A 115,343-nucleotide genomic window follows, 5' to 3' on the forward strand; every position below is an offset into this window, starting at 1 on the left:
TGAGCGGGCATGAATCATTGCCAGTGGTTGGTTCTCGTCAGCCACTTCGCCTAAGCGAATGAACTGGTCAAAACCAACCGCGTAGTCGATTTCATCCGTCGCCACACGGCGGCCACCGCCCATAGAAACCACGGCCATACCAATCGCACGGGTATCCATCGCAGACACCACACCATTTTGCTCAGCAAACACTGGCTTGATGATCGGCGCTTTTTCTAAATAGTTATCGTAGTGAGCAACAAAGTCTGCCGGGCCACCAAGGCCTGCCACCATCTTACCAAAACACTCTGCCGCTTTACCGTTATCCAGCACTTCCATCAGCTTGGCATTCGCTTCTTCGCTGTCTTTTGCCAGCTTAGCCAACACCAACATTTCCCCACAAGATGCCAAGGTCACTTCGAGCAAACGAGGGTTACGGTATTCACCGGTTAGGAAACGCACCGCTTCACGCACTTCGACCGCGTTACCCGCTGATGAAGCCAATACTTGGTTCATATCCGTTAGGATTGCGGTGGTTTTAGTACCTGCGCCATTGGCAACGGCCACGATTGATTTTGCCAGCTCTTCTGATGCTTCATAAGTCGGCATAAAGGCGCCTGAACCGACTTTGACATCCATTACTAATGATTCAAGACCTGCAGCCAGTTTCTTAGACAGAATTGAAGCGGTGATCAACGAGATGTTGTCCACGGTTGCGGTAATATCACGCGTTGCGTATACACGCTTATCTGCCGGCGCAAGATCGCCTGTTTGGCCAATAATCGCCACACCCGCGTCTTTGGTGACTTGACCAAAAACGTCATTGGTTGGGGTGATGTTGTAGCCAGGAATCGATTCAAGTTTATCAAGCGTGCCGCCTGTGTGGCCAAGGCCACGACCAGAGATCATCGGAACGAAACCGCCACATGCTGCCACCATAGGGCCAAGCATCAGAGAAGTTACGTCACCCACGCCACCGGTTGAATGTTTATCAACAATCGGGCCACCAAAGTTCATGTGGCTCCAATCGATAACCATGCCTGAATCACGCATTGCGCACGTTAGGGCAATACGCTCTGGCATCGTCATTTCATTGAAGAAAATCGTCATCGCAAACGCCGCGATCTGACCTTCGGATACGGTATTGTTTGCCACGCCTTGAATAAAGAAGTTGATCTCGTCGCTGGTCAGCACTTCGCCGTCGCGTTTTTTACGAATGATCTCTTGAGGTAAGTACATTAGATCCTCCCATACTCGTGCGAGTTATGGTTGTAGGGAATAGAGGTAAAACTAGGGTGGCGTTCCACCACCCTAAATTCATACAGACACGAATTGATTTCGTTTGTTACCCGAGATAGTTGCTGGGTAACTTAGTAAGCAGTTGGGTCTGCTTTTTCGTCTGTGACTTCTAATGTATTTAGTAAGCTTGTTAGTAGGCTTGATGCACCAAAACGGTAGTGGCGAGCATCAACCCAGTTATCACCAAGAATGTCGTCAGCCATCGCTAGGTAAGCCGCTGCATCTTCAGCAGTACGTACACCACCCGCTGGTTTAAAACCAACCGTCTCAGCTACGCCCATATCACGAATCACTTCTAGCATCATGCGTGCGTATTCTGGCGTCGCGTTTACTGGCACTTTACCCGTTGAGGTTTTGATGAAATCAGCACCCGCTTCGATACAGATTTGAGAAGCTTGCTTGATTAGCGCTTCTTCTTTTAGCTCACCCGTTTCGATGATCACTTTTAGTAGTACGTCAGTACCACACGCTGCTTTACATTGCTTAACTAGCTCAACGCCCACTTCTGCATTACCGGCAATAAGCGCACGGTATGGGAATACAACGTCAACTTCATCCGCACCGTATGCAACCGCTGCTTTGGTTTCCGCAACAGCAATCTCGATGTCGTCGTTACCGTGTGGGAAGTTTGTTACCGTTGCGATACGCACGTTTGGCGTACCTTGTTCGCGAAGTGTCTTCTTAGCAATAGGAATAAAGCGAGGGTAGATACAGATCGCAGCAGTATTGCCAACGGCTGTTTTTGCGTCATGACAAAGAGAAATCACTTTTGCATCTGTGTCGTCATCATTTAGCGTCGTTAGATCCATTAGTTGAAGTGCACGTAACGCTGCTGCTTTTAAATCGCTCATTTCTATCTCCGATAAGTATTCAAAAATGTGACTGCTTCTTACCTAGTTATTATAGGTTGAGAACGCAGTTATTGATGAACGGACTTGGTTCCTTGAAGACTCGTGGCAAATAGCGAATCTGCCCCAATTGCTATCCTTGTCACCGCACAGTACCAGTTTGGCCTATGGCACAACAATCTATGATTGCGGTGTCTTTAATATCATATAGTGCATAAAAACGCTTGCGCTATATGCCTTTGGACAGCATTGATTTGCTGGCCTGTATAAATTCATTGCTGAGTCGAATTCATTTCAACCCACATTGCATTGATGGCTTTAGATTATCGACATTCACCGCAAAACTGTAGTACCAAAAAGAACGCAAACGGTTTGTATCTCAAAAAAGATGCCTTGAACTTGGCGCAATAGACTCGGTGAAAAAACCGCGTGCACATCGCCGCTAAATTCAAGTAAAAAAATACCCTGTCGCAATCTCTTGCTCCAGGGTATTGTTTCAAGTGACGTCTATAATTATCGAGCGTGGATTACATGCTTGATAGTGTTAGACAGAAACCTGCAATTGTTGCTGCCATTAGGTTAGATAACGTACCAGCAAGTACTGCTTTAATACCCATGCGCGCAATGTCACTGCGACGGGTTGGTGCTAGAGAACCTAGGCCACCTAGTAGAATCGCGATAGATGAAAGGTTCGCGAAACCACATAGTGCAAATGAGATGATAGCCATTGTCTTCGGTGAAATCATTTCACCTGTTGATGGTACTACCGTGTCAGCAATCAATACACCGTCAACTAGGTGAGGGATGTATGGAGTAAAGTTTAGGTATGCAACGAATTCATTCACAACCAGTTTCTGACCGATGAATGAACCAGCAAAGACTGCTTCGTCCATTGGCACACCAATTAGGAATGCTAGAGGAGAGAATGCGTAACCTAGAATCAGTTCTAGAGTCAGTTCAGGCATACCGAACCAACCACCGATACCACCAAGCATACCGTTCACAAGAGCAATTAGACCTACGAATGCGATTAGCATTGCACCAACGTTTAGTGCTAGTTGTAGACCTGCTGCTGCGCCGCCTGCTGCTGCGTCGATAACGTTTGCAGGTTTGTCGTCGCCGCCGTCCATTGCTTCTTGGATGTCTTCTTGAGGCTTATCAACTTCAGGGTAAAGAATCTTAGCAAACAGTAGACCACCAGGTGCCGCCATGAATGATGCTGCTACTAGGTACTCTAGTGGCACGCCCATTTGTGCGTAACCGGCTAGTACACCACCAGCAACCGATGCTAGACCACCACACATTACTGCGAATAGTTCAGATTGAGTCATCTTAGGAACAAACGGACGAACCACTAGAGGTGCTTCAGTTTGACCGACGAAAATGTTCGCCGCTGCAGACATTGATTCCGCACGAGAAGTGCCAAGCGCTTTTTGTAGTGCGCCACCAAGAATGCGGATAACCCACTGCATAACGCCGATGTAGTAAAGAACCGAAATCAGTGCAGAGAAGAAAATTAGCGTTGGAAGTACGCGGAATGCGAAGATGAAACCGCCGCCGCCGAATAGTTCGAACATCTTGCCAGAAACAAGACCGCCGAATAGGAAGTCGGTACCTGCGTTACCGTAATTGATAACGTTAGAAACCCCTTGTGAAAAACCGTTTAATAGATCACGGCCCCATGGTACGTATAAAACGAATGCACCAAGGATAAATTGAATAGCGAAAGCGCCACCCACAGTTCTAAAATTGATAGCTTTGCGGTTAGATGAAAATGCAAATGCAATAGCAATAAGCACTACCATACCGACTAGGCTCATAAACAGGCTCATGGTTTATGACTTCCTTATAAGTTATTTATTGGCGTGTTACAAAATGGAGCTCGAAAAGCGGGGCAATTATACGCATCCCACCCATGATAAAGTAATGCGCCCTTCACACTTTCTTATACGATCCAGGCATTATTCAATCATAAATGTGATCTAGATCCACAAGTTGAGATGTTAAATTCACAAGAAGTACAAATAATTTAGAATTTATTCACAAATATTTAGAGCCAAATTGCTATTTCGCCAAACGTTTTCAGCAACCGTTTGCCTATCTTGCTGCTGCAATTGCCCGAGATGCTCCAAAATCATAGGCAAACGTTTGGGATGATTGGGCTCACCTTGATACCCCATCAAGGGCATATCTGGAGCATCCGTTTCTAACACCAAAGAAGAGAGTGGCAGTTGAGCGACAGCTTGACGCGTTTTATTCGCTCGCGGATAGGTAATCACCCCACCGATACCAAGATAAAAGCCTAAATCGATAAATTGCATCGCTTGTTGGTAGCTACCCGAAAATCCATGCAGAATGCCTCCGTACTCAAAACGCGATTGCTTGAGTAGTTGTATCAGTCGATTATGGGTCTTACGAGCATGGAGAATCATTGGTAATCGATGCTGCTTAGCAAGCGCAACTTGATCAAGAAAAAAAGCCTCTTGCTGCGCCATAGGGATATCCACCATCGCATCTAATCCACACTCACCAATCGCGACGCATCGCGAGCCACGAGACGCGATTTTTTCATCTAACGCTGCCACAGCATCGTGTGATTGTTGCGCAAGAAAATAAGGATGGAATCCCAGCGCGTAATAAATCGAGGGAAATTGCTCACTGAGTAACGCCAAGCGAGACCAGTTTTCAACTCCCGTTGCAGGCAGCAGTAACCGTTCAACGCCGGTTTGTTGAGCGCTTTGGAGGTGTTGTTCGATATTCGCCGCAAAAGGCGCAAAATCTAAATGGCAGTGGGTATCAAAAAGGCGCATTACTGCTGCGCCTTAGAAGAGGGGTTGGATTGTTTTTGTGCGCATGGGTCCGCGCGGTAAGCAACGCAACTGCGCTTTTGCTCTGGGGTCAGTCCCATCGACAAACACCATTGATCGTACTTTTTTAACCAGCGTCTAAACCAAGCCCACATACGTCGTCCCTTTTTTATTGCTCAGCGCGCTTAAACATCAACTCGGTCGGTGTTGATTCTTCTTCAACAAAGTAATAACCCGCCACGTCAAACTGAGTGAGATCCGCCACACTTGAGATGCGATTCTCAATAATATAGCGTGCCATCATGCCACGTGCTTTCTTCGCGTAAAAACTGATCACCTTGTATTGACCGTTTTTACAGTCTTTAAAGATCGGCGTAATGACCTGCGCATCTAACGCTTTTGGTTTCACCGCTTTAAAATACTCATTCGATGCCAGATTGATCAAAACGTTGTCACCCTGTTCATTGATCGCTTGGTTCAGTTTATCCGTAATCACACTCCCCCAGAACTGATACAAGTTCGCACCATTGTCATTCGCGAGCTTAGTCCCCATCTCAAGACGGTAAGGCTGCATCAGGTCAAGCGGCTTGAGTAAGCCATACAAGCCAGACAACATACGTAGATGCTGCTGTGCATAGTCGAAATCGTCCTCTGACAGCGTTTCGGCGTCTAAACCGGTATAGACGTCGCCCTTAAAGGCTAAGATCGCCTGACGAGCGTTCTGGGGCGTAAACGTCTCTTCCCACTCTTGAAAACGACCAACGTTCAAATCCGCAATTTTATCGCTGACCTTCATCAAGCTCGCCACATCCGCCGGCGTCAACTGGCGACATACTTCAATCAACTGCTTAGAGTACGCAACCAACTCCGGCTGAGTGAACCGTTCTGTCGCCAATGGCGATTCATAATCTAAGGTCTTGGCAGGGGAAACAACTATCAGCATGACTTTACTCTTCCATTTATCATCAGATGATTAGAGTACAAAAAAAGCCATGCAATGTCTGCATGGCTTTATGTATCAATTCAATCGTTTCTATCTATTGGCTACGATTCTTTTTTCTTCTCATCCGTATACCAGATACCTTCTTCAAGCTGAGATTTCAGCTCTGGGTATTCATTGGCATCAAACGTCGGCAGTTTGCCTTCTTTTAACTGGCGGTTGTAATCTTTCGCCAGTTTAATCACCGTACCGGAAAGTAAAATGATCGCCACCAAGTTCACGATAGCCATTAAGCCCATAGAAACATCGGCCAATGCCCACACGACTGGTAGTGATGCTAGCGCACCAAACATAACCATACCAAGAACGATAATACGGAACAGGCCAAGACCCGCTTTGTGGTTATGCTCTAAGAAGATTAAGTTCGTTTCTGCGTACGAGTAGTTAGCAATGATTGAGGTGAAAGCGAAGAAGAAAATCGCGACCGCAACAAAGATGCTGCCCCAATTACCAACTTGCGAGCTGAGAGCCGCTTGAGTCAGTTCGATACCGGTCACTTGACCACCAGGAACAAACTCACCTGACATTAAGATAATCGACACTGTCGCCGAACAAATCACAATCGTATCAACAAAAACACCGAGCATTTGCACATAACCTTGTGATGCCGGGTGTGGTGGGTACGGTGTGGCAGATGCAGCTGCGTTTGGCGCAGAACCCATACCCGCTTCGTTCGAGAACAAACCGCGTTTTACGCCGTTAATCATTGCTTGAGCGATCGCATAACCGACACCACCCGCCGCCGCTTCTTGCAGACCAAAGGCGCTCTTAACGATCAACGTTATGATTGCAGGCAGTTTTTCGATATTGGCAATCATCACAAACAGCGCAAGTGCTAGGTAAGCTGTTGCCATGATTGGCACAACCAGCTCAGCCACGCGTGCAATACGCTTGATACCACCAAAAATAACAATGGCAGACAGCAACACAACCACGATACCGACGTACTTATCATCCCAACCAAATGCATTGTGCATTGCGTTGGCAATCGAGTTTGCTTGAACCGCGTTGAAAACCAGACCAAAAGCGATGATGAGGAAAATGGAGAACAGCACGCCCATCCAGCGCATGCCCAAGCCTTTTTCCATGTAGTAAGCCGGACCACCACGGTAGTTACCGTCGTCGTCTTTTGTTTTGTATAACTGTGCAAGTGTACTTTCGGCAAATGATGTTGCCATGCCAAGCATCGCAATCAACCACATCCAGAAGATCGCACCAGGACCACCGGCGGTTAGTGCAACAGCAACACCAGCCATGTTACCAGTACCCACACGCGCAGCCAGACTGGTACAAAGAGCTTGGAAAGAAGAGATACCAGCTTTGTCTGCTTTACGACTGTTCTTCAACACTGAGAACATGTGGCCAAAATGGCGGAACTGAATGAATCCGAGACGGATTGTGAAGTAGACGCCCACGCCGACCAAAAGATAAACAAGAATCGACCCCCAAAGCAGGTCGTTCATTAAATTGATTAAGTCTGTCATAACATCCTCATAGTGAGTTTCGTCGATCTTGCTTCCTTGCCATCCATCTAGCTGCGTCACTAAGTGTCAATTCTTAGTAGTGTATATTTTATTTTTATCAGCTGAGATATGTAAAACTCGCTTCATGCTTCCGTTTCACGTACCGACGTAATTTTTGACGGGCGGATAATGCAGTGAAGAATAGCAAAAATCAATATGCACACTGGTGCAATAGAATGTTATATTTCACTATAAAGTCACTAATGATTAACACAAAAAAGAACAAGCACCCCACAAAGCTGACACAATACCGCCAACTTTTAACAACAAGCCAAATCTATCAATAGCAATGAAAACAGCATCCGATAAAAATCGACTAACGCCTTGTCTCTACTGGTTTAACTGCACAAAGAGTGTGACTTACTCCCCATTTCCTATGCGACTTGTCCACGGTGGTAATCAGACCAAGGTTACACCTGATCTTAGCACCAACTTAAAACAGCCAGTTAACATCAAAAATAGCCAAAATTAATCGTTTTCACACGGACGAATGCGCACTTTTTGTACAGCAGCGATTTATAAAAACGTACTTCGAGCACAAAACGCCATTAAAAATTCACTGGATCGCAACAAATGAGAAATCAATCATAGTTAGCCTTTAATCTCAATGGTATTTAATCTAACCAAGAACAACGTACAACAGAGGTAGCATATGGATGGCTTAAACTTTGATGACATGATAGACATGGACTTCTCTCGAGGTCGCTCAGCAAAATCAAAACCTGTTAAACGTAAATGGAGAGAAATTGAGGCAATTCAGGATCGCCGTCGCTTAGAAAAAGAATTGCGCGATATGGATATCGGCTTAGACAAGATGGAACACTTAGAATTTTAAACAACCCAATTGAAATAATTAAAGAGGCGCACAAGGCGCCTCTTACACTTTACTCACAACAACGTCATGTTAGCCCGTTTCGCGAACTCGCTTAGCCAATTGAGCGTAATGTTCAGCAATCGTCTCACCAAACACAGGATCATCTTCATCCCCTGTGTATTGAGATTGAACCTTCTGCCAATCTTCTGCTATAAAGCGCTCACATATCATGGGTAAAATCGTCGTCTCTTCCAACGTTAAATGATCTTTTTGCGCGTGCATAAAAGACTCTAACTGTTCGATAAAGAGATGATGGGGCACGACAGCGTCTTGGAGGATCATTTCGACAATATTCATAAACGCATGAGTCTTGCATTCTAATAGCTTATGCTCAAACGCCAGATTATCCATGTCTTCACGCGCGCCATAATGCTCGCGATAATAATGATAAAGAATATCTTCTTTAGGATGATGGTGTTTCTCTGAATATTCAGACAAATAGTCCACCACCTCTTTAATTAAGCTGTAATTGACTGGCTGCTCTTGCTTTAGCAAATCAACTTTATTCGCCAATATGGCCAGTAAGCGTACTATATAGCTATGCTCTCGCCTGATTTGCTCAATCATCATCGCGTTTCTCCTTAAACACATACTCTTTGTAAGTGTATAAGAAAACCCGCGATAAGGTTTAGAGGCTGTTCAAAAAAACACCCTTCGGGCGATCGGCTTTCTACCCACCGGATAAATAAGAGTGATGATGGCCCCTCTCTAACGCTGTTTTTCCATCAAACAGAAGTCGGTAATGCCCAGTCAATCGGCGCGACACCCTGCTCGACTAACCATTGATTCGCTTTTGAAAAATGCTGGCACCCCAAGAAACCGCGATGAGCAGACAAAGGTGAAGGATGCGGCGCTTCGAGTACATAATGTTTCGTGCGATCGATAAAACGCCCTTTCTTCTGAGCATGTGCCCCCCACAATAGAAACACGATACCGGTATCGCGTTGGTCCAATGCTTCAATCACTTTATCGGTGTATGCCTCCCAACCGGTTGTTTTCGCATGTGAGTGCGCTTTGCCCTGCTCAACCGTCAGCACGGTATTAAGTAACAACACCCCTTGCTCCGCCCAAGATTGCAAATAGCCATGTTGAGGGACAGTAAAGCCATCAATATCTTGTACCAACTCTTTGTATATGTTCACGAGTGATGGCGGGGTTTTGATCCCCGGCAGCACAGAGAAACATAAGCCATGGGCTTGATCTGGACCGTGGTACGGGTCTTGACCCAAGATGACGACTTTTACCTGGGCAAAAGGAGTGCTATTAAAAGCATTGAAAACCGCACTCTCAGGGGGAAAAATCACTTTTCCTTCCGCGCGTTGCTCGGCTACGTAAGTCAATGTTTGCTTAAAGTAAGGCTGCTGCTGTTCGTCGCCGATCACATCATCCCAAGTTGATAACTTCGTCATCATAATTATCCTCTATATAGATGCGCGTCATTGTCGCAAAAAATGAAAGAAAAACGAATCGCAACAGGCAATGCCTTACGCTTGGCAATGCCAGTCGCGAAGTTGCTTAATTTCCGCCGCCCACAAATCAGGTTCAATGGTTTCCAAGATTAACGGGATACCATCAAAACGTGCATCTTTGGCAATGTACTCAAAACACGCCCAGCCAATATGCCCTTTACCCAAAGCATGATGGCGATCTAATTTGCTGCCTAGCGTCGATTTTGCATCGTTAATGTGCATCGCTTTTAAATATCGCATACCCACAACTCGATCAAACTCAGCAAAGGTCGCTTCACACGCTTCGTGGCTCGAAAGATCGTACCCCGCGGCAAAGGTATGGCAAGTATCAAGACAGACACCAATTCGTGATTTATCGTCCACTTGCTCAATGATCGCCGCAAGATGTTCAAATTTCCACCCCAAGTTTGAACCTTGACCGGCGGTATTTTCTACAACCGCAATGACCTCTGGTACCGCTTGATGCGCCAAATTGATCGATTCAGCAATCGCCGCCAAACACTCACTTTCTGAGATCTTGTTAAGATGACTGCCCGGATGAAAATTCAGTAACGTCAGGCCCAATTGATGGCAACGCGCCATTTCATCAATAAAAGCAGCACGCGATTTCTCACGCTTTTCTTCTTCTGGCGCACCCAAATTAATCAAATAAGAATCGTGAGGCAAAATCTGGTCGGCACTAAAACCCAACATTTTACAGTTTGCTTTAAAGGCACTTATCGTTTTGGCCTCAAGAGGCTTTGCTGCCCATTGACGTTGATTTTTAGTGAATAAAGCAAACGCGTTCGCGCCAATTTCTCGTGCTCTCATTGGCGCTTGATCAACACCACCCGCGGCAGAAACGTGGGCACCGATGTACTTACTTCCGAAATTTTTACTCATGTTATTTGATCACTTTACTCTTTCAATGTGCTCAACACGTAACAAAGGCTTAGCTCGATGTTCGTGCTTAAAATCCGTCATTTTGTAGTTAATTTACGACAAAATGACCATTGTAACTATTTTTTATATTATAAAATAAATTGTAATCTTGCGTTTTTAAAGCATTTTGTTGATTTAACGCAATAAAATCACCTTCAAAAAAATAAGGTTTTTAGTTGTTTTTTGACCTAAATCAATATTATTATAGTGGATATTAGCTATATAATAATTAGCTCAACAAAATATTGAAAACTAACACCAATAACACCACAGAAAATGTGGATTAGGAGAAAGTAATGATTCAAGGCATCCAAATTACTAAAGCAGCTAACGACGACCTACTAAACTCAATCTGGCTACTAGACAGCGAAAAGAACGAAGCACGTTGTGTTGCTGCGTCTGCTGGTTTTGAAGCTGACCAAGTTATTGCAATTAACGATCTAGGTGAGTACGAAAGCCGTGAAGTGGCAATCGAAACTGCACCACGTATCGAAGGTGGCCAACACCTAAACGTTAACGTTCTACGTCGTGAAACTCTTGAAGATGCAGTTGCACACCCAGAGAACTACCCACAGCTAACGATCCGTGTATCAGGCTACGCTGTACGTTTTAACTCACTAACGACTGAACAGCAACGCGACGTTATCGCGCGTACGTTCACTGAGTCTCTATAATTTAGCTCGTCACTGACGAAGATAAATTTAGACACCGATTTGAAAAGCAGGCCAAGCGCCTGCTTTTCTTTATCTCGGCGGCCTAGCCCTGTCGAGACACCGTAAATGGATAATAAAAATAACCCATTACGGCGTAGTGCAAAGAGCAATCTAAGTATCAAGGAGCTTGATTATCCATTATCAACGCCATCACTTAGCCTCTTCTGCGCTGCATTTTATTGCTCAACACACTATCGGCAAACCATTCGAAAGAATGGGACGCAAAGCTTCCGGTCTAACGATAATCATTATCTACGATAGCGGGGCCACCACTTGATCATTCAATCAAGTGCTGAGGGTTTACCCCTTTTCACATGCTGAGGTGTGGCATTTTTTGTCAACCTATAAAGGAACATGTGATGTCATCACGTTCAAATAAAACTCTTCTTGCACTTGCACTGACCGCACTAAGCGGCAATGTCGCTGCACATGGCTATGTCTCTGCCGTTAATGATGGTATTGCGGCAGGCCGCGTCACATTGTGTAAATTCCCAACCTCAGATACGAATGAAAAAAACAGTAACTGCGGCGCCATTCAATACGAACCACAAAGCGTAGAAGGCCCAGAAGGTTTCCCTGAAGCCGGACCTGCCGATGGTAAAATCGCAAGTGCTCAATCTGCTCTCGCCACGGCACTAGACGAACAGACTGCCGATCGCTGGGTAAAACGCCCTATCACTGCGGGTAAACAAAATTTTGAATGGACCTTTACGGCAAACCACGTCACCCGTGATTGGAAATACTACATCACAAAGCCTGATTGGAATTCAAATGACGTACTTACTCGCCAATCCTTTGATCTGACGCCTTTCTGTGTGGTTGAAGGCAATATGGTTCAACCACCAAAACAGGTAAGCCATGAGTGTAACGTACCTGAACGTCAAGGCTACCATGTGATTCTGGCCGTTTGGGATGTGGGCGATACCGCTGCCGCGTTTTACAATGTGATTGACGTGAAGTTTGATGGTCAAGGTCCTGTTTTACCTGAATGGAATCAAGCTGGCCAAATCAATCCAACCATGGATCTGAATATCGGCGATCGCGTTTTCACTCGTGTGTTTGATCATGCAGGTGAAAACAACGCTTACCGCACAGAGTTAACCATCGATAGCGTCGCGCTAACACAAGCGAAAAACTGGTCTTACGCTCTAGCAAGCAAGGTAAACCAAGAACAAACCGCAATCAAAGCAGGCGAACACAAACAAGGTGCTTTCACACCTGTTTACGGCTCTAACCCTGTTTATCTTCAAGCAGAGAGCACACTCACTCGCGTAGAAGTTGGCTATGATATCGAAACGACAGAACCTGATTACGCCCTGAGTGTGGAAGGACTGGCGACAGAATATACCATCACAGAACAACCAACCGAATTGGCATTAACCTTGAATGCGACCGGCGATTTGCAGGCAGAACTCACGGTTTACAACCACGCGCGTGAACCACTCGCGAGTTGGAACGGTTCTCTAACCGATGGTCAATATCAACCAGTAAACCTAACTCTGACCAAATCAGAAGCTGGCCACCATATGCTGATCAGTCGTATCAAGGATCAGGCAGGTAATTTGATTAACCAAGAAATGTTCGATTTCCACTTGGTTGCAGACGTAACGCCACCACCAGTGGGCGAATACGACTTTGTATTCCCGGAAGGCGTTAAGAGCTACACAGCAGGCACACAAGTACTTGCTACTGATGGCCACATTTACCAATGTAAACCGTTCCCATACTCTGGCTACTGCTCACAGTGGACACAAACGGCGACACAATACGAACCAGCAACCGGTTCTCATTGGTCAATGGCGTGGGATAAAGTGAACTAAATTTTTCGCCCCACTGGATCAAGTTGCGATTCGATCACAGAACAACAACGGCACTCTTTGTAGTGCCGTTTTTTATGTGCGTACTGAGGTAAATTTCGCTACATTTTTCGCTACATTACCTCATTCATTCCCAAAATTCATACGATAACCTTATGTTACTCGAAGGTATTGAAACTCTGGTTACCCTTAGCAAAGCTAAGACAATGAGTTGCAGTAATTCGTAACAAATAACACCACCTAACCACAATAAATTAACATGACAACCAAGGTGCTAGCATTCTTCCTCCGCATGGAAACATGCGAATGTGACGAAAATCAAAATTAATTAAATTTCTTATTAAACAATGCATTAAATACAAAAAAGACGTTATATTGCTGCCGAAAAATGCAATCTAAAATGCAATCTAATATTCTATAAAGGCATGTATAAAAATGAAGAGTAAAAACCTTGCAGCTCTAGGCATCCTACTTACGTTAGTCGGTTGTGGTGGTGGCGATAGTGATTCAAAACCGTCTGGAGATAATGGTGGTAACGAAGGCGGTAACGGCGGAGAACCAACACCACCTGCGACAAACCTAATCACTAGCTGGCCAATGTCAAAAGTGATAGCAGAAATCGCAGCGACCAACGTAACGCAAACCGTAGACAGCAACGTTTGTAGCAACGATAACAACCATAAAAAACCAACCGTTGAGACAGCGAACTTTATTGTGAGCACCATGAATGGTACGCAAGATGACGTCATCAAGGCTGCAAAAATCACTCAGGCTAGTTTTAATGAATTATTAGTCCATACCAAGCTAACGCCTGCTGAGTTGAATCTATCAGCTAATAGTAAATGGACGGCGTGTTTCAGCAATAAAAATATCGGAACCGATAATAGCCAAGGTACCGGATATCCCGATCGCTTTGATTTTGCTCCTAGCACTCTTGATGTGACCCATCCTGATTTTACTGATACTTCAATTCTAACTAAACATGAATTGTTCCATACCATTCAAGCCGAGTTGCTCGGCGATTCAGAACCATATGACCATTTACCACGTTGGTTCCAAGAAGGTTCAGCAGAACTCTTTGCTGGTCGTCACATCAGGATTACTAGCCACAAACATGATGAGTTTGCAATAGATGCAGATAGAACGCCACTTTCGATAGAAACGTATAATGACGAACTGGCTGTGATGAGTGAGCCCCTAATTAAAGCTGCATATGAAGACCATATGTACAATCTCTATCATGACAACGTAAACTATCTAGTAGCCCAAGGCTTAAGTGTTAAAGATACACTTACCTTAATTCGAGATTCATCCGGTCAACAATTTGATACCGCTATTGGCGCTGTCGAACAAAAACTTAACTTGCCTACTCCGTATATTGAACTTCGCGATGATGTGAACTCTTACCGAAACAATGTTATTGACACACTTCATAAGCAGGAAATCACCGCAGCGTACATCGATGATATTCAAGCAAATGTATCGCAAATCATTATTACATCAAAAGGAAAAGAAGATACGGTCGCAACCGGCAGTGTTAACCGTGCCCAAAACCAATATGCCATCAATGGACGCATTGCTGATGGTAACTATGATGCGTATGCATCAGTAAAGCTGGGCGAAAACGATGACATTATGTATGGCCCTATTGATGTAACTGTTAAAAATAACGTTTTGGGATCGCTCGACTTTACGGGGGCTCCCGCACTAGCTGACTAACGACATGAAATTATCGTAATGTAATCTCCACTGACTGATTTGAACAAGTAAATTGATCAATGGCGTGGGATAAAGTGAACTAAATTTTTCGCCCCACTGGATCAAATTGCTATTCGATCACAGAACAACAACGGCACTCTTTGTAGTGCCGTTTTTTTATATGCGAACTCAGTAAAATTTCGCTACATTGTGCGATTCATTCCTTAAATTCATACGAACACCCCATGTTACTTGAAGGTATTGAGACACTAGTTACCCTGAGCAAAGCCAAGACGATGAGTCGTACTGGCAGTTTGCTCTACATTAGTCAATCGGCAGTCAGTAAGCGTATTGCGAACTTAGAAAAAAAACTCGGTAAAAAGCTGATTGTGCCAGATGGCAGAAATGTTCGATTGACGAGCGAAGCCATCAATCTCATTGACAATATCAGCCCTACGTTCAATGAATTACGCGGTTTGATCTATGAACAGCAAAGCGTAAAAGAAAACAGTACGCTTAACATCGATTGTTCAGAAACGCTTGTCGCGGGCTATTTAGCGTCTATTTTAGGTGAGTATTTCGAGCAGGATCCTTATCTCAGCATTACCACTAATCATACGCCAAGGATTATTGAACACGTTCAATCGGGTAAAGCTCACTTGGGAATTTGTGCCGGAAACCTGCCCGCACATCATCAATTAATGACCTTTCATTTGTTTGATGAACCCTTTTACATCGTCTTTAGTCGCCACTTAAATGCACTACCAGACACGATCATTACCAATGATCTCTCCAATCCTGCGAACTCATACCAGCAAGCGATCTTGAGCCACCTGAACATGCATCCAATCATGCAGATGGACTCGTACTCTGCCGCCGCAAAACTGGCATTATCGGGGATTGCACCGGCTCTTGTTCCCTTATCCGTCATTAATACCCTGCAGATAGAGCCACGCCACTGCTATGATTTCGAGCCCTTACAATCCTTATCGCGCTCGATCAATATTTGCCTGCGTCCTTCATCGTACCGAAATAGCCGCATCAAAAAATTGATAACAACCATTGCTGATGCTGTTGCCAAAGTAACTTCGTTGCCATCAGTAGCGACATCACAATCACCAAGGGTCTGATCCACTTTTGTCCTTTCGTCACCACGACGCGCGCTCCAAGTTGAGCGCCAATAAAGCCGCCCACAGCCATGACTAAACCCAGTTCCCATACCGGTAAACCCGCCAAAATAAAGAACAGCAAAGCGGTAATGTTCGACGTAAAATTAAGCACCTTGGTACGCGCGGTCGCATCCACTAAAGAAAAATGCCCCAACGCGACAAAACAAACGGTAAAGATAGACCCCGTTCCTGGACCGAAAAAACCATCGTAGAAACCAACACCACCACCAACACAGAAAGCAAACATCGCTTCAGATAGCTTTGCTTGGCCTTTTTGCTCACGGGTCTTCGGCATTAATAAGAAATAAACTGAGATCGCCACCAGCAAAATCGGGATCAGACTGGTTAATATTCCCGCATCAATATGCTGCACCGATTCCGCCCCAACCGCTGAACCGATAAACGTGCAAGCGATCGCTAACCTCATCTCTTTAATGCTCACCATACCGCTGCGAACAAAGTACCAACTGGCTGAGAAACTCCCAAAAGAACTCTGCAACTTATTGGTCGCGAGCGCTTGCGTCGGTGGCACACCTGCCGCTAAAAGCGCGGGTAAGGTTAATAAGCCACCACCACCGGCCATCGCATCAATAAATCCGGCAAGAGTGGCCACTAAAAAGAGCAGTGAGAGTATTTCGAAAGATAATTCCATTCTGTATTCAACGCTAATAAATCGGATAGCCGTACGTTATCACCCGCGAATCAATTCAGTTAACGAAAGATTCGATAGCAACCTATTCCTGTATTTCCACAATAGCGATCGTGGCACGATCACATTCCTCTCTCTGAACCATCATTTTTCCGTTTGGAATCGCTGTGAATCAAGCATAAAAAAACCCGCTCAATGAGCGGGCTTGTTTTATTGTTCTCTACGATTATGCGTTGTTTGCATCAATCTTAGCGTGCAACTCTTGCAGTGACGTCACTGAGCTCTTCGCATCAGAATGATGAGCCATACACGTTGCGAATGCAGCATTCAGCGTCGTTGTATAGTTCACTTTCTCAGCCAAGGCACCACGACGAAGTACTTTAGAGTCTTCAATCGCTTGGCGACCTGCCGCCGTGTTCACAATGTAGGTGTATTCATTGTTCTTGATACGGTCAAGAATATGAGGGCGACCTTCGTGAACCTTATTGACTAAGCGTGGGTTAATGCCCGCTTCGCCAAGAATCACCGCGGTACCGTGTGTTGCATCAAGCTTGTAGCCTAGATCCAGCAGTTTAGACGCTAAATCAACCACACGTTGCTTGTCACCATCACGAACAGACAGAAGTGCTCGGCCACCTTCAGGATAAACGCTACCACAGCCCAATTCTGCTTTTGCAAAGGCTTCAGCAAACGTTGCGCCAACACCCATTACCTCACCGGTAGAGCGCATTTCTGGGCCTAACAGTGGGTCAACACCTGGGAATTTGTTGAATGGCAACACCACTTCTTTCACAGAGTAGTAAGGTGGGATGATCTCTTTAGTAAAGCCTTGTGACTCTAGAGATTGACCCGCCATTACGCGCGCTGCAATTTTCGCGAGTGGTGCACCGGTCGCTTTAGAAACAAACGGTACCGTACGCGCTGCACGTGGGTTGACTTCAATTAGGTAAACTTCATTGTCTTTCACCGCGAACTGCGTATTCATTAGACCACGAACACCCAACTCAAACGCTAGCTTCTCAACTTGCTCGCGCATCACATCTTGGATTTCTTGGCTTAGCGTGTAGGCAGGAAGAGAACATGCTGAGTCACCTGAGTGAACACCCGCTTGTTCGATATGCTCCATGATACCGCCAATCACCACGCGCTCACCGTCACAAATCGCATCGACGTCAACTTCGATCGCATCATCAAGGAAGCTATCAAGTAGAACAGGAGATTCGTTTGAAACGCTGACTGCTTCATTAAAGTAGCGACGTAAGTCTTGCTCATCGTATACGATTTCCATCGCACGACCACCCAGTACATAAGAAGGACGTACAACGAGTGGGAAACCGATTTCGCGAGATTTCTCTACCGCTTGTTCCATGGTGGTTACGGTCGCATTTTCTGGCTGAAGTAGGCCCAAACGGTCTACCGCAACTTGGAAACGCTCACGGTCTTCTGCACGGTCAATTGCGTCTGGGCTAGTACCGATGATTGGTACACCTGCCGCTTCAAGAGCACGAGCCAGTTTCAGTGGTGTTTGGCCACCGTACTGAACGATCACGCCTTTAGGCTTCTCAACACGAGCGATAGAAAGAACATCTTCTAAAGTAACCGGTTCGAAGTACAGACGGTCAGACGTATCGTAGTCAGTTGAAACGGTCTCAGGGTTACAGTTAACCATGATAGTCTCAAAGCCATCTTCACGAAGAGCCAGTGACGCGTGCACACAACAGTAGTCAAACTCAATACCTTGGCCGATACGGTTTGGACCGCCGCCAAGAATCATGATTTTTTCTTTGTCTGTCGGATTTGCTTCACATTCTTCATCATAAGAAGAGTACATGTATGCCGTATCAGAAGAGAATTCTGCCGCACACGTATCCACACGCTTATAAACCGGGTGAATATTGAACTGGTCACGTAGGCGACGAATTTCGCTTTCCGCTACACCAAGCAGTTTTGATAGACGCGCATCAGCAAAACCTTTGCGCTTCAGCTTACGCAGTAGATCTTCGGTCAAACCAGCAAAGCCACCCGCTTTAACCACTTCTTCCATTTTCACTAGGTCTTCGATTTGAACTAGGAACCAGCGGTCGATTTGCGTTAGGTTAAAGACGCCATCAACGGATAGGCCAGCACGGAATGCATCCGCGATGTACCAAATACGCTCTGCACCAGCTTCTTTAAGTTCGTGGCGGATTTTTGATAGTGCGTCAGGTGAATCAAGATCCACCATCTCATCAAAACCGTTCGCACCAACTTCTAAGCCGCGTAGTGCTTTTTGTAGCGATTCTTGTTGGTTACGACCAATGGCCATAACCTCACCCACTGACTTCATTTGCGTCGTTAGACGGTCATTTGCACCGGCAAATTTCTCGAAGTTAAAACGAGGGATTTTAGTCACAACGTAGTCGATGGTTGGTTCAAATGACGCTGGCGTTGCGCCACCTGTGATGTCGTTCATCAACTCATCAAGCGTAAAGCCAACCGCCAATTTCGCTGCTACTTTTGCAATCGGGAAGCCGGTTGCTTTTGAAGCCAATGCAGAAGAGCGAGATACACGTGGGTTCATCTCGATGATAACCATGCGGCCATCTTTCGGGTTGATACCAAACTGTACGTTTGAACCACCGGTTTCAACACCAATCTCACGCAGTACCGCTAGAGAAGCGTTACGCATTAATTGGTATTCTTTATCGGTCAACGTTTGCGCCGGCGCAACCGTGATTGAGTCACCGGTGTGAATGCCCATTGGGTCTAGGTTTTCAATTGTACAGACGATGATACAGTTGTCGTTCTTATCGCGAACCACTTCCATCTCGTACTCTTTCCAACCAATCAATGACTCATCGATGAGCAGCTCGTTAGTTGGAGAAAGATCCAAACCTCGGCGACAAATTTCTTCAAATTCTTCTTTGTTGTATGCAATACCGCCGCCTGTACCACCCATGGTGAACGAAGGACGAATGATACAAGGGAAGCCAACCATTTCTTGAACTTTGTAAGCTTCTTCCATGGTTTTTGCAGTGTCTGCCGTTGGACATTCAAGGCCAATCGACTTCATTGCTTTATCAAAACGAGAACGGTCTTCCGCTTTATCAATCGCATCCGCCGTTGCGCCGATCATCTCTACGCCAAATTCAGCAAGAACGCCGTGCTTCTCTAGGTCTAGAGCACAGTTAAGCGCCGTTTGACCACCCATTGTAGGCAGTACCGCATCTGGGCGCTCTTTTTCAATGATCTTACGTACTACTTCCCACTGAATTGGTTCGATGTAAGTTGCATCGGCCATCTCTGGGTCAGTCATAATAGTGGCAGGGTTTGAGTTCACAAGGATAACTCGGTAACCCTCTTCGCGCAGTGCTTTACACGCTTGTGCGCCAGAGTAGTCAAACTCACATGCCTGACCGATTACAATCGGACCAGCACCAAGAATTAGAATACTTTGAATGTCAGTACGTTTTGGCATTATCTACTACTCCGAATTAAGCGCTGTGTTTTTTGATGAGTTCGATGAAATGGTCAAATAGTGGAGCTGCGTCTTCAGGACCTGGGCTCGCTTCTGGGTGACCTTGGAAACTGAATGCTGGTTTGTCAGTGCGGTGAATACCTTGCAAAGAACCGTCAAACAGAGAGACGTGCGTGGCACGTAGCGTTTCCGGCAGCGTATTTTCATCCGCAGCAAAACCATGGTTTTGTGATGTAATCATCACGACACCGCGGTCCAAATCTTTTACTGGGTGGTTCGCACCGTGGTGACCAAATTTCATTTTCACCGTTTGCGCACCAGAGGCCAGCGCAAGAATTTGGTGACCTAGACAGATACCAAATAATGGGATGCTTTTTTCTAGGAAAACCTTAGTCGCTTCAATCGCGTAAGTACACGGAGCTGGGTCACCAGGGCCATTTGATAGGAATACACCATCAGGCTTAAGTGCTAGCACTTCTTCCGCTGAGGTTTCAGCCGGTACTACCGTTAGGCGGCAGCCGCGGTCAACCAACATGCGTAGGATATTTCTTTTGGCTCCAAAGTCATAAGCGACAACGTGGTATGGCAATTCACTGTCGTCTTTTGCTTCAGGAAGACCACCCTCGAGCGTCCACGAACCTTGTTTCCATTGATACGCTTCTTTTGTTGTAACTTCTTTCGCAAGGTCCATACCTTTCAAGCCAGGGAATTCTTTCGCTTTCGCAAGTGCCAGCGCTTCGTCGAGGTTCTTTCCATTGATAGAAGAGCCTGCCACGATGCAGCCATTTTGGGCACCTTTTTCACGAAGAATACGAGTAAGTTTGCGAGTATCAATATCTGCGATGCCGACAATGTTTTGCGACTTGAGATAATCAGAAAGGGATTGTTCGTTACGGAAATTAGAAGCGATAAGAGGGAGATCGCGAATCACAAGGCCTTGTGCATGAATTGAAGAAGATTCTTCGTCTTCGGAATTGGTTCCGGTATTGCCAATGTGAGGATAAGTAAGAGTGACGATTTGTTGTGAATAGGAAGGATCAGTAAGAATTTCTTGGTACCCCGTCATCGAGGTATTAAAAACGACTTCCCCAACAGAAATACCATCTGCGCCGATGGACACTCCGCTGAACACTGTCCCATCTTCCAGGACTAACAGTGCTAATTTACTCAAGGCAACCTCCAGAATAAAAATGCATAAAAAATAAATTAATTTGCAATATCGCCTTTAATTTTGCCATAAAAAAGCATTTTTAGGTCTGACAGACAAATTGGCGTTATTCTAATAATGCTTGTGACCAGTGTCAACATTCATAGTAAAATAAAATGCATATTTACGACGCTTTATTATAAAACCATGTCAAAACAGCCAAAAAAACAAGTTTGATGACCTTTAGGTTGTCGATTGGAACCGAGTTTGAGAAATCCACTCTGATTACAATCAAAAGACAAAATCAAAAAGAAAACAAAACAAAGCAAACGTTACTTACACAGTTATAATATGCAAAATAGAGCACTTAACACAACAATTAGACTGAAACCCAAATAAATACAGCAATAACCAGCCAATAAGAGGCAATTTTGACAAGTTAACTTTTATCGCCATTTTCAACAGATACAAAAAACGCCAGCCTAGGCTGACGCATAAATATGTTTAATGACTTTTTGTCTGCTTTACTGCAATGCGCAGTTAAAGATCGTTTAGACCGAGTACGTCCGTCATCGTATAGAAACCTGAAGGCTTACCATTTAACCAAACGGCCGCTTTCACCGCGCCATTTGCAAAGGTCATGCGGTCAGTCGCCTTATGGGTGATCTCCACACGTTCACCAATATCGGCAAACATAGCGGTGTGCTCACCGACGATATCGCCCGCACGGATAGTGGCAAAACCAATCTCATCTCTGCTGCGCTCACCGGTAATGCCTTCACGCGCGTAAACTGCGACATCATTGAGCTTATTACCCATTGCGCCTGCAATCGCCTCACCCATACCAATCGCGGTACCTGAAGGTGCATCCACTTTGTGACGGTGGTGTGCTTCGACAATTTCGATATCACAATAGTCGCCCATCACTTTGGCGGCTTTTTCGAGTAGCTTAAACACGAGATTAACGCCAACAGAATAGTTTGGCGCCATTACAACCGGGATTTCCGTTGCAACAGCATCAATGCGTTCGCGTTCTTGGTCACTAAAACCAGTCGTACCGATAACGATACTCTTACCGTGGGCACGGCAAAGTTCTAAGTTGGTTAATGTGCTGCTTGGTGCAGTAAAATCGATAATGACATCAAAGCGGTCAATTTGAGAGGCGAGATCATTGGTTAAGACAATATCAAACTTGCCTTCACCACATAGTTCACCAACGTCTACCCCAACCAGTGATGACTCTGGGCGCTCTGATGCCGCTCCAACTTGAGACTCCGGGTTAAGATGCGTTGCTTTAACTAAGTTTCGGCCCATACGGCCTGCCGCTCCTGCGATTGCAATTCTGACCATTGCACTCATTCTCCATTTTGGTGTTACGAGATGAAAAGATCCTCACCTCGAGAAAACGATCTTGTGCACTAAACTACCAATAAACGACTGTGGTGGCTAGCTTTTTGAGACATAGATCATGAAAACTCTTTGATCACACGCTGTAAAATCGGCACGTTTGCCTCCGGAAAGGCATAGTTTTCTAACCGTTTGATCGTGACCCATTCGCCTTGTTGCCCTTCACGCCCATAGGGTTCACCGGCAAATGCTGTCACGAGAATAAAATCAAATTTCAGCGATTTCTCTGGGTAATCATATTCTAAGTGTTCAAATACGCACTGCTCTGTCACCTGAATACCAATCTCTTCGTCCAACTCCCGAATCATCGCTTGCTCGATGCTTTCCCCGCTCTCAACCTTACCGCCGGGAAATTCCCAAAAACCGCCTTTATGCTTATCATCTGGACGTTTAGTGATAAAAATTTGCGATTTATCTTGATTGAAAATCACCGCCGCAACGATATGGATTCTTTTCATATAATGGTGTTCCTAACGAAAGCTCTTAACTGACCTAACTTATACGGCGTCATCCTCAAGAGGGAGGGACGACCGAGTTGGGGATCTCATACCACCACAAATCGATGCTAAATCATCAGATTCGCTACTACGCTCATTCTCCACTCTAGGGAATGACGTAAACAGACGGGTATACAAATTTTACTTAAAAAAAGAGCCGCCTAAGCGACTCTCTCTTTATTTAGTAAACTTTATGAATCTAAAGTTAACCAATTTGACCATGGCATTGTTTGTACTTCTTGCCGCTACCACATGGGCAAGGCTCATTACGGCCAACTTTACGCTCATCACGAACGACTGTCTGTGGCTGTGCGTCTGATACCTCTTCATCATCAGCAAGCTGATTATGCGCGCTTGCATGCTGTGCTTGCGCATGACGAGCGGCTTCTTCTGCTTGTGCACGACGCTGTGCTTCCATTTGTTCAACTTCTTCTTGCTGTTGAACACGCACGCGCGATAGAACCATGACTACGTCTGTTTTCAATGACTCTAGTAACCCTTCAAACAGTTCAAACGACTCACGCTTGTACTCTTGTTTCGGGTTTTTCTGTGCATAGCCACGTAGATGGATACCTTGGCGCAAATGATCCATTGCTGCTAGGTGTTCTTTCCACAAGGTATCAAGCGTTTGTAGCATGACTGATTTTTCGAAGTTACGCAGTACTTGCTCACCCACGACTTCTTCTTTCTTACGGTAAGCTGCAACCGCTAGGTCGATGATCTTCTCGCGTAACGCTTCTTCGTACAGTTTATCATCGGCTTCTAGCCACTGTTTGATTGGCGCATCGATATCAAAGTCATTCTTCAGACGATGCTGAAGACCTTCAATATCCCACATTTCTTCTAGAGATTGTGGTGGAATGTATTCATCAATGATTGCGGTTAATACGTCAGCGCGGTTTAGCTCAATCATTTCGCTGATGTTTTCAGCAACCATCAGCTCATCACGAAGTTCGTAAACCACTTTACGTTGATCGTTCGCAACATCATCGTACTCAAGTAGCTGTTTACGGATATCGAAGTTACGACCTTCTACTTTACGTTGTGCTTTTTCAATTGAGCGAGACAGCATCTTAGACTCAATCGCTTCACCTTCTTCCATACCACTTTGAATAAGGCTCGCCATGCGATCAGAAGTAAAGATACGCAGTAGTGAGTCTTCCATTGATAGGTAGAAACGTGAAGAACCCGCATCACCTTGACGACCTGAACGACCACGTAACTGGTTATCAATACGGCGAGATTCATGACGCTCAGTACCAATAATGTGTAGGCCACCAGCAGCAAGAACTTGATCGTGGACCACTTTCCATTCTGCTTTGATCGCGTCAATTTGTTCTTTGCTTGGGTTGTCTAATTGCTCAACTTTAGACTGCCAGCTACCCCCTAACACGATATCGGTACCACGACCGGCCATGTTGGTTGCAATGGTAACAGCACCTGGAGTACCCGCTTCAGCTACGATTTCCGCTTCACGTTCATGGAACTTAGCGTTCAATACGTTGTGCTTAATCTTCGCTTGTTGCAGTGCATTTGACAGTAATTCCGATTTTTCGATCGAAACCGTACCAACAAGTGATGGCTGACCTTTCGCAACGCGCTCTTTAATGTCTTCAATGATGGCATTAAATTTGTCAACTTCAGTGCGGTATACCATATCTGGCATATCGTCACGAATCATTGGCTTGTTGGTTGGGATAACCACTGTTTCCAAACCGTAAATCGATTGGAATTCGAATGCTTCTGTATCCGCAGTACCCGTCATACCCGACAGCTTGTCGTACAGACGGAAGAAGTTCTGGAAGGTGATCGACGCGAGTGTTTGGTTCTCGTTTTGGATCTTAACGCCTTCTTTTGCTTCTACCGCTTGGTGCAAACCTTCAGACCAACGACGACCCGGCATAGTACGGCCCGTATGTTCATCGACAATCACTACTTCGCCATCTTCATTGACGATGTAATCGACGTTTTTCTCGAACAGTACGTGGGCACGCAGCGCCGCATTGACGTGATGCAATAGGCTAATGTTGGTTGGTGAGTAAAGGGTATCGCCCTCTTCCATCAAACCATTTTTGTACATCAACTCTTCAACAAACTCTTGGCCTGTTTCGGTCAAATATACCTGTTTCGATTTTTCATCTAGGGTGTAGTGGCCATCACCACGGTATTCTTCTGAGTCTTCCTGATCCTGCTTTTGCAGCAGAGGAATAAGAATATTGATTTTGGTGTAAAGCTCAGAGCTGTCTTCGGCAGGGCCAGAAATAATCAACGGCGTACGCGCCTCATCGATTAAGATCGAGTCTACTTCATCGACTACGGCAAAGAAACGTGAACGCTGAACACGGTCTTCCGCACGGAAAGCCATGTTGTCACGCAGGTAGTCAAAACCAAATTCGTTGTTAGTGCCGTAAAGAATATCCGCTAGGTAAGCTTCTTTTTTCGCTTGAGGAGGCATGTTTGGCACGTTAACGCCAACAGTCATACCAAGGAATTCAAACAATGGGCGGTTGGTTTCTGCATCACGAGACGCTAAGTAGTCGTTCACTGTCACAATGTGAACGCCATGGCCTGGAAGCGCATTAAGGTAAGCAGGCAAAGTCGCCGTTAGCGTTTTACCTTCACCCGTACGCATCTCAGCAATTTGACCAGCGTTAAGCACCATGCCGCCGACTAGCTGCATGTCGAAATGACGCATGCCGTAAACACGTTTCGATGCTTCACGAACCGTCGCAAATGCTTCTGGTAGTAATTTATCAAGCTCTTCGCCTTGCTCTAAACGCAGGCGGAATTCAACCGTTTTGGCCTTTAATTCTTCATCAGAGAGAGCTTCAAACGTTGGCTCGTAATTATTGATCTCTTTTACAATTTTCTTAAGGCGACGCAAGGTACGGTCATTGCGACTGCCAATTACCTTTGTCAGTAGCTTAGTAATCATCTTGTATGAATCTCTCTATCATTCGATCGGGCACGATCGTATCTTAATGCCTTCAGTCTCTACCAGTTTAAAACTAAGAATACTGAGCTAAATCATTAATCCCAAATATTGTGGTCGGGACTTTCATTTTCAAGGCTTAAGCTGTTTTAAGTGGCGATTAGTGTAAGGAATTTTATCACGAACAACCAATCTGTTAGTGATTTGTTTGAAGCACTTGTGATTTTTTCATCTTGAACGGCGTAACTTTATCCGTTAGAAGGGCTATTCGTCACTGACAGGGTTGGTTAAACTAGAAGTATCACATTTGATAAGGGCATCTAATGCGCGACCATCGTCCTACACTCAGTAACGATATTATCTCAGATTCACGCTTTGCCGACTTACAAAAGCACGCCAAAGAGATCATCGCAATCAATGATCTGCTCAAAGACATTTTACCGAAACACACGGTAGAACATTGCCGAGCGGCAAATGTTCGCGATGGACAATTGGTGCTTGAAGTGGCGAGTGCCGCGATGAAGATGAAGCTCAGTTACGATCGACTGTATATTCTAAGCCAACTTCGTAACCAAGGCTTTGCTCGTTTAATTGCAATTGATGTGCAGATTAACCCCGAATTGTATCGCTCACAAAAGACCCAAAAACCAGAAGCCATAAAACCGCGCGAACCGATTTCTGAGGTTGCCGCTGAATATCTTCAAGGTATCGCAGAAAATGCGCCGCCAAAGATCAAGGCGCGCTTAGAAAGTTTGGCGAAGTTAGCTCAACAAAAGAAAGGGCAATAGCTTAGGCGGACGGAGAATCAAACAGAAGATTCAGGTTGGGTTTTCGCAATATTCCGATGTAAAAAAACCAGTCATTCGACTGGTTTTTTTTATTCTTCACGCTTAAGCGAGAACCATGCTTGGGTCAGCAAAAGCAACCGGAGAGGTTTGCTCTTCTTCGAAAGTCACCCATTCCCATGCTTCTTGATCAGCAAGTACTGAGCGTAGAAGTTGGTTATTTAAGCCATGGCCCGATTTGAATGCGCGGAATTCACCGATGATTGGGTGGCCACACATGTAAAGGTCACCAATCGCGTCCAACACTTTATGAGTCACGAATTCGTTCTCAAAGCGTAGGCCTTCTTCATTCAAAATACGGTATTCGTCAAGTACGATAGCGTTATCAAAGCTGCCGCCTAAAACAAGGTTTTGTGACTGAAGGTATTCAATATCACGCATAAAACCAAATGTACGAGCTCGTGAAATCTGCTTCACAAAATCTTGTGAAGAGAAGTCAAACACTAGGTGTTGCTCGTCAGCATCAATGGCTGGGTGATTGAATTCAATCTCAAAATCCATACGGAAACCGTTGTAAGGCTTAAATTCAGCCCACTTATCGCCATCTTCGAAGCGAACCGGTTTCTTAATACGGATGAAGCGTTTAGCTGCGTTTTGCTCTTCGATACCTGCTTGTTGTAGCAAGAATACAAATGGGCTCGCACTGCCATCCATAATTGGGATTTCAGGTGCATCAACTTCAATAATGACGTTATCGATACCCATGCCTGCTAATGCTGCATTTAAGTGTTCAACCGTTGAGATACGAATACCTTGGTCATTCACAAGAGCAGTACATAGCATGGTGTCACGAACTGATTCTGGATCCGCTGGAAAATCAACAGGAGGATTTACGTCTGTACGACGGTAAATGACACCTGTATTTGCAGCCGCTGGGCGAAGAGTAAGGGCAACTTTACGGCCGGAGTGTAAACCAACACCGATCGTTTTTACCATTTCTTTCAGAGTACGTTGTCTGATCATCTGCTTGCCTCAGGGTTTAGTGCTACAAATCGCGGTCGATGTAATCATCGGCCGCGAATAATACCACAATTTAGAACCATGTCAAAATTGACGCGATTAGTCAGCTTGACGACGTAGAAACGCTGGAATGTCTAAATACCCATCTTTTTCTACTTTTGGCGCCGTGCTTTGGCCTGAACCATTGCTTGCTGACGCAGAAGTGGTGGCCGGTGAAGTGACTTGCGGTTTTTCTTGCAATGTCTGTACCGGTTTCTCTTCTACTTTAACAGCGGCTGGTTGCTGAGTGGCAACTTGTGACTGAGGTTGTGCTACCGGTGCCACTTTTGCTTTTCCGCCTGCCACTAAAGTAATGTCAGGTTTCTTCTCATTACCAATACCTGTCGCAACAACTGTTACGCGAATCTCATCCGCCATATCAGGATCAAGCGAGGTACCAATTACAACCGTTGCGTTATCTGATGCGAAAGCTTTAACCGTATTACCTACCGTTTCAAACTCGTCTAGACGCATGTCTAGACCCGCCGTAATGTTCACTAGAACACCACGAGCACCCGCAAGATCGATATCTTCTAGAAGTGGACTAGAGATAGCCATCTCTGCCGCTTCTTCTGCACGATCTTCGCCTTTTGCTACGCCGCTACCCATCATTGCATGGCCCATTTCCGACATCACGGTGCGAACATCCGCGAAGTCGACGTTGATCATACCAGGTCGAGTAATTAGCTCAGCAATACCTTGAACGGCATTTTTAAGTACGTCGTTCGCACTTGCAAAAGCTTCAAGAAGCGTGATGCCGCGGCCCAGTACTTTCAGCAATTTTTCGTTCGGGATAGTGATCAACGAATCGACGTGCTTAGACAGCTCTTCGATACCTTGCTCAGCAAATGCCAAACGCTTCTTACCTTCAAAGCTAAAAGGCTTAGTCACGACAGCAACCGTTAGAATACCTAACTCTTTCGCAACTTCAGCAATAACAGGTGCAGCACCCGTACCGGTACCACCGCCCATACCCGCCGCGATAAAGACCATATCGGCACCGGTTAGCTCTTCTTTAATTCTATCTCGATCTTCTAGAGCAGCGTCACGTCCCACTTGAGGGTTTGCGCCTGCACCAAGACCTTTCGTCATGTCACCACCAATCTGGATAACACTATTAACGCTTGTCTTGCGCAGTGCTTGTGCATCAGTATTAATACTGATGAATTCCACACCTTCAATGGATTCACGCACCATGTGCTCAACGGCGTTGCCGCCACCGCCACCAACACCAACGACTTTAATTACCGCATCGTCAGACATTTCCATCATCGGTTCAAACATGTGTTGTCTCCGTTTTTCCTGCTGCTCAGGTTAAAACTCATTTTGTATCCAATTACGCAAGCGATCGAACAGTGAAGTTACTGGTTGGCGTTTAGGTTCGCTATATTCAGTGTCTTCGTTAACCTGACTATCTCTCGCATAATGAAGTAAACCAACTGCCGTAGAATGATACGGCTCTTTTACATAATCCGTTAGACCGCTTACCTCTACAGGTTTGCCAACTCTAACTTGGTTGCGGAACACGCGCTCAGCACATTCCACTAAACCTTCTATCTGCGCGGCTCCACCCGTTAGCACCACGCCGGCTGCTAAATGATGTTTAATACCTTCGTCACGCAGTTTGTCTTGGACGACATCAATCGTTTGGTTAACAAGACCCATTAGTTCAGTATATCTCGGCTCAATCACTTCCGACAAAGTTTGTCGTTGTAAACTACGAGATGGACGTCCACCAACACTTGGTACATTAACCGTATCGTCCTTGCTGACCAACTCACTAAGAGCACAGCCATATTTTACTTTTATCTCTTCAGCATCACTCACTGGTGTGCCAAATGCAAAAGCGATATCACTGGTTACAGCGTTACCCGCATAAGAGAAAACTTCGGTATGACGTAATGCACCGCCAGTCCAAATGGAAACATCCATTGTACCCGCGCCGATATCGACAACACAGACGCCAAGTTCACGCTCATCTTCAGTGATCACAGCATTACTTGCTGCAAGCCCTGAGTAAACCAAATGCTCAACCGTTAAGCCGCAACGCTCAACCGCTTTTATAATGTTTCTTGCCATATCATTGTGACAAGAAATTAAATGCACGCTAACTTCCATGCGCACACCTGATAAACCTAGCGGATTTTTAATCCCTTCTTGGTAATCAATCGTAAATTCTTGCGGGATAACATGAAGAATGCGTTGTTCATCACCAATTTTAATTGATTTAGCCGTGTGGATCGCGCGATCCATGTCTTCTTGTGAGACCTCTTCATCCGAAATAGTTCCCATCCCTTTTTCTATCCGGCTCGCAATATGGCGACCTGAAATAGAAATGAAGACATTGCGGATTTTGCATTCCGCCATGAGCTCCGCTTGATCAACCGCACGCTGAACAGATTTCACGACCGACTCAAGATCATTCACTCCACCTTTGTCCATGCCACGTGACGGACTGGTACCAGCACCAATGATGTTGATTTGGCCATCAGGCAAAACCTCACCCACCAGAGCTGACACAGTTGCAGTGCCTATATCAAGACCAACAATAATGTTGTCATCAGCGGTCTTAGTCATCTGTACTCTCTTGCTCTAATTCTTGTTCAGGGAACCAGCCCACTGCGGCTCCCGTATCATACCTGAGATCGATATAGCTCACTCTCAGAGCGTCACTACCTAGATTTTGGTATAGCGAAATAAAACGTTCTATCCGTTCATCCAGTGATTCTTTACCCAATTCTAAGCGTATACCGTTATCGAGGATGATTTGCCATGCTCGACGGTCGTTAAGAACCAGTGACGTAATCGTCAGATTTAGAGGCGCAAATTGTTGGCTCAGCTTATGCCAAACTGCCAATACTTCTTCACTGCTGCCTTCTGGGCCATAAAGTTTGACTCGCTCACCACGTAGCTTGCCAATATCACCGTTAAATACTTTACCGGCATCATTTAGCAAAGCATTACCATTCCAAATGGCTTGCGCATGATGCTCGGTTAAAAAAATCTTTACTGTGTCTGGCCATTGTTTGCGTATCGAAGCATTCGATACCCAAGGGAGCGACTCTATTGTACCTTGCAGTACATCGATGTCTTGAGACATAAAGGTACCGATATGATCTAGCTTAGAGAATGCACGTTGTACATCCAACGCTGTGACATATTCTAGGTCACCTTGCAAAACTAGCTTAGATAGCGGAAGGCGTTGGTCATCCCACATCCACGAGACCGTGGAATAAAGTAATGAACCAATCAATGCAACCACCACCAGTAAGAAGCTAACGCCTACAGCATGCTTTCTCACCGGTGGAAAATCTATGAAACGACGTCCTTGGTTAAAAATAGATCGAATCAAAGTCCGTTGTCCTTGCTAATGCTCGCAATTCTTGCCCTTATCTTTCGTATAGGCCAAAGCACTTACTTTAACCCACGGATTATACTGGGGTCATTAAAAGTATCAAACCTTGAAAGTGAGAAATCATCGCTTTAACACAAGAAATGCGCTAAATATTCAAGAATTGACTTAAATCGCCAGCATCTTTTCAATATTTAATTCTAACGCTTCAAGTTGCTTGGCTACTTTACCCACGTTTCCAGCCCCCTGAGTTAGTACTAAGTCACCATTTTGTAAAACATTTGCCAGTACAGAAGGCAGTGTATCAATGTCTGGAACAAAAATCGGATCAAGCTTACCGCGACTGCGAATCGTGCGGCACAGAGCGCGACCATCGGCCCCTGCTATCGGTTTTTCTCCGGCAGAGTAGACATCCAGCATAATCAATACATCGACTTGTTCAAGTACATTGGCAAAGTCATCGTACAAATCACGCGTACGGCTATAGCGATGAGGTTGGAAAATCATCACAAGACGTTTGTCTTCCCAACCACTGCGCGCCGCTTGAATCGTCACGCCCACTTCCGTTGGGTGATGACCGTAATCATCCACCAGCATCGCAACGCCATTGCCCGTTTCAAACTCACCAAGGTGATCAAAACGACGACCGGTACCTTGCGTGCCCAGCATCGCATTTAGAATCGCATCATCACCAATGTCATCTTCTGTCGCGACTGCAATCGCTGCCGAGGCGTTTAGAGCATTATGGCGGCCAGGAATGTTCAAGGTAATATCAAGATTTGCTCGGCCTTGGCGTACGACGGTAAACTGGCCTTGCTGGCCATTTTGGCGATAGTTTTCAATGCGCACATCAGCATCTTCTGAGAAGCCGTAAGTAATCACCTGGCGACTGATACGCGGAATCAACTCACGGACTACAGGATCATCAATACAAACGATCGCCTGACCGTAGAATGGCAGGTTATGCAAGAAATCAATAAACGTCTGCTTGAGCGTCTCAAAGTCACCACCATATGTATCCATATGATCCGCTTCAATGTTGGTCACAATGCTCACCATTGGTTGCAGGTGTAAGAATGACGCATCACTCTCATCCGCTTCTGCAATCAAGATTCGGCTCGAACCCAAACGCGCATTCGTGCCTGCACTTTTGACTAAACCACCGTTTACAAAAGTAGGATCAAGCCCCGCCTCTGAGTAAATTTGAGTCACTAATGCTGTGGTTGTCGTTTTACCATGAGTGCCCGCAACCGCAATACCATGACGAAAACGCATCAACTCCGCGAGCATTTCAGCGCGACGAACCACAGGAATGCGCGCTTCACGTGCCGCTTGAATTTCTGGGTTCTGTTCGTTGATTGCCGTTGAAACCACGACCACACTTGCTTGAGCAACGTTTTCAGCTTGGTGCCCGATAAATACAGTCGCGCCTTTCTGTGTTAGGCGTTCCGTGACCGGGTTTTCAGCAATATCTGATCCGGTAATTTGGTAACCTTCGTTCAAAAGCACCTCGGCAATGCCGCTCATGCCAGCACCACCGATACCAATAAAGTGGATGGATTTCACGCGGCGCATCTCTGGCACCATAGCTCTGATCTGAGCCAAATCTTGGGTATGTTTAATCGTCATTGTCTTTCTCGTTATTTGGTCAGGTCGATAATCGCTTGTGCCACGATATTATCGGCGTCGAGTTGAGCGGCGCTTCTTGCCTTCATCGCCATCTCTTGTAGCTGGCGACGGTCAAGTGCACGAATTTCATCGACCAATTTATCGACCGTTAATTCTGGTTGCTCAATCATTTTTGCCGCACCGCACGCAACAAGATGATCGGCATTAAGGGCTTGTTGACGATCTTTGTGCATGAATGGAATAAAGATAGCACCCACCCCCGCAGCAGACACTTCTGATACGGTTAATGCCCCTGAGCGACAAACCAATAAGTCTGCTTGGGCATAGGCACCTGCGACATCATCAATAAATTCGGTCGTTTCCGCTTGAGTAACCTGCTGCGCTTGATAAGCAGCAGCCACTTCTTGCTGGCTATTTTTGCCCGCTTGATGCACCACTTGATAACCTTCGCCTAACGCCGCCATCACTTGAGGCATGGTCTGATTAAGGATACGCGCGCCTTGGCTGCCCCCCATAACCAAAATGCGGATAGGGCCGCTACGCTCAGCGAAACGCGTTTTTGGGTCGGTCAATGCGACGACATCTTCACGCACCGGATTTCCCACCACTTGCGCATCAGCAAAAGCGCCAGGAAAAGCTTGGAATACTTTTTTCGCAATTTTAGAGAGCCATTGATTGGTGAGTCCCGCCACCGCATTTTGCTCATGCAAGACCACCGGAATACCGAGCAACCATGCTGCGATACCGCCCGGCCCACTCACATAGCCACCCATACCCAGCACCGCATCCGGTTGCCAGGCTTTCATGTGCGCTTTGGCTTGCATGATGGCATTGATAATTTGAAAAGGCGCTTTAATCAAGCGCGCAATGCCTTGGCCGCGCAACCCTTTCACTTTGATAAAATCAATCTCGATCCCATGTTTTGGCACGAGTTCGGCTTCCATACGATCAGCCGTACCAAGCCAACGAATCTCCCAGCCCTGTTGCTGGAGTTTTTTGGCTACCGCTAAACCAGGAAAGACATGACCGCCAGTACCACCCGCCATCACCATTAATCGTTTATTTTTCTTCATTTTCTGCATTCTGTGTAGGTTGTTGCTGAACGTTGAGTCGGCACTCATGATCAATACGCAATAAAATGGACACGGCAACCGCCATAACAATTAAACTTGAGCCACCATAGCTGATCAGTGGAAGCGTTAAACCTTTTGTCGGAACAATACCCGCCGCCGCCCCGACATTGACCAAGGTTTGAAAAGCAAACCAAATGCCAATACCAAAAGCAAGATAACCACCAAAGAAGTCATCATTTTCAAACGCGCGACGGCCAATGAAAATGGCTTTTAATACTAAGCTAAAAATCAAAATCAGCACGAGAACCACACCCACAAACCCTAGCTCTTCTGCTAATACCGCAAAAACAAAGTCCGTGTGTGCTTCTGGCAGGTACGCCAATTTTTGAATCGAGTTACCAAGCCCTTGGCCAAACCATTCACCCCGCCCAAACGCCATTAACGATTGAGTCAACTGATAGCCGCTACCAAATGGGTCTTCCCATGGCTCAAGGAAAGAGGTAACGCGCTTCATACGATATGGTTCGACAATGATCAAGCCAATGACCGCGACGATACCCACCACGACCAAAGCAAGGAACTGGGTTAGTTTTGCACCGGCAATAAACAGCATGGCGAACAAAGTCACCAGCATGACAATGACGGTGCCTAAGTCTGGCTGAAAGAGCAATAAACCCGCAAGAGTGCCAAAGACCAAAATAGGTTTAATAAAGCCACCAAAAAAGGTCTCTCGAACTTCATGTTGTTTCCTAACCAAATAGCCCGACATAAAGATGAACAGCGATAATTTAGCCACTTCTGCCGGCTGTAAGTTAAAGAGACCAAGTGGAATCCATCTTGATGCGCCGTTAACGGACTTGCCACCAATCAATACAATCACCAGCAAAGCAATCGATACGCACAGCAATGGCAAACTAAATTGCAGCCAACGTTTCATGGGTATTTGAACCACCGCAGCGGCAACCGTTAAAGCGATAAGCAAGAAGGAGCCATGGCGGAACATGAAATGAAATGGCTGGCCGGTATAGCGTGTACTGATAGGGAAAGAAGCAGAGGTCACCATGACCAGGCCGGTTAACATCAAGCCAAGCGAAATCCACACCAACTGACGGTCAAAAGGGACCTCGGGCGCTGAGTGACTAAACCACTGTTCTATACTAGCGAACGTCTTTCGCAACGGCATCTTTTCGCCTATCTCGATTAATTAAGAATGAAGAAGCGCTCTGCTATGCAAAGCGCTGTGCAAGTTGAGCAAATGCATCACCACGCGCCATAAAGTTGCTGAACTGATCAAAGCTCGCGCACGCTGGGGATAGCATCACCATGTCACCATGATTCAATTGAGGTGTCGCCCACTCAATAATCTCTTGCATCGTATCAAAACGCTTAGCCGAAGAATGCAATGACATAAACTGATCGCCATCGGCACCAAAACAGCATAATTGAACATTAAGTGGCGCTAGCACGGGTGCCAAATCACTAAAATCCGCCCCTTTGCCATTCCCACCCACCAGCAAGTACAACTTGCCAGCTAAGTTAAGACCGGAAAGCGCCGCCAAAGTGCTTGCCACATTCGTCGCCTTGGAGTCATTGACCCACTTAACACCCTGATTATCTGCAACAACCTGACAGCGATGTGTCAACCCGTTGTAAGACTTCATGGCCTCAAGACCCGCTTGAATATCAACACCAGCCGCTTTCAATAACGCGATCACCACCAAGCTGTTGGCGACATTGTGACGCCCCACTAAACTCAGTTCATCAACCGCTAAGATTGCGTCACCTCGATAGGCTAAAAACTCTACGCCATCTTGAGTCAGCACGCTGGCGTGACTTGGCTGTTCTAAAGAAAATTCAACTAAGGTTTTTTCGGTATCAGGATAGGTTTGCTTATCATCGCCATTGACCACACACACTTTCGCATGATCAAAAATGCGTAATTTCGCTTGGCGGTAATCTGCCATACCTGAGTAGCGGTCCATGTGGTCTTCAGAAAGATTCAAAAAGGCCGCGGCGACTAAAGGGAGGTTTGACGTGGTTTCTAATTGGAAGCTCGACAGCTCAAGCACATAAAGATCGGCTGGCTGTTCAAATAAATCTAACGCGGGCACACCAATATTGCCGCCGACACCGACATTCCAGCCGGCCGCTTTCGCAACAACGCCAGTCATGTCTGTCACGGTGCTTTTGCCATTTGAGCCAGTAATGGCAATCACTGGCTTATCAACATGCCAAGCAAACAACTCGATATCGCCAACAACCGGGATCCCAGCCGCGAGCACTTGTTGAATTTCCGGCAATGCGAGTGCAATACCAGGGTTGGTCACCACTAAATCGGCCTCTAACAACCAATCCATGCGCCAACCACCGGAATGCAGCGCAACGCCCTCAGGCAATGATTCTTGTCCTGGCGGCGTTGTTCGCGTATCAATCACCTTAACCTGCAGTTCAAGCGGTAAACGCTTAAGATGCTTTACGACAGAGAGCCCCGTGATACCGAGCCCTACAACCACAACTTTTTCGATACCTTGCCAATGCTGCATGGTCATGGTGAGTTTTCCTTAACGTACTTTCAGAGTCGCTAGACCGATAAGAACCAAAACAATAGAGATAATCCAGAAACGAACGATAACACGAGGCTCTGGCCAACCTTTCAATTCATAGTGATGGTGAATAGGTGCCATGCGGAAGATTCGCTGTCCGCGCAACTTATAAGACCCCACTTGCAAGATCACTGATAGCGTTTCCATGACGAAAACACCCCCCATAATGACCAGCACAAACTCTTGGCGAACTAAAACAGCAATCGTACCAAGCGCACCGCCCAAAGCCAGTGAACCCACATCGCCCATGAAGACTTGAGCTGGGTACGTGTTAAACCACAAGAAGCCCAAACCAGCACCCACAATCGCGGTACAGACCACCACCAATTCGGACGCGTAAGGCACGTGAGGAATATGCAAATAGTCAGAAAATTGAACGTTACCGGTCGCCCAAGCAATGGCTGCAAAGCCTGCTGCCACGAGCACTGTTGGTAAAATTGCCAAGCCATCAAGGCCATCCGTCAGGTTTACCGCATTACTCGTACCGACGATAACAAAGTAGGTTAACACGATATAGAACAAGCCGAGTTGAGGCATGATGTCTTTAAAGAATGGCACAACCAACTGAGTCGCCGTGGTGTCTTTACCATGCGCATAAAGCGCAAAAGCGACCACCAAAGCAATCGCGGATTGCCAGAAATACTTCCAACGCGCGATCAAACCATCGGTGTTTTTGCGCACGACTTTACGGTAGTCATCAACAAAGCCGACCGCGCCATAGCCACCCAGTACAAAAATGACAGCCCAGACGTAAGGGTTACTCAGATCCGCCCATAATAAGACAGTAAGAATGATCGCCGACAGGATCATGATGCCGCCCATCGTTGGCGTACCACGCTTACTAAAGTGAGATTCGGGGCCTTCATTTCGGACAACTTGACCAATCTGCAGCATTTGCAAACGGCGAATCAAGCGTGGTCCCATCCATAATGACATACCTAATGCCGTTAACACGCTCAAGATGGCACGAAATGACAGGTATTCAAACAAACGGAAAAATGAGAAATATGGCTGTAGCAGCTCTGCAAGCCAAATAATCATGAATAAATCTCCTTCAGCGCAGTTGCGACCTTACTCATACCGGCGCTATTGGCGCCCTTAACAAGTAATGTGTGTGGACCAGAATGATGCGGCAACTGCTGTTGTATAAACGTGATCATGCTGTTGTGTGATTCAAAGTGTTGGCCTTGGCAAACATCACTGATGGCTTTCGCATCAGCACCAAAAGTCAGCACATGCTCAAAATTAAAGGGGGCTGCATGTTCCCCGACTTGTCGGTGAAGTGCAAGGCTTTCATCGCCCAACTCCGCCATATTGCCCAAAATAAGCCAGCGAGTGCCGTTAAATCCAGCTAAAAGATCCGCTGCCGCTTTCATCGCAGGAACACTGGCATTATAACTGTCGTCAATCAAACGAATGCCGTCGTTCAGCGCAACTAATTCAACTCGCCCTTTCACTTTAGCCAGTTGTGATAGACCTGACGCAATCGCAGCCAAATCGGCGCCTAACTCAACCGCAAGTGCAGCGGCGGCCAATGCATTAGCAACGTTGTGTTGACCAATAATACCCAACTGGATCGCTTGACTTCCGAGGGCCGAATGCAACACAAAGCTCGCCTCACCCATCGAGTTTAATGCAATCTGATCAGCGTAATAGTCAGCATGAGCATCGCTAACAGAAAAGGTCTTAACTTGCTTATCGGCTAGTGCCACTTGCCAAACCTGCCCACCTTGGCTGTCCAAGTTAACAATCGCGACACCACCCGCTTTCAAGCCTTGATAAATTTCACCTTTGGCTTGCTTGACTCCCTCAATAGAACCGAAGCCCTCCAAATGCGCGGCGGCGACATTATTCACCAATGCGACATCGGGTTGGACTAGCGCAGAGGTATACGCGATTTCACCAATATGATTGGCGCCAAGCTCAATCACGGCAAAGTCATCTTGCGGAGTAGAGCGCAGTAGCGTTAGAGGTACGCCAATGTCGTTATTGAAATTGCCCGCGGTGAACAGTACTTGGCCTTTTTGCGCCATAATACTCGCGACCATTTCTTTGACTGTCGTTTTGCCACAGCTGCCGGTGATCGCCACCGTCGGTGTCGCGCACTGTTGGTGCACATACGCACCCAGTTGGCCTAAGGCTAACTTAGTGTCTTCCACGACTAATTGAGGAATCGCTAATTTTAAAGGACGCGACACCAGCAATGCCGAAGCGCCAGCCTCTAAAGCTTGCTGAGCAAAATCATGTGCATCAAAGCGCTCGCCGATTAACGCCACAAATAAAGCGCCCACTTGCAAATCGCGAGTATCGGTAGAGACAAGCGTAATCGGGCAATCATCACCGATCACCTGGCCATTGAGTACCTCGCCAATCTGGCTTAGATTCAAACTCATCATGATAGTAGCCCTAGTAACTGCTGAGCCGATTCGCGATCGGAATAGTGCACCGTTTTATCTGCCAAAACTTGGTAATCTTCATGGCCTTTACCGGCAAGTAAAATAATGTCTTGCTCGCTAGCATGATTCAACGCGTGTTGCAGAGCGGAAAATCGCTGATGCTCAACGATCGCTTGTTGAGGATGAGCCATTCCCGCGAGCATATCTTGCACAATTTCAGCAGGGTCTTCACTGCGTGGATTATCATCGGATAAAATAACGTTATCCGCCAAACGTTCCCCAATTTCGGCCATCATCGGGCGCTTACCTTTGTCGCGATCACCGCCACAACCAAAGATAGCCCAAAGTTGGCCTTCGCAATGGACACGCAATGCCAATAATGCTTTTTCTAACGCATCGGGGGTATGAGCATAGTCCACCACCACTTTCGCCTTGCCCTGAGCCATAAACAGTTCCATACGACCCAGTACAGGCTCAAGTTGTGGCGCGGTATTGATGAGTGCTTGCTTATCAATGCCTAACGCTAAGAGTGTAGTCATCGCCAGCATCACATTTGAAGCATTGAACTCGCCAATCAAAGGAACGGATAGGTGCCCTGAACCAAAGTGGCCATCAAACGTAATCGCAATGCCTTGCTCGGAATAAGTCACTTGGTTTGCCCACACCGTTGGCGTGTCGCAAACCGCTCGCTCACTTTCTGGCAATAGCGAAACCGCAATGGCGTTGTCGAGTCTTGTGGTCCAATTCTGGCCCACCGCATCATCGACATTAATAATCGCGTGTTGACATTGGTGCTGGTTAAATAAGGCAAATTTCGCTTCGGCGTATTCTTCCATCGTGCCGTGATAATCGAGATGATCACGACTCAAATTGGTAAACACTCCCGCTGCAAAAGCTAACGCTTTCACGCGATCTTGCACTAAACCATGAGAAGAAATCTCAAGCGCGGTGTATTGCGCGCCTAATTCAGCCAATGCCGCAATCGTGCTTTGCACTTCAACCGCATTGCCCGTGGTATTTTCTGCAGGCTGAAGATCATTTAAGAAACCGTTGCCCGTCGTGCCCATGACGGCAGCACGCTGCCCGACCAATTCCAACCATTGTGCGATCAACTGAGTGATCGTGGTTTTCCCGTTTGTCCCGGTCACACCAATTAATTGATTGTTGTGATGCGCATACAAACGACCGGCTAATTCAGACAGCAATCGGCTCAGATCATCAATATAAATAATCGCTATCGCGTCATTGTCACGATGACAGCGAAACTCGACTAAACCATGCGGTTTTTCAGAGCACGCTTCAGCAATAACGGCATTTGCCCCCTGACTTAAAGCAGAATCAATAAACTGACGGCCATCAGTAGCATGGCCTTTAATTGCGACAAAGGTAGTGCCTGGCGTCACTCGACGGCTATCCAGTTCCAATTGTGTGACCACCAATTCGCCAACAGAATCATTGATGTTGAGCCAAGGCGCGATAAGTTGTTGCACTGTGAGGCTTAAAGGCATACGAAAGGTCTCACTTTATTCCTGTTTAAATTTATTTTCATCTGGGGCGATGTTCAAGATTTGCAGGCTTCCTTTCATAATTTCAGAGAAGACAGGGCCAGCAACAGAACCACCATAATAATTGTCACCTTGCGGTTCATTGACGACTACCACTAAGGCAACTCGTGGATCGCTTGCAGGAGCAACCCCTGCGGTATACGCAAAGTATTCGTCACCATACCCACCCGCAATCGCTTTACGTGATGTGCCCGTTTTCGCAGCAACACGATAGCCAGGCACGGCGGCTTTTGTTGCGGTGCCACCAGGTTGGGTTACCGTTTCAAGCATGGCTAGAACCATACGAGCGTAATGCTCATCAATGACTTGGCGAGAAACATCTTGCGAATTATTTTCGAGAATGTGAACCGGTTGGTATTTACCGTAATTGCCTAACGTTGCGTAAGCATGCGCCAGTTGCAACGGTGTAATCGTCAAGCCATAACCGAACGAAAGTGTCGCAATTTCAAAATTTGACCAACGACGACGATCCGGGAAGATACCGGTACTTTCGCCTCTTAGTGATAGTCCGGAAGACTCTCCAAAGCCAACCGAGCTATACATACCGAGTAACGCTTCCACCGGCATTTGAAGTGCGAGTTTCGCCACACCAATGTTGCTCGATTTTTTCAAAATAGTAGTTAAGTCAGCCTTACCGACTTTTGAGGTGTCACGAACGCGACTCCCGCCAACCTGCATGATGCCACTGCCAGTATCGATAATGGTATTTTCATCCGCAACACCGTTCTCTAACGCCGCCAGCACCACAAACGGCTTGATGGTTGAACCCGGTTCAAATGCATCCGTAATCACTCGGTTACGCATCTTAGCCGATTGTAAATCTGCACGATTATTCGGGTTATAGGACGGAGCATTGACCATCGCTAACACCGCGCCGGTTTTTACATCCAGCACGACAGCAGAGCCTGACGTGGCACGGAAATCCGCCACCGCTTGTTTGATTTCTCGGTAGGCAATCGCCTGCAAACGCTGATCAATCGTCAACGTTAACGGTTTACCTTCTTCTCGCTCTTCTAGCGAAATATTTTCAACCACTTTACCGTAGCGGTCTTTACGAATAATGCGCTTACCTGCTTCACCCGTTAAGACTTTGTCATAAGTAACTTCCACGCCCTCGAGACCATGGCCATCGATACCCGTTACCCCAACCACGTGAGCACTGACTTCACCTGCAGGATAGTAACGTCGAGATTCCGCTTTTAGACCTATGCCCGATAATTTCAGTTCACGAATGTAATTCGACATCGCAGGGCTAACCTGACGCTGCAAATAAATAAAGCGGCGAGTCTTGTTGCTATTGATTTTGTCGAGTAAATCTTGGCGATCTAAGCCAAGCACATCCGCCAATGCATGCCAGCGATCGACATCAACCAAGCCACCTTCTTTAAAAATCGTCGCAGGATCTGCCCACACGGCTTCAACCGGCACACTCACGGCCAATGGTTCACCATTGCGATCAGAGATAATACCGCGTGCAGAGTGCAGGGTTTTGGCGCGAATAGAGCGCAGATCACCTTGTTTAATCAGATTGTCGGGCTCAATAATTTGGATGTACCCGATACGACCAACAAGTGCTGCAAAAATCGCAAAAATAAAGAAAAGGACAAGATAGAAACGCCAGCGGATCAGTTGAGGAGGTTCAACGTCCGGCGTCTTAACGGCAGGTTTGTTTTTTGGAGAACTCATGGTAAATCAATCACCACTTCTTTGTCAGAGTCTGGACGCTTCATTTCTAACTCTTCTTTTGCCATATCTTGCACACGACTGTGCTCTGCTAAGGCGGTTTCTTCCAACAATAAGTTTCGCCACTCATTGTCTAAACGTTCGCGCTCGACCAAAGCTTGGTCTTTTTCCGTGATGGCTTCACGTGTGTGGTGCGTCATAAACACCACTCCCATTGCACTACCAAAAATCAAAAACAGCATAATGAGCGGTAGACGCCCCACTGTGATTAAGTCTAAACCGATGATCTTAGCAAGATTAGGAGTGGATTTACTCATGATGTAATTACAGCTTCTCTGCGATACGCAATACCGAACTGCGCGAACGAGTGTTGACTTCCACCTCTGCCACGCTTGGTTTAATCGCTTTGCCGACCGCTTTTAAGTTAGCAGTGCCAAGTTCACGAATTTGAGCTTCAGTCAAAGGAATACCATGTGGCACTTGTGGGCCTTGGCTTTCTTTACGAATAAAGCGCTTAACCATGCGATCTTCCAGAGAGTGGAAACTGATCACCGACAAACGGCCTTCAGGTGCAAGAATGCTCGCTGCGCCTTTTAGGGCAGTATCGATTTCTTCTAACTCACTGTTAATGTAGATACGGAACGCTTGGAATGAACGTGTCGCTGGGTGTTTTTTCTCTTTAAAGCTTTTTGGCGCAGCATCAGAGATCAGTTTTGCTAGCTGACCAGTACGAGTCAGAGGCTCGTTCTCTTCGTTTTCACGGTAAGCAACGATCGCTTTCGCAATACGGCGCGCGTGTTTGTCTTCGCCAAACTCACGGATCACCCAAGTAATGTCGTCAAGATCGGCTTCTAGCAACCACTGAGAGACTGAAATGCCTGAGGTTGGATCCATGCGCATATCCAACGGGCCATCTTTCATAAAGCTAAAACCACGCTCAGCATCGTCTAACTGTGGTGATGACACCCCTAAATCAAACAACACACCATCAACTTGGCCAACCAAGTCATAACGTTCAGCATATTCAGCGATACCAGAGAAAGGACCGTGCACGATAGTAAAACGGGGATCGTCGATTTTTTTCGCTTCTTCAATCGCTTGTGGGTCACGGTCAATACTGAATAGACGACCATTTTCACCCAGTTTAGACAAGATTGTGCGGCTATGGCCACCACGACCGAATGTACCGTCTATGTATGTGCCATCGGGTTTGATTGCCAATCCATCGATCGATTCATTCAATAGTACAGATATGTGTTTAAATGCTTCTGTCATAGTTATCTCATCGGCTAGCGTATTGATGCGCTCTAACTCTCCAGTGTACTGATTTCATCACGTAGTGCTACCTTTGGTAGCCTGTATCACGTGACATTGCGCCAAGTTTAAAACGAAGCACAATCAACCGACACTGTACGAAATTCGGCACCACTTGCTGTATCGCTACATAAAGCGGTGAAATAAGCGCCTGATTATGGGTTATGTGACCATCATATTGTGAAATTAAGCGGTAAACACACTCAATCACAAGCGATCGACATCTGCGTGCAAGCCACAAGTTGACCATGCTGCTCAGCAGATTGCAAACCGAGCAATCAAAGCGCTATCAGCGAACATGAGTATATGGCTTATTACATTATTTTCGTCAATAAAATGCAAAAAACCCATCATAACGCGAACGTTACGATGGGTCTCGAATAGGTGGAGTCGACGTATAAGCCGGGTTCTGTATCCGCTTGCGCGGTGATAGCCATTCGTCTAGGCCAGCAATCGCTCACTGGCTCAAGCAACCTACCCGCCTCCTTACGCGAGCAACGCAATGTGGAGGCCTATTTGGTCTTGCTCCGGGTGGAGTTTACCTTGCTACGAACTGTTGCCAGTCGCACGGTGCGCTCTTACCGCACCCTTTCGCCCTTACCTGTGCCCTTGCGGGCCATCGGCGGTCTTCTTTCTGTTGCACTTGTCGTAGGCTTGCGCCTCCCAGGCGTTACCTGGCACCCTGCTCTATGGAGCCCGGACTTTCCTCCCCTCTGCCAGTCTCCCGAAGGACGTCAACGCAAGTCTCCCGAAGGAATTTAGCGTCAGTCTCCCGAAGGACATCAACAAAGCAGCGACTATCCAGTCAACTCCGAGGCGGATTGTATAGAGTTCACTGAAACATGTCTAGTGAGATCACAAATCTGATGCAAAGCGTGGTTTGTTTGATGGGTTTTTAGTCAGATTCATACCCAATTGGCAGACTATAATGCTTTCTGGGGGATTCATACGCCTTTGTGTTGTTCATACCCAAGCAAATGAAGTGCAGGTCGGCAACAAACGAACACAGCCTCTGAGCACAGAGGTGCGATGTGATGAGGCTTAAGCGAGCCAGTCAACATAGCGTCACTTCGGCTAGGACGGTCATAGAAGCAAAAAAAAGAGCGGATGCTTTCACATCCGCTCAATCATTGAATCGTGCAACAAAAAAAGCGACTAGCTAAGGTTCTCTAAACCCCACTTATACAGCGCATTCTTTTTCAGGTTATAAATCTCTGCTGCTAGCGCCGCCGCTTTTTTCAATGGTAACTCTTTGGTTAAGATCGCCAAGGTACGAGTCACCTCATCCGGTAAGGCTTCTTGTGCGACTTCACGATGACCGTGAACTAAAAGCACCATTTCACCGCGTTGCTGATTACTGTCAGCTTTTACCCATTCAATCAGTTCACCCAGTGGTAAACCTTGGAAGGTTTCAAACGTTTTGGTCAACTCACGAGCCAACACAACTTCACGTTGTGGGCCTAAAATGTCGAGCATGTCTTCTAATGAGTCTAAAATACGGTGAGGCGACTCATAAAAGATACAAGTACGCTCAGCTTTAGCAATTTCCAATAACTTATCTTTTCTTGCTTTGCTCTTTGGTGGTAAAAAACCTTCAAAGCTAAAGCGATCGGATGGCAAGCCTGACGCGCTAAGGGCGGTAATCACAGCACAAGCACCCGGTAAAGGCACAACTTTAACTCCGGCTTGACGACATTGATTGACAAGATGGTATCCTGGATCACTAATTAACGGTGTTCCAGCATCAGAAACTAAAGCGACTGACTGACCTGACAATAATTTTTCGACTAAAACTTGCGCTTTTTGCTGTTCATTATGATCATGCAAAGGAAACGTTTTTGTTGAGATATTAAAGTGCGCTAAAAGCTTGCCGGTATGACGAGTATCTTCTGCCGCAATCAGATCTACACTGGAAAGCACTTCAATCGCGCGCTGGGTAATATCGCCCAAATTGCCAATTGGAGTGGGTACAATAAAGAGAGTTGGGATCTGTGCGGGTAAGGTTTTATTATCTGTCATTTGTTTAGCATCACTTCAACGTTTAATATAGACACAATTTTATACGGAATTAACGAATAACTCATGGCCATAAATAACCAAAAGCGACTAAGTGTAACACGCTTACTGACTCCTGTAGCCCTTGCGGTTGTATTAGCAGCGTGTTCGTCTACTTCATCGACGCCAAACTATGTCGATATTACGAGCGATCCGACTCAATCAGTGAGCAACTATCTAATGCAAGCCGATAGCAGTGAAGGCAGCTTGCAAAGCGATTGGTTAATTATGGCGCTAAAAGCGGCGGTCGAAAGCAATGATGTGGCCCAAGCCGATTTATTAATTCGTCGCCTTTCTCGTCAGCCGCTATCCGACATGCAGCAAGCTGAATGGCAGCTAGCTCGAGCGACGTTGCTGTATAAAAACGACAGCATGGAAAAAGCAACGCAGCAGCTCAATTTCCCATCCTCTTGGCGAATCGCTGATGAGCAATGGCGAGATTATTACCAATTACGCGCGGATATATTCGCTAAGCAAGCAAACTACTTTGAAGCGGCTCGTGAACTCACGCAATTAGCCGAATTTGAAACGCAGGCTCAGCAACCTTATATCGCGGAGAGTATCTGGGAAAATTTAACCCAGTATTCGGGTTCACAAGTCGCCCAATCAACCCCGACAGCCAACGCGTCCACATTTGATGGCTGGGTTCAACTTGCCCGTTATAACAACACATTAGCAAGCAACATCCCTCAGTTAAAAAACACGCTAGAGCAATGGCTTGCTGATCACCCAACACACCCAGCGGCGATTTATACCCCGCAAGCTATCCAAGACATTTTAGCCTTAGACATCACCAAACCCGTCAATACGGCATTGCTGCTGCCTCTATCCGGCCAGTATGCGAAACAGGCTCAACTGATTCGAGATGGCTTCATCTTACAAATGATGAACGATGAATTACGCGACCCTAGCGCGACATTAACCGTTATCGATACGAACATCACCGACGCGCAGCAGCTGCAACAGATGTTTATTGAGAAGAACATCGACTTTGTTGTCGGCCCTCTGGTGAAAGGTAACATCGAAAAACTTCAACAGGCTCAAGCGGCGACCAATCAGCCTCTACCCATGTTGGCGCTGAACATTCCTGACGATGTCATGTTGGGCACAAATATTTGCTACCTCGCCCTATCTCCAGAGCAAGAAGTTGCCCAAGCCGCTAAGCATCTTTTTGCTCAAGGCTACCGCTACCCGTTAGTACTCGCACCAAAAGGTCGACTAGGCCAACGTGTGGTTGAGGCGTTTAGCGAGGAATGGAAAAAATACAGTGACAACAAAGTGGCGATCAATCAGTTCACCGATAAACGCCAGCTGCAACGCAACATCAATACCGCTTTTGGCTTGCAAGATAGCCAACAGCACATTGCACAAATGGAGTCGTTACTGGGCATTCAGTTAGAAAGTCAGCCTCGCAGTCGCCGAGACATCGATGCAGTTTATATTGTTGCAGGCAGTGCGGAATTAACCTTGATCAAACCGTTCATCGAAGTCGCGATCAACCCAGATACTAACCCACCACAATTGTTTTCTAATTCGCGCAGTAATAGCGGCCGTCAGCAATATGAAGACTTAACCGGCGTGATGTACAGCGACATTCCTTTGCTGATCCAACCGAACAGTGCCATTGAAGCACAAATGAACCAAATGTGGCCAAAAGGTTCAAACGCAGAGAAACGCCTACAAGCATTGGGAATGGATGCGTACTTACTGATGGAACAGTTACCACAAATGAAAGTGGTCAACGGTTACACTATCGAAGGCAACACTGGTTCACTGAGCATCGACGAACATTGCGTCGTACAGCGCGAGATTAGCTGGGCTGAGCATGGCGCTACTAAGTCGGCTGAATAAAGGCTTATTTTTCGAGTCCGCCGCTGAACGGCATCTTGTTAGTTGCGGACTGACGAAAATTGCGAGAAACTTTCGCATCAAAGGCGGTGAAATCGATTTGATCATGCGCGACCAAGACGCACTCGTCTTTGTCGAGGTTCGCTATCGCCAAAATCAACAGTACGGACACGCCGCAGAAACGGTAAACTACCGCAAACAACAGCGGCTGATCAAAACAGCAAACGTATGGTTACGCCAACAAGGGCTGTCCGTTCACTCTACTCATTTTCGTTTCGATGTGATTGCCATTCATCAAGATGGCCAACAGATCGAGTGGATTAAAAACGCAATAACGCAAGGGTAACCAATGCTAGAAAGCATTAAAGAAAGTTTTACCGAAAGTATCCAAATCCAAATAGCCGCAGCTGAAGCACTGCCTGACGCCATTACTCACGCCGCTCAAGCCCTTGTATTCAGTTTATTGAATGGCAACAAAGTGCTTTGCTGTGGTAACGGTGGCTCCCTCTCGAACGCACAGCAGTTTGTTTCTTGTCTATTGAACCGTTTTGAAACTGAGCGACCAAGCCTACCAGCTATGGCCCTGACCGCAGACAACACCACCTTAACCGCCGTCGCGAATGACTATGCCTATGAGCATATATTCTCAAAACAAGTGCGCGCCTTTGGTCAACCGGGTGATATTTTATTGGCGATTTCAACCAGTGGTAACAGCAAAAACATCATTAAAGCGATGGAAGCGGCAGTAACCCGTGATATGACCATCATCGCCTTGACGGGTAAAGACGGCGGCGAAATGGCGGGCTTACTGGGTGAAAATGATGTCGAAATTCGTATCCCATCTCACAGAACCCCACGAATTCATGAAGTTCACATGGTGACCTTACACTGTTTGTGTGATTTGATAGACCAGGTTTTATTCCCCACTCACGAAGAGTAAAGAAATGAAATTTATCAAAGCCTTATTGATAGGTACTCTTGCAATCTCGACGACTGGATGCGTCGGATTGTTTGTTGCAGGAGCGGCAACAACGGTAACGGTTGTCACCGACAACCGATCCACAAAAGAAATATGGAACGACAACAACATTCAATTTGAAGTTGCCGGCCTGACCAATAAAGCCCCTTATACCGGCCAAGTTAGAATCAACGCAAGCGCTTATAACGGTATTGTTGTCCTGATGGGGCAAGCAAACACACAGCAAATTCTTAACCAATTTGAAGGCCAAGCTCGTAAAGTGCCTGGTGTCACTCAAATTCATAATCAAGTAAGAATTCAGCCGCCTCTTTCACTGGGTGAAATCAGTCATGACAGCTGGGTCACAACTAAAGTTAAATCCGCGCTGTTAACCAATGAAACGCTAAGCACAGTCAAAATCAAAGTGATTACTGAAGATGGTGAAGTGTTTTTGCTCGGCTATGTGTCTCGCGCCCATGCCGATGAAGCGGCAGAAGTGGCACGTAACATTTCAGGCGTAAAGCAAGTGATCAAAGCCTTTCAATATGGTGACTAAGCCAATCGACAGGCACAAAAAAAGCAGCACTTGTGCTGCTTTTTTATTAGCGGATGTCTACTTAACGACACGAAGGCTTGGACGCCCTTTCGGTCGTGGTGGCTCATCATCTGAATAATCAAACGATTCATCAACACGATCAGATGAAAACTCAGAAACTGAGCTTTCTGTTGCTAGCGACAAGCTCGATACTTCTTCATCTATCTCTTCGATAAACGCTTCATCGATATCATCAAAAGCATCCATATACGCATCTTCTGGTTCAAACATAGTGCCTGCACCATTTTCACGCGCATAAATCGCTTGTACCGCATATAACGGCACAACCACCACATGAGGACGGCCACTAAAGCGAGCATTGAAAGTGACGTCTTCATCACCTAGCTGCAAGTTGCCAACCGCACGCGGCGCGACATTAAGGATAATTTGACCGTCTTGAACAAACTCTTGCGGCACTCGCACACCAGGTAGTGTAGCTGCAACCACGAGATGCGGTGTTAAATCATTGTCCACGAGCCACTCATAAAATGCGCGAAGCATATATGGGCGGCGTGGTGTCATGTTCGAAATATCCATTAAACGCCTATTAACGCAATAGACGCATTTCGCGCTCAGCTTCTGTTAGAGAAGCTAAGAATGAATCACGTTCAAATACGCGGTTCATGTAGATTTTCAGTTCTTTAGAGCCTGGGCCAACAAGGTCGATGCCAAGTTGAGGAAGGCGCCATAGTAATGGTGCTAAGTAACAGTCAATTAGGCTGAACTCTTCGCTCATAAAGTATTCGTATTCAGCGAACACAGGGCCTAGAGTCAGTAGATCGTTACGCAGTTTGTTACGCGCCGCTTCAGACTCTTCTGCTGTACCGTTAACCACTTTTTCTGCTAGTGAGTACCAGTTCTTTTCAATGCGGTAAATCATTAGACGACTATTACCACGAGCCACTGGGTAAACTGGCATTAGTGGTGGATGAGGAAAACGCTCATCTAAGTATTCCATAATGATTTTTGAATCGTAAAGCGCAAGCTCACGATCAACCAGAGTAGGAACGGTTTTGTATGGGTTCAGCTCGATTAACTCAGCAGGAAGATTAGTTTCGTCAACTAATTCAACCTCAACGCTTACGCCTTTTTCAGCGAGGACAATACGCACCTGATGGCTATACATATCAGAAGCACTTGAGAAAAGAGTCATCACAGAACGTTTATTGGCAGCTACAGCCATGGAGCCCTCCAGCACACTTACAGAAGTAGAAACAACAATGGAGGCTAAGCCTCCATTGAAATATTAAATATGGTATTTAGCGCTGTATGGTAGCATATTTAGTGTACATCACGCCAATACTCTTTCTTAAGCAGTACGACAACTATAGTAAAAATCACTAAAAATGCCATTACCCACCAACCTAACGCATGACGCTCAAGCTTCACCGGATCACCAGAATATTCGAGGAAATTGACCAAATCACGCACCGCTTGATCATATTCTTCTTGATTCATTTCACCGGTACCATCCGATTCGACGGCCACAACGGTTTCAATGGTTTCACCATCAACCACCTTGGTCTCAATTATCGGCATTGGGATCCCTTGTAGCTCTTCCAATACATGAGGCATCCCCACACTCGGAAAAACAATATTGTTTACCCCAAATGGACGCGCAGGATCCGCATAGAAAGATCGCAAATACGTGTATAGCCAATCAGTGCCACGTACTCGTGCGACCAAGGTTAAATCCGGAGGCGGAGCACCAAACCATTTCGCTGCCGACTCATCTGGAATGGCATTTTCCATCAAGTCACCGATTTTGGCATTCGGATCAAAAATCAAATTTTCTTTCATCAAATCAATCGGAATGCCGATATCTGTCGCAACACGCTCATAGCGCTGGTATTGCGCGGAGTGACATGCGAAACAATAATTCATAAACAGCTTGGCACCGTTTTGCAATGATGCCTGATCGCTTAAGTCATTGTTGGCTTTATCTAAAGGTACGTTTGCACCCGCAGCCATGGCTAAAGATGGCAACATCGCAAATAAAACTAAAATCCATTTTTTCATTTGAATGTCACCCTCTCTGGTAATGGTTTCGTGGCTTCGTTCTTACTGTAGAAATACAGCAACACGAAGAACATGAAGTAACCTAAGCTAAAGATTTGTGCGAGTAATGTATAAAGAGCCGTCGCGGGTAACGCCCCCAAAACACCCAATGCAACAAAACAGATGGTGAACTGAATAATATTGAATAAATGGAACTTGCTACGGTAACGGTACGAACGCACTTTACAGCGGTCTAGCCAAGGCAGAACAAACAAGACGGCAATCGATGCCCCCATGGCAATAACACCTAATAGCTTGTCTGGCACGGCACGCAAGATGGCGTAGAAAGGCGTGAAATACCAAACGGGTGCAATGTGCTCCGGAGTTTTTAGCGGGTTTGCAGCTTCAAAGTTCGGTGGCTCAAGGAAGTACCCACCCATCTCAGGGTTAAAGAACAGCACATAACAGAACAAGAAGAGAAAGCCTGCGATACCGACCATATCTTTCACGGTGCCATACGGGTGGAAAGGTATCGAATCGATAATATCGTACTTCTTGGTGTAGTCGTCGTGGAATTTGAACTGCGTTTTATAGTCATCGCCCATCGTGCCTTTCGGCAATTTGGTTTCGATACCATCAGGGTTGTTTGATCCGACTTCATGCAGTGCCAATACGTGCAAAACAATCAGCAGTAATAACACAATCGGCAATGCGATAACGTGTAGAGCAAAGAAACGGTTCAGTGTCGCGCCTGAGATCACGTAGTCACCACGGATCCAAAGCGTCAAATCATCACCAATAACCGGAATCGCACCAAATAGAGAGATAATGACCTGAGCGCCCCAATACGACATTTGCCCCCAAGGTAACAAATAGCCCATAAAGGCTTCAGCCATTAGCACCAAGAAGATCAACATGCCGAAGATCCAAAGCAACTCACGCGGTTTTTGATAAGAACCGTAAATGAGGCCGCGGAACATGTGCAAATAAATCACGACAAAGAAGGCCGAAGCGCCGGTTGAGTGCATATAACGCAGCAACCAACCATATTCAACATCACGCATGATATATTCGATCGAAGCAAACGCACCGTCACCAGATGGGACATAGTTCATCGTCAACCAAATACCCGTCAGAATTTGATTCACTAATACCAACATGGCAAGCGACCCAAATAAATACCAGAAGTTAAAGTTCTTTGGCATAGGGTATTCTGAAAGGTGCTTTTTATACGCGTTCATTGCGGGTAAGCGTTTTTCTACCCAATCAAGTAGAGCTTGCATTATGCCTCCCCTCCTTCATCAACACCGATCATGATTTTGGTATCACTCAAATACATGTGCTTCGGTATAACAAGGTTTAACGGGGCAGGTACGCCTTGGAAAACACGCCCCGCCATATCAAATTTTGAGCCATGACACGGACAGAAAAAACCGGATTTAACCCCTTGAACTTGTTCACTAAAACTGTCTGGCAAATAGGTAGGAGAACAACCAAGGTGGGTACAAATACCAACGGCGACGAAGTATTCTGGTTTGATAGAACGGTAGGCATTTTGAGCATAGAGCGGTTGTTGCTCTTCGCCAGAAGCGGGATCGCGTAACTGGCCATTGAGTTCGTTGAGTGTATCGACGACAGATTGCGCTCTGCGCACAACCCAGACCGGTTTGCCTCGCCATTCAACTCGCACCATTTGCCCCTCTTCTAGTTTACCTATATCAACGGAAACTGGGGCACCTGCTGCTTTGGCTTTTTCACTGGGGTTCCACGATTTAATAAAAGGAACGGCAACCGCGGCAGCCCCTAATCCACCGACAACAGCGGTTGTCGCGGTTAGAAATCGTCTACGACCGTTATTTAAAGGCGCATTGCTCATCCAAACATTCTCCCATTTGCTCCTTTTGGATACTGGTTATTCCTTACCAAAGAGCCTGGCTAACAAATTAAGTTTTTTTGTATTTATTTGAGCGCAAATGATAAATAAAACCCTACTTTTTAACAAGGTAAAGCTACTTATTTGTAACATTTATAGATACAAACGCTAATGTCGTCACAAAAGAAGAATACAAGAAACAACTATTTTGAAGGGGGATGTTGAGAGGTTTGAGAGAGAAAAATGCGGAAAGCTAAAAAACAAAAAGCCTGGCATAAGCCAGGCTTTGAAACCACGTCCCAGTAAAACTGGAAGCGAAATCTTGAAAAGATTAACGCTTAGAGAACTGTGGTTTACGACGTGCTTTACGTAGACCAACTTTCTTACGTTCAACGCAACGAGCGTCACGAGTAACGTAACCAGCTGCACGTAGAGCAGGACGGAAAGACTCATCGTATTCCATTAGAGCGCGTGTGATACCGTGACGGATCGCACCAGCTTGACCAGAAATACCGCCACCTTTTACAGTAACGTATAGGTCTAGTTTCTCAGTTAGTTCAACTAGCTCAAGAGGTTGTTTAACAACCATGCGAGAAGTTGGACGACCGAAGTATTCATCAAGGCTACGCTTGTTGATTACGATGTTGCCAGTACCCGGTTTGATAAAAACACGAGCAGCTGAGCTTTTGCGACGGCCAGTGCCGTAGTATTGATTCTCTGCCATTTCGAAATCCCCGATTAGATGTCTAGAACTTGTGGTTGTTGAGCAACATGGTTGTGCTCAGCACCAGCGTAAACTTTAAGCTTACGGTACATAGCACGGCCAAGAGGACCACGTGGCAACATACCTTTAACAGCAAGTTCAAGAACCATCTCTGGTTTCTTAACAATCAGCTTTTCAAAAGTGATTGATTTAAGACCACCAGGGAACTCAGTGTGACGGTAATACACTTTACCTTTAGCCTTGTTACCAGTTACAGTAACTTTCTCAGCGTTGATAACGATGATGTAATCACCAGTGTCAACGTGAGGAGTGTATTCAGCTTTGTGTTTGCCACGTAGGCGAGATGCAATTTCACTTGCTAGACGGCCAAGAGTTTTACCTTCAGCGTCTACAACATACCAGTCGCGTTTTACAGTTTCTGGTTTAGCAACGAAAGTTTTCATGCTAATAATAACCCGTTAAATTAAATTTAAACTTAAAGGAGCAGTAATGCTCCCACTGTCTAAGAGCCCAGTCATCACCCCTTCGAGTGGGTGGCACTCTTGGTCAAATTACTTGGATTTACATCCAAAATTGACCTGCAGTAACGGTGGGTCGCAAGATTATAGAGAAGTGAGTTGAAAAAATCACCTCTTTTTTAAATAAAAATATGACTTTTTCTTTACCTAAAAATTTAAGCTAGCCTTTACGCTAAGTGCTCTCTCGCAAGATACTCATGGCTTTGCATTTCAGTTAAGCGTGATAAACACCGTTTAAACTCAAATTCTAACGTTCCACCGGTATAAAGATGCTCTAGTGACACTTCCGATGAAATGATCAATTTGACGTTTCTTTCATAGAACTCATCCACGAGGGCAATGAATCGTCGAGCGGCATCATCAATACTGTGCTCCATCCCTACGACTTCAGAGAGTAAAACCGTGTGATAGACCTTCGAGAGCTCAATATAATCATTCTGGCTACGAGCCGTTTGGCAGAGCTGCTCAAAAGTGGCATGCAATACCCCCTCCGCCGCTTTCTCTACCGCGAGTGTGCGATGATTAACTTCCACCACCTGCTGCGCCAACTTCCCTTCCCCGACCAACTGTTGATAATAACGGTCTATATTGTCATGAGCCGCTTGATCAAGCGGGTAATGATAAATTTCCGCTTGCTCAAGTGTGCGTAAACGATAGTCAACACCACTGTCGACATTCATAATCGTACAGTTTGCTTCTATTAGTTGAATTGCAGGCAAAAAGCGCGCTCTTTGTAGGCCATTTCGATAAAGCTCGTGCGGTGGAATATTGGATGTCGCCACCAGCACAACACCACGCTGAAACAAGGCTTGAAACAACACGCCTAAAATCATCGCATCAGTAATATCGGAAACAAAAAACTCATCGAAGCAAATGATGTCCGCTTGCTGCTTAAAAATATCCGCTACCGCTTCTAATGGATCGCTCACGTCATCCAGTCGCCCTAACTCATCATGAACACGCAGCATAAAGCGGTGGAAGTGAATGCGCATTTTGTTTTCAAGAGGTAAGTCCTCATAAAATGCATCCATTAAATACGTCTTGCCGCGTCCAACGCCTCCCCAGAAATACAACCCTTTAGGGGATTCAGGTAAGGGCGCCTTTTTACCTAACCATGATTTCCATTTAGGTTGAGTGACCGTCGGCGTTTGTGAGAACGCCACCATCTGATGAAAAAGAGCGTCAAGCGCTTGAACCGCTTGGAGTTGAGCGGGATCGTGCTTAAAACCATGTAACTCAACATCTTGCTGATAACGTTTTAAAGGCGTCATAGTTAGACCTTTCTATCCCTGCGGCCGTTAACTATCCTTATCTTCGCTGTGAATTTTATTAATGCAAAATCATTGGATAGTGTCACACGCATTTTGCTTTATTGGTTTAATTTCTCATAGTAACATGTCAGTTCAGCATGTGTAACTATCACGTAAACAACATGTTAAACCAAAAATAATAAGGAGTCATTATGCCTTGGATTTATGCCCTTGCGGGCTTGCTTGCCGGAACAGTACTTGGCTTTGGTATCTCGCGTCTTACGACCCCTGGATACAAGAAACAAAAGAGCCTTAACAAAGATCTTGAAACCGCGAAATTTCAATTAGAACAGCAAAAACAAGAATTATCCGATCACTTTGCACAAAGTGCAGAGATGCTCGATTCTCTCGGTAAAGAGTACACTCGCCTTTACCAGCATATGGCTAAAACATCCTCGGAACTATTACCGAACATGCCCGAACAGGATAATCCGTTCGCTCAAAAAGTAGCATCACACAACAGCACGACTCAAGATGCACAAAAAACAGCGGACTCTGTCGATGAAGCACCAAAAGATTACGCTTCCGGTGCAACCGGTTTGTTGCGTGAACAAAAGAAAGAAATTTTAAATTCTCCAGAAGAAGCCACCGCCAAGGCCTCTTAAACAACCTGACGAAAACAACGTTCTCAATGAACTTTGTTGTATTTGTTAAGTCATAACTCCCATAAGTAGCCATTGATTTATTGTTTTTATAAATCAATCTAAAACCGGATGAGCACGCATTGCTCACCGGTTTTAATCGGTATTCACTGTATAGGAGTTTTTGATGAAAAAGCCTTTGCTTGCCTTAACGGTACTCTCCCTAAGCCTAACGTCCCTTTTCTCGACCTTGCCCGCTCAAGCTGCACTACCACTTTCTGTTAGTGGCGAGCAATTACCGAGCTTAGCCCCCATGCTCGAAAACGTCACACCCGCCGTAGTCAGCATTGCGGTTGAAGGCACCCACGTGTCGAAACAACGCATCCCCGACCAATTCCGTTTTTTCTTTGGTCCTGATTTTCCTGCTGAGCAACAGCAAGAACAACCATTTAGAGGGCTCGGTTCTGGCGTCATCATTGATGCGAAGCAAGGCCATATCGTCACAAATTTCCACGTCATCAAAAACGCTGAAAAAATCCGAGTCAAATTGCAAGATGGCAGAGAGTACGACGCCGAATTGATCGGCGGTGATGAAATGTCAGATGTTGCGTTGCTGAAAATAGACAAAGCCAAGAACCTCACCCAAATAGCACTTGCCGATTCCGATCAACTGCGTGTTGGTGACTTCACCGTCGCCATTGGTAATCCCTTTGGTCTTGGCCAAACCGTGACCTCGGGGATCGTATCAGCACTGGGGCGCAGCGGTTTAAATCTGCAAAACTTTGAGAACTTTATACAAACCGATGCGGCGATCAACAGTGGCAACTCTGGCGGCGCATTGGTCAACCTAAACGGCGAATTAATTGGCATTAATACCGCGATCTTTGGCCCTAACGGTGGCAATGTGGGCATTGGTTTTGCTGTTCCCGTCAATATGATGAAAAACTTAACCGAGCAGATTTTAGAGTTTGGAGAGGTAAAGCGCGGCGTACTAGGCATACAAGGTGGAGAGATCACGTCAGAACTGGCGGAAGCAATCGGCTACGAGTCCAACAAAGGCACCTTTGTAAATCAAGTCTTCGTTGACAGCGCCGCAGATAAAGCGGGCATTCAAGCCGGAGATATCATCGTCTCGATTAATGGCAAAACCATTAATTCATTTCATGAGTTCAGAGCAAAGATTGGCACCTTAGGGGCAGGCAAGAAAGTCACCCTTGGTATTGTCCGTGACGGAAAAGAAACCGCCGTCAAAGTCACCTTAGGTGAGCAAGAAAACATCAAAGCCAGCGTTGAGAAATTACACCAGGGCTTAACCGGCGCTTCTCTCACCAACACCAATGCCAGTGATAGCGTGAAAGGGGTTAAAGTCTCCTCGGTTGAAGCGGGATCGCCAGCAGAAGCCTACCAGCTACAAGCCAGTGATATCATTATTGGAGTGAACCGACAACCCGTGGAAAACCTAGCCGAATTACGCAACGTGCTTGAGCAACAATCCGGCGTGCTGGCATTGAACATTCAACGTGATAACCGGACTATCTATCTGATTGTTCGGTAATTAGATCACGTCACACTCGAAAATATCCCATTCGGTTATTAGCATAAAACGCGATATGGATTTAAATGACAGCGGAGAAATTCGCTGTCTTTTTCATATAGTGCTATCCTTCTGATTTTATTGGCTGTGTATCATTATTTTGAGGGATGTATGCTGGGTTTTCTTTTACGCTCTGTCGGACTGGGTCTGGCCACAGCGGCATTGCTTTTAATCGCGGTACCATCGCTTCGTTCCAATGTGCTACCGGAAAGCATTACGCGTCCAGCCACGAACATCACCGCTATGCAGCTATCATTTAATGAAGCCGTTCATCGAGCTGCGCCTGCCGTCGTTAACATCTATAGTCGCAAATACACCGAAGATGACCGCTCTAAATTACTGACTCAAGGGTTAGGTTCAGGGGTTATTGTGAGCGACAAAGGTTACATCATTACCAATTACCATGTGGTTGCACAGGCCGATCAAATCATCGTCGCACTGCAAGATGGTCGAGCTGCTGCCGCACAGTTAGTGGGAAAAGATCGTCGTACCGATATCGCCATTTTACGGGTTGAAGGCGAGAATTTACCCGTCATCCCGTTAAACTCAGATTACAAAGCCAAAGTCGGCGATGTGGTTCTCGCGATCGGAAACCCTTATAACCTCGGTCAAACCACCACTTTTGGTATCATTTCGGCAACCGGTCGTTCTTCAATCAGTGCGGATGGTCGCCAAGCCTTTATTCAAACCGATGCGGCCATTAACGAAGGCAACTCCGGTGGCGCTTTGGTCAACACGCGTGGTGAATTGGTTGGGATCAACACGGCTTCATTCCAACAGGCAACTGAACTGGAAACTTACGGTATTTCCTTTGCGATTCCTTACTCGCTTGCCAATGTAATCATGAATAAAATCATTGCTGATGGGCGCGTAATTCGCGGCTATATTGGCATTGATGGCCAAGACATTACTTCGGTGACCGCTCGCCTACTTGGCAATAAACACATTGGCGGCATCGTCGTATTAGGGGTTGATCCAAATGGTCCAGCCGCTAATGCCGGATTTCAAGCGCAAGACATTATCCTCAAGATCAACGGCCAAAAAATTAACGGTCGCCACAGTGTGATGGAAATTGTCACCGATTTACGCCCAGGTACCACGGTGGATGTCCTAGTACTGCGCAAAGGGGAAGAGTTAACTCTTCCGGTGACGATTACCGAAGATACTCGCGAATAAATCGCCACGGCTTCTCATTTTCCCGAAAGCGCAACTCTGGCTGAATACATTTCGTTTAGATAAAAAAATCCCAGCAATATGTGCTGGGATTTTTTTTATTCGTTGTCGCCTGAACTCTCGGCATCGGTGGTATGCGTTGATTCCACTTCAATACTCGTCACACGTTGCAAACCACGTGGCAGTAACCCACCACGACGGCCTCTTTCCCCACGGAAGTTTTCTAAATCCGAAGGTTTCAGACCCAGCTTACGTTTACCCGCGTACAAGGTCACCGTGCTGTTTCGAGGAATGGAAATCAAGTGTGAAACCACTTCTTCACGCTCTTTCGCTTTAGCCGCTGGAATATTAATGATCTTATTACCTTTACCTTTGCTCAATTGCGGCAGCTCCTTCATTGGGAACAACAGCATTCGACCTTGGTTAGTAATCGCTAAGATTTCATCATTATCTAAATCACTGATCCGTTGTGGAACGGTAACTTGTGCATTCTGTGGCAAACTCACGAGCGCTTTGCCGCTGCGGTTTTTCGACAGTAAGTCCGAACCTTTACACACAAAGCCATAGCCCGCATCAGAGCCAATTAACCAAAGTTGATCATCTTCACCCATCACAACTTGGCGGACGGATGTGCCTGGTGCCACATTCAAACGACCGGTGATTGGTTCCCCTTGGCTACGTGCTGACGGCAATGAATGCGACTCTAACGAGTAACTACGGCCATCGCTGCCCAAGAAAACCGCTTGCTGGTTACTCTTACCACGAGCAAGCGCAAGATACTGGTCACCTGACTTGTAACTCAAGCCTTCGCCATCGACCTCATGCCCTTTCGCATGACGAATCCAACCTTTTTCAGAAAGAACCACCGTGATCGGTTCGCTTGGCACAAGATCGCGTTCAGTCATTGCTTTCGCTTCTGCGCGCTCAATCATCGGAGAACGACGATCATCACCGTATTTCTCTGCGTCCGCTTTTAGCTCTTTTTTGATCAAGGTATTCAAACGACGATCAGAACCTAATAACTGCTCTAGTTTTTCACGCTCTTTCTCAAGTTCATCTTGCTCGCCACGAATCTTCATTTCTTCAAGCTTCGCTAAGTTACGAAGTTTGATATCAAGAATCGCATCGGCTTGAATATCTGAAACGCCAAAACGCGCCATCAATACCGCTTTCGGTTCGTCTTCGGTACGGATGATGTCAATCACTTCATCAAGGTTTAGGTACGCAACCAATAAACCTTCAAGAATATGCAAACGAGCCAACACTTTATCTAAACGGTACTGCAAGCGGCGAGTCACCGTATCGCGGCGGAACTCAATCCACTCAGAAATAATCTGAACCAAGCCTTTCACTTGTGGACGATTATCCAGACCAATCATGTTTAAGTTAACACGGAAGCTCTTTTCCAAATCCGTTGAAGCAAACAGGTGATTCATCAACTGATCGCAATCAATACGGTTTGAACGCGGCACGATCACGATACGAGTCGGGTTTTCATGGTCCGATTCATCGCGAAGATCATCCACCATTGGCAGTTTCTTCGCACGCATCTGATTGGCTATCTGCTCAAGCAATTTCGCACCAGACGTTTGGTGCGGCAGCGAGGTGATAACAATATCTGGGCCTTCTTTGTGCCAAACCGCACGCATTTTAATGCTGCCACGGCCAGTACGGTAAATCTTCTCGATGTCTGCTTTAGGCGAGGTGATCTCAGCCTCAGTTGGGTAGTCAGGACCTTTTACAAACTGCATCACATCTGGCAATTCCGCTTTCGGATTGTCAATCATGTGAATCGTTGCTTCGACCACTTCACGTACGTTATGTGGTGGAATGTCGGTCGCCATACCAACCGCAATGCCCGTTACGCCATTTAGCAAGATATGCGGCAGACGTGATGGCAACATTTGAGGCTCTTTCATCGTGCCATCAAAGTTAGGTTGCCATTCAACCGTGCCTTGACCAAGCTCACCTAATAGAACTTCAGCAAACTTGGACAACTTAGCTTCGGTATAACGCATCGCAGCGAATGATTTAGGATCATCCGGTGCACCCCAGTTACCTTGACCATCAACCAATGGGTAACGGTAAGAGAACGGTTGAGCCATCAATACCATCGCTTCATAACACGCTGAGTCACCGTGTGGATGGTATTTACCCAACACGTCACCAACGGTACGTGCTGATTTTTTGTATTTCGCAGATGCCGAAAGACCAAGCTCTGACATCGCATAGATGATACGTCGTTGAACCGGTTTTAAGCCGTCACCAATATAAGGTAAGGCACGATCCATGATCACGTACATCGAATAATTCAGATAAGCGTCTTCGGTGAATTTGCGCATCGGCAACTGTTCAACGCCATCGTAAGTAATTTCTGTAGACATTCGTTAAACCTCTGCCAAATCGCCATTGCTTTGTAGCCACGCGCGACGATCATCCGCACGTTTTTTACCCAGCAGCATATCCATCATTTCCATCGTCGCTTCTTCGTCATCAATGGTTAACTGAACCAGACGACGCGTATTTGGATCCATGGTGGTTTCGCGCAACTGGAGTGGGTTCATCTCACCCAGACCTTTAAATCGTTGCACGTTAATTTTGGCTTTTTTCTTTGATAGTCGCTCTAAAACACCCTCTTTTTCATCGTCATCAAGAGCATAAAACACTTCTTTGCCACAGTCGATTCGATAAAGTGGAGGCATTGCCACGTAGATATGACCCGCTTCTGTTAATGCTCGGAAATGGCGAGTAAACAGTGCACACAATAGCGTGGCAATGTGAAGACCATCCGAGTCCGCATCGGCAAGGATGCAGATTTTACCGTAACGTAAACCGCTCAAATCATCGCTATCAGGATCAATACCCAAAGCAACCGAAATATCATGCACTTCTTGTGAAGCAAGCACCTGATCCGCTGCCACTTCCCAAGTGTTTAGAATTTTACCGCGCAGTGGCATCACCGCTTGGAATTCACGATCACGCGCTTGTTTTGCTGAACCGCCTGCCGAGTCCCCTTCCACGAAGAAGATTTCAGTGCGGCTAAGATCTTGTACTGAACAGTCCGTCAGTTTGCCTGGCAAGGCTGGGCCCGAGGCAATTTTCTTACGCACCACTTTTTTGCTTGCACGCATACGGCGATGCGCATTGGCAATACAAGTTTCAGCCAGCAATTCCGCCAGTTGTGGTTTTTCATTTAGCCACAAGCTAAATACATCTTTAACGACACCCGAAACAAAGGCTGCGGTTTGACGCGAAGATAAACGCTCTTTCGTTTGGCCAGCAAATTGCGGGTCTTGCATCTTAACGGACAGAACGTAAGAACAGCGGTCAAAGACATCGTCACCCGTTAACTTAACACCACGAGGAAGCAGGTTGCGGAATTCACAGAACTCACGCATTGCGTCTAGCAAGCCTTGGCGAAGACCGTTCACATGCGTGCCGCCTTGCGCCGTTGGGATCAAGTTCACGTAGCTTTCGGTGATCATATCACCGCCTTCTGGCTGCCAGATCACCGCCCAATGGGCCGCTTCTGTTTCAGCGGAGAACTCGCCCGTAAATGGCACTTCCGGCAGTACTGGGTAGCCTTTTACCCCTTCAGCTAAGTAATCCGTTAAGCCATCTTCGTAATACCAGCGATGATCTTGATTGTTTACTTTATCTGTAAAGGTAATTTCTAAACCCGGGCACAATACCGCTTTCGCACGCAGGTTATTCACCAAACGTGTGACCGAGAAATTCGGCGAATCAAAGTAGCTGGTATCTGGCCAGAAGTGGACACTGGTGCCTTTATTGCGGCGACCACAGGTGCCAGTCACCGTCAACTCTTCTACTTTGTTGCCATGTTCAAAGGCCATTTCATAGATTTGACCGTCACGGCGAACCGTCACTTCAACGCGTTTCGATAGCGCATTCACTACCGAGATGCCAACACCGTGCAGGCCGCCTGAAAACTGATAGTTTTTATTCGAGAACTTACCACCCGCATGAAGCTTACAGAAAATAAGCTCCACACCTGATATCTTTTCTTCAGGGTGCATATCGACAGGCATGCCGCGACCATCATCAATTACTTCTAATGATTGATCGGCATGAAGAATTACTTGTACCTTAGAGGCATGTCCGGCGAGCGCTTCATCGACACTGTTGTCGATTACTTCTTGGCCTAAATGGTTTGGACGCGCTGTATCCGTATACATCCCAGGTCGGCGACGTACTGGCTCCAAGCCATTAAGAACCTCAATGGCTCCGGCATTATATTGTTCAGTCATAATACGGAATATCGTTTATAGAGATTTAATGGTTACTATGCAGAGCGCTTCAATGGCACCGGTGATATTGGTTAAAAAACATCACAAACGCTGAATCTCTCAGCGTTTTTCAACTGCAATAGTACAAGGGGAACATAGTCTGAAAGAGACCAGTTTATGTCAAGTGAGATAGGTTAGTAACAAGCAAATTTATGACTCTTCCCTCAATGAATAGCAAAAGTTTCAGCAATTCATTTTTTACAGAAAAGGACAAATCACAGGTTACAACGCTAGGAACTGGATAATTTGCTCAGGGTAGCGCTCAAAATCAACAAAGCTATGATCACCCCCTATTTCGACGGTTTGTTTTGCTAAAACAAATTTCTCTACCGCTTGGCGATAGTCGAGCACTTCATCTTCCGTTTGCTGCAATAGCCAAAAGTCACTTGGATTCTTTAACTGGGTAACATCGAGTGCTTTAAGCTCCTCGATATGGTGTGCTTGCAAGACATAATGTTCGTGTGTGTATGGATTTTCTTGCTCACCAAGATAGTCCAAGAGTAGCTCGTAAGGTTTAATGGCAGGGTTAACAACAACGGCTTTGAAACCAAATTGAGCATTAAGCCACATCGACAAGTAACCGCCTAGTGAGCTGCCCACCAGACCAATTTGATAATCTTGCTGGTACTGCTCAATAAACGACATGAGGCACTCTGCAGCTTGTTGAGGAAAGCAAGGAAGTTGAGGGACCACAACCTTGATATCAGGTCGGTTGTCGGCGCAATACTGCACCATAACATTTGCTTTATGAGATAAAGGAGAGCTATTAAAGCCATGGATATAGAGCAACAGTGAAGGTTTCATTGCGTATCTCTCAATAAAGCGAAGATGAGCGGCGAAATCAATAACCGCTCGAATCAAAATTAGGTAGATATAGACCATCAGCTAAACGCTGAACTTGCGTCTCAAATCGACCGTCAGCGTATAAGGTTAGCTCTCGCCAACCCGGAGAACAAGCATCTAATGCAAAGTCATCGCTATTCGGTTTAAATTGTACACAAGTCGATGGCGTCGCCATCACTGTGGCGCCACTTCGAACCACTTGCATATCTTGATGTACGTGCCCGCACAGTATCGCACGTACGTTATCGTGTTTTTCGACAATTTGCCAAAATTGTTCTGCGTCTTTCAATGTATGTTGATCAAGCCAAGCGCTCCCAACCAATATTGGGTGGTGGTGCAACAATACCAAGCTGTGACGCTCTGGATGTAAACGTAACTGTGTATCAAGCAAGTCAAGTTGCTGTTGACTCAACCGACCATGCGGCACGCCTTCAACTTGAGAGTCAAGCAAGATCAATTGCCAATGCTCACCCAACAATGTGGATTCGGTTTGCACGATCTGCGGAGACGGTAATACCGACCCCATACTCGGCTTATAATCATGATTACCTGGCAGCCAAAAACACGGTTTTTCCAACCGCTCAATACCTTGTGCAAATCGCTGGTATGACACTTCAGAGTGATCTTGAGAAATATCCCCTGTCGCCAGAAGAAACTCAAAATCAAAACCTTGCTGATGAATCCCTTCAACAACGGCGGAAAAGCTGTCATTTGTATTGACGCTAAGCAGGCTGCCGTCCTCTGCCGCAAACAAGTGAGTATCGGTGAGCTGCACGAGCTTAATTATGTCTGTAACTGATGAGTCTGACGTAACTTTCACTAATAAAACCTAGGTATTCAATGGTGAACGGCTAATGCCATGCTTTAAACAAAACGACAACCAATCACCTAAAAAACGATTCAATTGCGCTTTTTCATCTTTTTGAACCATTTTATCGTTCGGGTAATCATATCGCGCTTTCACTCGCGATAAATATTCACTACTACACACTTCCGCTACACGAGCGTCGTGGTAGAGCCTGACAGACATTTTTGGCAATGGAAACACAGGAACGTCATCACTTTGACAAATATCAACCAAAGTTGTGTACTTTGTGACTTCTCCCACGAGTATTTGATAAGACATACTGGCGGCTTGGTAGCAGCGCACATCCCCAACACTTGGTTGTGTCGGTATTAATGCATTTAATTTGGCGTAATTCGTCTCGTAAACACGCATTAACTCAGCCAAATCAACATGGTATGTTCTATTATTCGTTACTTGTCCCATTCGCTCTTTATTCGTTGATAGTTTAGTTGTAGCCATTGCAAAGCCAGAATCGACGCGCCATTTTCAAAGCGCCCATCTTCAACCCATTGATAGGCTTGCTCTCGGCTGACCACCTGTACTCGGATATCCTCGCCTTCATAGTCTAAACCATGAACGCCACTTGCGGTGCTTGCATCCACCTCACCAACAAAGACATCGAGCTTTTCAGAACAACCACCCGATGATGGGTAATATGACGTCATCTTAACCAATCGCTCGATCTCGATACCCGCTTCTTCTTTGGCTTCTCGACGAACCACATTCTCTGCAGTTTCATTCGGATCAATCACCCCTGCAACAATTTCTAATTGCCAAGGGTGGGCATGCTCAAGTGCCCCAACGCGGATTTGCTCTATCAATACAACTTGATCAGTTTTAGGGTCATAAGGCAAAAGCGCGGCGGCATGGCCTCGCTCAAACATTTCACGTTCTATCTCTTTGCTCCAGCCCCCTTCAAACAATTTGTGCTTGAAACGGTACTTAACCATCTTAAAAAAACCCTGAAACAGCGTCTCTTTTGAGATAATTTCGACATCTTCGCTTGTAAACTGTGTTGATTGATTATCCGTTTGTTGCATTTTGCACCTCTATCCATGAACCTTATAGTTTACTCAGAGAACAACGCTTGTTCCATCGACGCACTTCAACTTTTTATATAATTCTTCTATATTTTTTTAGGTTGTATCAATTTTTATTGTACAGATGGACAATTATTTGTAAAAGATTGCAAAGTTTAGAGTGAATTAGCGCCAATTTGAGTTAAACTCTTGAACAATTGACCTCTTTTTATTTGGCAGGGATCGAACCCATGAAAAAATTGCTTCCACTTCTTATCAGTGCAGCACTCGGTAGTCTTAGCACTTCTGCTTGGGCAGATACGCTGACAGAAATTTACAACCAAGCGAAGGAAAACGATCCTACGCTACTCAGCTCAGCGGCGACACGCGATGCCGCTTTTGAAGCAATCGAAGAAAGTCGCAGTACTTTGTTACCACAAATTAACTTAACTGCGGGCTATGATCTGACTCGTGGCGATAGCGATAGTGATGCATTATCAGCTGGCGTGAACTTTTCTCAAGAGCTCTTCGACCGCTCAAGCTGGATTAGTCTAGATACTTCTGAAATGTCTGCTCGTCAAGCGGATGCCGCTTATGCAGCCATTCAACAAGCACTTATTCTGCGCGTATCACAAGCCTATTTTGATGTCCTAAGAGCTCAAGATAACTTGGTGTTTATTCAAGCAGAGAAAGCGGCGGTTGCTCGCCAACTAGAGCAAACCAAACAACGTTTTGAAGTGGGCCTATCGGCAATTACTGACGTTCATGACGCACAAGCGCAATACGACTCAGTATTGGCTGACGAAGTTCTGGCACAAAATGATTTAGTTAACAGCTATGAAGGCCTACGTGAAATTACTGGCCAAGAGCACGCTAACCTAGAAGTATTAGATACTAAACGCTTCTCTGCGAGCAAAACATCAACAGCAATCAATACGTTAGTTGATGAAGCCGGACAAAAGAACCTAAGCTTATTAGCAGCACGAATTACGCAAGATGTTGCCAAAGAAAATATTTCACTCGCCAGTTCTGGTCACCTTCCATCATTGACTCTTGATGGTGGCTACAACTACCGTGATATCAGCAATACCGATGTAAATCCTATCACACAACGTAGTTCTGACGGTGATGAAGGTAACTTCAACGTTGGTCTTAACTTAGTGGTGCCTCTATACACGGGTGGCAATATCACCTCGCAAACCAAGCAAGCTGAATTTGCTTATGTTGCAGCAAGCCAAGATCTTGAGGCGACATACCGTAGCGTAGTGAAAGATGTTCGCGCATTTAACAACAACATCAGTGCATCTATCGGCGCATTGCGTGCTTACGAGCAAACTGTTATCTCTGCAGAATCAGCACTAGAAGCAACCGAGGCTGGTTTTGATGTGGGCACACGTACTATCGTTGACGTATTAGACTCAACGCGTCGCCTATACGATGCAAACAAGAGCTTATCGAACGCACGTTACGATTACATTCTAAGCGTACTGCAACTGCGTCAAGCGGTGGGTACGTTGAGTGAACAAGATATCTTAGATGTCAACGCAGGTCTTAAACCCGCGACTAAGTAATCCACTCAAAAACACGGTAAGATCAAAAAAGCCTGCTGATTATGCAGGCTTTTTTATGTTTAAAACTCAGCTTATACCGTCGTTTCGGTAATAAGATTATGTTTATTCAACAATCGATACATGGTCGCGCGCGAAACGCCCAGCTCTTTGGCTGCCATCGACACTTGGCCGGTATGTGACTCGAGTACAAGCAACAGTGCGTCTCTTTCACTGCGTTCTCGAATATTTTTCAGACTGCGCTTACCATCACTGCGCTTAGGCAAGTCTAAATGTTGCTCGTCGAGCATCACCGTATCCGACATCAATACCACGCGTTTGATCTGGTTCATGAGCTCACGTACGTTGCCTGGCCAATGATAACGAGTCAGTGAACGCGTCGCCTCTTCGGTAAAACTGCGCGCCTGAGCATTATATTCACGCGAGTACTCCATCAAGAAATGACGGGCAAGAATGGCAATGTCCCCTGCGCGCTCTTTCAAGCTCGGCACATTGATGCGTAAAACATTAATATAATGGTAAAGCTCTTCGTTAAAATCCCCATCTATCAGGGCTTTTTCAATATCGGCTGAGTTCGCCGCTAAAATACGAACATCCACTTCTTTACGGCCATTCACCGTTTCCACCGTGCCCTCTTGCAAGAAGCGCAACAGATTAAGCTGCTGTGATTTCGGCAACGTAAGAATGTCGTTTAATAAAATCGTCCCGCCATCAGCGCGTTCTAAAATTGACGCTTCGTCAACGTCATCGCGATGAATGCCAAATAAGTCACTTTCAAGACGCCGTTCAGACATCGCACGGCAATTAACCGATAGAAACGCTTTTTGCGCACGTGATGAGGTTTTATGTACCGCCCTGGCGACCGTTTCTTTGCCGGTCCCACTTTCGCCATAAATAAGAATGCTGACATCGGTTGGACCAATGCGTTTAATTTGATCTCGTAAGCGCTTCATTGGGATTGATTCACCGATCAAGCCCATATCATTATTGTTGCCGTAATGCGGCCAAACCTTTTTCTCTAACTTAAGCATACCAAGTTGGTGCCCAATGGTGCTAAGCAATTGCGCATCGGGGATCGGGGCCGTAAAGAAGTCGATACAAAAGTTAACGATAAACTGGCAAATCGTATCTGAACTCAACTGAGACTCACGAATAAACGCAATCCAGCGCACCTGCTTGTGGTTACTCACTAAGTTAGCAATGCCATTAAGGCTAAACTCATCGTGGCTTAGATCAACGATACCAATACATGGGCCCGCTTCTGAGAACAACGTACTGGCGTGGCGCAAATCAGCACATTGGGTACATTGCCAGCCAACTTGCTCCAATACAGAGAGCCAAGGCTCGTAACTCCCGCCAACGACAATCAATGAGCCTGGGACAGAATCCATTCGGAATTGATTACCCATTAAGTATCTTCCTTATAATTCGGTTTTCTATTTTTTGTGCCACAAAAAACACATCAACAGTGGGTACAATATAAGAGACAGAGCGAATAGTCTGTCTCACTATTAAGACTAGAATATAATTTCTGCTCTTAACAAATTGATGTGCGATTAATTAGGCAATTGCCGATAAGTCTTTCGATTACATGCCTTAATTTTTCATGGCGACCGTCGAAGCACGGCATCCGATCCGTGTTCTATCGATAGTTATGTCAAACTTTGAGCAAAAAAAAACCACCCTAGGGTGGTTTTGCTACTCATTTCAAAGCTTGTTACGCTTGTGGGCGCATCGCTGGGAATAGGATCACATCACGAATAGTATGCGTGTTGGTGAATAACATCGCTAGACGATCGATACCGATACCTTGACCCGCTGTTGGCGGTAGGCCGTGCTCTAGTGCTGTAATGTAGTCAGCATCGTAGAACATTGCTTCATCATCACCCGCATCTTTAGCGTCTACTTGAGACTTAAAGCGTGCATCTTGGTCTTCCGCATCGTTCAGCTCAGAGAAGCCGTTCGCCACTTCACGGCCACCGATGAAGAATTCAAAACGGTCAGTGAAGAATGCGTTGTTATCACTACGACGAGCCAGTGGAGAAATGTCCGCTGGGTAACCTGTGATGAACGTCGGTTGAATCAGTTGAGGCTCAGCCGTTTCGCCAAAGATCTCTTCTAGTAGCTGACCACAAGTCCAGAACTTCTCAACATAGATGTCTAGAGATTTCGCAATAGCCACCATCGCGTCACGATCTTGAACGCCTTCTTCTGTCAGCGCTTGGATCTCTGCGTGCTCAGGGTTGTAGTGCTTGATCGCATCTAGCATAGTCATACGTGCGTATTGACCACCGAACTCAACCACTTGGTCACCGTAAGGCATTGACGTAGCACCTAGAATCTCAAGTGCAACCGTGCTTAGCATCTCTTCGGTTAGGTCCATCAGATCTTTGTAATCTGCGTACGCCATGTAGAATTCGATCATGGTGAATTCTGGGTTATGACGTGGTGATAGACCTTCGTTACGGAAGTTACGGTTGATTTCGAATACACGCTCAAAACCACCAACAACTAAACGCTTCAGGTAAAGCTCAGGAGCGATACGTAGGAACATTTGTTGATCAAGTGCGTTATGGTGAGTGATGAATGGACGCGCAGACGCACCGCCAGGGATCACTTGCATCATTGGCGTTTCAACTTCCATGAAGCTTTTCGACTCCATGAAACGACGAATACCAGACACCAGCTTAGAACGTACAATGAATGCATTACGTGAATCTTCGTTCACGATAAGGTCTACATAACGTTGACGGTAACGCATTTCTTGGTCAGTTAGACCGTGGAATTTTTCTGGCAGTGGACGAAGTGCTTTAGTTAGCAGTTCGAACTCTTCCATGTTTACGTACAAATCGCCTTTGCCTGATTTGTGCAATGCACCTTTAACACCGATGATGTCACCGATATCAAGACCGTGGTATTGCTCTTTCAGTACTTTTTGTACTTCTTTATCTGCGTATGCTTGGATGCTGCCAGACGTTTCTTGGATTAACAAGAATGGGCCACGTTTCGCCATGACACGACCTGCGATCGCTACTACATGGTTAAGCGCTTCTAGCTCTTCCTTAGTCTTTTCACCGAATTCTTTTTGTAGGTCGCTCGCGATTGCGTCACGACGGAAATCATTTGGGTGGCCGTTTGCTTTGCAGCTCTTACGGATAGCATCCAGTTTCGCGCGGCGCTCAGCAATTAGCTTATTCTCTTCTTGTGCAGAAGCTTCTTGTACAGATTCGTTTTGAACAACATCAGTCATTTTCGATGTATCCTGTCGTTAGTCGGTGAAAAGCTTACAAGCCTGATTTCAGGCTGGCTTCAATAAATTTGTCTAGGTCGCCATCAAGAACCGCTTGAGTATTGCGGTTTTCAACGCCAGTACGTAGATCTTTAATACGAGAGTCATCCAGAACGTAAGAACGGATCTGGCTACCCCAACCGATATCAGATTTAGTGTCTTCGTTGGCTTGTTTCTCAGCGTTTTGCTTTTGAATCTCAAGCTCAAACAATTTCGCACGTAGCTGCTTCATCGCTTGGTCTTTGTTCTTATGCTGAGAACGGTCGTTCTGACACTGCACCACAGTATTGGTTGGTACGTGAGTAATACGTACCGCAGATTCGGTGGTGTTGACGTGCTGACCACCCGCACCAGAGGCGCGGTATACATCAATACGAAGATCCGATGGGTTAATATCGATCGTAATATTGTCATCAATCTCAGGATAGATAAACGCAGAGGCAAATGAAGTATGACGACGGCCGCTTGAGTCAAAAGGAGACTTACGAACCAGACGATGCACGCCTGTTTCTGTACGTAACCAACCGTAAGCGTACTCACCAGAGATTTTAACTGTCGCGCCTTTAAGGCCAGCAACGTCGCCATCTGAAACTTCAATTACTTCTGTTTTAAAGCCTTTCGCTTCAGCCCAACGCAAGTACATGCGCAGCATAATTGATGTCCAGTCTTGCGCTTCTGTACCACCAGAACCCGACTGTAAATCAATGTAGCAATCTGAAGAATCGTGGTCACCAGAGAACATGCGACGGAACTCAAGTTTCGCTAACTTGTCTTCAAGTTCAGCTAATTCTGGTTCAATTTCGTCGAATGTTTCTTGATCTTCTTCTTCAACAGCAAGTTCTAGAAGACCTTCAACGTCTTCGACACCTTGCTCAAGCTGATCAATAGTTTCCACAACCGCTTCTAATGATGCACGTTCTTTACCCAACGCTTGTGCGCGTTCTGGCTCGTTCCATACATCTGGCTGTTCTAATTCTGCATTTACTTCTTCTAGACGCTCTTGTTTAGCATCGTAGTCAAAGATACCCCCTCAGGATGTTTGTGCGCTGAGACACATCCTGAAGACGGTTTTTAATTGGATTGATTTCAAACATACTGGCTCAATATTTATGAGTAGAATTTAACCGTGGAATTGTACTGAAAAGTGTGACGAAGATACAGGAAAATTTTATTTGCCTAGTCTAGAAGCTTAAACAAAAAAATCCCCCGTAACGTCAAGCACTACGGGGGATTGTTATCATTTTAACGGCGGTAATTACGCGTTTTCTTCAACCAATACTGGTTGTTCTTGTTTACCAACAAAACAAACGCAAATCATCGCAATCAGTGTTGGTAGTACCCAACCCATGCCCACATCAAATAGCGGTAACATGTTGAAGAAAGATACATCCACACCCACAATTTTTGCCGCATCAATCAGTGCAAACAAAAGAGAAACAAGCAGTACAACACGATACGCTAAACGAGTGTTTGGTAGCTTCTTACGCATGAACGTTAGCACGACTAGCGCAATCGCCACTGGGTAAAGAGCAAATAACACTGGAACAGACAGTGAAATCAGCTGTGCTAGACCGACGTTTGCCACTAATGCACACGCGGCACCGTTGATCACAACCCATTTTTTGTAAGAGATTGACGTCAGTGAGCTGAAGTAATCAGAACATGCTGAAATCAGACCAATCGCTGTCGTTAAACACGCTAGCATTACAATGACAGACAGTACGATTTGACCGTAAGGACCAAATAGTGCCTGAACATAAAGGCTCAGAACCAAACCACCGTTATCTGCACCAGCCGCAACAACAGAGCTTGTCGCACCTAAGTAGAATAATGATACGTAAACAAACGTTAAGCCGACTGCCGCAATCAAACCCGCAAGGATCAGGTAATGCGTGGTTGGTTTTTGCTCAGTAATGCCTTTGCTGCGAATAGCATCAACAATCAACACACCAAACATCAACGAACCGAAGGTATCCATGGTGTTGTAACCTTCAAGGAAACCTTTTTGCAGTGGGTGCGTTAAGTACTCGCCTTGCGCTGCAATGATCTCACCTTGTGGGTCAAGGAATACCGCACCTGCAAGAATAATAAGGCCGATAAACAATACGGGTGTTAGAACCTTACCGATGATGTCAATCAGTTTGCCTTGTGACCATGAGAACGACATCGCAATCACAAAGAACAGAATAGAGAACACCGTTAGGTGGATTTGCTCAGCATGAGCAAAGAATGGTTTTACTGCCATTTCGTACGCCACAAGACCAGTACGAGGGGCTGCAAATGCAGGACCGATGATGATAAAAATCAGCACAGCCATGATGGTTGCCGCTTTTACAGGCAAATCCTGAGTTAATTTAGCCCAAGAGCCTCCAGCAACAGCAATAGCAACGATGGTGAGAAGAGGTAGACCCACTGCTGTTAATAGAAAACCGCCCATCGCTGGAAGCACATTCTCGCCCGCTAGCTGCCCTGCAAGCGGTGGGAAGATGATGTTACCAGCACCCAAAAAGAAGGCGAAAAGCATAAAGCCTAACGCAATGATATCTGTTAGTTTTAACGTCTGCTTCACAGTAGAACCTTTATTTTTGTTTGATTGATGTTGTGTCTGCTTCGATGAGCAAAAATGCTCTCTCGGCTATATAATTTAGAACAGAATAATGACTAAATACTCAACTATCCGCAACCCAAAAGCGAAAAACACCATATAAATTTATATTGAGAAGCCAAAAGCAGTTCATAACACTGGTTATTAAATTCAAACCAGAACTAAACACCAATAAAACTGTTAACATTTAATCCTACAATAAGTTAAAGACACTGCACAACCGAGTTACATTGGTATTATTCACTCACTTAACAAGCAAGAGCCGAACATTTAATGAACAACGATCAACGCCAAACAAAGGGTTTCAAATTCAAGCAGTTTGCTATCGAAGGCGGTCAATGTGGTATGCCGGTCAGTACCGACGGTGTGTTATTGGGCGCTTGGGCGGACATCGAACATGCACAGCGAATTTTAGATATCGGCACAGGGACAGGGTTATTGACGCTAATGTGCGCCCAGCGCAATCACAACGCGACGATCGACGCTGTCGATATTGAGTCATCGGCGGTGATGACGGCGCAGTTAAATGTCGCAAATTCTGATTGGTCTGAGCGCATTATGGTCGCGCACGCTGATATTACGAAGATGGACTGTGAGGAACCATTTGACGCGATCATTTGTAATCCTCCCTACTTCAATAGTGGTGAACAAACAAAATTACAATCACGCGCTACCGCGAGGCACACCGATACCCTGAGCCATCAAGATTTACTCAAATGTTGCCAATCACTACTACTGCCTCACGGCAAAGCCAGCTTTGTGTTACCGGTTGTGGAAGGAGAGCATTTTATTCAACTTGCTGAACAGGCTGGATTCTCGCTGTCACGCCTATGCAAAGTACAGCCTACGCCAACAAAACCAGACAATAGGCTATTGATTGAATTGAGTTTAATAGCAGGGGAATGCAAAAATCAGCACGTGATAATTCGTGATAAGCTAGGCTATACAGAGGCCTTTATTGCGCTAACTAAAGATTTTTATTTAAAGATGTAGAAATAAGGTGTGATCCTAATCACCAATCCAACTATACTACTCGGCTATTTTTTGGCTTAACTTTTTGACTTAGCCATGTTGGGTAGCGCGAACTATCCGCTTCTAATTTTTGTAATCTCGCCGAAGGGCTTGTGGAGAAACAACTGTGATCAAAAATTTTGCAGATCTTGATTTAGATCCGAACCTGCTTACCGCTATTGAAGAAATGGGCTTTGAACGTCCGACTCAAGTGCAGGCTCAAGCAATTCCTCAAGCTTTAGAAGGGCGAGATATTCTAGCTTCAGCACCAACAGGTACAGGCAAAACAGCTGCGTTTGTTATCCCTGCCCTGCAATACCTGCAAGACTTCCCTCGCCGTAAGCCGGGACCTGCTCGTATGCTTATTTTGACGCCGACTCGTGAACTAGCAATGCAAATTGCCGATCAAGCACGTGCGTTAGCGAAGAACACGAAGCTTAATATCTTTACCATTACTGGTGGTGTTCAATACCAAGAACACGCTGACATTCTTGCGACTACGCAAGATATCGTTGTTGCAACACCAGGTCGCTTGATGGAATACATCAAGGCAGAGCGTTTTGATTGCCGTGCAATTGAATGGCTAATCCTAGATGAAGCAGACCGCATGCTAGACATGGGCTTTGGCCCAACCGTTGATAAACTGGCGACAGAGTGTCGCTGGCGTAAACAGACACTACTATTCTCTGCAACGCTAGAGGGCCGTGGTGTTGAAGGCTTTACCGCTGATCTACTGAAAAACCCAGCAGAAATCGAAGCCGATCCTTCACGTCGTGAACGCAAAAAAATCACTCAGTGGTACCACCGTGCTGACAGCGCCGAACACAAACTGGCACTGCTGAAAAAAATTCTGACTGAGCAAGCTGAACGTTCTATCGTTTTCCTAAAAACTCGTGAACGCCTTGCTGAGCTGCGCACTGAACTTGAACGCGCGCAAATCCCTTGTTCTTGGATTCAAGGTGAAATGCCTCAAGATCGTCGCAACAATGCGATTGCCCGTTTCCGTGATGGTGAAGTGAATGTACTACTGGCCACTGACGTTGCTTCACGTGGTATCGACTTGCCTGACGTAAGTCATGTAATCAACTACGACATGCCACGCAGCGCTGACGTTTACATACACCGTATCGGCCGTACCGCTCGTGCAGGTAAAAAAGGTAACGCGGTTTCTATCGTAGAAGCACACGACCACCAAATGCTGGATCGCGTCGCTCGCTACATTAAAGAAGACATCAAAGAGCGCTTCGTAAAAGAAATGCGTCCAACGCATAAAAAACCTATCTTCAAGAAAAAGAAAAAAGAAGATAAGAAGAAGACTGCAGTAAAAGCGAAAAGCAAAAAGAAAACTGGCAAGAAGAAATAAACACTCGCGAGTTTAAAAACACTAAGGGTTGATGTGCACACATCAACCCTTTTTTATTACCGGTCGAAAATCGATTCTCCCCATTTTCGACAGACAAAAAAATACCGCTTCAATCGAAGCGGCATTCATATTGTGACCTTACTGTAAGATCGCTGACAACGGTACCTGTCCACTCACTACAGATTCAATGTAGTGAGGGTCAGAGCAAGGCGACAAGAGCACTCATCGCCAGAGCATAGTCAACGTTCTGATTGGTATGAGTTAGGACGATCAACGCCGCTATCACGCCAAATACGCAGAGTATTAGTGCTCGCGAGTCGCGCGGAACACCACATCAGGGAAACGCTCTTGCGCTAGATTCAAGTTCACCATAGTTGGTGCGATGTAGGTCAGGTTATCACCGCCATCAAGCGCTAGGTTCGACTGGTTCTTACGCTGGAAGTCATCCATCTTCTTACCATCGGTACAATCTACCCAACGAGCCGTCGCGACGTTCACACCTTCGTAAATCGCTTCTACGTTGTATTCAGACTTCAAGCGAGCCACAACAACGTCAAACTGAAGCACACCGACCGCACCAACGATAAGATCGTTGTTTTGTACTGGGCGGAATACTTGCACTGCGCCTTCTTCTGAAAGCTGTACTAGGCCTTTTAGTAGCTGTTTTTGCTTCAGTGGATCGCGTAGACGAATACGACGGAACAATTCTGGTGCGAAGTTAGGAATACCTGAGAACTTCAAGCTTTCACCTTGTGTAAAAGTATCACCAATTTGAATCGTGCCATGGTTGTGTAGACCAATGATGTCACCGGCAAATGCCGTTTCGGCACGTGAACGGTCGCCCGCCATAAAGGTTACCGCATCAGAAATACTGATTTGCTTACCAAGGCGTACGTGGTTCATCTTCATACCTTGGGTGTAAGTACCCGATACGATACGCATGAACGCGATACGGTCGCGGTGCTTTGGATCCATATTTGCTTGGATTTTGAAGACGAAACCAGAGAATTTTTCTTCTGTTGCTTCAACATCACGCTCTACCGCTTGGCGAGTTTTTGGCATTGGCGCCCACTCGGTCAAGCCATCTAGCATGTGGTCAACACCAAAGTTACCCAGTGCAGTACCGAAGTAAACCGGAGTCAACTCACCAACTAGGAATGACTCAAGGTCAAACTCAGGACATGCGCCCATAACCAACTCAAGCTCTTCACGCACGCTAGACGCAAGATCTTCACCCACTTGAGCATCTAGCTCTGGGTTATCAAGACCTTTGATGATGCGAACTTCTTGGATTTCGTGACCATGACCAGATTCATATAGGATCGTTTCATCACGGTGGATGTGGTAAACACCTTTAAACTCTTTACCACAGCCGATTGGCCAAGTAATTGGTGCACACATCATGCCCAATTCGTTTTCAACTTCGTCCAAAACTTCCATTGGATCACGAACGTCACGGTCAAGTTTGTTCATGAACGTCACGATTGGCGTATCACGCAGACGGGTTACTTCCATCAATTTACGCGTACGGTCTTCAACACCTTTCGCGGCATCGATCACCATTAGGCACGAGTCAACTGCCGTTAATGTACGGTAAGTATCTTCAGAGAAGTCTTCGTGTCCTGGAGTATCCAGTAGGTTGACGAGACAGTCGTTGTATGGGAACTGCATCACAGACGTTGTTACCGAGATACCACGTTCTTTTTCCATCTCCATCCAGTCAGATTTCGCGTGCTGGTTAGAGCCACGACCTTTTACTGTACCCGCTTTTTGGATCGCGTTTCCGAACAACAGAACTTTTTCTGTAATGGTGGTTTTACCCGCATCCGGGTGCGAGATAATAGCGAACGTTCTACGTTTAGAAACTTCGCCAATAAATGGTGTATTTGACATGAAACTGGTCTTCTTTTCTGTCTGGATGCTTGTTTAAACGTTAAACAAACCGATTCGATTCAATTTTGCGCGCTATTCTCGCTTATATTGCTTTTATACTCAAGCAACCACAAGATGCGCGATAGATGTACGCTAGTTTATGCCTAGCGCTAACGCATGATTAAGCGTCATTAAAAGAGAAATAAGTAACTCATAATAATGGCGTCTTCTTTACCCTTATCCGTTGGGTAGTAATTTCGGCGACGATCAAGCTCGTTAAACCCTGCCGCTTCATAAAGCGCAAAAGCACGTTGATTACTCTCGCGAACTTCCAGCCATGCACTTTCTGCTTTGGCCTGCTCACACACGTCAAGGAAGTGCTCAGTCAGCGCCTTACCATATCCCTTACCTTGCTCGGCGGGATCAACCGCGATATTCAGCAAGGTGACTTCACCGACAATGTTTTGCGCGTAAAAGTAACCCACCACTTTTTGGTTAACGACCAAGACATGGTGGTTTGCACCACGGCTATTTAAGTCGCGAATCATCGATTCAGCCCAAGGGTGGCTATGAGCCGTTTGCTCAATCGCCCAAACATGGTCGAGATGCTCAAGGGCAAGAGGATAGAATTGTAATGTCATAAGGCTCGTTAATATGAACAGATTTGTTGCCACAGCGCTTTACGCTGTTGATTATTGCCATCGATATCGCTAAGCAATGGCGTGCAAAGTGCTTTACCACCCAAGTGTTCTGTACGTTCGCAGCCTGCAAACCACACCCATTCCATGGATTGTTCAGTTAACTGAGTCGCCTGTTCTGGGTAGATATGGCGTGCTTGGTCTAAAGAAATATTGATGCTTTTTAAAACTCGCTCAAACAGTAGCGCTAACTCGCCACTTGGGCATACAGGCGAAACCAACAGCAGCTTACACCCGGCTGGCAATTCCAGCGCTGGCGCTTGGTAACCGGCCAAACGTTCAGGATGACTGAGTTGATAACAATCAACGCCCATCTGTGTTAGGTAAGCAACATGATCAGTTTGCATGAATAGTAGTCTCTAAATTTCGTGCCGGCATATTAGCACAGATCGACGGACAACAAAAAAGGGGCGAACGCCCCTTTTCACTGCAAACATTGGCGAATTATAGCTGCGAAAATTCTTCGCTGTATTCGATCAAACCGCGGCGGCCTGCCAATTCACCTTCAGCAATCGCAAGCACTTGAAATGCCCCTTCCGGCACACCCCATTGGCAATGCATATGATGCTTTTCAGCCGCTTCAAAACCAAAGCGCTGGTAGTAATTTGGATCGCCCAGTACAACACAAGCAGGGTAGCCAAACTCATACAATGACTCGATACCTTCACGGATCATCGTCGCTGCAATACCTTGCTTACGGTAATCTTCGCGTACCGAAACCGGAGCCAGTCCTTGCCAATTCAAATCTTCGCCCGCCACACTGACTGGCGTAAACATCGCATGTCCCACCACTTCACCGTCGTCGTTACATGCAACAAGTGACAGCGTTAATTTGCTGTTCTCTCTTAGTGTCATCACTAAGTTTGCTTCCGCTTCCGTCTCAAAGGTTGTTTTAAGTAAGCGGTCAATGGCCAGAATATCCGCTGGCGCTTCAGTTCGTATAAGCATTCGCTACCTCATTTTGTACGATTGGCGATTGTACGCCTTTATGCACAAAATCAGCTAACTGATTAAGTAAAATCTGTAACGGTTTTGGCAAAAGTTCCAGATCAACGCTGTCCATCAAGTTCTTCACTTCCAAACCGAGTTCAGTATCGCCTTCGATCGACAAACGACGTTGGAAAAACAACGTGTCTGGATCTTCTTTACGGCCAGCAATTAAAATCAAATCATTCAAATTTCCCGCAAAAGAAACGTCTTCTTGCATCGCGGTATCAGCAACGACGAGCTTTTCATCTTCGTAGCTTATATACCAATGCAGGCGCATATCTTTCACTTCAATTTTCAACCACTTACCCTCTAGGAATTCGAAGTCACCATCTTCCAATGCTTCTTTGAATGCCATTTTCAAGCCATCTAACAAGGCTTTTTTTTGAACAGATTGTGGTAATAAGTGGACTGGAGATCGCAAAATTGATGCTGCATTTTGAACTAATTGAGTGCGAATCTTGTTAATCACGCGGGTTATCCGTTACTTTGTAGGTAGATGTATTTATGATAATGGATGGATCACTTTCGATACCTGTTATGCATCAAAAAAATGACTAAACAGTTACAACTCTTTAATCTCGTCAATAAGCGGATTATAGTGCGTGATCAGCATCAAAAGCGCATAATCGTCAATTAACTCTCTTTGGAGACTTGGTACCCCCTGAATGCCATCGCCACAATTTAAGCATCTATTCTCACAAATTACAGCCAAAGGACCTTTCTTTTCGGCAGTATTAGACGATCAACATCATTATGTGGCGGTGAATGAGCGCTATTGCGAAATTTCTGGATTGTCGCAAGACGAATTGGTTGGTCGACATGACCAAGAAATCCTTGGCGAGCAGTTTTACCGTCAGCTCAAAGGCTATTACCAGAGCGCTTTTCTTGGCGAATCTATCGAAGCTGAAATCACGCTTGATGATGTCGACCTTGAAACCAGTTTACTCTGTTCTGTCGCCCCCATTTGGCTTAATGGTCAAGTGCAATGCATCGTGTTCCACGCTATCGACACATCAGAAAAACAGCTCCTAATTCGCTCATTGGAAGAGTCTGAAAGTAAATTTTCCGCACTCACTCAATTGCAGTCGGAAGGACTTTTGGTTGTTGAGAATGACTGCATACTTTCGGCAAACCCCGCCGCCGTGCGGTTACTTGGCTTTGAATCAAGCCATGATTTGCTAGGCGAAGATATCTCCCGTTTATTTATTGATGAAAACAGCAAAACGGTTTTTAACAATAAAATCAGCATTCTGTTAAACGAATCACCCATCACGTGTTTAACCGGTCCTCGTTGTGGCCTAGAGCGAAAAGTACAGCTCAAGGCAACTCATGCCATGGTCATGGGCGATGAGTCTCAATTAATTCTGATCCAAGATGCGGATAAAAGCCCAAAAATATTCACTGACACGCACAGTGGTGAAGCGGCCCATCTTGATTCTTTAACCGGCATCAATAACCGTTTTGGTTTTACCAAGCGACTCGACCAATTAATCAAGAATGATACGCCGCTGATCATGCTCTACCTCGACATTGATAATTTCAAAAATATCAATGACTCACTCGGTCATCACATTGGGGACAAAGTGATTAAAGAGGTATCAACTCGTCTAAAGCGTTTATTGCCAAAACAAGCGGTTCTGGGCCATTTAGGCGGTGATGAGTTTGGTCTGATTTTACCGAATCCAGACAATGATCAAATGGCAGAAATTCTCTCTGAGCGTATCATTTCCACGATTAACCAACCGTTTGATTTACACCATTTTAGTAAACGCCTAGCCTGCTCTATTGGCAGTGTCGCTTACCCTGGCGATGGCCATGATGCGCGCATTTTGTTGCAAAATGCGGATACAGCCATGTATGAGGCAAAAGAGCGTGGGCGAAATCGCCTGATCAAGTTTAATGATCAAATGAATAAAGAAGCGCGCATGCGCTTATGGCTCGAAATTGAACTGCAAAAAGCGTTACAGCAAAATGGCTTAGAAGTGTGGTATCAACCCAAGGTCAATGCTCGCGATTTTAGTATCAATGGCGCCGAGGCTTTGGTGCGTTGGAAGCACCCCGTTGAAGGCTATATCAGCCCGGGCGCTTTTATTCCGGTAGCGGAAAAAGCAGGCCTGATCGAAAACCTAGGCCGCGTGGTGATGCGAGAAGTCTTCACGACGGTAAAACGTTGGAAAATGCAGGGTATTCTTCCTGGTCGAGTGGCCATCAATCTCTCTCCAGAGCAATTCGTGAACCCCAAGCTGATCGATTACATGGAAAATCTATTGCATTCAATCGACCTTGACCCGAGCTGCATTACCTTTGAATTGACCGAAAGTGCGGTGATGAGCGACAGTGAACACACGCTGCAAATGCTCAACGCAATCAAAAAACTGGGCTTTGCTTTGTCGATTGATGACTTTGGGACGGGTTACTCGTCATTGGCCTACCTCGCACGTTTCCCACTTGATGAGTTAAAGATCGATCGTGCTTTTATCACTGAACTTGATACCCTGCCAAAGCAAGTGACTGTCATCGAAAACATCATCAACCTAGGTAAATCATTAAACCTCACCGTTGTCGCCGAAGGGGTTGAAACACAACAGCAAGCAACTCTGTTGTCCAATCTCAATTGCAACTCAATCCAAGGCTTCCACTTCTACCGTCCGCAACCGAAACAAGAAGTCGAAGAATTGTTCATGCAAAATCGCCGTCATAAGAATTAATCCACAGACAAAACAACCAAAATCACTCCCTCCTTGGGGGTAATTCTTCAGTTAACTCACTCAAACCTGCCTTACATCAAAATTGCCGTTCATAATTCTTCATAAAATGGGCGGTTATAATGAATGTAATAGGTTTGTTGATCAATGGAACTCCTATGCCCTGCAGGCAACTTGCCTGCCTTAAAAACAGCCATCGACTGCGGCGCAGATGCGGTTTACATTGGCTTTAAAGACGACACAAATGCCCGTCATTTTGCCGGTCTGAACTTTAACGGCAAAAAGCTCGAAAAAGCCGTGCAGTATGTGCACGACCACAACAAAAAAATTCACGTAGCGCTGAATACCTTCGCTCATCCTGATGGCTTTGACCGCTGGACGAACGCTGTCGATTGCGCTGCCGATGTGGGTGTGGACGCGCTGATTGTGGCGGATATTGCCGTGCTGGAATACGCCGCACGCAAATACCCCCATCTTGAGCTGCACCTCTCTGTGCAAGCATCAGCCACCAATATCGCGGCGATTGATTTCTACAAGAACAATTTCAACGTTAAACGTGTGGTGCTGCCGCGTGTATTGTCGATTCATCAAGTCAAGCAACTGTCACGCAACATCACCAGCGATGTGGAATTGGAAGTGTTTGCTTTTGGTAGCCTGTGCATCATGTCGGAAGGACGCTGTTACCTTTCCTCTTACATGACCGGCGAATCACCAAACACTGTCGGCGCTTGTTCTCCAGCGAAATACGTTCGTTGGCAAGAAACCGAGCAAGGCCTTGAATCTCGCCTAAACAACATTTTGATCGATCGTTACAGTGTGGGCGAAAACGCTGGCTATCCAACATTGTGTAAAGGCCGCTTCACTGCTGATATCGACGGCGAATCGAAGCTGTACCATGCACTGGAAGAACCAACCAGTCTAAACACTCTGTCCATGCTGCCTGAACTGTTTGCCGCGAATGTCGCATCGGTCAAAATCGAAGGCCGCCAACGCAGCCCAGCTTATGTCGAGCAAGTGACGCGTACATGGCGCGCAGCGATCGATCGTTACCTCGCGAATCCAGAAGCTTACCGTGTTGAAGCCGCTTGGGATGCAGCGCTAGCAAATGTCTCTGAAGGGACACAAACCACGCTGGGTGCTTACCATCGTAAATGGCAATAACGGGATAGGAATAGAATAATGAAATATGCACTTGGTCCACTCCTCTATTTTTGGCCAAAACAAGACGTTGAAAGTTTCTATCAGCAAGCCACGCAAAGCTCAGCGGATATCGTCTACCTAGGCGAAAGCGTCTGCTCTAAACGCCGTGAAATGAAACCCGCTCATTGGTTTGATATTGCCAAAGAGATTGCGGGCTCAGGTAAGCAAGTGGTGCTTTCCACGATGGCGCTGCTTGAAGCACCAAGCGAAGTTAGCATCATGAAGAAATACATCGATAACGGTGATTTTGCGATTGAAGCGAACGATGTGTCAGGTATCCAGCTGGCATACGAAAGCAAGGTGCCGTTTGTGGTCGGCCCCGCAGTGAACACCTATAACGCACATACTCTGAATCTTTTTCTCAAGCAGGGTATGACGCGCTGGTGTATGCCTGTCGAGCTTTCTCGTGAATGGCTAAGTAATGTATTGATTCAATGTGATCAATTGGGCATTCGCAACCAGTTTGAAGTGGAAGTGTTTAGCCACGGCTACTTACCTTTGGCCTACTCTGCGCGCTGCTTTACCGCACGAGCAGAAAACAAAGCCAAAGATGATTGCGAAACCTGCTGCATTAAATACCCAACCGGTATTCAAGTGCGCAGCCAAGAAGGCCAAGAAGTCTTTAATCTGAACGGTATTCAAACCCAATCTGGTTACTGCTACAACTTGATCAATGACCAATCAAGCATGCAAGGCTTGGTGGATGTGGTGCGTTTAAGCCCGTTGGGCCTAGACACCTTCAGCGAGCTTGATCGATTCCGCGCGAATCTCCATGGCGAGCATCCTGTGAAGATTGAAGATCGCCAATGTAATGGTTACTGGCATCGCTTAGCGGGCTTAGAAATTAAAGCCTAGTCTTATTCGGTCGCAAACACTTAAGCCAACCTTATCTCGGTTGGCTTTTTTTATGGTGACCGCGAATCCACAATGAGTCTTTTTATTTTGATTGCCATTAGCATTGTCCTTCGCGGAGTTACCCCTTATCGACCAACACATTTGGAAACTATATAGAAACCAAAGCAAACGATTGCTTTTTATTGTGATGTTACTCACTAATTTATAAGGCTAGCTTATCTATATTCTGCGGCATCCATTTGCTGCTTTTGGTTCTTATAATGAAAATGCTAACAAAAACTCGCCTTGCCCTGTCACTCAGTGCGCTACTCATGACCAGCTCTTTCTCTGCTCTCGCTGAAGTAAAAGAAATCACCTTACTGCATACCAATGATATCGAAAGTGTTTATGAACCAGTGGACGCCTTCTGGAACCCAGACATTACTCGTATTGGTGGTATCCCATACCTTGCGACGCTGATTCAACAGACACGAGCGCAAGAAGGCACTAGTTTCCTATTTGATGCCGGTGATATTTTTACGGGCTCTTTATCAAAGAAAACACAAGGTAAACTGGCCTTCGATCTTTACAGCGCAATGGACTACGATGCCATAACACTGGGCAATCATGAATTTGAATACGGCTGGAAAACTCTAAAAGAAACCATGCCTCGTGCCGCTTACCCAGTGCTCAATGCCAATATCAAGTTCGAACAAAATGATGCTCCTTTTGCTCAACCTTACACGATCGTTGAACGCGATGGCGTGCGCATCGGCGTGGTCGGCGTCATGGGTATTGATGCATTCTACAACACCATGTGGAAAGGTAATCGTAAGGGTTTGACCATCGATGATCCAATTGCTGTAGCGCAATTCTGGGTTGATAAAATTCACGATGATGTCGACATGGTTGTCGTTCTGACACACCAAAACAAAACGGCACCAATGCAGACCGATAAAGAAGCCGATCCTGAAGTACAACGCGGTTTCGATGAAGACTACGCGATGGCGGGTCAGCTAAAAAATGTGGATGTTATTTTTGGTGGGCACTCTGATCATGGTCTTTGGAAGCCGGTGGTTCATCCGGAAACCGGAACCGTTGTGGGCTTAACCTTTGGCCAGGGTAAATACCTTGGGTACACCAAGTTTGAAGTGGATACTGACAAAAATGAAGTCACTTTCCTTAACGGTAAACTGATTCCCGTTGAAGCAGACAAACTAAAGCGCGATAAAAAAACCGGCGACCTTATCGACAACGCCCGCAAGCAATACCCTGAACTGAATCAAACCATTGCAACGATCGACGACACCGCCTTCCGTCGTTACTACCGAGAATCCAACATTGGTAACCTCGTCGCAGACATGATGCGCGATGAAGCGAAAGCCGACATCGCCATGATGAGCTCAGGCAGTATCCGCGTAGATTTAAACCAAGGTGCCGTGACTTTGGAAAATGTGATGAACGTATTCCCATTTACCGATAAACTCGCCGTCGTGTCGATTAGTGGCCAACAAGTCAAACAGCTACTTGAATACAGCTACACCCTACCTTATGGTTTGGCTCAGTTCTCGGGCATTGAAGCCACTTACGACAGCACCAAAGCCGAAAATCAGCGCCTACTCAGCCTGACGATTAATGGCAAGCCGGTCGAAGAGACTCGCCAATACAGTGTGGCTACATACTCTTACGCGGCAAGCGGTGGTGATGGTTATCATGTATTCGCCGAAGGAAAGCCGATCTCTCAAGGCGAGTTGGTCATGCAGGTTCTGATTGACCAATTCACACAACGCAAAACCATCACCGTTCCTGAACTGGGACGTCAGGTGGATGTGAGCCGTCAATAACATTCAAAACTTTTAGTCTTAGAGAAGCTTAGCCGTGTCCTTTCGTCAGCAATATAACGGTTGTAAAACATTTGGTTGCGCCAACTGCGCTAACCCTGATGAAACGCTATACCGTCATTCCGATCGGCTCGGCTATCCGGCTTGGCACTGCAACTTATGCGGTGCCTATCCACCCTTACTACTGAATCCACCGATTATTGCATTAGCCACACAAACACAAAAGGCACGTCAATCCCCCTTATTTTTGCCATCGTGCCTCTGTGCGCAACCCCAGTGGCAGCGTTATGGCCTGACAAAGTCTGCCAGTCAACGCCTACAATGCCGACACTGCCGAAAGGTCGTGACGCAGGCAAATGCGAAACAAATCGCCACAAGGCTGCAGCCTTGGTTAGATAGCCTTATCAACGGGGTCTCTCCGCACGAGCTGCAACGTCATCTTGGGTTAAGCAATAAAACGTTTAACCAGCATATTGCACAATTGGCTGAACTGCTGGAACACTACTCAAATAATATCGAACGACAGGCATCAAAACACGCCACCAGCCACACTTTGTATACGTTCAGTCACACCCAAGTTTGTCGCTCTGGGATGCGCATGCAAAACAATGAACAGTGCAGCGCTCACCTGTGGACACTGACCACACTTGATATGAATACCGGATATGTTTACTTAATATCGGACAACGCACTCACTGAGACAGAAGAAGAGACGGAAGAAGAGAAACAAAAGGCAACAAAGGACTGGCAAGCGATCAGTGAATACCAACTCACGCTCAAAGAAATATCCGAGTCTGATGAAAGTGACGTACTGATCCGCGCAGAAAAAACCTACCAAAAAATCTTGGCTCGTTCGCAATTCGATCAACTGGCCTATTGCGAGGCAAAACACGCTAAGCTCAAGCTGGAAAACTCACAAAGAAATGCGTTGATACGCCCGGTTTACGCCGCCCATGCGCACATGCAAAATCTGCGACCTTTTCTGCAGGACAACCATCAATTGAAATTGAATTGGTTTCTGGAACATGAGAGTTTTATTCGCGGAGCCGCAATTACGACCTATCACGCGTCAATCCGACAAGGCTACCTGTCACTATATTACTATCATTACTCACTCAGTATTGAACCGCAGAAGCCGCAGCAAGAAACAGAGAATGAACAGCGAACGCTGAGTTGGTGGAACGAAAAATGGCATAAACTGACGCTGAGTGACAAGCGAGGTCTACATCAAGTAGGGCTTGGTATTCTGACGCCAAGCTCGCATATTACAGAGTCAAAGCTCCGAGAATTATTGCCACAAAAACTCAATTGGGACACCACCTTTTGGCAAGCATTTGAACAGTGGCTTCCCCCGACCTACGCTCAAAAACTCAGTCTTAAGCGCATACACCAATGGCAAGCCATCTATCGCTACTGGCACAATTATTTAAGTACGCCTCAGCCTCGTCTCAACGTACCCAATACGTGTGCATTGAATTCGATTCATCAGTTCGTTGATACGCTTAATCACGCCATGCTCAATCCACTCGAAGCCCAAAAAGCAAAACGGGATAAATAATATTATCCCGTTTGATTGGCACTAACTCGCCATCGTCATTGGCTGTGAAGGCGGAAGAATGGTTCGCTTCACATCGCGCCACAACATCCACATCACGACGATACTCAAGGCGATGTTCGATAATGGGTAAGCAATCCAAATACCTTGAACACCCATCAATTTTGGCATGATGAACAGGAATGGTAGCTGAACAACCATATTACCCACGGTAACAAACATTGCCTTACTGCCCTTGTTGATTGATTGGTAGTAAGCGCCTGCCACCACTAAGAAACCATCCAAGAACATCGCAAACATGTGCAAGCGTATACCAATCACCGCATTTTCCATCAGTTCAGCATCGTTCGAGTTAAAGACCGAAACAAACTCACGCGGGAAGATGTTCAATACCGCGACAAATGCGACACCACCAAGCACCGCGGTGCCCATCGCAATCTGCAATAACTTGCGAATATTTTCTTGGTTACGCGCGCCATGGTTATAGCTCACCAAAGGTTGCATGCCGTTCGCGACGCCTTCAACAATGAGGTAGTAGACCGTAACGATATAACCCAAAATGGCGTAGGCCCCAATTAAGATGCCGCTGCCATAGTCAGCAAACAAACTATTGTGCAATGCCACCATCATCGAGCCATAAGCGTACATAAAGAAGCTCGACATACCAATCGTGACAATACGCGGCACTTCTGCAAACTGGATACGTAAATCACTCAAACGTAAGCGCATATTGGCTTTGCTCGAGAAGAAATAGCCAACGCCCAGAATGGTGACAAGCATTTGCGACATCGCGGTTGCCGTCGCCGCACCTTGCAACTCCCAGCCTAATAACGCGATAAAAATATAATCGAGAATGATATTAGCGATCGCTCCGATCACCATCAGAATCGTTGCGAGATTTGGACTCCCATCATTACGGAGTAAGAATGGTGTCGCAATCGATCCCAGAGAGAACACACAAGCGAAGATCAAGATATGCAGGTATTGGCTACCTAACTCTAAAATTCGACCTTGAGCACCCTGCCACAACAAGAAGGTATCGGCAAAAAAGTAAAGCACGCAGGATACAACCGGCGCAATTAACGCCAATAATAATAGGCCGGTTGCCAGAATGCCTTTTGAGCCTTCGGTATCGCCTTCACCTTGTTTGATAGAGGCAAGCGCACCCGTACCGACACCAACCAACATCCCCATACCGAGGATTGAGCCAATCACAGGCCATGACACGTTGATCCCCGCCAACCCTTCAGCACCAACATAGCGACCGATAAAAATCCCATCAACAACCTGATAGAGGCCGTTAACGAGCATGGCGGCAATCGTTGGAATCGCGTAACGCCAAAATTGTTTATAAATTGAATCTTGCATTTTTTCACCAAGCAAAAAGACTGCTGATTATCATTAGTTAGCAAGGCTAACTAATTGGGTAAATGTTTATTTATGAAGTGCTTTATTTAATAACTGCACTAATTGTTCAGCTTCCTGCATTGAAAGAGATTGGTTAAGATCGCTTGCGATCTGGTGATACACCACCTGCTCCAAAGACATATCCTTTACGACTTTTTCTGTTAACACCACACGTTTCGCTCTCGCGTCGACCTGACAAGCAATACCACGCACTAAGCCTTTCTTTTCCAATCGAGCAACCATATTCGACGCCGACGGTTTGGTGACGCTTAACTCCTCGGCAAGATCAGTAATACGGACCCCTTCCGGGTACTGCTGTATCACTTTCAGATAATCAAACTCGTTGAAGCTCAAATGACACAATGGATCTTCTTTGGCATAAACACGCCAAGCCTTAGAACAAAAACGCTCTAATTCAATCAAACTCTCTTCTAAGACCATCTTGATTCCACTTAGTTAGCCAGGCTAACTATTCTAACCCTTTTCTCATTTTGGGCAATAAAAAACCGCCTAGGTAGGCGGTTAATTTAAAACGGGTTCAGTATGATTATGGCTGAGTCGGCGCATCCAGTTTCGCTTTCGCAATCTGATCGGCTTTAATCTGTGTAAAGATTCGCTTCAACTCTAAGAAAGAATATCGGTGCTCAACATACTCATAAACATTAAATGAGATCGCCAATTTGTACATTGAAATGGCACTCACGAGATTGCCTTCGTGCTGGTAACGTTTACCCAGATAAAAATACGCTTCTGTTAAGCGCTGTGCCAAAACCGTATTGTCTCGTGTTCCCGCAATAATGGCCTTAAAGGCTTGTTCATCACTCACTTCGCCCAAAGAAATCGCCACCAAAACCCATCCCCATTGATTGTCACGCTGCTGATACATACTGAGCAGATCTTGACGTGCGGTTAATGGATCTTTTTCTAGTTTGATGAGGTAAGCCCATAATGCACGAAACGGGTCGCTAGGATCGTCTGCAAGGTGGGAGTCGATGTCTTCAATCGCAAGATCGATACGGTCGCCATAATACAAGGCAATGGCGCGATTGCGTACCGCAAAAGAATTGTCTGGGTTCAGATCTAATGTCGAATCAAATGCTTCATACGCAGCATCAAATTCGCCGACTTGCGTGTAGTACACCCCAAGCGCATTGAATAAATCCGATTGTGAAGGATTCAGTTGTAAAGATTGGCTGTAGTCTAAACGCGCGAGATCTCGTAAACCGACACTATCGTAGTAATTGCCGCGCTCAAAGAGCATTTTTGCTCGCAATTCATCGGATAAATCAGGGCGTGTCAGTAACTGTGATAAACGAGCAATTTGCACTTCTTGCTGCATGCTTGCTTGCAAAGGTACTGCCATCGGTGGGTAAAGCCACTGCTGGTTGGACGTTGAGGCACAACCTGTGGTAACCAAAATGCTTAATCCAAGCGCTACGGTTTGAAACCATTTCACGAATATATACTCCTGTTACCAACCTATGCTGTATACCTTAATCGCCGAGGTGCTTCATTCAATTGGCTTTTACTGCATATAAAAAAGGGGGACTGACGTCCCCCCTTTATAACATGCTTTTAGCTTAATAAGCTAACTCGATGCGATTACTCAGCGTCAGCCGCTGGATTCGCTTCAGCCGCAGCTTCTGCTGGCTGTTCTACTGCTTCTTTCATGCTTAGACGTACACGGCCTTGGCGGTCGATTTCAAGTACTTTAACTTGAACTTCTTGGCCTTCAGCTAGGTAGTCAGACACTTTCTCAACGCGCTTGTCAGCGATTTGAGAGATGTGTACTAGACCATCTTTACCTGGAAGAATTGTTACGAACGCACCGAAGTCCGCTAGACGAGCAACTTTACCAGTGTAGATACGACCTACTTCAACTTCAGCAGTGATCTCTTCGATACGACGAATTGCTTCTTTCGCTGCAGCGCCTTCAGTTGCTGCAATCTTGATAGTGCCGTCGTCTTCGATTTCGATCGTAGTACCTGTCTCTTCAGTTAGAGCACGGATAACTGCGCCGCCTTTACCGATAACATCTTTGATCTTCTCAGAGCTGATCTTCATCATGTAAATACGTGGAGCGAATTCAGAGATCTCTTCACGAGCACCAGAGATAGCTTCATCCATTACAGAAAGGATGTGCTTACGTGCACCTTGCGCTTGGTTAAGAGCAATTTGCATGATCTCTTTAGTGATACCTTCGATCTTGATGTCCATTTGAAGTGCAGTGATACCAGCGTTAGTACCTGCTACTTTAAAGTCCATGTCACCTAGGTGATCTTCATCGCCAAGGATGTCAGAAAGAACAACGAAGTCATCGCCTTCTTTAACAAGACCCATTGCGATACCCGCAACAGAAGCTTTGATTGGCACACCAGCATCCATAAGTGCTAGAGAAGTACCACATACAGAAGCCATTGAAGATGAACCGTTAGATTCAGTGATTTCTGATACAACACGGATGGTGTATGGGAATTCTTCAACAGAAGGCATTACTGCAGCAATACCGCGCTTAGCCAGTTTACCGTGGCCGATTTCACGACGCTTAGGAGAACCTACAAAACCCGTTTCGCCTACACAGTATGGAGGGAAGTTGTAGTGTAGTAGGAAGTGATCTTTACGCTCACCCGTTAGTTCGTCGATGATTTGCGCGTCACGTTGCGTACCTAGAGTCGCAGTAACGATCGCTTGCGTTTCGCCACGAGTAAATAGTGAAGAACCGTGAGTACGTGGAAGTACACCAGTACGTACGTCTAGCGCACGAACCATGTCTTTTTCACGACCATCGATACGTGGGTGGCCAGCGATGATACGGCTACGTACTACTTTCTTCTCTAGAGAACCAAGCATGCCACGGATTTCGCGCTCAGCTAGGTTTTCGTCTTGTGCTAGAAGTGCAGCAACAACATCGTTCTTGATTGCGCCAACTTGCTCGTAACGAGCCATTTTCTCAGTGATTTGGTATGCATCAGCAAGACGAGTCTCAGCCAGATCAGCCACTAGAGCTTTAAGCTCAGTGTTTACTGCTGGTGCTTCCCAGTTCCATGCTGGAGTTGCAACTTCAGCTGCGAACTCGTTGATTGCATTGATAACAACTTGTTGTTGATCGTGACCAAATACCACTGCAGAAAGCATTTCTTCTTCAGTTAGGTTGTCAGCTTCTGATTCAACCATTAGTACTGCGTTTTCAGTACCAGAAACCACTAGATCCAGTTTAGATGTAGCAAGTTCAGTCATGCTTGGGTTAAGCACTAGTTGACCATCGATGTGACCAACACGCGCTGCACCGATAGGACCATTGAATGGTAGACCAGAGATAGCAAGTGCTGCAGAAGTACCGATCATTGTTACCATGTCAGGTTGAACGTTAGGGTTCACAGACATAACAGTAGCGATGATTTGCACTTCGTTTTTGAATGCAGATGGGAATAGTGGGCGAATCGGACGGTCGATTAGACGAGCAGTCAGAGTTTCACCTTCAGAAGGACGACCTTCACGCTTGAAGAAACCACCAGGGATTTTACCTGCAGCGTAAGTACGCTCTTGGTAGTTTACTGTTAGCGGGAAGAAGTCTTGACCTTCAACGGCTTCTTTCTTACCAACTACTGATACGAATACCGTAGTATCGTCCATAGTTACCATAACAGCAGCAGTAGCTTGACGAGCGATAACGCCAGTTTCTAGAGTAACCGTGTGGTTACCGTACTGGAACGTTTTAACAACTGGTTTTTCGAACATTGTTATTCCTTGTACCGAGTATAAATACCCAGACTAAGTTAAGAAAATACCCAAAACATTACGAATCGCGACTAGTCAAAAGACACTGTGACTTTTACTCAATGGCTTTTGAATAGTCGCGACCTGTTGGCCGACATCGGTGACTGTAATGCGATGAGTCATTGTGATTTTTGCGGACATCAACAGCAACAACTGTTTCAGCCGGACAGTAGTATAAACTACTTGAAGGTAATTGGGGGATTTTAGGCAATAAAAAAAGGGGCATAAGCCCCTTTTTTACAAACTGTTCTATGCAGCCGCTAATTAGCGACGTAGACCTAGACGTTTGATTAGATCTTGGTAACGAGCAAGGTTTTTACCTTTCAAGTAGTCAAGAAGCTTACGACGGCTAGAAACCATACGTAGTAGACCACGACGGCTGTGGTGGTCGTGTTTGTGCGCTTTGAAGTGACCTTGAAGGTGGTTGATAGAAGCAGTAAGTAGTGCTACTTGTACTTCTGGTGAACCAGTGTCGTTTTCACATTGCGCGTATTCTGCAACGATTGCTGCTTTAGTTTCTGCATTCAGAGACATAATGCTCTCCTAATAAGAGTAGGTTTATATTTTGTAGCAGCCAATCTCTGATTCAGCCGCTACGCGAAGCGCGGATTATAGGTGAATCACCCTCTCATCGCAATAGCAATCTTATGACTCAACTTATCGGTTTTGAGTACATTCTCGTACTCGTCAAACTCGATAATGAGTTCAGGCCAGCAAAGCTTCATGATAAACTTTGGCCACTTTAATTTATTACCTAGGTTTAGCCCATTATGAAAATCGGCATTATCGGTGCGATGGAACAAGAAGTTGCCATCCTAAAAGACTCTATCGACAACGTACAAGAAGTAAAGAAAGCGGGTTGTACCTTCTTTTCTGGCCAAATCAATGGCGTTGACGTTGTTCTACTGCAATCAGGTATCGGTAAAGTTGCGGCGGCAATTGGTACGACGATTCTATTAACTGAATACCAGCCAGACGTTGTGATCAACACCGGTTCTGCGGGCGGTTTCGATTCGACTCTGAACCTAGGCGACGTCGTTATCTCAACAGAAGTTCGTCATCATGATGCAGACGTAACGGCTTTCGGTTACGAAATGGGTCAAATGGCACAACAACCTGCTGCGTTTATTGCTGACGCAAACCTAATGGATGTTGCTGAACAAGCACTCGCGCAAATGAAAGATAAGCACGCGGTACGCGGTTTGATCTGTACTGGCGATGCGTTTGTTTGTACTGCTGAGCGTCAAGCGTTCATTCGTACCCACTTCCCGTCTGTCATTGCGGTTGAAATGGAAGCCTCTGCGGTTGCGCAAACTTGTCACCAATTCAAAGTACCATTCGTGGTAGTACGAGCGATTTCTGACGTTGCTGATAAAGAAGCAACCATGAGCTTTGATGAGTTCCTGCCTCTTGCGGCGCAAAGCTCTTCAGAAATGGTGATCAAGATGGTTGAATTGCTGAAGGCATAGTATTAAACAATCATGGATGATTTTGTTAATTCGCTATTGGCGAATAGTGCGCTCCTCGTCATGTGGGGCGCACTGCTTTGTCACTGGGTTCTTCCTCTACCGCGAGAAGTACACCCCGCTCTCCTTTGGCATAAATTTGCCGAGCAGCTTGCGAATAAGGTCAACACGCAAAGCCATTACTCACAAAGCTTACTTTCGGGAAGTTTTGCCTGGTTACTGATGCTGACACCCATGCTGATCGTTTTACTCGCATTGCAAAACTTAGTTTGGCAAGCACTGCTGTTTGATTTGGCTTTTTTAATGCTGGCCTTAGATTGGCGTAACACCCATCAATTGGCGAATCAGCTCATCCCACAACTCGCCAATGAAGACAAAAATGCAGTAAAACAACAGCTCACCCCCTGGCTTAATCGCTCTACCGACCGTTTATCTCTACTCGGCTTAGGAAAAGCCAGCAGTGAAACACTGATCATGAGTTATGGCCGCAGTGTCGTCGCCGTACTCTTTTGGTATGCCGTAACGGGTGGCATAGGGGCCTTTCTGTATCGCATGGCGATGGAATTAGCCCGCGCATGGTCGCCTTCTCGCCAATGTTTTATGCCTTTTGGACTTCCCGCTGTCAGAATTCTCGCCGTCCTCGACTTTATTCCTTTGCGCCTATTCGCCTTATTGGTTGCTTGCGGAAAACGCGGAAAAGCGTGCTTAACACTTATTGCTCAACAAGCGACATCTTGGCCACTTCCCGGCCCGGCGTGGTTATTGGTCTCAGTAGGAGCGAAACTGCAACTTTCTCTGGCAGGCCCTGCAATATATCAACACCACAAAGCCCTACGGGCAAAATTAGGGGGTCGTATTGCCCCTTCAGCGATTCATGTTGATCAAATCAATAAACTCTTATTCAACCGCTTGTGGATTTGGGTAACTCTTCAAAGCCTACTATTGGCTGCTATTTATCAAGGATTGTAATGCTTAAACTGAGTCTTCTTCTCACTCTCGTCAGTTTTTCTCTTTGTGCTCAACCCATTAATCGGGTGATCAGTCTTGCACCATCCGCCACAGAGCTTGCTTATGCTGCCGGTCTAGGTGACCAATTGATTGCCGTCAGTGAACACAGTGACTACCCTGAATCTGCCCAACAGCTTGAGCGCGTGGCCAATTATCAAGGCATTAAGATTGAGCGCATCATCGCTTTGCAGCCTGACTTAATCATCGCATGGCCGGCCGGTAATCCTGCGAAAGATCTCGCTAAGTTGCGTCAATTTGGCTTTGAAATTTACGATGCAAAAACCAATAGCCTGAATGATATTGCAGCCAATATTGAACAGCTTAGTCAGTATGCTCACGATCCTGATATTGGTCTTGCCAACGCTCAACATTTTCGTGACCAACTCAATGCGGCAAAAGCGCGTTACCACACGGAAGAACCCGTCAGTTATTTTTATCAATTGAGTGAAAAACCGATCATCACCGTGGCACAAGATCGCTGGCCAAGTGAAGTTTTTCAGTTTTGTGGCGGGGTAAACGTTTTTGCTGACAGCAAAATACCTTACCCACAAGTTGGTCTTGAACAGGTGATCCTCGCCAACCCACAAGTTATCTTTACCTCACAGCATGCTATCGACAATATCGACATTTGGCAGCCATGGAAAGCACAGCTACAGGCCATAAAAAACCAACAAATTTGGTCACTCAATGCCAGTTGGATTAATCGCCCAACTCCGCGAACCATCGATGCAATTCATCAAGTTTGTGAGCTCTTCGAGACAGTCAGAAAAAAGCAGTAACGCATTACACGATTATCTCGTACTATGCGCGCCGAATTGGCCTCTGAATCCATTGTGATTGAAAGGGGCCTCGTCATTTGGCTTATTTTTTACTACTCATAATAATAGAGATCTTCCTAACATGGATTCCATGCTGATCTATTTGATCGACCTTTTTGGCACCGCTATTTTTGCCATTTCCGGTGTATTGCTTGCCGGTCGTTTGAAGATGGACCCTTTTGGCGTTGCTGTTCTTGGCAGTGTGACGGCAATTGGTGGCGGAACAATACGCGATATGGCACTCGGTGCTACGCCGGTTTTTTGGATTAAAGACACCAACTATATTTGGGTCATTCTGATTACTTGTCTAATCACAATGATCATCGTACGTCGCCCTAAGCGTTTAGCTTGGTGGATTTTACCCGTTTGTGATGCGGTCGGCCTTGCCGTTTTTGTCGGTATCGGTGTTGAAAAAGCGATGATGTATCAAGAATCAGCACTGATTGCGATCATCATGGGGGTCATCACCGGTTGTGGCGGCGGTATTATTCGCGATGTACTCGCTCGTGAAGTACCAATGGTATTAAGAAGTGAAGTCTATGCGACGGCTTGTATTGCTGGAGGCGCATTCCATACCACTGCATTGGCCATGGGCTTTAGCAATGATGCCAGTTTTTTGGCTGGCGTAATATCGACACTCATCATTCGCTTAGGTGCCATTCGTTGGCATTTATCATTACCGATTTTTGCTTTAAATAAATAGCATTAACTCATGGCATTGCGATGAGTTAATGCCATGAAATAAAAAAGGTCGCCTTGGCGACCTTTTTTATTTGGGTACGAACTATTTATTCGCTTTGCGAAGCACTGTTTTCAGCGCTTCAAAATCATTGGCTAAATCCTCAGACAACAATTCCATTACCGCATGTTTCGCCAGTGGCGCGGGCAGTTCGATATCTATCTCTAAGATGTCATCGACCACTTCTTTAAACTTAGCGGGATGAGCGGTACACAAGAATAATCCCGTTTCACCTTCCGCTAATTGATCCTCTAACACTCGGTAAGCAATTGCGCCATGAGGTTCACACAAGTAACCCAACTCATTCAGTTCACGTACTGACGCAGCACTTTGCGCATCAGACACCACGCCTTTGCCCAGCGTATCTAAACCCCATTGCTTAATTCCACAGAGCTCTTCGATGCGTGGCCAATTATTAGGTTGGCTGACATCCATGGCATTAGAGGTGGTTGCAATTGTCGGTTTTGGATCCCACTGACCGGTCTCAAGGTAACGCGGCACAGTATCGTTGGCATTGGTGGCGGCGATAAAACGTTTTACCGGCAAACCTAACGCTTTCGCCAATAGGCCCGCTGTGAGGTTGCCAAAATTACCACTTGGCACAGAAATTACGAGGTTCTCACGCTGCGCTTTTGTCAGTTGCGAAGCCGCTTCAAAGTAGTAACAAATTTGCGCCATCAAACGAGCAATGTTAATGGAGTTCGCCGAGTTTAGACCTATCTCTTCACGCAGCTCTGCATCATCAAACGCCTCTTTGACCAAGGCCTGACAAGCATCAAAATCGCCATCAATCGCGACGGTATGAATGTTATTGCCCAGCGTACAAAACAGCTTTTCTTGCAATGGACTGATCTTGCCCTTCGGATACAGAATCACCACGTTGATGTCTTCCATGCCATAAAAAGCATGCGCCACCGCCGCACCAGTATCACCAGAAGTCGCCGTTAGAATGGTGATTTTGCCGCCATTAGACACCGCCGCTAGCGATTGAGCCATAAAGCGACCGCCAAAATCTTTAAACGCTAATGTTGGACCATGGAACAACTCTAGAGCGTAAACACCCTCTTTGACTTGTTTGATAGGCGCTGGGAATTGGAATGCCGCATCTACCATGGCATTCACTTGATCTTGCGGTAATTCATCGCCAATAAGCGCCGATAAAATTTTGCTGCTGCGCGAGATGAAATCTTCATCTAAAAGCGCATCGACATCATCAAACTGAGGCAGTTGAGATGGAAAAAACAGGCCTTGATTACGGCCTAATCCTTGGCGCACGGCTTGGCCAAAGGAAACTTGTTCGTCATTTTCTTTTATATTGTACAGCTTCATAGCTTACTTCCTGTAACGATCGAACCTTGCTTGTCCAAACGACAAACATGAACGAATCCCTCTTCATTTTGTACGTAGTTTTGTTCGAGCCATCGAGCTACACGTTGTGCGGTCTCTTTCTCTTTGCAGATACTAAACAGCGTTGGGCCACTACCAGAAATGCCGGTGGCCAAAGCGCCTGCTGATGCTGCGTACTTACGCGCATCCGCAAAACCAGGCAATAGTTTCTCACGATATGGTTCAGCGATCACGTCTTTGATCATTTTTGCAGCAAGTTCAGGCTGATTGGAATGACAAGCGTGAATGAAGCCGGCGAGGTGACGACCATGCGCAATGACGTCTTGGCGACGATACTGCGACGGTAGAATAGAGCGAGCTTCTGCGGTGGAAACCTTAATACCGGGGTAAGCCATCACCCAGTACCAATCATCAAAACATGGTACTTCTTGGCTGATAACCCCTAGCTCTTCCAGCATTAACTGCAAGCCGCCTAAGTAGCAAGGGGCGACGTTATCGTAGTGAATGCCACCCGATATTTGTCCTTCCATTTCTCCCATCAAAGCGAGTAACTCGGTTTCGTTTAATGGCTGGGCATGAAAGCGATTAAGCGCATCCAACGCCGCGACGATCGAACAAGCGCTCGATCCGAGCCCTGAACCTATCGGCATATTTTTCTCAAGTGTCATCGCGACAGGCAATAGCGCAATGCCTTTCTTATCTAACTCGCGAGCAAAAACACGCCAACAATCGTAAACAATATTTTCTTTCGGATCGGTTGGCAGCTTAGACACAAAATTGCCCGCAGTCGCAAGACTGAACATCTCGCTTCCTGCTTTGACCAACACGCGATCACCGAGTAGCTCACCGCTAATGGGAGACACTGCTGCCCCCAGCACGTCAAAACCAACACTCACATTGCCAATTGACGCTGGTGCGTAAACTACAACATCCATACCACTGCTCATCGTTATACCCCTAATTTCCAGCCCAATGTACGCATGACATCCGCAAACACACCGGCCGCGGTCACTTCGCTTCCCGCACCGTATCCGCGTAGCACTAATGGAATTGGGTTGTAGTAGCGGCTGAAGAATGCCAGGGCATTTTCACCATCTTTAATTTTGAACATTGGATCATTTTCATCAACGGCGGCAATGCTCACACGGCATTGGCCATTGGCAATTTCACCCACGTAGCGCAACACTTTCCCTTCTGCCGCAGCCTGAGCCACTTGCTGTTGGAAATAAGCATCCGCTTGCGGTAAGCGCGCCATAAACTCTTCAATCGTGCCTGAATCATCAAAGCCTGGTGGCAATGCTTGGTCGACAATCACGTCTTCAAGTTCCAGCGCCATACCGGCTTCACGAGCGAGGATCAGCAGCTTACGCGCCACATCCATACCCGATAAATCATCACGTGGATCCGGTTCGGTAAAGCCATTGTCTTTGGCAATGTTCGTCGCCTGGCTCAGCGTCATGCCTTCATCCAATTTGCCAAAGATATAAGACAGTGACCCTGATAAAATGCCGCTAAATCGTTCAAGCTCATCACCAGCAGAAATCAGGTTCTGCAAGTTTTCAATCACCGGTAAACCAGCACCAACGGTGGTTTCATACATCAACTTGCGGCGCGAGCTACGCGCCACATCGCGCAACTGGTGGTAGTAAGACATACTGGCAGTATTGGCTTTCTTATTTGGCGTGACGACATGGAAACCCGCCGCAAGAAAATCGGCGTATTGATTGGCGATCGTTTCACTGGAGGTACAATCAACCAATACTGGGTTAATAATATGATTACGTTGAACTAAAGAACTCAAGTTCGCCAACGTTAAAGGCTCGCTCACACCATTCATGCGGTCACGCCAGTGATCAAGCGGTAAGCCTTCTCCGTCAAGCAAGACCCCCTTACTGTTCGCCAAACCACACACCCGTAGCACAATGCCTTTTTCGGCTAATTTCACTTGCTGGCGTTGGATCTGATCCACCAGCTCACCACCCACACCACCGACACCAACGACAAAGACATCGAGGAAGTGCTTCGAGTTAAATAGATTCTCGTGACACGCTTTGATTGCTTCAGAAATTTTATCTTCTGGGATCACCGCTGAAATCGCGCGCTCTGATGAGCCTTGCGCAATCGCGACGATATTGACGTTGACTTCGGCTAGGGATGAGAAAAATTGAGACGCCACACCACGTGATGTGCGCATGCCATCGCCGACGAGGGTTACGATTGCGACGTTATCAAGGTACTCCACCGGCTCAAGTAGGCCATCTTTGAGTTCAAGTTCAAACGCATCGCACAAGGCGCGCTGCGCAATCGCTTTGTCTTGTGCTTCAATACAGAAACTGATGCTGTATTCAGAAGACGATTGCGTAATCAGAACAATCGACACACCCGATGATGACATAGCACCAAACACGCGGCTCGCCATGCCCACCATACCTTTCATTCCCGGGCCGGAAACGTTCACCATGGTCAGATCGCTCAGCGTGGTAATGCCTTTAATTGCGAGCTTATCTTCACCCGTATCTTGACCAATCAAGGTACCGGCACCTTGTGGATTAAAGCTGTTTTTAATCAAACATGGGATATGGAACTGAGCAATCGGCGCGATGGTTTTAGGATGCAAGACCGAAGCGCCAAAGTAAGACAGCTCCATTGCTTCTTGATAGCTGAGTGATTTCAACAAACGCGCATCAGCCACTAAGCGAGGGTCACAGTTGTACACCCCATCCACATCCGTCCAAATTTCGCAGCAATCCGCACGTAAACAGGCCGCGAGCACTGCCGCTGAATAATCGGAACCATTACGGCCAAGTGTGACCAATTCACCTTTTTCATTCCCCGCAGTAAAGCCAGGCATGATATTAACGTGCCCTACCGGCAGCGGTTTTTGGCGGAAATTCTGGGTGGAGATATCCACATCCACCATCGCTTCTAAATAGTCGCCTCGCGCAAATAGATACTCTACAGGGTCAATCAAGCTCGCCGGTTGTCCTTTGGCTTCCAACACCGCTTTCATTAACTGAATGGAGACTCGCTCACCTTTACTGATAATACGAGCGTTCACATTATCAGGGCACATGCCCAAAAGACCGATACCGTTGACGAATTGGCGTAGTTGCGTCAGTGATGACTTCACTTGGTGGTTATAAGCATTGCCTTCAATATTTGGCAATACTTGCTTTATTTCTTCAAACAAACCACGGAAAGCATCTTCTAAATCAGCAATTTGATTTTCAGCATCACTGCCCTTCAATGCCGCGTCAATCACGGCCACTAATTTGTTGGTTGTTTTTCCCGGTGCCGAGAGCACCACCGCCACGTCTTCTTGCTGTGCATTATTCGCAACAATATCTGCTGCTCGTAAAAAACGTCCTGCGTCAGCTAGTGACGATCCTCCAAATTTTAAAACTCGCATCCCTTCCTCCGAATTTCCTTTAAATTGGTATAAAAAAAGGCCTGTATCTGGTGGGATACAGGCCTTTTTTTTGAAAAATTTTCGCTCAGCAGCCTGCCCCAACGCGTATTGTGCTGGTCATAATAATGGTGGTAATCATTACTGTAAGGCTGTTATTAAACATATCGTTTTGTTGTATTCTTGTGTTTAGTTATTCTAGATGTACCTTGTTTTCCAACAGAGAGTCAACGAAAAGTTGTTTTTTTTGCTTATCTTTCGTTCGCCCACGCTATTTTAAGCAACCAAACTTGACTGCAAACCGAACGAATGTATCAAAACTGATCATCCACTGTTAATTTTTAATACTCACACTTTCGTTTTATGCTTTAATTTATCTGGCGGTGGAAAAGTAGCCAAATCAACCTAATGGAACGAGGTAGCAAATGAAAAAAATAATTTGCCTCTTTCTTGCTATGCTCAGTGGCGCAGCAAGCGCTGCCGATCTCCCAAAACTCACCTTTTTACAACAAGACTCGCCACACCGACTCTTCCTTTTAAGCGAAAATAATCAGCACGGTTACGATTCATGGAGCATAGACAGTGGCTATGCCTACAGTCTCTATAAGAAAGTGGATCTGTACGTCGGCACTCGATTAACCGAGCAAAATGAGGGGGGATTTTTAAGTGGCTTGAGTTATCAGGTGTCACCGCGGGTATCCGTAAAAAGCACCTTACATTCCTACACCGATGAAGACGCACCAGATGGACAAGAGAACGGTATTGGCGCAGAAGTCTCAAGCCGAGTTAACTTAACGGAACATTTGGATCTTCATGCCACTCTCGATTTCCAAGAGTGGCAAAAAGGCATTGAAGTGGGCATTGGTTTTCGCTTCTAGACCCACATCCTATCAGCACCAATCAAGTTGTTGCTCTGACGTCAAAATACCGTTCCAATCTGCGTAAATATAATCACCTGGCTGAATCATTTGCTTTTGCAACGATAAGGTCACGCCCACTTCACCAACATCTCGCTTTTCGGTTTTAAAAGGGCATGCACCGAGGGCCATAATCCCCAGTTCCATTTCTGCCATCATCGCGACATCACGCACAGCACCGTAAACGATGACCCCTTCCCAATCATTTTCAATCGCGAGAATGGCCAGTTGATCGCCGAGTAACGCTTTTTGGCAAGACCCATTACCATCAATCACTAACACCTTGCCACGACCATTTAGGCTTAGCACTTCTCGTACTTTAGAATTATCGTGGTAGCAACGAACCGTGACTATTTCACCCCAGAAAGCCGTACGGCGACCAAAGTGATTAAGGGGTAAGTTGATGTAAGTGACGTGGTGTTCAAATTTGTCACAAATGTCAGGGGTTATGTCTCTCATGTTTTCCTCCATGAAAATCAATGAAATAAATTTGTAATCGACATTGCGATTCTTTATCGCTCAATTCAGACCTTGTCAGACTCGTTGAGTTACAAAACTTCAGCCTTACACGATAAAAAATTAACGGTCTTTTGCTGTTACTTATGCGCCAACTTACTGATGAATGAAAGGCGTTTTTCAATCACACAATGGTATTTTTAATCATAAAAAGCACCTCTTCACCAAAGCGAAGTCACAATGAAAAACAAAACACAAAACACCGTAAGTGATTATTTATTATGCTTTTTATTTTTACCTAGTGAGAAAAATGAACGGCTTAAATCTGGCAACGAACGTGAGCTAAATAAACTCAACATTTTGTCAATTTTGAAGCAAGGATCACAGTAAATTTCTACCATTTGAGCCTTTTCAGCCATAGTGGTAAATTATTTTACATTTAGCATTTATTGTTGACACTTGTTACAATTGATCTCTTGATATAAATCAACAAAGTGAATGGAATTAACATTTGAACGTTGTTAGCATGCTGTTAACTATATAAAATCCGTTTCAACGCCTAATAGCATAAATTAGGGCAAGGAACCTCTTTTGAAAAAAAGTAACACCACGGATGGCGGGCATTAGGAGATGCGGTTTTCGCACTCTTTGATCTATTGTCAAAATCAAATTACCTGTAAGTAATGTTTTTGCCTAGAATTTATTTTATTAACACATTTTTTTCACAAGTTTAGGTACCGCCAATGCAAACCCCGCAGATTCTGATTGTAGAAGATGAGCAAGTCACTCGTAACACTCTGAAGAGTATTTTTGAAGCAGAGGGATACGCTGTTTTTGAAGCTAGCGACGGTGAAGAGATGCACCAAGTGCTGACTGAAAGTCAGATCAACTTAGTCATCATGGACATCAACCTTCCTGGTAAAAATGGCCTACTACTTGCGCGTGAACTGCGTGAGCAAGCAAACGTTGCTCTTATGTTCCTAACGGGTCGTGATAATGAAGTAGACAAGATTCTTGGTCTTGAAATCGGCGCTGATGATTACATCACTAAGCCATTCAACCCACGTGAACTGACTATCCGTGCTCGCAACCTATTAAACCGTTCAATGAATTCTAGTGCGGTTCAAGAAGAGAAGCGCAGCGTAGAGAAATACCAGTTCAATGGTTGGGTACTAGACATCAATAGCCGTTCACTTGTAAGTCCAAGTGCAGAAAGCTATAAGCTACCTCGTTCAGAGTTCCGTGCTCTTCTACACTTCTGTGAGAACCCAGGCAAGATCCAAACTCGTGCTGACCTTCTGAAGAAGATGACAGGTCGTGAGCTTAAGCCACACGATCGTACGGTAGATGTTACTATCCGTCGCATCCGTAAACACTTCGAATCAGTATCTGGTACGCCAGAAATCATCGCAACAATCCACGGTGAAGGTTACCGTTTTTGTGGCGAACTAGAAGACTAAGCGAAGAGTCGAAAAATATTGAGAAGGAGCCCTACGGCTCCTTTTTTTATGTCTGGTGATTACGGCTTTCTTACAAAGCCTGCTCTCATATTACTCATTCATGATTGGTCACTGAGCACTGGTCGATGAGAAGCAAAAAAAACGCCCATCAAATGATGAGCGATTTATTGATAATGGCAATAACGAAAAGGCTTAGCCTTTACCGCCTTTAATCGCATTAATGATTTCGCTGGTTGAACAACCATCTTCAAAGTTCAGCACTTTGACTTGGCCGCCGTTCGCAATCACTTCTGCACCACCCGCTATCTCTTCTGGTTTGTAATCGCCACCTTTCACCAATAGATCCGGTAGAACAGATGCGATCAAACGCTGAGGCGTATCTTCAGAAAACGGCACAACCCAATCAACCGCACCTAACCCTGCCAATACCGCCATACGGCGATCGGTTGGGTTTACTGGGCGACCAGGGCCTTTCAAGCGCTTCACTGACTCATCGGTATTGACTGCAACAATCAGGCGTTGGCCTAGTTCTGCGGCATGGTTGAGATAAGACACATGACCCGCATGCAAAATATCAAAGCAACCATTGGTCATTACCACTTTTTCACCACGCGATTGCGCTTTCTTTACCGCTTCAATTAAGCTTTGCTCAGAAATTACGCCGTAATCGGTATCATGGCTGCCATGAATCGCTTCTGCCAGTTCAATGGTCGACAGCGTTGAGGTGCCTAATTTACCCACCACAACACCCGCCGCGGCATTGGCAAGAGCGCATGATTGATCCAGTGGTTTGCCTGCCGCTACTGAGGCCGCTAGGACAGAAATCACCGTATCACCAGCACCGGTCACATCAAACACTTCTTTGGCTTGAGTTGGCAGGTGGAATGGTTCTTCACCGCGACGAAGCAGTGTCATACCATGCTCGCTGCGTGTCACCAGTAGCGCTTCAAAATCAAACTCTTCGATCAGTGCTAGGCCTTTTTCAACCAGCTCTTGGTCCGATTTCACTTTACCAACCACAAGTTCAAATTCGGCCATGTTTGGCGTCAACAAGGTTGCGCCGCGGTAACGTTCGAAGTCGGCACCTTTAGGGTCAATAAATACCGGAACACCGGCTGCTCGTGCTTTTTGAATAAACTGCTGCACGTGCTCTAGAGCGCCTTTATCGTAATCCGATAGCACCACCGATTTAACGTTTGGTAATGCTTGTTCCATGCGCGCTAAGATCAGCTCAGCATCAACGTTTTCAAACTTCTCTTCAAAGTCCAAACGAATCAGTTGCTGACCACGACTCAATACACGCAATTTAGTAATGGTCGGAAAGTCTGGTAGCGAAACAAAATCACACGTCACTTTCAGTGCAGAAAGTGTCTCACTCAGTACATTCGCTGGTTCATCGATCCCTGTTAACCCGACGATATGAGCATGACCACCCAGTGATGCGATATTCATCGCGACGTTCGCCGCACCACCAGGTCGCTCTTCGTTGTTTTCTACTTTCACTACAGGTACAGGCGCTTCTGGCGAAATGCGACCCGTTGGGCCATACCAGTAGCGGTCTAACATTACGTCACCGACAATAAGGACGCCTGCTTGACTGTAGTCAGGTAGGATTGGTTTCATTATGGATCTCCAATATGTATATCTGGCCAAAGTTTATCATAGGGTTTTGACCGCCTAAACCTTTGTATACCTAAGCCGCTTTAATATGAGTATTTATCGGGCTCTTAAGTATTATACCCAAACAACTTGAAGATGCAGGGAGTCGGCAAGTGAACAAAGCCTCTGGACATAGATGCCGATGTGAAGAGGTTTGAGAATGCCAGCCAACGCCGCTGCAACGTCAAGTAGGACGGGGATATATTTCTATTCTAACCACTGCTTCCATACATCAACGACTAAAGCCCGTTCTTGGACAAATTTATCTTCGGCCAAGTCGGTATCAAGGTTGAGCAGATTACGATGATGGATCTGATCGCGCATCATGGTGTAAGCATGAGTCACTGCCAGCGCTTGTGATTCGTCCATAATGCCTTGGGTAATCAAAGACTCGAAAATTCGTACATTGTCCGACCAACGCGTTAGCTTTGGCTTTTGATGACTGTAGTTGAGAACCAAGTATTGAGCGAGAAACTCAATATCGGTAATCCCGCCCGGATCTTGCTTAAGCATAAAGCGACCGGCTTTTTTACCCCCTAAGTGATCACGCATTTTAATCCGCATATCGACCACTTGTTTTTTGAGGTCTTCGGTATCACGTGGGAGCGTTAAAATCGCATGGCGAATTTGACCAAATGCCTGCTGCAATGGTTCATCACCATAAATCATACGCGCACGCACCAAGGCTTGATGTTCCCATGTCCACGCTTCATTACGTTGGTACTCTTCAAACGCATCGGTAGGGCTGACTAATAAGCCTGATGCCCCAGATGGACGCAAGCGAGTATCGGCTTCATAAAGAATGCCTGAGGCGGTGCGAATGGAGAATATATGAATAATGCGCTGCGCAAGACGAAGATAAAATTGGCGTCCATCAATCTCTTTCTTACCATCCGTATAAGCACTGACCGGACAATCATGCATAAAGACAATATCAAGATCTGAATTGTAGCCCAGCTCCCAACCTCCCACTTTGCCATAACCCACCACAGCAAAGCCTTTGCCATCGCGATCTTTTAGGTGGTTAGGCTGACCATACTTCTCGCTCATTTGCAGCCAAGCTTGATTCACCACCGATTCAACTATCGCTTCCGATAAATACGTTAAGTGATCACTCACTTTCATGACGGGTAAGACACCCGCAATATCGGCCGCCGCGATGCGCAAAATGCAGATCTGCTTAAACTGGCGCAGCGCTTCGATTTGCTGCTCCATGTCATCTTCAGGGATACGCGCAAGATAATCACGCAACTCGGTACGATAGGAATCGAGCGGAACCGGGTTGTACAATTGCTGTGGGTCGATCAACTCGTCCAACAAAATTGGATAACGGCCCAGTTGCTCTGAAATCATCGGGCTTGCGGTACACAGGCGCACTAATTGCGTTAACGCGGCCTCATGTTCATCGAGCAATTCAAGATAGGTGGTACGTGTGACGATTTTATGCAGTAAATGCAGCACGCGCGACAAGCCAAATTGGGCATCTTGATGAGCAAAGATCGCTTGGAATATTTTTGGCATCAAGCGATTCAGCACTTCGCGTCCACGCGGGCCCAAGGTTTTTTTCGCTAAGTCACTTTTGAATTGAATAATGGTTTTGGCTAATTCAGCCGTGTCTTCTCGCTGCAAGTCATGATCGAGTATCTGCTCAATCACATCGACTTTATCCGCCATATCCCACAGCTCTTGAAAATGTTTCGCCACTTCAATTTGATCTTCCTCGTCATCACCAATCAAATGGGTGAAGACTTGGTGAACGTTGGCCATGTGCAGACGAACATCCTCATCTAATTCTGGCCAATGGCGATATCCCATCGCCGTCGCTAATTGTTGCTGCTCCAGCTCATTTTCCGGCAATGTTTGAGTTTGCTTGTCTGCCATCGCTTGTAAGAGATTCTCCAAGCGACGTAAAAACTTGTATGCCTCAGTGAGATGAAGCATCTCTTGTTTATTAAGCAGATCCAATTCATCAATCGCGTCTAACGTGACCAATAACCCTCGTTGACGCAGGCTGGGCTCTCGCCCTCCACGAATCAATTGAAACACTTGGGCGATAAATTCAATTTCGCGAATGCCACCAGCACCAAGCTTAATATTGTTGGTTAACCCGCGACGACGTACTTCGCTACTGATCATCGACTTCATTCGACGTAGGGATTGAATTGCACTGAAATCGATATAACGACGGAAAACAAAAGGACGCAGCATTTTACGCAGCTCTTGATACTGCGGATACATTTCACTGCCCATCACACGCGCTTTGATCATCGCGTATCGTTCCCAGTCTCGCCCCTGCTCTTGGTAATAATCTTCCAGCGCCGCGTAGCTCATGACTAACGGGCCGCTATCACCAAATGGGCGTAAGCGCATGTCGACTCGATAACAGAAGCCATCGAAGGTGTGCTGATCGAGCGATTTAATGATGCGCTGACCTAAACGAGTAAAGAACTGCGCATTGGCAATACTACGACGCGCCCCCTGCGTCTCGCCGTTTTCCGGATAAGTAAAAATCAGATCAATATCAGAAGAGAAGTTGAGTTCACCGCCCCCCAGTTTGCCCATACCAATGATCAACATCGGTTGCGGGTCGCCTTGCTCATTGCATGGTGTTCCCCATAGCTCGCAGCACGCTTTATATTGCCATTGGTAGGTTTCAACAATCAGCGCTTCGGCTAAATACGAGAGGTGCTTTAAACTTTGCTCGAGTGGCCACGTTGCATTGAAATCGCGCCAAGCGATATACGTCATCTCGCGGTTGCGAAATTGGCGTAAGACTCGTTGACCCGCCACTTCATCATGACAATCCACCAGCAATGCGGCGAGCTGTTGACGATAGTGATCGCAGCGCTGTGGATCATTCAGCATGCTCGGCAGTGTGTGGCGTAATGTTTCATCCCTCGCGAGCGCTTCAACGACAAATTGGCTTAACCCTGCCACGTAGTTTAATTGCTGATAGAGTTCAGCAGGCCAGTGCTGTTCCAGTTGAAACGCTTCCAAATGAGCAAGTGCTGATTGAGAGGTGGCCAAGAGGTTTTCCGGCAATGGCATGGGGCTTCCTTGTAATGTATGGCTAAGATGTCTTATCTAAGCTTGGGTTGCGGCTTTGAACCGCTAGTTATATCAAACTTTACACAATAAAAAACGCCTGCTAATTATTCGCAGGCGTCTATTAACTCAGTCTGTGAGATTACACTCTAAATGCCGTAATCTTCTTATCCAGCTCTTCGGCATTTTGCTGCATGATCTCTGACGTTTCCAGCAACTCACTAATAACCGTCACCGATGCTTCCACTAATTCACGCACATTCGTGAGGTTTTGGCTCATCTCTTCTGCCACGCTGCTTTGCTGACCGGCAGCCGTCGCAATTTGGAAGTTCATATCGTTGATCTGATTCACTTGCACTACGATGCCATCCAGCTCAGTACCAGCGCTGGTCACCAAAGCCACCCCTTCCGCGGCTTCAACCACGCTTTTTTCCATCAAATCCACCGCGGAACCGGCGCTTGATTGTAATTTTGAGATCATCTCTTGGATTTCAATGGTGGCTTGCTGAGTGCGCTGAGCAAGGTTACGCACTTCATCTGCAACCACTGCAAAACCACGACCCGCTTCACCAGCACGCGCCGCTTCAATCGCCGCGTTCAATGCCAGCAAGTTCGTTTGTTCAGAAATACCACGAATGGTACCCACGACGCTTCCGATCGCTTCAACGCTTTCTTCTACTTGGTTTACCGCGTGTGCCGATGCCGCAATATCTTGCGACAATTCGCTAATTTTGCTCACGGTATCTTGTACAAAGCGTTGACCCGTTTCGGCTTGACCTGATGCACTCTCGGTTAACGTTGAAGCATTCTGCGCATGTTCTGCCACCGTTTGGACTGTCGAAGTCATCTCACTCATGGCCGTTGCCAACTGATCGATCTCTTCAAACTCTTCTTGCGCTGACTCTTTGGTTTCCGACATGCTCAGAGTCATCACTTCGGTTAAACCCGATAACTCTTGCGAAGCGCTCACTTGCACCTTAATTAACTCTTGTAGCTGAGAGCGCGTTTTTTCAAGCTCACGTGCCACATCACCGTATTCATCTTTGCACTGCATCTGAATAGGAGAAGAAAGATCGCCACTGGCCATTTTTTTAATCGCTTCATTTATATAATGAGTTTGACGAAGCATCACACGTGCGGCAAACAACAAAATAACGATAAAAACGCCAATAAGAAGCAGGGTTTGCCATACTACTTGTACCAAATAAGCTTCATAATGTTCACGAGCAACTTCCGCACTGCTGGTCACCACAAGAAGCGAATCGTAGAACGTATTTGCATCCCAAAGTTGCTTGCAGACAATCAGTAAGGTACTGAATACCATCAGCAACGCCATTTTAGGAACCAGTCGAATATCCGTAATTACTCGTTCCCACGGCTTAAAGGCCAGTGTCGTCATTGTTCGTTCTCCACTAAGTCATATATTCTAAATAAGAATAAAATTGATGCCGCCCACCAGCCTGATACTTAAGTGCTAGTACCAATATTAATTTCGAGCCTCGTATGAATAAAAATGATACCAAAGACGACACGAAGCCAATGAGCTTGTTATCACTAATTCTCTCTTTTATGGCGCTATTTGTGATCTCAGGCTTGTTGTTCGTCCCGATCAGTCATGAAACACGTCAAGTTCTTATCGGCCTAGATTTCATCATCTGTAGTATTTTTATACTGCAACTATTGGTTGATTTGATCCGCTCCACAGATCGAATCAAATTCTTAAAAAAACACTGGATCGATTTTCTGGCCAGTCTACCTATGATTGAACCTTTAAGGTTTGCCCGTTTGTTTCATATATTGAGGGTGATCTTAGTTATTCGTTCCAGCCGTAGCGTCATTCGCGATGTATTAGATAACCGCAAAGAAACCACCATTGCCTCCATTTTGCTTTTATTGGTGATTTTGCTGACGCTAGGGTCGAGCATCATGCTCTTTCTCGAAGGACACTCTTCTGAAGCCAATATTAAGACCGGGGGGGATGCGCTTTGGTGGGCATTAGTGACGATCTCTACCGTCGGCTATGGCGACCATTATCCCGTCACCGATTCGGGTAAAATATTGGCATCAGGGGTGATCTTATGCGGGGTTGGCTTATTCGGTATGATCTCTGGCTTGATTACGTCTTTAATTACTTCCCCCACCAAGGTACAAGAATTAAAAGCGGCACAAAAAGAGAAACAGATGCTCGATTTGCTCGAACAGCAACAAGTGATTCTTGCCCGTCTAGAAAAGTTGGAGCGAAGAATGAGTCGCGATCTTAATAAACTCCACGTCGATAGCGAGCATAAAAAAAGAGAACCGTAGTTCTCTTTTTCTTCTCCGTAGATGATTGAGATTCAATCCTCAATCGCACTACTCTTGCCAATACGGCTCCGCTTCGATACTGATCGCTCGGGTTTGCTCCATCGCATGCAAAATGGAGTTTTCCTGACGGAACAACCAGCGCTCTAATTGCTCTCGTTCTTCACCGTCTAACTTATCAACCAATCCCTTAAGTGGCTTGAGTGTGAGCAAATCATCAATACCTTGCAGCAAGTCAGCCCAAGGCAGGCGGAAGCGAGTTCGCTCTTCATCATCATACAAGCTAGCAAAACCAACGCCAGTATAGAGATTACGCATCAGGTGATATTGCTGATCGATATAATCTTGAGAGTTCAGCTCTTTCTCTGGTGGAAAAGCCGCCATCAGCTCATGCCAAGTGCGATCTAACTGCACAACGGAGAAAGGCAGGATATTCTGTGACATGGCACTGCGCGATTTGTCGTCCAAGAATGGCTGCCAACCACGCGTCAAAATCCATCGGCTAAGATCCAGCAGTAATCCGGTATAGCGTGCCGAATTAAACTGGCTAAGCATCGAATCACGAGTAGGCAACTCTTGCTGAACCGTCGACAGATCATTAATCAAGAATTTACGCGCATCGAGTTTGCGCAAAGCATGGCCTTTGTCTTCTAGCAAATCATCGAGATAATCGTACTGTTTTATCCACTCGAGATCTTGCTCAAGCCATTTCAACTCTTGGCGAATCAAAGCGCTGGCTTTACGCGGCACGACATCGGCAAAGACCGTCAAGGTTTGACGGATAAAGCTAATCGCATTTTTGATTTCATGAAGCGCATCAATCGACTCACGCTCAGAATAGATCTGCTCATGGTAATGCCAATGAGATAGGGCGTGCTCAAGAGAGTTAATCAGGCACGACTCAAGAGAGTCGTTTTTGTCCGTATCCACTAAAGCCATCGCCTGCACTTGATCACCTTGGTAGCCTTGCGCTAAACGATAGCCACGCGCCGCTTTACTCAAGTTGCCCAAACGCATTCCCCCCGCATCACTCAATGAGCGAGCAAGCGTAAATAAAGCATCGGTTTGACCCGATTTTAATTCGAGTTCGACTTCACAGATCGCATCGGTCAGTTCGCCGGATACTACCTCGCCTTGATCAAAAGCCACTTCAATTTGGCTGCCATCTGCCATGCAAATAAGCCATTGCTCACGCATGAAATTGGTCGAAAAAAGAGGCAGCAGCTCGCTTTGCAGCGTCGCTATCTCTTTCCCTTTTGGCCAAATATCGCTTGGATGTAAGGTTAACTCTGGATCATTACAGTCATGTTCTGCATTATATTCCGGCCGTTGGTGTAAACCCGCGACGACCCGTCCTGCGGTTTTAACTGTTTGAACATAAACATCATCAAAACGACGAATGCGTAGACCAATATCGTGTTGTCTCAACCAGTTATCTGGTGTGTCAAAGTAGGTGTTACCTAACTCACGACAGCTGTGCTGAAGTACCTTTATTTCGGAAATCTTATTACGTAAAGTTTCTGAAAAATCAGGAGAAACAAAAAACTTCAGTTCTATCTCGGTTTCCATAGTTATACCTTTCAAAGCAGATAGAGACAGGATATGGCCTAATTTATCACTCGGCAAGAGAGAAATATCGCAAGAATGATGATCTAAAACAGTTTAAATGACAGATTTAATGCGTTACCATGCGCGCCTTTATAGCCATCGCTCAACATTTCATCTCTAAAGGGTGTATGTTATTTATAGGTTATATTAATTAGGTTGAATGACCATGCCAGTAAATACAATTATGGGGTTATTTGCAAAGTCCCCTATTAAGCCTTTGCAGCGCCACGTAGTGTGCGTAAATGAATGCTGCTCTCACCTTGTAAACTTCTTTGAAGTTTGTGCACAAGGGGACTGGGAAAAAGCATCTGAAATTCGTGCTCAAATTTCTCACCTTGAGAAAGAAGCTGATGTGCTAAAGCGCGAGATTCGTCTGAAACTTCCTCGTGGTTTGTTTATGCCTGTGGACCGTAGCGATATGCTTGAGCTACTGACACAACAAGACAAACTCGCCAACCTTGCTAAAGATATCGCAGGTCGCGTTTATGGCCGCCAATTGGCGATTCCAGCTCCACTTCAAGAAAACTTTATCGCTTACGTGAAACGTTGTTTAGACGCAGCACAACAAGCGCAAAAAGTGATCAGTGAGCTTGATGAACTGTTGGAGACAGGATTCAAAGGCCGTGAAGTCACTCTGGTTGCAGAGATGATTAATCAACTGGATATGATTGAAGATGACACTGATGCGATGCAAATCCAACTTCGCCAACAATTAATGTTGATCGAACAAGATTTGAATCCTATCGATGTGATGTTCTTATACAAGATTTTAGAATGGGTAGGCGGCATTGCCGATCAAGCACAGCGTGTAGGTGCTCGATTAGAAGTTATGCTTTCTCGCTCATAACGTTACGTTAAACTCAATAACGAAGAGTATTTTTTAGCACACCCTGTTAGGCAATGAATATATCGGCGCCGATGGGGCTTTCTCGTGTCAAAAATTTGCTCCGCTTGTTATCAAACAACTAGGTATTACGATGGATATCCTTGCTAACTACGGCACTGTCCTGATTATTGTTGCAGCGATTTTTGGTTTCATGATGGCTATTGGTATTGGTGCGAATGACGTTGCCAATGCAATGGGCACCTCTGTTGGCTCAAAAGCGCTTACTGTAAAACAAGCCATCATCATTGCGATGATCTTTGAATTTGCAGGTGCTTATCTTGCTGGCGGTGAAGTAACCGATACGATCCGTAAAGGTGTTATCGAAACCTCTCTATTTGCCTCTCAACCTGATGTACTGGTTTACGGCATGATGTCTGCGCTATTAGCCGCAGGTACATGGCTATTACTTGCATCATACATGGGCTGGCCAGTGTCAACGACTCACTCAATCATCGGTGCAATCATCGGTTTTGCGTGTGTGTCTGTTGGTACTGAAGCGGTTGACTGGAGCAGCGTTCAAGGCATCGTGGGCAGTTGGATTATCACACCAGTGATTTCTGGCTTCTTCGCTTACGTTATCTTTGTCAGCGCACAGCGACTGATCTTCGATACAGAGAAACCTCTTTTCAATGCTAAACGCTTTGTACCTGTATACATGTTTATCACCACGATGGTTATCGCTCTGGTAACAATCAAAAAAGGTCTTAAACACGTTGGTCTACACCTATCAAACGGTGAAGCATGGGCTTGGGCTGCAGCGGTATCAGCAATGGTCATGATTGGCGGTTACTTCTACATCCAGAAGAAATTTGCAAATCGTGAAGACGACCATGGCTTTGCGGGCGTAGAAGGCATCTTCAGCGTTCTAATGGTTATCACTGCTTGTGCGATGGCATTTGCACACGGTTCAAACGATGTAGCAAACGCGATCGGTCCACTGGCGGCGGTTGTTTCTACCGTTGAACACATGGGCACCATTACTGGTAAGAGCGAAATCGTATGGTGGATTCTTCCACTAGGTGGTTTTGGTATCGTGGTTGGTCTAGCGACGCTAGGTCACAAGGTAATGGCAACGGTGGGTACTGGTATCACAGAACTTACGCCCAGCCGTGGTTTTGCCGCTCAGCTAGCAACCGCATGTACTGTTGTTCTGGCATCAGGCACAGGTCTACCAATCTCAACCACACAAACGCTTGTGGGTGCGATTCTGGGTGTTGGTTTTGCTCGTGGTATTGCCGCACTGAACATGGGTGTCATTCGTAATATCGTAGCATCTTGGATTGTTACGCTACCAGCGGGTGCACTACTAGCTGTTGTATTCTTCTACGGCATTCAAGCGGCATTCGGCTAATCAATACGTCAGCGTAATGTAAGCACGCTGTCATTATTGACTCAATACCGCATAAAGGGAGGCTTAGCCTCCCTTCTTTGTTGCACCCGAAAAAAAAACTTCATACTATTTGCTATCGGGGTTTTCTCCCCAGCTGAAAGCTTGATGACTGTTAAAGGATTTACCGTGAAAAAATTGGTTTTTATGATCTTAGCGTGTGTCATTGCTGTTCCTTCTGCAATGGCTAAAGATCGCTTTATCTCTGATAATCTAT

At 46.0% G+C, this 115,343-nt stretch carries 98 protein-coding genes, 1 other RNA gene and 1 riboswitch (2 of these 100 cut by a window edge); of the genes, 31 read left to right on the plus strand and 68 right to left on the minus strand.

The annotated features are described in order from the left end of the window. From deoA to OJ16_RS07695, 7 genes are all read right to left on the minus strand, one after another. On the minus strand, positions 1-1,218 hold the 5' portion of the coding sequence (gene deoA, locus OJ16_RS07670) for a thymidine phosphorylase (RefSeq protein WP_040989050.1). The gene continues 111 nt to the left of window position 1, outside the view; only the first 1,218 of its 1,329 coding nucleotides appear in the window; its start codon is at positions 1,216-1,218; its stop codon lies beyond the left edge, outside the window. Between the two features lie 131 nt (positions 1,219-1,349). Continuing rightward, positions 1,350-2,129, minus strand: a complete 780-nt coding sequence (gene deoC, locus OJ16_RS07675; protein ID WP_040989051.1) for a deoxyribose-phosphate aldolase — start codon at positions 2,127-2,129, stop codon at positions 1,350-1,352. A gap of 524 nt (positions 2,130-2,653) precedes the next feature. Then, positions 2,654-3,958 carry a NupC/NupG family nucleoside CNT transporter gene (locus tag OJ16_RS07680; RefSeq protein ID WP_040989052.1) on the minus strand — a complete coding sequence of 435 codons (1,305 nt, stop codon included), beginning with the start codon at positions 3,956-3,958 and terminating at the stop codon, positions 2,654-2,656. Positions 3,959-4,162: 204 nt separating this feature from the next. Continuing rightward, entirely contained in the window at positions 4,163-4,936 is a 774-nt protein-coding gene (locus OJ16_RS07685; protein WP_040989053.1) for a TatD family hydrolase, read from the minus strand. Then, complete coding sequence (locus OJ16_RS20045; protein WP_160289866.1) at positions 4,936-5,088, minus strand: DUF5363 family protein; 153 nt, start codon at positions 5,086-5,088, stop codon at positions 4,936-4,938. Before OJ16_RS20045 ends, OJ16_RS07685 begins: the two co-directional genes overlap by 1 nt. Positions 5,089-5,102: 14 nt before the next feature. After that, entirely contained in the window at positions 5,103-5,876 is a 774-nt protein-coding gene (gene yaaA / locus OJ16_RS07690; RefSeq protein ID WP_040989054.1) for a peroxide stress protein YaaA, read from the minus strand. Between the two features lie 101 nt (positions 5,877-5,977). Then, positions 5,978-7,417, minus strand: a complete 1,440-nt coding sequence (locus OJ16_RS07695; protein WP_040989055.1) for an alanine/glycine:cation symporter family protein — start codon at positions 7,415-7,417, stop codon at positions 5,978-5,980. 691 nt (positions 7,418-8,108) lie between these two features. On the opposite strand from OJ16_RS07695, the gene OJ16_RS07700 reads away from it, so the two are divergent. Next, positions 8,109-8,291, plus strand: coding sequence for a DUF3545 family protein (locus OJ16_RS07700; RefSeq protein WP_040989056.1), 183 nt, complete (start codon positions 8,109-8,111; stop codon positions 8,289-8,291). Between the two features lie 69 nt (positions 8,292-8,360). Here OJ16_RS07700 and OJ16_RS07705 read toward each other — a convergent pair whose 3' ends face one another. The 3 genes from OJ16_RS07705 to nfo all read right to left on the minus strand — a co-directional run bounded on the left by OJ16_RS07705 (position 8,361) and on the right by nfo (position 10,681). Further along, entirely contained in the window at positions 8,361-8,900 is a 540-nt protein-coding gene (locus tag OJ16_RS07705; RefSeq protein WP_040989057.1) for a hemerythrin domain-containing protein, read from the minus strand. A 155-nt stretch (positions 8,901-9,055) separates the two neighbouring features. Continuing rightward, on the minus strand, positions 9,056-9,739 hold the full coding sequence (ung, locus tag OJ16_RS07710; protein ID WP_040989185.1) for a uracil-DNA glycosylase: 684 nt from the start codon (positions 9,737-9,739) through the stop codon (positions 9,056-9,058). A 75-nt stretch (positions 9,740-9,814) separates the two neighbouring features. Then, positions 9,815-10,681 (minus strand): deoxyribonuclease IV, encoded by an 867-nt coding sequence (gene nfo, locus OJ16_RS07715; protein ID WP_040989058.1) that lies wholly within the window; start codon positions 10,679-10,681, stop codon positions 9,815-9,817. Positions 10,682-11,016: 335 nt separating this feature from the next. Here nfo and grcA point away from each other — a divergent pair, with 335 nt between their 5' ends. The 4 genes from grcA (at position 11,017) to OJ16_RS07735 (ending at position 16,078) form a co-directional block, all read left to right on the plus strand. Then, entirely contained in the window at positions 11,017-11,394 is a 378-nt protein-coding gene (grcA, locus tag OJ16_RS07720) for an autonomous glycyl radical cofactor GrcA (protein ID WP_040989059.1), read from the plus strand. Between the two features lie 225 nt (positions 11,395-11,619). After that, positions 11,620-11,707: riboswitch (cyclic di-GMP riboswitch) on the plus strand. A gap of 85 nt (positions 11,708-11,792) precedes the next feature. Continuing rightward, positions 11,793-13,253, plus strand: coding sequence for an N-acetylglucosamine-binding protein GbpA (gene gbpA, locus OJ16_RS07725; RefSeq protein WP_040989060.1), 1,461 nt, complete (start codon positions 11,793-11,795; stop codon positions 13,251-13,253). A gap of 432 nt (positions 13,254-13,685) precedes the next feature. Then, a complete protein-coding gene (locus OJ16_RS07730) occupies positions 13,686-14,969 on the plus strand; it encodes a hypothetical protein (RefSeq protein ID WP_040989061.1) in 1,284 nt (427 codons plus the stop codon). Between the two features lie 224 nt (positions 14,970-15,193). Further along, entirely contained in the window at positions 15,194-16,078 is an 885-nt protein-coding gene (locus OJ16_RS07735) for a LysR family transcriptional regulator (protein ID WP_040989062.1), read from the plus strand. On the opposite strand, the gene OJ16_RS07740 is transcribed toward OJ16_RS07735, so the two are convergent. The 6 genes from OJ16_RS07740 to secA form a co-directional block, all read right to left on the minus strand. Then, positions 15,990-16,769 (minus strand): TSUP family transporter, encoded by a 780-nt coding sequence (locus tag OJ16_RS07740; protein ID WP_040989063.1) that lies wholly within the window; start codon positions 16,767-16,769, stop codon positions 15,990-15,992. The two genes, OJ16_RS07735 and OJ16_RS07740, sit on opposite strands and share 89 nt — an antisense overlap. A 223-nt stretch (positions 16,770-16,992) precedes the next feature. Then, positions 16,993-20,223 (minus strand): carbamoyl-phosphate synthase large subunit, encoded by a 3,231-nt coding sequence (gene carB / locus OJ16_RS07745; protein ID WP_040989064.1) that lies wholly within the window; start codon positions 20,221-20,223, stop codon positions 16,993-16,995. Between the two features lie 16 nt (positions 20,224-20,239). Next, positions 20,240-21,394, minus strand: coding sequence for a glutamine-hydrolyzing carbamoyl-phosphate synthase small subunit (carA, locus tag OJ16_RS07750; protein ID WP_040989065.1), 1,155 nt, complete (start codon positions 21,392-21,394; stop codon positions 20,240-20,242). Positions 21,395-21,910: 516 nt separating this feature from the next. Further along, positions 21,911-22,720: a 4-hydroxy-tetrahydrodipicolinate reductase gene (dapB, locus tag OJ16_RS07755; protein WP_040989066.1), complete on the minus strand. Its 810-nt coding sequence runs from the start codon at positions 22,718-22,720 to the stop codon at positions 21,911-21,913. 116 nt (positions 22,721-22,836) lie between these two features. Continuing rightward, positions 22,837-23,235 (minus strand): 8-oxo-dGTP diphosphatase MutT, encoded by a 399-nt coding sequence (gene mutT / locus OJ16_RS07760; RefSeq protein WP_040989067.1) that lies wholly within the window; start codon positions 23,233-23,235, stop codon positions 22,837-22,839. Between the two features lie 244 nt (positions 23,236-23,479). Further along, a complete protein-coding gene (gene secA / locus OJ16_RS07765) occupies positions 23,480-26,209 on the minus strand; it encodes a preprotein translocase subunit SecA (RefSeq protein WP_040989068.1) in 2,730 nt (909 codons plus the stop codon). Between the two features lie 320 nt (positions 26,210-26,529). On the opposite strand from secA, the gene OJ16_RS07770 reads away from it, so the two are divergent. Beyond that, a complete protein-coding gene (locus OJ16_RS07770) occupies positions 26,530-26,994 on the plus strand; it encodes a DUF721 domain-containing protein (protein ID WP_040989069.1) in 465 nt (154 codons plus the stop codon). 102 nt (positions 26,995-27,096) lie between these two features. Here OJ16_RS07770 and lpxC read toward each other — a convergent pair whose 3' ends face one another. The 16 genes from lpxC to rsmI all read right to left on the minus strand — a co-directional run bounded on the left by lpxC (position 27,097) and on the right by rsmI (position 45,684). Further along, positions 27,097-28,014: a UDP-3-O-acyl-N-acetylglucosamine deacetylase gene (gene lpxC / locus OJ16_RS07775; protein WP_040989070.1), complete on the minus strand. Its 918-nt coding sequence runs from the start codon at positions 28,012-28,014 to the stop codon at positions 27,097-27,099. Between the two features lie 96 nt (positions 28,015-28,110). Continuing rightward, positions 28,111-29,334: a cell division protein FtsZ gene (gene ftsZ, locus OJ16_RS07780; RefSeq protein ID WP_040989071.1), complete on the minus strand. Its 1,224-nt coding sequence runs from the start codon at positions 29,332-29,334 to the stop codon at positions 28,111-28,113. 30 nt (positions 29,335-29,364) lie between these two features. Further along, positions 29,365-30,627: a cell division protein FtsA gene (ftsA, locus tag OJ16_RS07785; protein ID WP_040989072.1), complete on the minus strand. Its 1,263-nt coding sequence runs from the start codon at positions 30,625-30,627 to the stop codon at positions 29,365-29,367. Continuing rightward, positions 30,620-31,402, minus strand: a complete 783-nt coding sequence (locus OJ16_RS07790; protein ID WP_040989073.1) for a cell division protein FtsQ/DivIB — start codon at positions 31,400-31,402, stop codon at positions 30,620-30,622. Before OJ16_RS07790 ends, ftsA begins: the two co-directional genes overlap by 8 nt. A gap of 168 nt (positions 31,403-31,570) precedes the next feature. Further along, positions 31,571-33,031 carry a UDP-N-acetylmuramate--L-alanine ligase gene (murC, locus tag OJ16_RS07795; RefSeq protein WP_040989074.1) on the minus strand — a complete coding sequence of 487 codons (1,461 nt, stop codon included), beginning with the start codon at positions 33,029-33,031 and terminating at the stop codon, positions 31,571-31,573. A gap of 11 nt (positions 33,032-33,042) precedes the next feature. Beyond that, positions 33,043-34,104, minus strand: coding sequence for an undecaprenyldiphospho-muramoylpentapeptide beta-N-acetylglucosaminyltransferase (gene murG / locus OJ16_RS07800; protein ID WP_040989075.1), 1,062 nt, complete (start codon positions 34,102-34,104; stop codon positions 33,043-33,045). Beyond that, positions 34,091-35,287 (minus strand): cell division protein FtsW, encoded by a 1,197-nt coding sequence (gene ftsW / locus OJ16_RS07805; protein WP_040989076.1) that lies wholly within the window; start codon positions 35,285-35,287, stop codon positions 34,091-34,093. The genes murG and ftsW overlap by 14 nt, the downstream gene beginning before the upstream one ends. A gap of 43 nt (positions 35,288-35,330) precedes the next feature. Then, a complete protein-coding gene (murD, locus tag OJ16_RS07810) occupies positions 35,331-36,653 on the minus strand; it encodes a UDP-N-acetylmuramoyl-L-alanine--D-glutamate ligase (protein ID WP_052810306.1) in 1,323 nt (440 codons plus the stop codon). 12 nt (positions 36,654-36,665) lie between these two features. Then, positions 36,666-37,748: a phospho-N-acetylmuramoyl-pentapeptide-transferase gene (gene mraY, locus OJ16_RS07815; protein WP_040989077.1), complete on the minus strand. Its 1,083-nt coding sequence runs from the start codon at positions 37,746-37,748 to the stop codon at positions 36,666-36,668. Further along, complete coding sequence (locus OJ16_RS07820) at positions 37,745-39,103, minus strand: UDP-N-acetylmuramoyl-tripeptide--D-alanyl-D-alanine ligase (protein ID WP_040989078.1); 1,359 nt, start codon at positions 39,101-39,103, stop codon at positions 37,745-37,747. Before OJ16_RS07820 ends, mraY begins: the two co-directional genes overlap by 4 nt. After that, positions 39,100-40,611: a UDP-N-acetylmuramoyl-L-alanyl-D-glutamate--2,6-diaminopimelate ligase gene (gene murE / locus OJ16_RS07825; RefSeq protein ID WP_040989079.1), complete on the minus strand. Its 1,512-nt coding sequence runs from the start codon at positions 40,609-40,611 to the stop codon at positions 39,100-39,102. Before murE ends, OJ16_RS07820 begins: the two co-directional genes overlap by 4 nt. Before the next feature lie 15 nt (positions 40,612-40,626). Beyond that, positions 40,627-42,354, minus strand: a complete 1,728-nt coding sequence (locus tag OJ16_RS07830; RefSeq protein WP_040989080.1) for a penicillin-binding transpeptidase domain-containing protein — start codon at positions 42,352-42,354, stop codon at positions 40,627-40,629. Beyond that, on the minus strand, positions 42,351-42,668 hold the full coding sequence (gene ftsL, locus OJ16_RS07835; protein WP_040989081.1) for a cell division protein FtsL: 318 nt from the start codon (positions 42,666-42,668) through the stop codon (positions 42,351-42,353). The genes OJ16_RS07830 and ftsL overlap by 4 nt, the downstream gene beginning before the upstream one ends. A 7-nt stretch (positions 42,669-42,675) precedes the next feature. Continuing rightward, entirely contained in the window at positions 42,676-43,626 is a 951-nt protein-coding gene (rsmH, locus tag OJ16_RS07840) for a 16S rRNA (cytosine(1402)-N(4))-methyltransferase RsmH (RefSeq protein ID WP_040989082.1), read from the minus strand. A gap of 421 nt (positions 43,627-44,047) precedes the next feature. Then, positions 44,048-44,478: RNase P RNA component class A (gene rnpB, locus OJ16_RS19605), an RNA gene on the minus strand. A gap of 342 nt (positions 44,479-44,820) precedes the next feature. After that, positions 44,821-45,684 (minus strand): 16S rRNA (cytidine(1402)-2'-O)-methyltransferase, encoded by an 864-nt coding sequence (rsmI, locus tag OJ16_RS07845; RefSeq protein ID WP_040989083.1) that lies wholly within the window; start codon positions 45,682-45,684, stop codon positions 44,821-44,823. 63 nt (positions 45,685-45,747) lie between these two features. Here rsmI and OJ16_RS07850 point away from each other — a divergent pair, with 63 nt between their 5' ends. From OJ16_RS07850 to OJ16_RS07865, 4 genes are read left to right on the plus strand one after another with little or no spacing between them, the layout of a single operon-like run. After that, entirely contained in the window at positions 45,748-47,571 is a 1,824-nt protein-coding gene (locus OJ16_RS07850; RefSeq protein WP_040989084.1) for a penicillin-binding protein activator, read from the plus strand. Continuing rightward, entirely contained in the window at positions 47,546-47,914 is a 369-nt protein-coding gene (locus OJ16_RS07855) for a YraN family protein (RefSeq protein ID WP_040989085.1), read from the plus strand. Before OJ16_RS07850 ends, OJ16_RS07855 begins: the two co-directional genes overlap by 26 nt. Before the next feature lie 3 nt (positions 47,915-47,917). After that, positions 47,918-48,508, plus strand: coding sequence for a phosphoheptose isomerase (locus tag OJ16_RS07860; RefSeq protein ID WP_040989086.1), 591 nt, complete (start codon positions 47,918-47,920; stop codon positions 48,506-48,508). A gap of 4 nt (positions 48,509-48,512) precedes the next feature. Further along, positions 48,513-49,082: a BON domain-containing protein gene (locus tag OJ16_RS07865; RefSeq protein ID WP_040989087.1), complete on the plus strand. Its 570-nt coding sequence runs from the start codon at positions 48,513-48,515 to the stop codon at positions 49,080-49,082. A gap of 57 nt (positions 49,083-49,139) precedes the next feature. Here the strand turns inward: OJ16_RS07865 and sspB are convergent, their stop codons facing one another. The 8 genes from sspB to zapE all read right to left on the minus strand — a co-directional run bounded on the left by sspB (position 49,140) and on the right by zapE (position 55,505). Next, complete coding sequence (sspB, locus tag OJ16_RS07870) at positions 49,140-49,658, minus strand: ClpXP protease specificity-enhancing factor (protein ID WP_040989088.1); 519 nt, start codon at positions 49,656-49,658, stop codon at positions 49,140-49,142. A gap of 10 nt (positions 49,659-49,668) precedes the next feature. Continuing rightward, the gene (gene sspA, locus OJ16_RS07875) at positions 49,669-50,304 is read right to left on the minus strand and encodes a stringent starvation protein SspA (protein WP_040989089.1); all 636 of its coding nucleotides are present in this window, start codon (positions 50,302-50,304) and stop codon (positions 49,669-49,671) included. A 98-nt stretch (positions 50,305-50,402) separates the two neighbouring features. Then, positions 50,403-51,140, minus strand: coding sequence for a cytochrome c1 (locus OJ16_RS07880; RefSeq protein WP_040989090.1), 738 nt, complete (start codon positions 51,138-51,140; stop codon positions 50,403-50,405). Then, positions 51,137-52,402, minus strand: coding sequence for a cytochrome b (locus OJ16_RS07885; protein ID WP_040989091.1), 1,266 nt, complete (start codon positions 52,400-52,402; stop codon positions 51,137-51,139). The genes OJ16_RS07880 and OJ16_RS07885 overlap by 4 nt, the downstream gene beginning before the upstream one ends. Next, entirely contained in the window at positions 52,402-52,995 is a 594-nt protein-coding gene (gene petA / locus OJ16_RS07890; protein ID WP_040989092.1) for a ubiquinol-cytochrome c reductase iron-sulfur subunit, read from the minus strand. Before petA ends, OJ16_RS07885 begins: the two co-directional genes overlap by 1 nt. Before the next feature lie 328 nt (positions 52,996-53,323). Continuing rightward, positions 53,324-53,716: a 30S ribosomal protein S9 gene (rpsI, locus tag OJ16_RS07895; RefSeq protein ID WP_005594049.1), complete on the minus strand. Its 393-nt coding sequence runs from the start codon at positions 53,714-53,716 to the stop codon at positions 53,324-53,326. A 14-nt stretch (positions 53,717-53,730) separates the two neighbouring features. Then, the gene (rplM, locus tag OJ16_RS07900; RefSeq protein ID WP_005594047.1) at positions 53,731-54,159 is read right to left on the minus strand and encodes a 50S ribosomal protein L13; all 429 of its coding nucleotides are present in this window, start codon (positions 54,157-54,159) and stop codon (positions 53,731-53,733) included. Between the two features lie 242 nt (positions 54,160-54,401). Next, on the minus strand, positions 54,402-55,505 hold the full coding sequence (zapE, locus tag OJ16_RS07905) for a cell division protein ZapE (RefSeq protein ID WP_040989093.1): 1,104 nt from the start codon (positions 55,503-55,505) through the stop codon (positions 54,402-54,404). A 191-nt stretch (positions 55,506-55,696) separates the two neighbouring features. Here zapE and zapG point away from each other — a divergent pair, with 191 nt between their 5' ends. The 3 genes from zapG (at position 55,697) to degS (ending at position 58,895) form a co-directional block, all read left to right on the plus strand. Next, the gene (gene zapG, locus OJ16_RS07910) at positions 55,697-56,149 is read left to right on the plus strand and encodes a Z-ring associated protein ZapG (protein ID WP_040989094.1); all 453 of its coding nucleotides are present in this window, start codon (positions 55,697-55,699) and stop codon (positions 56,147-56,149) included. Between the two features lie 163 nt (positions 56,150-56,312). Then, positions 56,313-57,680 (plus strand): DegQ family serine endoprotease, encoded by a 1,368-nt coding sequence (locus OJ16_RS07915; protein WP_040989095.1) that lies wholly within the window; start codon positions 56,313-56,315, stop codon positions 57,678-57,680. A 150-nt stretch (positions 57,681-57,830) separates the two neighbouring features. After that, on the plus strand, positions 57,831-58,895 hold the full coding sequence (gene degS, locus OJ16_RS07920; protein WP_040989096.1) for an outer membrane-stress sensor serine endopeptidase DegS: 1,065 nt from the start codon (positions 57,831-57,833) through the stop codon (positions 58,893-58,895). A gap of 95 nt (positions 58,896-58,990) precedes the next feature. Here the strand turns inward: degS and parC are convergent, their stop codons facing one another. The 6 genes from parC to nudF form a co-directional block, all read right to left on the minus strand. Next, positions 58,991-61,276 (minus strand): DNA topoisomerase IV subunit A, encoded by a 2,286-nt coding sequence (parC, locus tag OJ16_RS07925; protein ID WP_040989097.1) that lies wholly within the window; start codon positions 61,274-61,276, stop codon positions 58,991-58,993. 3 nt (positions 61,277-61,279) lie between these two features. Then, positions 61,280-63,160 carry a DNA topoisomerase IV subunit B gene (gene parE, locus OJ16_RS07930; protein ID WP_040989098.1) on the minus strand — a complete coding sequence of 627 codons (1,881 nt, stop codon included), beginning with the start codon at positions 63,158-63,160 and terminating at the stop codon, positions 61,280-61,282. Between the two features lie 261 nt (positions 63,161-63,421). Next, positions 63,422-64,003, minus strand: a complete 582-nt coding sequence (gene yqiA, locus OJ16_RS07935) for an esterase YqiA (RefSeq protein ID WP_040989099.1) — start codon at positions 64,001-64,003, stop codon at positions 63,422-63,424. Between the two features lie 37 nt (positions 64,004-64,040). Beyond that, positions 64,041-64,862, minus strand: a complete 822-nt coding sequence (gene cpdA, locus OJ16_RS07940; RefSeq protein ID WP_040989100.1) for a 3',5'-cyclic-AMP phosphodiesterase — start codon at positions 64,860-64,862, stop codon at positions 64,041-64,043. Positions 64,863-64,871: 9 nt separating this feature from the next. After that, positions 64,872-65,312, minus strand: a complete 441-nt coding sequence (locus OJ16_RS07945) for a DUF1249 family protein (protein WP_040989101.1) — start codon at positions 65,310-65,312, stop codon at positions 64,872-64,874. Next, on the minus strand, positions 65,300-65,929 hold the full coding sequence (gene nudF, locus OJ16_RS07950; RefSeq protein WP_040989102.1) for an ADP-ribose diphosphatase: 630 nt from the start codon (positions 65,927-65,929) through the stop codon (positions 65,300-65,302). The genes OJ16_RS07945 and nudF overlap by 13 nt, the downstream gene beginning before the upstream one ends. Before the next feature lie 230 nt (positions 65,930-66,159). Between nudF and tolC the strand changes: the two genes are divergently transcribed. Next, positions 66,160-67,479, plus strand: a complete 1,320-nt coding sequence (gene tolC, locus OJ16_RS07955) for an outer membrane channel protein TolC (protein WP_040989103.1) — start codon at positions 66,160-66,162, stop codon at positions 67,477-67,479. A gap of 71 nt (positions 67,480-67,550) precedes the next feature. Here the strand turns inward: tolC and vpsR are convergent, their stop codons facing one another. From vpsR to brnQ, 4 genes are all read right to left on the minus strand, one after another. Further along, entirely contained in the window at positions 67,551-68,885 is a 1,335-nt protein-coding gene (gene vpsR / locus OJ16_RS07960; RefSeq protein ID WP_040989104.1) for a cyclic-di-GMP-binding transcriptional regulator VpsR, read from the minus strand. A 308-nt stretch (positions 68,886-69,193) separates the two neighbouring features. Then, a complete protein-coding gene (gene lysS, locus OJ16_RS07965; RefSeq protein ID WP_040989105.1) occupies positions 69,194-70,726 on the minus strand; it encodes a lysine--tRNA ligase in 1,533 nt (510 codons plus the stop codon). 34 nt (positions 70,727-70,760) lie between these two features. Continuing rightward, positions 70,761-71,859, minus strand: a protein-coding gene (gene prfB / locus OJ16_RS07970) for a peptide chain release factor 2 (protein WP_152613836.1) whose coding sequence is annotated in 2 segments (ribosomal slippage) — positions 70,761-71,783 and positions 71,785-71,859 — 1,098 coding nt in all. Because the reading frame shifts where the segments join, the coding sequence is not laid out codon by codon here. Positions 71,860-72,020: 161 nt separating this feature from the next. Continuing rightward, on the minus strand, positions 72,021-73,334 hold the full coding sequence (gene brnQ, locus OJ16_RS07975; RefSeq protein WP_040989106.1) for a branched-chain amino acid transport system II carrier protein: 1,314 nt from the start codon (positions 73,332-73,334) through the stop codon (positions 72,021-72,023). A gap of 309 nt (positions 73,335-73,643) precedes the next feature. Here brnQ and OJ16_RS07980 point away from each other — a divergent pair, with 309 nt between their 5' ends. Next, the gene (locus OJ16_RS07980; RefSeq protein WP_040989107.1) at positions 73,644-74,363 is read left to right on the plus strand and encodes a tRNA1(Val) (adenine(37)-N6)-methyltransferase; all 720 of its coding nucleotides are present in this window, start codon (positions 73,644-73,646) and stop codon (positions 74,361-74,363) included. A 145-nt stretch (positions 74,364-74,508) separates the two neighbouring features. Then, positions 74,509-75,744, plus strand: a complete 1,236-nt coding sequence (srmB, locus tag OJ16_RS07985) for an ATP-dependent RNA helicase SrmB (protein WP_040989108.1) — start codon at positions 74,509-74,511, stop codon at positions 75,742-75,744. A gap of 303 nt (positions 75,745-76,047) precedes the next feature. Here srmB and prfC read toward each other — a convergent pair whose 3' ends face one another. The 5 genes from prfC to ubiT all read right to left on the minus strand — a co-directional run bounded on the left by prfC (position 76,048) and on the right by ubiT (position 79,773). Continuing rightward, on the minus strand, positions 76,048-77,637 hold the full coding sequence (gene prfC / locus OJ16_RS07990) for a peptide chain release factor 3 (RefSeq protein ID WP_040989109.1): 1,590 nt from the start codon (positions 77,635-77,637) through the stop codon (positions 76,048-76,050). Positions 77,638-77,807: 170 nt separating this feature from the next. After that, a complete protein-coding gene (rimI, locus tag OJ16_RS07995; protein ID WP_040989110.1) occupies positions 77,808-78,257 on the minus strand; it encodes a ribosomal protein S18-alanine N-acetyltransferase in 450 nt (149 codons plus the stop codon). An 8-nt stretch (positions 78,258-78,265) separates the two neighbouring features. Beyond that, entirely contained in the window at positions 78,266-78,661 is a 396-nt protein-coding gene (locus OJ16_RS08000) for a DNA polymerase III subunit psi (RefSeq protein ID WP_040989111.1), read from the minus strand. A gap of 97 nt (positions 78,662-78,758) precedes the next feature. Further along, complete coding sequence (locus OJ16_RS08005; protein WP_040989112.1) at positions 78,759-79,262, minus strand: GNAT family N-acetyltransferase; 504 nt, start codon at positions 79,260-79,262, stop codon at positions 78,759-78,761. Next, entirely contained in the window at positions 79,246-79,773 is a 528-nt protein-coding gene (ubiT, locus tag OJ16_RS08010) for a ubiquinone anaerobic biosynthesis accessory factor UbiT (RefSeq protein WP_040989113.1), read from the minus strand. The genes OJ16_RS08005 and ubiT overlap by 17 nt, the downstream gene beginning before the upstream one ends. A 196-nt stretch (positions 79,774-79,969) precedes the next feature. Between ubiT and OJ16_RS08015 the strand changes: the two genes are divergently transcribed. The 5 genes from OJ16_RS08015 (at position 79,970) to OJ16_RS08035 (ending at position 87,442) form a co-directional block, all read left to right on the plus strand. Continuing rightward, positions 79,970-82,012 carry a sensor domain-containing protein gene (locus tag OJ16_RS08015; RefSeq protein WP_040989114.1) on the plus strand — a complete coding sequence of 681 codons (2,043 nt, stop codon included), beginning with the start codon at positions 79,970-79,972 and terminating at the stop codon, positions 82,010-82,012. Positions 82,013-82,156: 144 nt separating this feature from the next. Beyond that, a complete protein-coding gene (gene ubiU / locus OJ16_RS08020) occupies positions 82,157-83,170 on the plus strand; it encodes a ubiquinone anaerobic biosynthesis protein UbiU (protein ID WP_040989115.1) in 1,014 nt (337 codons plus the stop codon). Positions 83,171-83,188: 18 nt separating this feature from the next. After that, entirely contained in the window at positions 83,189-84,064 is an 876-nt protein-coding gene (locus OJ16_RS08025; protein ID WP_040989116.1) for a U32 family peptidase, read from the plus strand. Positions 84,065-84,324: 260 nt separating this feature from the next. After that, a complete protein-coding gene (locus OJ16_RS08030; RefSeq protein WP_040989117.1) occupies positions 84,325-85,887 on the plus strand; it encodes a bifunctional metallophosphatase/5'-nucleotidase in 1,563 nt (520 codons plus the stop codon). Between the two features lie 34 nt (positions 85,888-85,921). Further along, positions 85,922-87,442 (plus strand): hypothetical protein, encoded by a 1,521-nt coding sequence (locus OJ16_RS08035; RefSeq protein ID WP_040989118.1) that lies wholly within the window; start codon positions 85,922-85,924, stop codon positions 87,440-87,442. A 21-nt stretch (positions 87,443-87,463) separates the two neighbouring features. On the opposite strand, the gene OJ16_RS08040 is transcribed toward OJ16_RS08035, so the two are convergent. The 5 genes from OJ16_RS08040 to rpsO all read right to left on the minus strand — a co-directional run bounded on the left by OJ16_RS08040 (position 87,464) and on the right by rpsO (position 93,157). After that, positions 87,464-88,807, minus strand: coding sequence for an MATE family efflux transporter (locus OJ16_RS08040; RefSeq protein ID WP_040989119.1), 1,344 nt, complete (start codon positions 88,805-88,807; stop codon positions 87,464-87,466). 66 nt (positions 88,808-88,873) lie between these two features. After that, positions 88,874-89,287, minus strand: a complete 414-nt coding sequence (locus tag OJ16_RS08045) for a MarR family winged helix-turn-helix transcriptional regulator (protein ID WP_040989120.1) — start codon at positions 89,285-89,287, stop codon at positions 88,874-88,876. 106 nt (positions 89,288-89,393) lie between these two features. Then, positions 89,394-90,302: a lipoprotein NlpI gene (nlpI, locus tag OJ16_RS08050; protein ID WP_040989121.1), complete on the minus strand. Its 909-nt coding sequence runs from the start codon at positions 90,300-90,302 to the stop codon at positions 89,394-89,396. A 146-nt stretch (positions 90,303-90,448) separates the two neighbouring features. Beyond that, complete coding sequence (gene pnp / locus OJ16_RS08055; RefSeq protein WP_040989122.1) at positions 90,449-92,584, minus strand: polyribonucleotide nucleotidyltransferase; 2,136 nt, start codon at positions 92,582-92,584, stop codon at positions 90,449-90,451. 303 nt (positions 92,585-92,887) lie between these two features. Next, positions 92,888-93,157 carry a 30S ribosomal protein S15 gene (gene rpsO / locus OJ16_RS08060; RefSeq protein WP_040989123.1) on the minus strand — a complete coding sequence of 90 codons (270 nt, stop codon included), beginning with the start codon at positions 93,155-93,157 and terminating at the stop codon, positions 92,888-92,890. Positions 93,158-93,393: 236 nt separating this feature from the next. On the opposite strand from rpsO, the gene mtnN reads away from it, so the two are divergent. From mtnN to OJ16_RS08080, 4 genes are all read left to right on the plus strand, one after another. Beyond that, positions 93,394-94,092, plus strand: coding sequence for a 5'-methylthioadenosine/S-adenosylhomocysteine nucleosidase (gene mtnN / locus OJ16_RS08065; RefSeq protein ID WP_040989124.1), 699 nt, complete (start codon positions 93,394-93,396; stop codon positions 94,090-94,092). Between the two features lie 12 nt (positions 94,093-94,104). Continuing rightward, positions 94,105-95,058 carry a cobalamin biosynthesis family protein gene (locus tag OJ16_RS08070; protein WP_040989125.1) on the plus strand — a complete coding sequence of 318 codons (954 nt, stop codon included), beginning with the start codon at positions 94,105-94,107 and terminating at the stop codon, positions 95,056-95,058. Beyond that, positions 95,058-95,876: a vitamin B12 ABC transporter substrate-binding protein BtuF gene (btuF, locus tag OJ16_RS08075; protein ID WP_040989126.1), complete on the plus strand. Its 819-nt coding sequence runs from the start codon at positions 95,058-95,060 to the stop codon at positions 95,874-95,876. The genes OJ16_RS08070 and btuF overlap by 1 nt, the downstream gene beginning before the upstream one ends. A gap of 121 nt (positions 95,877-95,997) precedes the next feature. After that, positions 95,998-96,618, plus strand: coding sequence for a TRIC cation channel family protein (locus tag OJ16_RS08080; protein WP_040989127.1), 621 nt, complete (start codon positions 95,998-96,000; stop codon positions 96,616-96,618). Between the two features lie 81 nt (positions 96,619-96,699). On the opposite strand, the gene thrC is transcribed toward OJ16_RS08080, so the two are convergent. From thrC to thrA, 3 genes are read right to left on the minus strand one after another with little or no spacing between them, the layout of a single operon-like run. After that, positions 96,700-97,983: a threonine synthase gene (gene thrC / locus OJ16_RS08085; RefSeq protein ID WP_040989128.1), complete on the minus strand. Its 1,284-nt coding sequence runs from the start codon at positions 97,981-97,983 to the stop codon at positions 96,700-96,702. After that, a complete protein-coding gene (thrB, locus tag OJ16_RS08090; RefSeq protein WP_040989188.1) occupies positions 97,980-98,936 on the minus strand; it encodes a homoserine kinase in 957 nt (318 codons plus the stop codon). Before thrB ends, thrC begins: the two co-directional genes overlap by 4 nt. 14 nt (positions 98,937-98,950) lie before the next feature. Next, positions 98,951-101,410, minus strand: coding sequence for a bifunctional aspartate kinase/homoserine dehydrogenase I (thrA, locus tag OJ16_RS08095; RefSeq protein WP_040989129.1), 2,460 nt, complete (start codon positions 101,408-101,410; stop codon positions 98,951-98,953). A 422-nt stretch (positions 101,411-101,832) separates the two neighbouring features. Here thrA and OJ16_RS08100 point away from each other — a divergent pair, with 422 nt between their 5' ends. Further along, the gene (locus OJ16_RS08100) at positions 101,833-102,285 is read left to right on the plus strand and encodes a hypothetical protein (RefSeq protein ID WP_040989130.1); all 453 of its coding nucleotides are present in this window, start codon (positions 101,833-101,835) and stop codon (positions 102,283-102,285) included. Positions 102,286-102,297: 12 nt separating this feature from the next. On the opposite strand, the gene OJ16_RS08105 is transcribed toward OJ16_RS08100, so the two are convergent. Further along, positions 102,298-102,783 (minus strand): putative 4-hydroxy-4-methyl-2-oxoglutarate aldolase, encoded by a 486-nt coding sequence (locus tag OJ16_RS08105; protein WP_040989131.1) that lies wholly within the window; start codon positions 102,781-102,783, stop codon positions 102,298-102,300. A gap of 740 nt (positions 102,784-103,523) precedes the next feature. On the opposite strand from OJ16_RS08105, the gene arcA reads away from it, so the two are divergent. Then, on the plus strand, positions 103,524-104,240 hold the full coding sequence (gene arcA, locus OJ16_RS08110) for a two-component system response regulator ArcA (RefSeq protein WP_040989132.1): 717 nt from the start codon (positions 103,524-103,526) through the stop codon (positions 104,238-104,240). Positions 104,241-104,432: 192 nt separating this feature from the next. Here the strand turns inward: arcA and hldE are convergent, their stop codons facing one another. From hldE to OJ16_RS08125, 3 genes are all read right to left on the minus strand, one after another. After that, positions 104,433-105,863, minus strand: coding sequence for a bifunctional D-glycero-beta-D-manno-heptose-7-phosphate kinase/D-glycero-beta-D-manno-heptose 1-phosphate adenylyltransferase HldE (hldE, locus tag OJ16_RS08115; RefSeq protein ID WP_040989133.1), 1,431 nt, complete (start codon positions 105,861-105,863; stop codon positions 104,433-104,435). Positions 105,864-106,106: 243 nt separating this feature from the next. Next, positions 106,107-108,947 (minus strand): bifunctional [glutamate--ammonia ligase]-adenylyl-L-tyrosine phosphorylase/[glutamate--ammonia-ligase] adenylyltransferase, encoded by a 2,841-nt coding sequence (glnE, locus tag OJ16_RS08120; RefSeq protein WP_040989134.1) that lies wholly within the window; start codon positions 108,945-108,947, stop codon positions 106,107-106,109. A gap of 139 nt (positions 108,948-109,086) precedes the next feature. Beyond that, a complete protein-coding gene (locus OJ16_RS08125) occupies positions 109,087-110,343 on the minus strand; it encodes a methyl-accepting chemotaxis protein (RefSeq protein ID WP_040989135.1) in 1,257 nt (418 codons plus the stop codon). Positions 110,344-110,447: 104 nt separating this feature from the next. Between OJ16_RS08125 and OJ16_RS08130 the strand changes: the two genes are divergently transcribed. Then, a complete protein-coding gene (locus tag OJ16_RS08130) occupies positions 110,448-111,248 on the plus strand; it encodes a potassium channel family protein (RefSeq protein ID WP_040989136.1) in 801 nt (266 codons plus the stop codon). A gap of 48 nt (positions 111,249-111,296) precedes the next feature. On the opposite strand, the gene OJ16_RS08135 is transcribed toward OJ16_RS08130, so the two are convergent. Continuing rightward, on the minus strand, positions 111,297-112,814 hold the full coding sequence (locus OJ16_RS08135) for a CYTH and CHAD domain-containing protein (protein WP_040989137.1): 1,518 nt from the start codon (positions 112,812-112,814) through the stop codon (positions 111,297-111,299). A 205-nt stretch (positions 112,815-113,019) separates the two neighbouring features. Here OJ16_RS08135 and OJ16_RS08140 point away from each other — a divergent pair, with 205 nt between their 5' ends. The 3 genes from OJ16_RS08140 to OJ16_RS08150 form a co-directional block, all read left to right on the plus strand. Further along, positions 113,020-113,700 carry a TIGR00153 family protein gene (locus OJ16_RS08140; protein ID WP_040989189.1) on the plus strand — a complete coding sequence of 227 codons (681 nt, stop codon included), beginning with the start codon at positions 113,020-113,022 and terminating at the stop codon, positions 113,698-113,700. Positions 113,701-113,830: 130 nt separating this feature from the next. Next, a complete protein-coding gene (locus OJ16_RS08145) occupies positions 113,831-115,090 on the plus strand; it encodes an inorganic phosphate transporter (RefSeq protein ID WP_040989138.1) in 1,260 nt (419 codons plus the stop codon). A gap of 165 nt (positions 115,091-115,255) precedes the next feature. Next, positions 115,256-115,343, plus strand: partial view of a TIGR04211 family SH3 domain-containing protein gene (locus OJ16_RS08150; protein ID WP_040989139.1) — the start only. Its footprint extends 524 nt past the window's final position; only the first 88 of its 612 coding nucleotides appear in the window; its start codon is at positions 115,256-115,258; its stop codon lies beyond the right edge, outside the window.

The sequence above is a fragment of the Vibrio renipiscarius genome, from assembly GCF_000827885.1.
Classification (GTDB): Bacteria; Pseudomonadota; Gammaproteobacteria; order Enterobacterales; family Vibrionaceae; genus Vibrio; species Vibrio renipiscarius.

Bases quoted from the DNA above. Each gene is read 5' to 3' on its own strand.
- deoC (WP_040989051.1), bottom strand. From the start codon at position 2,129: ATGAGCGATTTAAAAGCAGCAGCGTTACGTGCACTTCAACTAATGGAT.
- OJ16_RS07680 (WP_040989052.1), bottom strand. From the start codon at position 3,958: ATGAGCCTGTTTATGAGCCTAGTCGGTATGGTAGTGCTTATTGCTATT.
- OJ16_RS07685 (WP_040989053.1), bottom strand. From the start codon at position 4,936: ATGCGCCTTTTTGATACCCACTGCCATTTAGATTTTGCGCCTTTTGCG.
- OJ16_RS20045 (WP_160289866.1), bottom strand. From the start codon at position 5,088: ATGTGGGCTTGGTTTAGACGCTGGTTAAAAAAGTACGATCAATGGTGT.
- yaaA (WP_040989054.1), bottom strand. From the start codon at position 5,876: ATGCTGATAGTTGTTTCCCCTGCCAAGACCTTAGATTATGAATCGCCA.
- OJ16_RS07695 (WP_040989055.1), bottom strand. From the start codon at position 7,417: ATGACAGACTTAATCAATTTAATGAACGACCTGCTTTGGGGGTCGATT.
- OJ16_RS07700 (WP_040989056.1), top strand. From the start codon at position 8,109: ATGGATGGCTTAAACTTTGATGACATGATAGACATGGACTTCTCTCGA.
- OJ16_RS07705 (WP_040989057.1), bottom strand. From the start codon at position 8,900: ATGATGATTGAGCAAATCAGGCGAGAGCATAGCTATATAGTACGCTTA.
- ung (WP_040989185.1), bottom strand. From the start codon at position 9,739: ATGACGAAGTTATCAACTTGGGATGATGTGATCGGCGACGAACAGCAG.
- nfo (WP_040989058.1), bottom strand. From the start codon at position 10,681: ATGAGTAAAAATTTCGGAAGTAAGTACATCGGTGCCCACGTTTCTGCC.
- grcA (WP_040989059.1), top strand. From the start codon at position 11,017: ATGATTCAAGGCATCCAAATTACTAAAGCAGCTAACGACGACCTACTA.
- gbpA (WP_040989060.1), top strand. From the start codon at position 11,793: ATGTCATCACGTTCAAATAAAACTCTTCTTGCACTTGCACTGACCGCA.
- OJ16_RS07730 (WP_040989061.1), top strand. From the start codon at position 13,686: ATGAAGAGTAAAAACCTTGCAGCTCTAGGCATCCTACTTACGTTAGTC.
- OJ16_RS07735 (WP_040989062.1), top strand. From the start codon at position 15,194: ATGTTACTTGAAGGTATTGAGACACTAGTTACCCTGAGCAAAGCCAAG.
- OJ16_RS07740 (WP_040989063.1), bottom strand. From the start codon at position 16,769: ATGGAATTATCTTTCGAAATACTCTCACTGCTCTTTTTAGTGGCCACT.
- carB (WP_040989064.1), bottom strand. From the start codon at position 20,223: ATGCCAAAACGTACTGACATTCAAAGTATTCTAATTCTTGGTGCTGGT.
- dapB (WP_040989066.1), bottom strand. From the start codon at position 22,720: ATGGTCAGAATTGCAATCGCAGGAGCGGCAGGCCGTATGGGCCGAAAC.
- mutT (WP_040989067.1), bottom strand. From the start codon at position 23,235: ATGAAAAGAATCCATATCGTTGCGGCGGTGATTTTCAATCAAGATAAA.
- secA (WP_040989068.1), bottom strand. From the start codon at position 26,209: ATGATTACTAAGCTACTGACAAAGGTAATTGGCAGTCGCAATGACCGT.
- OJ16_RS07770 (WP_040989069.1), top strand. From the start codon at position 26,530: ATGCGCGACCATCGTCCTACACTCAGTAACGATATTATCTCAGATTCA.
- lpxC (WP_040989070.1), bottom strand. From the start codon at position 28,014: ATGATCAGACAACGTACTCTGAAAGAAATGGTAAAAACGATCGGTGTT.
- ftsZ (WP_040989071.1), bottom strand. From the start codon at position 29,334: ATGTTTGAACCGATGATGGAAATGTCTGACGATGCGGTAATTAAAGTC.
- ftsA (WP_040989072.1), bottom strand. From the start codon at position 30,627: ATGACTAAGACCGCTGATGACAACATTATTGTTGGTCTTGATATAGGC.
- murC (WP_040989074.1), bottom strand. From the start codon at position 33,031: ATGACGATTAAACATACCCAAGATTTGGCTCAGATCAGAGCTATGGTG.
- murG (WP_040989075.1), bottom strand. From the start codon at position 34,104: ATGAAGAAAAATAAACGATTAATGGTGATGGCGGGTGGTACTGGCGGT.
- ftsW (WP_040989076.1), bottom strand. From the start codon at position 35,287: ATGCCGTTGCGAAAGACGTTCGCTAGTATAGAACAGTGGTTTAGTCAC.
- murD (WP_052810306.1), bottom strand. From the start codon at position 36,653: ATGACCATGCAGCATTGGCAAGGTATCGAAAAAGTTGTGGTTGTAGGG.
- mraY (WP_040989077.1), bottom strand. From the start codon at position 37,748: ATGATTATTTGGCTTGCAGAGCTGCTACAGCCATATTTCTCATTTTTC.
- OJ16_RS07820 (WP_040989078.1), bottom strand. From the start codon at position 39,103: ATGATGAGTTTGAATCTAAGCCAGATTGGCGAGGTACTCAATGGCCAG.
- murE (WP_040989079.1), bottom strand. From the start codon at position 40,611: ATGCCTTTAAGCCTCACAGTGCAACAACTTATCGCGCCTTGGCTCAAC.
- OJ16_RS07830 (WP_040989080.1), bottom strand. From the start codon at position 42,354: ATGAGTTCTCCAAAAAACAAACCTGCCGTTAAGACGCCGGACGTTGAA.
- ftsL (WP_040989081.1), bottom strand. From the start codon at position 42,668: ATGAGTAAATCCACTCCTAATCTTGCTAAGATCATCGGTTTAGACTTA.
- rsmH (WP_040989082.1), bottom strand. From the start codon at position 43,626: ATGACAGAAGCATTTAAACACATATCTGTACTATTGAATGAATCGATC.
- rsmI (WP_040989083.1), bottom strand. From the start codon at position 45,684: ATGACAGATAATAAAACCTTACCCGCACAGATCCCAACTCTCTTTATT.
- OJ16_RS07850 (WP_040989084.1), top strand. From the start codon at position 45,748: ATGGCCATAAATAACCAAAAGCGACTAAGTGTAACACGCTTACTGACT.
- OJ16_RS07855 (WP_040989085.1), top strand. From the start codon at position 47,546: ATGGCGCTACTAAGTCGGCTGAATAAAGGCTTATTTTTCGAGTCCGCC.
- OJ16_RS07860 (WP_040989086.1), top strand. From the start codon at position 47,918: ATGCTAGAAAGCATTAAAGAAAGTTTTACCGAAAGTATCCAAATCCAA.
- OJ16_RS07865 (WP_040989087.1), top strand. From the start codon at position 48,513: ATGAAATTTATCAAAGCCTTATTGATAGGTACTCTTGCAATCTCGACG.
- sspB (WP_040989088.1), bottom strand. From the start codon at position 49,658: ATGGATATTTCGAACATGACACCACGCCGCCCATATATGCTTCGCGCA.
- sspA (WP_040989089.1), bottom strand. From the start codon at position 50,304: ATGGCTGTAGCTGCCAATAAACGTTCTGTGATGACTCTTTTCTCAAGT.
- OJ16_RS07880 (WP_040989090.1), bottom strand. From the start codon at position 51,140: ATGAAAAAATGGATTTTAGTTTTATTTGCGATGTTGCCATCTTTAGCC.
- OJ16_RS07885 (WP_040989091.1), bottom strand. From the start codon at position 52,402: ATGCAAGCTCTACTTGATTGGGTAGAAAAACGCTTACCCGCAATGAAC.
- petA (WP_040989092.1), bottom strand. From the start codon at position 52,995: ATGAGCAATGCGCCTTTAAATAACGGTCGTAGACGATTTCTAACCGCG.
- rpsI (WP_005594049.1), bottom strand. From the start codon at position 53,716: ATGGCAGAGAATCAATACTACGGCACTGGCCGTCGCAAAAGCTCAGCT.
- rplM (WP_005594047.1), bottom strand. From the start codon at position 54,159: ATGAAAACTTTCGTTGCTAAACCAGAAACTGTAAAACGCGACTGGTAT.
- zapE (WP_040989093.1), bottom strand. From the start codon at position 55,505: ATGACGCCTTTAAAACGTTATCAGCAAGATGTTGAGTTACATGGTTTT.
- zapG (WP_040989094.1), top strand. From the start codon at position 55,697: ATGCCTTGGATTTATGCCCTTGCGGGCTTGCTTGCCGGAACAGTACTT.
- OJ16_RS07915 (WP_040989095.1), top strand. From the start codon at position 56,313: ATGAAAAAGCCTTTGCTTGCCTTAACGGTACTCTCCCTAAGCCTAACG.
- degS (WP_040989096.1), top strand. From the start codon at position 57,831: ATGCTGGGTTTTCTTTTACGCTCTGTCGGACTGGGTCTGGCCACAGCG.
- parC (WP_040989097.1), bottom strand. From the start codon at position 61,276: ATGTCTACAGAAATTACTTACGATGGCGTTGAACAGTTGCCGATGCGC.
- parE (WP_040989098.1), bottom strand. From the start codon at position 63,160: ATGACTGAACAATATAATGCCGGAGCCATTGAGGTTCTTAATGGCTTG.
- yqiA (WP_040989099.1), bottom strand. From the start codon at position 64,003: ATGAAACCTTCACTGTTGCTCTATATCCATGGCTTTAATAGCTCTCCT.
- OJ16_RS07945 (WP_040989101.1), bottom strand. From the start codon at position 65,312: ATGGGACAAGTAACGAATAATAGAACATACCATGTTGATTTGGCTGAG.
- nudF (WP_040989102.1), bottom strand. From the start codon at position 65,929: ATGCAACAAACGGATAATCAATCAACACAGTTTACAAGCGAAGATGTC.
- tolC (WP_040989103.1), top strand. From the start codon at position 66,160: ATGAAAAAATTGCTTCCACTTCTTATCAGTGCAGCACTCGGTAGTCTT.
- vpsR (WP_040989104.1), bottom strand. From the start codon at position 68,885: ATGGGTAATCAATTCCGAATGGATTCTGTCCCAGGCTCATTGATTGTC.
- lysS (WP_040989105.1), bottom strand. From the start codon at position 70,726: ATGACTGATGTTGTTCAAAACGAATCTGTACAAGAAGCTTCTGCACAA.
- OJ16_RS07980 (WP_040989107.1), top strand. From the start codon at position 73,644: ATGAACAACGATCAACGCCAAACAAAGGGTTTCAAATTCAAGCAGTTT.
- prfC (WP_040989109.1), bottom strand. From the start codon at position 77,637: ATGTCAAATACACCATTTATTGGCGAAGTTTCTAAACGTAGAACGTTC.
- rimI (WP_040989110.1), bottom strand. From the start codon at position 78,257: ATGACATTACAATTCTATCCTCTTGCCCTTGAGCATCTCGACCATGTT.
- OJ16_RS08000 (WP_040989111.1), bottom strand. From the start codon at position 78,661: ATGCAAACTGATCATGTTGCTTACCTAACACAGATGGGCGTTGATTGT.
- OJ16_RS08005 (WP_040989112.1), bottom strand. From the start codon at position 79,262: ATGCTTATACGAACTGAAGCGCCAGCGGATATTCTGGCCATTGACCGC.
- OJ16_RS08015 (WP_040989114.1), top strand. From the start codon at position 79,970: ATGCCATCGCCACAATTTAAGCATCTATTCTCACAAATTACAGCCAAA.
- ubiU (WP_040989115.1), top strand. From the start codon at position 82,157: ATGGAACTCCTATGCCCTGCAGGCAACTTGCCTGCCTTAAAAACAGCC.
- OJ16_RS08025 (WP_040989116.1), top strand. From the start codon at position 83,189: ATGAAATATGCACTTGGTCCACTCCTCTATTTTTGGCCAAAACAAGAC.
- OJ16_RS08030 (WP_040989117.1), top strand. From the start codon at position 84,325: ATGAAAATGCTAACAAAAACTCGCCTTGCCCTGTCACTCAGTGCGCTA.
- OJ16_RS08040 (WP_040989119.1), bottom strand. From the start codon at position 88,807: ATGCAAGATTCAATTTATAAACAATTTTGGCGTTACGCGATTCCAACG.
- OJ16_RS08045 (WP_040989120.1), bottom strand. From the start codon at position 89,287: ATGGTCTTAGAAGAGAGTTTGATTGAATTAGAGCGTTTTTGTTCTAAG.
- pnp (WP_040989122.1), bottom strand. From the start codon at position 92,584: ATGTTCGAAAAACCAGTTGTTAAAACGTTCCAGTACGGTAACCACACG.
- rpsO (WP_040989123.1), bottom strand. From the start codon at position 93,157: ATGTCTCTGAATGCAGAAACTAAAGCAGCAATCGTTGCAGAATACGCG.
- mtnN (WP_040989124.1), top strand. From the start codon at position 93,394: ATGAAAATCGGCATTATCGGTGCGATGGAACAAGAAGTTGCCATCCTA.
- OJ16_RS08070 (WP_040989125.1), top strand. From the start codon at position 94,105: ATGGATGATTTTGTTAATTCGCTATTGGCGAATAGTGCGCTCCTCGTC.
- btuF (WP_040989126.1), top strand. From the start codon at position 95,058: ATGCTTAAACTGAGTCTTCTTCTCACTCTCGTCAGTTTTTCTCTTTGT.
- OJ16_RS08080 (WP_040989127.1), top strand. From the start codon at position 95,998: ATGGATTCCATGCTGATCTATTTGATCGACCTTTTTGGCACCGCTATT.
- thrC (WP_040989128.1), bottom strand. From the start codon at position 97,983: ATGAAGCTGTACAATATAAAAGAAAATGACGAACAAGTTTCCTTTGGC.
- thrB (WP_040989188.1), bottom strand. From the start codon at position 98,936: ATGGATGTTGTAGTTTACGCACCAGCGTCAATTGGCAATGTGAGTGTT.
- thrA (WP_040989129.1), bottom strand. From the start codon at position 101,410: ATGCGAGTTTTAAAATTTGGAGGATCGTCACTAGCTGACGCAGGACGT.
- OJ16_RS08100 (WP_040989130.1), top strand. From the start codon at position 101,833: ATGAAAAAAATAATTTGCCTCTTTCTTGCTATGCTCAGTGGCGCAGCA.
- OJ16_RS08105 (WP_040989131.1), bottom strand. From the start codon at position 102,783: ATGAGAGACATAACCCCTGACATTTGTGACAAATTTGAACACCACGTC.
- arcA (WP_040989132.1), top strand. From the start codon at position 103,524: ATGCAAACCCCGCAGATTCTGATTGTAGAAGATGAGCAAGTCACTCGT.
- hldE (WP_040989133.1), bottom strand. From the start codon at position 105,863: ATGAAACCAATCCTACCTGACTACAGTCAAGCAGGCGTCCTTATTGTC.
- glnE (WP_040989134.1), bottom strand. From the start codon at position 108,947: ATGCCATTGCCGGAAAACCTCTTGGCCACCTCTCAATCAGCACTTGCT.
- OJ16_RS08125 (WP_040989135.1), bottom strand. From the start codon at position 110,343: ATGACGACACTGGCCTTTAAGCCGTGGGAACGAGTAATTACGGATATT.
- OJ16_RS08130 (WP_040989136.1), top strand. From the start codon at position 110,448: ATGAATAAAAATGATACCAAAGACGACACGAAGCCAATGAGCTTGTTA.
- OJ16_RS08135 (WP_040989137.1), bottom strand. From the start codon at position 112,814: ATGGAAACCGAGATAGAACTGAAGTTTTTTGTTTCTCCTGATTTTTCA.
- OJ16_RS08140 (WP_040989189.1), top strand. From the start codon at position 113,020: ATGCCAGTAAATACAATTATGGGGTTATTTGCAAAGTCCCCTATTAAG.
- OJ16_RS08145 (WP_040989138.1), top strand. From the start codon at position 113,831: ATGGATATCCTTGCTAACTACGGCACTGTCCTGATTATTGTTGCAGCG.